Source organism: Thiobacillus sp. (genome assembly GCF_013693775.1).
GTDB lineage: Bacteria > Pseudomonadota > Gammaproteobacteria > Burkholderiales > Thiobacillaceae > Thiobacillus.
Map to the genome: position 1 here is coordinate 1,325,797 of NZ_CP059257.1, position 115,343 is coordinate 1,441,139.

Genomic DNA, 115,343 nt, shown 5'->3' on the forward strand with positions numbered 1-115,343 from the left:
CGCGGCCGCGGCATCGCCGCCCAGCTGTTCGCCGAGGTCGAGGCCATCGCCCGCGAACGCGGCGCCTGCAAACTGACGCTGGAAGTCCTCTCCGGCAACCGCGCCGCGCGCGGACTCTATGAAAAGCTGGGCTTCGACGACTATCGGCTCGACCCGGCCATGGGCCACGCGCAGTTCATGCAGAAGTGGCTGGACTGAGCCGCGTCCTGTCGGCGTTATGGCTGGCGCTATGGCTGCCGGTCTCGACACCGGCCTGGAGCGACCCCGCCCCGGCAATGCTGCTGGCCGAGGTCTACGCCACCGACGTCGATGTCACGCAATACTGGGTAAGCGAGAAATACGACGGCGTACGCGCCCAGTGGGACGGCAAGGCGCTGCGCTTTCGCGGCGGCGGCCGTGTGCCGGCACCGGCGTGGTTCACGGCCGGCTTCCCGGCGACGCCGCTGGATGGCGAACTCTGGATCGGCCGCGGGCGCTTCGACGCGCTGTCGGGCATCGTGCGCAGGATCGAGCCGGCGGACGCCGAATGGCGGCAGGTGCGCTATCTGGTTTTCGAATTGCCCGGCGCAGACGGCGANTTNTCAGCGCGCGTCGTTCAGATGCGGACGCTCGTCGCGCAGGCTGGCGTGCCCTGGCTGCAGGCTGTGGAACAGACACGCGTGGCCGATCGCGCCACACTGATGAAACGGCTCGACGCCGTGGTGCGCGCAGGCGGCGAAGGCCTGATGCTGCACCGCGCCGATGCNCCCTATCTCACCGGACGCAGCGATGCGTTGCTGAAGCTGAAACCCTGGCTCGACGCCGAAGCCGACGTCGTCGGCTATGTCCCCGGCAAAGGTAAATACCAGGGCATGACCGGCGCGCTGCTGATGGAAATGCCGGACGGCAAGCGTTTCCGCCTTGGCAGCGGTCTCTCCGATTCACTGCGTCGCCAGCCGCCGCCCCTCGGCACGCGCATCACCTATCGCTATCAGCACCTGACGAAAAAGGGTGTGCCGCGCTTTCCACACTATCTGCGCACAAGAGCAGATTTCTAGGGCTAGGGCTCCCCGCGCCGCAGTGCCCGCTCGATGCGGCGATCAGGCACCAGCCAGAGGATTGCGACGAATACATAAATCGCCTGCGCAATCCAGGGGGCCCAGAAGGTGGCGGCGATGGCGGTACCATAGAGAACGGGCGACAGCTTGCCCTTCCAGTCCCGCCCAACGGCCCGCTTGAGTACCGAACCGGGGCCCTCGGACGCGATGATCGCCTGCTCCAGCATCCAATAGGCAATCGCCGCCATCAGCAATACCAGCCCATACAATGCCGAAGGCACGGCTGCAAAGTGGTTCTCGCCCATCCAGCCCGTGACGAACGGAAACAGGGACAGCCAGAACAACAAATGCAGGTTCGCCCACAGAATGGGGCCGCTGACCGTGGTCGCAGCATGCAGCATGTGGTGGTGGTTGTTCCAGTAGATGCCGATGTAGACGAAGCTCAGCACATAGCTGAGAAAGGCCGGCACCAGCGGCAGCAGGACATCCAGTTGCTCGCCATGCGGTACCTTCAACTCCAGCACCATGATGGTGATGATGATGGCCAGTACGCCGTCGCTGAAGGCTTCTAGTCTATTTTTCCCCATGGGCTCTCCCAGCCGGATATTTTTTCCATGGTAGCGCAGGCGTGCTCCGGCCAACCCGGGTGTTGGCGCTCAGCTCCGCCAGATCAACGAGGCCATGCGCCCGGTCACGCCGTCGCGGCGATAGGAATAGAAGCTGTCCGATTCATTGAATGTGCAACGTCCGCCGCCATAGACGGCCTGCACGCCAATATGCCTGAGGCGAATGCGCGCGAGTTGATAGATGTCGGCGAGCCATTTGCCCGGCGCATGCGGCGCGAAGGCGGCGGCGGTTTCGGGTGCGACACCATGAAGATTTCGCGCACGTCATCGCCCACCTCAAATGCGTGCGGACCGATGGCGGGCCCCATCCAGGCCAGGATGTCTCCCGGTGCCACCCGCATCGCTGCGACCGTAGATTCCAGCACGCCGCCGGCCAGGCCTCGCCAGCCGGCATGGGCGGCAGCCACGACGCTGCCGCTGCGATCGCAGAACAGCACCGGCAGGCAGTCGGCGGTCAACACCGCGCAGACCTGCCCGGGTTCGCGCGTGAACGCCGCATCGGCTTCAGGATTCGTCTCGTGCCCAAGCTCGACCACCCGGGCGCTGTGTACCTGCCTGAGCCAACCCGGCTCCGCGGGCAGCTGCTGGCGAAGGTGCGCACGGTTGGCGGCGACGTGATCCGGATCGTCGCCGACGTGGTCGCCGAGATTGAGGCTGGCCCAAGGAGGCTGGCTCACGCCGCCGACACGGGTGGTCATGAGACTCTTGACCCGCGCAGGCGCGGGCCAGTCGGGGACGATCAGGTTCACTTGACCCAGTCGGTGTTTTCCCGCAGCGCCGCCAGCAGCGAGGCGAAGTCGGGCGGCAGCGGGCATTCCCATTGCATGAATTCCTGGGTGACCGGATGGATCAGGCCCAGTCTTTCCGCGTGCAGCGCCTGGCGCGGGAAGGGAATCTTGAGGTGGCTGCGGCGGCTGGCGCTGTAGACCGATTCGCCCACCAGCGGATGGCCGATATGCTGCATGTGCACGCGGATCTGGTGGGTGCGCCCGGTTTCGAGCTTGCAGCGCAGCAGGGTGATCCCGGNGAAGCGCTCGACCACGTCATAGTGCGTGACCGCCTCCTTGCCCATGCTGTGCACAGTGCGCTTGGTGCGGTTGTGCGGATCGCGCGCCAGCGGGGCGTCGACCGTGCCCGCATGGTCGACCTCGCCGTAGACCAGGGCCAGGTATTCGCGCTTGACGGTGCGCGCCTGCAGCTGGCGCACCAGGTCGGTGTGCGCGCGCAGGGTCTTGGCGACAACCAGCAGGCCCGAGGTGTCCTTGTCGAGCCGGTGCACGATGCCGGCGCGCGGCAGTTCGGCCACCTGCGGCACGCGATGCAGGAGCGCATTGAGCAGCGTGCCATGACGGTTGCCGCTGCCGGGATGGACCACCAGGCCGACCGGTTTGTTGATCACCATCAGCATGGTGTCCTCGAACACCACGTCGAGCGGGATCGCCTCGGGCGCATCGGGCGTGGCGTTCGGATCGGGCTCGACCTCGACCCGCACCGATTCGCCGCCGCTGACTTTCATCTTGGTCGTGGCCCAGGCGTCGTCCACCGCGATCTTGCGCGCACGGATCCAGTTCTGGATGCGGTTGCGCGAAAACTCCGGCAGCAGGGCCGACAGGGCCTGATCCAGGCGCTGTCCGCCCTGCTCGTCGGGGATTACCAGCTCGCGGACGCCGTCCCCGGTATTTCCCTTATAATCGTCCGACAAATTTTCTGTGTCTTTTCCCATGCTTAAGCAATGTTCATCCGGTTCCACCGCATTCAATCGGGTTTTGGGTGGTGTGCTGCTCGCTGCCGCACTCACCCTGGGCGGCTGCGGCCTGTTGCCCAAGGTCAAGGACGAAACCTCGGGTTGGTCGGCGCAAAACTCTACTCCGAAGCCAAGGATAATCTCAACAGCGGCAACTACGAACGCGCGGTCAAATTGTTCGAAACGCTGGAAGCGCGTTACCCCTTCGGACGTTATGCACAGCAGGCGCAACTGGAAGTGGGTTACGCCTACTACAAGGACAACGAACCGATTTCAGCCATTGCCGCATGCGATCGTTTCATCAAGCTGCACCCCAATCACCCTAACGTCGATTACGCCTACTATCTTAAGGGCCTGGCGAATTTTAACGACGATCTGGGACTGCTCGGCAACCTGGTCGACCAGGACATGAGCGAACGTGATCCCAAGGCTGCGCGCGATGCGTTCCTGGCATTCAAGGAACTGGTCACCCGCTTCCCCGACAGCAAATATGCCGAGGACTCGACCGCCCGCATGAAATACCTGGTCAACGCGCTGGCTGGCAACGAGGTCCATGTCGCCCGGTATTACCTGAAACGCAAAGCCTGGGTGGCTGCCGCCAACCGTGCCAAGGTCGTGCTGACTGACTACCCTCAGGCTCCCGCGCTGGAAGAGGCACTGGGCATCATGGTCGTGGCCTACGACAATCTGCACCTCACGGGACCGCGCGACGATGCGCTGCGGGTGCTGAAGCTCAACTTCCCCACAGCAAATATCTCAAGGGCGTGAACGTCAAGGAAAAAGCCTGGTACCGCTTCTGGTGAGCCGGAATCCGGATTGAGTCCGTCTGATTCCGGTCCGCGCGCGGATCGGGATCAGACCGCCGCCTCGCCCGACTCGCCGGTGCGGATACGCACCACCTGCTCCACCGCCGTCACGAAAATCTTGCCGTCGCCGATCTTGCCGGTGCGCGCGGCAGTGGTGATCGCTTCCATCGCGCGTTCCAGCAGACTGTCTGCAACGACCACTTCCACCTTCACCTTGGGCAGGAAATCCACCACGTATTCGGCGCCGCGATACAGCTCGGTATGGCCTTTCTGGCGGCCGAAGCCCTTGACTTCGGTCACGGTCAGCCCGGTCACGCCGATATCGGACAGCGCTTCGCGCACTTCGTCCAGCTTGAACGGCTTGATGATGGCTTCGATTTTTCATGGCAGGTCTCCTTCGGGTCGGTATTTCGAGGTAATCGGGTAGCGCCGGTCTTTTCCAAAGTTACGCGGCGTGATGCGCGGACCGGGCGGGGCCTGGCGGCGTTTGTATTCGGCGAGATCGACCATGCGGATGACCTTGCGCACGACGGCGGCATCGTATCCCGATGCGACGATGTCGCGTGCCGGCAGGTCGCGTTCGACATAGGCAGCCAGAATCGCATCGAGCACGTCGTAGGGCGGCAAACTGTCCTGGTCGGTCTGGTCGGGACGCAGTTCGGCCGACGGCGGACGGTCGATGATGCGCTGCGGAATGACCTGGGACAGGCTGTTGCGATAATTCGCCAGCCGGTACACCCGGGTTTTCGCGACGTCCTTCAGCACCGCGAAGCCGCCTGCCATGTCGCCGTACAGGGTGGCATAGCCGACCGCCATTTCGCTCTTGTTGCCGGTGGTCAGCACCAGCGTGCCGAACTTGTTGGACAGCGCCATCAGCAGTGTGCCGCGCGCGCGCTGCAGGTTCTCTTCCGTCGTGTCGGTGGCCCGTCCGGCAAACTCGCCGGCCAGTTGCGACACGAACGCCTCGTATATCGGCTTGATGGCGATTTCGGAATAGCGCACGCCCAGCCGCTTCACCATGTCGCGCGAGTCTTCGACGCTGATACCGGCCGTGTAATCCGACGGCATCATCACCGCATGCACCCGGTTGGGACCGATCGCATCGACCGCAATCGCCAGCGTCAATGCCGAATCGATCCCGCCCGATAAACCCAGATGCACGCCCTTGAAGCCGTTCTTGCCGACATAGTCGCTCACGGCCAGCACCAGTGCGTCGTAGACGGCGGCCTCCTCGTCCGGCAAGGCCTGTTGCGGCCCGCTGCAGCGGTGGCCCGCAAGGTCGACGTAGAACAGGCCTTCCTGCCAGGCCGGGCACTGTGCCGCGACCTTGCCATCGGCGTCCAGCACAAAGGACGCGCCATCGAACACCAGTTCGTCCTGCCCCCACCATGTTCGCGTACACGATCGGCAGGTCGGCCTCGAGCTGGCGCGAGCGCGCGACGGCAAGGCGCTCGCGCTCCTTGTTGAGATGATAAGGTGAGGCGTTCGGAACCAGCAGCCATTCGGCGCCGGCTTCCATCGCGCGTGTCGCCGGCCCCGGCTCCCAGATGTCGCCGCAGATGTTGAGGCCGAACGTCACGCCGCCACAGTTGAACACGCACGCGTCAGCGCCGCTGTCGAATACGCGTCGTTCGTCGAATACGGAATGATTCGGAAGATGATGCTTGCGATATACCCGCTCGACACGGCCACCGCGCAACAACGCCGCGGCATTGAACAACCCGTCGTCGCTACGCTCGGGGTAACCCACGATCAGGGCGAGGTCGGGCGGCGCATCGGCAGCCAGTTGCTGTACGGCCGCCGCGCATGCTGCAGTGAAATCGCGCCGCAGCACCAGGTCTTCGGCCGGATAGCCGCAGACCGACATTTCAGGCGTGAGCAGCAGGTCGGCACCGGCGGCATGCGCGTCCTTCGCCGCGGCCAGCAGCCGCGCCGCGTTGCCGGTGATGTCGCCAACCGTGAGGTTGAGTTGCGCGATGCCGAGTTTCATCGCGCGCCTTTACCGGGCACCCAGTGCCAGTTGTACTGCCTCGCCCAGGCCGGCCGGGCTTGCCGCGACGACGACCCCGCCGATTCCAGCGCACGGATCTTCGCGTCGGCCGTTCCGGCGCCGCCGGCGATGATCGCGCCTGCGTGGCCCATGCGCTTGCCCTTGGGCGCCGTGCGCCCGGCGATGTAGGCGGCCACCGGCTTCTTCATGTTCGAGCGGATGTACTCGGCCGCTTCTTCCTCGCGGCTGCCGCCGATCTCGCCGACCAGAATCACCGCCTCGGTCTGCGGGTCGGCCTCGAACAGTTCGAGGCAGTCGATGAAATCCAGCCCCTTGATCGGGTCGCCGCCGATGCCGACGCAGGTCGACTGCCCCAGCCCCAGTTGGGTGGTCTGATGTACCGCCTCGTAGGTCAGCGTGCCGGAGCGCGAGACGATGCCGATCTTGCCTTTTTGATGGATCACGCCCGGCATGATGCCGATCTTGCATTCGCCCGAGGTGATGATGCCGGGGCAGTTCGGGCCGATCAGCTTGGCGCCGTTGGCACGCAGGGCGGCCTTCACATTCAGCATGTCCAACACCGGGATGCCCTCGGTGATGCAGACGATGACTTCGATGCCGGCGTCGGCCGCTTCCAGGATCGAGTCGGCGGCGAAGGCGGCCGGCACATAGATCATCGTCGCCTGCGCGCCGGTCTGGCGCACCGCACCGCGCACGGTGTTGAACACCGGCAGGTTCAGATGCGTCTGCCCGCCCTTGCCCGGGGTGACGCCGCCGACCATCTGTGTGCCGTAGGCGATCGCCTGTTCGGAATGGAAGCTGCCCTGCTTGCCAGTGAAGCCCTGGCAGATGACCTTGGTGTCCTTGTTGACGAGGATGCTCATTGGGCGTCGCCTCTGAAAAGTTCATACAGAGCCATACGGCTGCGCGTCGGCGACGGGCGGCATTCGCGGCCGGTCGCATCCCGCAAGCGGGAACCCTGCTCCCTGCTCATGCCGCCTCCTCCACTGCCAGTTTCGCCGCATGCGTCAGGCTCTCCGCCGCGAGGATCGCCAACCCCGATTCGGCCAGCAGCGTGCGGCCCAGTTCGGCATTGGTGCCCTCCAGCCGCACCACCACCGGCACCTTGACGCCAACCTCCTTCACCGCCTGGATGATGCCTTCGGCGATGACATCGCAGCGCACGATGCCGCCGAAGATGTTGATCAGGACAGCCTTGACGTTGGGGTCGAGCAGGATGATCTTGAAGCCCTGTGCCACCGTCTCCGGCGTGGCACCGCCACCGACGCGAGGAAGTTGGCGGGCGTGCCGCCCTCCAATTGAATCAGATCCATCGTCGCCATCGCCAGCCCGGCGCCGTTGACCATGCAGCCGATGTTGCCGGTGAGCGCGACGTAGTTGACGTTGGCCGCATTGGCTGCCGCCTCCTTGGCGTCGATCTGGCTGTCGTCGCGCAGCTCGGCCAGCGTCTTCCTGCGATACAGCGCGTTGTCGTCGACGCTCATCTTGCAGTCGAGCGGCAGCACGCGGTTGTCGGCCGTCACCACCAGCGGGTTGATCTCGAGCAGGGAAAGGTCGTTGGCGAGGAACACGCGGTACAGCTGCGGCAACAAGCGGCAGAAATCCTTGTAGGCCTCACCCGTCAGTTCCAGCGCGAAGGCCAGAGCACGACATTGGAAATCCTGCACGCCCAGCAAGGGATCGCAGGCTTCGGTCAGAACCTTTTCCGGGGTGGTATGCGCCACCTCCTCGATGTCCATGCCGCCGGCGGCGGATGCGACGATGGCGACGCGCTCGGTCTCGCGATCCACCAACAAGGACAGGTACAGCTCACGCGCGATCGGCAGGGTTTCCTCGACCAGAACCTGGTTCACGGGCTGACCGTCGGGCGCGTTCTGGTTTGTCACCAGTGGCTTGCCGAGCAGCGAGTCAGCCACGACACGAACCTCGTCGAGCGACTTCACCACCTTGACCCCACCCGCCTTGCCGCGTCCGCCGGCGTGGATCTGCGCCTTCACTACCCAGGCGTCGCCGCCCAGTTCGTTCGCGGCGTCAACCGCGGCCTCGGCGTTCGCTGCTGCAAGGCCGCGCGGCGTGTTAATGTTGCCCGACCGCAGGATTTGTTTGGCCTGATATTCATGCAGGTTCATTTGTTTTTAAACCTGGAAACTGTGGTTAGACGTGCCCGATGGTGCGCCGGGGCGGGCGACTGGCGCGAAGCAAGGAGGCCGCAGGCTCGTGCCTGCAACGACGCGCGACAAAGCCAGATGCCTGCCCAGGCGTATCAGCGGGTACGTAGCGCGCTCATCCAGGTGACAAGAGTTATCGAAGGCAGAAAAATCAGTATCCATGTGGAATCCCTTAAGACCGCAAGCGGTCAACTACGGTTTTCAGGTTTAGAGAGCTCGCCAAAACGTGCATTTTGAAGCAAANCCCTCCGATGCGGAAGCTGTCATCCGCGTCGTTCCACGCATTGCGGAACTGTCTGCCGACGCCTGGAATGCCCTGGCCGGCGATTCGCCTTTCCTGCAGCATGCCTTTTTGCACGCACTGGAGGCCACCGGCTGCATCGGGCCCGACATCGGCTGGGAGCCGGTGCACCTGGCGCTGTTCCGCAACGGCCATCTCGACGCCGCGATGCCGCTTTACGTCAAGCATCACTCCTGGGGCGAGTTCGTGTTCGACTGGGCGTGGGCCGACGCCTACCGCCGGCATGGCTTGAGTTATTACCCCAAGCTGGTGTGCTGCGTGCCATTCTCGCCGGTGCCCGGCCCGCGCTTGTTGGCAAAAAGCGATGCCGACCGCGCGACGCTGATCCATGCCGCGCTCAAACTTACGAAAGACCTGGGGTTTTCGTCCCTCCATATCCTGTTCCCCACCGAACCGGACCATGCCGCGCTCGAAGCAACGCCCTTGCTGCATCGAAGCGGCTTCCAGTTCCACTGGAATAACGCGGGCTATGCCGATTTCGACGCATTTCTCGCCGCGATGACCCACGACAAGCGCAAGAAAATCCGTCAGGAAAGAAAGAAGCTCGCCCACCTCGGCGTGACGTTCCGCTGGGTCGAGGGCGCGGAGAGCACGGATGCCGATTGGGACCATTTCTATCGCTGCTATGCCGACACCTACGCTCGCCACCGCAGCGAGCCGCATCTCAACCAGGCTTTCTTTGCCGAACTGCGCGCGACGCTACCCGACAATCTGGTGCTCATCATTGCCGACAAGGATGGCGAACCCGTCGCCTGCTCGTTCTGCATGAAAGATGGCCAGCGCCTGTACGGCCGCCACTGGGGCACGCTGGAATACCTGCCCGGACTGCATTTCGAGACCTGCTACCAGCAGGGCATCGAATATGCCATCGCGCATGGGCTTTCGGTATTCGAAGGCGGCGCACAGGGCGAGCACAAGCTCGCGCGCGGCCTGGTCCCCACCGCCACGCATTCTTGGCACTGGCTGGAGAATGCCGAATTCCGCGAGGCGGTCGACCGTTTCCTCGAACGCGAGACCGATGCCATCGGCCACTACATGGACGAACTCGAGACCCCGTTCCGCCGCGAGCCACCGGCCGCCGCGCCGAAAGACGCATCATCGGGCCGCTGAATCGCTGGCTGGCCCTGCGCACTTGTTTTACACTCGCGGAAAACGATAAGCGGATGTGTATCAACCGATCCACCCGAGGGGGAAACATGCTTGCAAGAACCTTGGCCAGCCTGAGCCTGCTGGCCGCCGCGCAACCCGCGCTGGCGAATATCGATATCCAGTTCGACTTCAGCTACGACACGTCCAATTTCTTTTCGTCCAATCCCGACAGTGTCGCCGCATTGAATGCCGCCGCATCCGTATTCGAGACGCGTTTTGCGGACAACCTGACCGCGATCACGTCGTCCGGGCCCAACCATTTCAGTACGGTATTCTTCAATCCTTCCACGCCCGGGACCGATGTCACGCTGAGCAATCAGAGCGTGGCCACCGACGTCATCCGCATCTATGCCGGCGCCGCCAACCTGGGCGGCTCGACCCTGGGTATCGGCGGTCCGGGCGGATACAGCTGCTCCGGCTTCAGCAGTTTCTGCAACACCGACACGCAACGCGGGCAAGGCGAAACGCAGAACCTGTACGACAGCAATGGCACCCTTCTGTCCCGCGACGCCGTCGATGTCGCACCGTGGGGCGGCTCGATCAGCTTCGATAACGCTTCGACCAACTGGTACTTCGGTCTGACCACGGCCGGCCTCAATTCCTCCGAATACGATTTCTACTCGGTTGCCGTGCACGAACTGGCCCACGTCCTCGGATTCGGCACCGCCGATTCCTTCGAAGCCCTGACGTTCGGCACCGACTTCATTGGCGCAAGCACAGGCCCGGTCGCGCTGTCCGCCGACCTCGGCCACTGGGCGGACGGCACGCTCAGCACCGTCAATGGCGTCAGCCAGGAAACCGCGATGAGCCCCGCCATCTACAACGGCCAGCGCAAATACTTCACCGCCCTCGACTTCGCCGCCATGCAGGACATCGGCTGGCAGGTCACCGCCGTGCCAGAAGCCGATACCTGGGCGATGCTGCTGGCAGGACTGGGACTGGTCGGGTTCGCCGCGCGCCGGCGAACGGTTTGAGCGCCGGTTGCAGCCAATCAGAAACGGCGGGGAATCCCGCCGTTTCTGATTGCAGACGCCGATTGCTCAGGCCAGCACCGCCGTCAGATAGGTGACATACAGCGCGCCGTTGACGAACAGGTGCCACACGCGCAAGCCGCCGTTCAGGGCAGCCCAGCGCAGCCAGAAGGCCGCGACCAGCGTGATCACCACGCCCAGCAGGACTTCCTNTTGCGGCGCCCATGGCGTCAGCGAAATCCCGATGGCAGGCAGCAGCGTACCCTGGAACACCATGGCGCCGGTGATGTTGCCGAACGCCAGCGTGTCCTTGTGTTTGCGGATCCACAGGATCGAATTCACCTTCTCCGGCAACTCGGTCGCGATCGGGATGATCATCAGCGACAACAGCAGCGCGGATATGCCCAGGATGGGCGCCGCCAGCTCGACGCCGTGGATAAAGCCCTTGGCGCCGGCAATCAGCAATGCCAGACCCAGCGCCAGCTGTACCAGGATGAAAAACAGATTCTGCGGCAGGCCCAGACGTGTCAGCAGCATGGGCGACCCCGCCTCGGTCGCATGTCCGTCCTCAACCAGTTTGGCCGACGCACGCAGGGTCAGCATCACGTAGACGAAGTAGATCATCACCATGACGAAGGCGAGCGCAGCGCGGACCCAGCCGTCGCCATGCGGCACGAACATGGCGACAAACGCCAGCAGGAAGGCCATCAGGAAGAAATCCAGATCGCGCTTGAGCCCGGTTTTCTCCGGCGTGAGGTGGCCCTGGATACCACGGCGTTTCAGCACGGCCACACTCATCAGTGACAGCGACAGCGTCGACAGCATCAGCGGCGCGCCCAGGATGGCGCCAACTCCGATTTCCTCGTTGGTGATGGTGTTGCCGGTGCCGGCGAAGATCGCCAGCAGCGGCACCAGGGTTTCGGGCATGGCAGTGCCGATCGCGGCGAACAGTGAACCGGTCACGCCTTCCGAGATATTGAGTTTCTCGCCCAGATGCTCAAGCGCGTTGACAAAGATTTCCGCCGCCACGAGGATGAGCAGCAGATAGCCGAAGAGTTCGAGAAACAGCATGGGAGGCAGCCGCGAGGAAAACCGCGATTCTACCAGTCGGGACCGGCTTGCCCCGGCTGGGTTTTCACGCCTGGCCGAAGGCAGTTACCACGCTCGTCTCGCCAACTCTTCCGGCGTCGGGGTTGTGTTGTTCTCCGCGCCGCACTGCGGTGCATGCCGGGCATGGAAACAGGTATTACCGCAGGCGCTCGCCGGCCTGGCGGACGAATTCCACGAAGTCGACGTCAGCGAGGCCACCGGGGTGGCACGCTACTTCGGCATTTTCCACCTGCCCACGATCTATCTCTATCGCGACGGCCGGTTTCACGCCGAACTGCAGTGCGAGGCGCGGCCCGAGACCATCCGGCAGGTCGCGCAACAACTGCTTGCAGCGTCGCCGCAGGACGAGCCCTAGAAGCCACGCACGTGCCGAAGTACGCGTGGAATCGTATGTCTAGCTCAACATCAGCGCGCGCCCGACAAACACGACTGCAATCGTCAGCAGCCCGATGGCGAGATTGATGCCGATCAGTTTGCGGATCTGCGCCAGCGCCGCGCCGCCCGCTTTCCAGTCCTGTGTGCCCACCGCACGCTTGAGTTTCTTGTAGGGCGCGAAGAACACGTGCGCGAAAATCAGCATCATCACCACGCCCAATACCAGCATGGTCAGCGCATAGTGCGGCGCTGCGGCACCGCCGAGCTTCATCAGCATGTGCAAGCCGCTCAGCAGAATCAGAACGACCGAAACCCACACCCACGGAAAGAACTTGCCGAACACGCCGGCCCACAGCGTCAGGCGTTGCGGCGGCTCCAGCACGCTGGCCGCCACCGGACGCAGCGCCATATAGGCGAAGAACATGCCGCCCACCCAGACGACGATGCTTAGAACATGCAACAACAAGGTCAAGTTCACGCGATCTCCTTTCAGAACAGGTTCAAAACAAAGTTACCTGGTCGAGCACGAGCTTGACCGGGGCGAAGCTCCTGCGGTGTTGCGGGCAGGCGCCGTGTATCTTCAATGCATCGAGATGGGCGGCGGTGCCGTAGCCCATGTGCTGGGCAAAGCCGTAGACGGGATATTCGTCATGCAGGCTGCACATGAATTGATCGCGCGCAGTCTTGGCGAGAATCGAGGCTGCGGCGATCGCCGCCACTTTGTCGTCACCCTTGACCACGGCTTGCGAACGCCACGGCCACTCGGGACAGCGGTTGCCATCGACAAGCACCTCATCCGGCGTGCGGCCCAACCCCGACACGGCACGTTGCATCGCCAGCATGGTGGCATGCAGGATGTTAAGCCTGTCGATTTCGGCGACACTGGCTTCGGCCACGCACCAGGCAATGGCCCGTTTGCGAATCTCGGCGGCCAGGCGGTCGCGCGCGGCGGCCGACAGTTTCTTGGAATCGCGCAGGCCCGCTATGGGGTCGCCAGGATCGAGCATGACGGCGGCGGCCATCACGGGGCCTGCCAACGGCCCACGGCCCGCCTCGTCGACGCCGCACAAGCCAAGTGGGCCGACATGCAGAACGATGGATGAACGCGGTTTCATGTCCGCGTCACCAGATAAGGCGCAACCGCCTCGGCGATGCGCGCGCTGGCATCCTGCTTCAGGCTCAAGTGGATGCCGCGGAACGTCTCGACGACGGCACGCCGACGCGGCTCATCGTCGAGCCACGCCAGGGCGTCGTTTGCCAGGTTCTCGGGCGTCGCGTCTTCCTGTACCCGTTCCGGCACCACGAAATCGCGTGCCAGAATGTTCGGCAGCCCGATCCATGGCAGCAGCGCCTTTTTGCGCATCAGGTGTGCGGTGAGCGCGGGCACACGATAGGTGATGACCATGGGCTTCTTGAACAATGCGGCTTCGAGCGTGGCCGTACCCGATGCCACCAGCGCCACGTCGCAGGCCGCCAGCGCAGCATGAGACTGTCCGGCCAGAATATGCAGCGGCACATCCAGCCCCTGCCCGGCCTGTCGGATCAGCCGGCTGGCGGCTTCGCTTGCGGCAGGCAGCACGAACTGCGCGTCAGGATGATGGCGCAGGATGCGCACGGCGGACTCCAGCATCAGCCGCGCATGACGCGTCACCTCGGACAACCGGCTACCCGGCAGCAGTGCGACGACCGGCCCTGTCTGCAGGCCCAGCGCCGCCCGTGCACCGGCGGTATCGGGTTCCAGTGGAATGACGTCGGCCAACGGATGACCCACATAGCTGACAGGTATGCCCGCACCCCGATAGATTTCCGCCTCGAACGGAAAGACCACCAGCATGTGCGACACCGCCTGCCTGATGCGATGAATCCGCTCGGGTCGCCATGCCCAGATCGACGGGCTGACGAAATGCACGGTGGGAATGCCGGCCTGCTTGAGCTTCGCTTCCAGCGTGAAATTGAAATCCGGCGCATCGATGCCGACGAACACGCGTGGCCGCTCGCGCAGGAAATAGCGGGTGATACGCGAACGGATCCACAGCAGTTCGGGCAGATGGCGCAGCACTTCGACGTAGCCGTTGACCGCCAGTTTCTCGCTCGGGTAGATCGCCTTGACGCCGGTCTCGATCATGCGCGGGCCGGCGATGCCGGCAGCCTGCAAATCGGGGCGGCTTTGTTGCAGCGCGGCAATGAAGTGCGCCCCCAGGAGATCGCCGGACGCTTCGCCGGCGACCACGCCGAGCTTGGGGACATCATGAATTCGCACGATGATCGCGCAGGATTTGGGTTGATAGGGACATTTTGAGAAGGAGAGGCGTAGCCGACCCTACGTCCGACTGAACAAAATCGTTCATATCAGCCAAAAGACAAGCGAGGGCGTGTGAATTCATGATGTCGCCAAGCGGACATCACCGAATGATGCCGCGCTCGGCGCGTGCGAGGAAATCGAGCAACTGCTGCACTTCGGCATGCTTCACGCCTTCTGGCGCGAGCTTGGCCTGCGCTTCGGCCAGGGTGTTGCCTTCTCGGTAGAGCGTCTTGTAGGCGCGCTTGAGAGCGGTCAGCGCTTCGGCGGAAAACCCGCGCCGCTTGAGGCCTTCGCTGTTGAGTCCGTGCGGCGCGGCCGGCTGGCCCGACGCCATGACGAAGGGTGGAATGTCCTTGAACACCACGCTGGAGATGCCGGTCATCACATGCGCGCCGATCTTGCAGAACTGGTGCACGCCGGTGAAGCCGCCGAGGATCGCCCAGTCGCCGACTTCGGCATGGCCCGCCAGCGAGGCGTTGTTGGCGAAGATGGTGCGGTCACCCACCACGCAGTCATGCGCGATGTGAACGTAGGCCATGATCCAGTTGTGGCTGCCGATGGTGGTGACGCCGCGATCCTGCACGGTGCCGGTGTTGAAGGTACAGAACTCGCGGATGACGTTGTCGTTGCCGATTTCCAGGCGGGTCGGTTCGCCGGCGTATTTCTTGTCCTGCGGCGCCTCGCCGAGCGATACGAAATGGAAGATCGTGTTGCGTGCGCCGATCCGGGTGTGGCCGGTGATGACGGCATGGGCGCCGACCGTGGTGCCGGCGCCGATCTCGACGTGCTCGCCGATGATCGTGTAGGGACCGATATCGACGTCGTCGGCAAGCCGTGCGCCCGGCGCGACCAGCGCGGTGGGGTGTATCGTCGCCATGTCAGGGTTTGTCGCGCAGCGTGGCCATCAGTTCGGCTTCGGCGACCAGCGCGCCGTCCACTTCGGCCCGGCCGGTGTACTTCCAGATGCCGCGCATCTCGCGCACGATCTCCGCCTTGAGGACCAGCTGGTCGCCCGGTCTGACCGGCTTCTTGAAGCGCGCATTGTCGATGCCCGCGAAGTAGATAATGCCGATCTGATCCGGCGTGTAATTCTTGGTCTTGAACGACAGGATCCCCGCGGCCTGCGCCATCGCTTCCAGGATCAGCACACCCGGCATCACCGGCGCCCCGGGAAGTGGCCCGGGAAAAAGGGCTCGTTGATGGTGACGTTCTTGATCGCTGTGATGGACTTGCCGAGTTCGAGTTCGATGACCTTGTCGATCAGCAGGAAGGGTAGCGGTGCGGCAGGTACTGCATGACCTGCTCGATGTCCATGATCATGATTTGCTTTCCAGTTCGGTTAGGCGTTTTTCGAGCTGCTTGATGCGGTTTACCAGCTTGTCGAGGTTGCGCATGTGCACGGCATTCTTCTGCCACACGTCGTGTTCCGAGAAGGGCAGCGCCGACGTGTAGGTGCCCGCTTTCGGCAGCGATTTGGTGATCAGCGTATTGGTCGAGATGCGGGTGCCGTCGGCGATCTCGATGTGGCCGAAGATCATTGCCGCGCCGCCGATGGTGCAATGGCGACCGATCTTCGCGCTGCCGGCGATGCCGGTGCAGGCGGCGATCGCGGTATGCGCGCCGATCGTCACGTTGTGCGCCACCTGGATCAGGTTGTCGAGCTTGACACCTTCCTCGATCACCGTGTCTTCCAGGGCGCCGCGGTCGATGGTGGTGCAGGCGCCGACCTCGACGTCGTCGCCGATCAGCACGCGGCCGATCTGCGGGATCTTCTCCCAGCGGCCGTCGTTGGGCGCGAAACCAAAGCCGTCCGCGCCGATCACGCAGCCCGCGTGAAGGATGGCACGATCGCCCACTTCGCAGCGGTGATACAGCGTGACGTTGGCATGCAGCAGACAATCGTCGCCGATGCGGGCATGGTCGCCGACGACGCAGTTGGGGCCGACCACCGTGCGTGCGCCAACCACGGCGCCCGCACCGATCACCGCGCCGGGGCCAATGCTGGCGTCGGCGGCTATCCTGGCGTCAACGGCAACCGTCGCCGCGGGATGGGTGCCCGCGAGCGGGCGCGGCGGCGGGTTCAGCAGGGCCGAGACGCGCGCGAAATACAGGTAAGGGTTGGGCGTAAGGATGCGCGGCAGCGTCGTCGCGTCGCGCGCCTCCAACGGCAGGATTACGGCGGCGGCATGCGTGCCGGCCAGTTGAGCCAAATACCTGGCTTGCGAGACAAAGCCGATTTCGTCTGCCTGCGCCTGGTCCAGCGGCGCAACCTGGCGAATCGTGATGCTGCCATCGCCCAGCAACTCCCCGCCAAAACGCGCAACCAGTTCGGTCAGCGTAGAGGCCATTGGCTGTCTAGCTTCCGCGGCCGAGTTTATTTTCCACGACCACGTTTATTTCCCGCCCAGGGCCTTCATCACGCGATCGGTGATGTCGTTCCTGGGATCGACGTAGACGGCCTGCTCGACGATCAGGTCGAATTTCTCCGTCTTGGCTATGTCCTGGATCGCCTTGCGCGCGCGTTCCTGGATCTGGCTCAACTCTTCGTTACGGCGCAGGTTGAGGTCTTCGCGGAATTCGCGCCNCTTGCGCTGCAGTTCGAGGTTGAGATTGTTGAGATCGCGTTCCTTCGACTTGCGGTCGCTGTCCGACATGGTCACGCCATCCTTGTCGAGCTGCGCCTGCAGGTCACGGGCCTGCTTGGCCAGTTTCTGCAGTTCCTGGTCGCGTCCGGCAAACTCGCGCTCCAGCTTTTTCTGCGCGGCAATCGACAGTGGCGCCTCGCGCAGCAACCTCTCGGTGTTGACGAAGCCGATCTTGGTGTCGGCCAGGACGGGCACGGGCGCGGCCGCGAACGCAGACGCAAGGATCAGGGAAACTGCCAGCTGCTTGAACTTCATCATGAATACTCCAGTAACGACTTACCCTCAGAACACATTGCCAAGGGTGAATTGAAACATTTCAGCTTTGTCGCCCGTCTTCTTGACGATCGGTTGCGCCAGGCTGAATTTGAGCGGGCCGAGCGGCGAAACCCAGAGGACGGCAATGCCCGCCGAATAGCGCAAGTCGCCAAATGCGAACGTCTTGTACAGGTTGTCCTTGTCGTCGGGTCCGAAGGTGGCGCCCGCATCGACAAACGCCGACATGCGTAGCGACTGATCATCCTTGAGACCCGGCAGGGNGAAGAAGACCTCCGCATTGCCGACCACGCGCTTGTCGCCGCCCAGCGCGTCTCCATTTGCGTCCTTGGGTCCCAGGGTGCCCGTCTTGAAGCCGCGCACCGAGCTGTTGCCGCCCGCATAGAAGTTCTTGAAGAACGGCAAGGGCTTGCCGGACAGGCCATCGCCTATCCCAACCTCGCCATTCAGCATCAGGGTGAAGCTCTTGCTCAGCGGAATATATTGCTGGTGCTGGAACGACAGCTTGTAGTACTGCAGGCTGCCGCCCGGCGTGCCCACCTCGGCCGCCACCCGCTGCATCAATCCTTTGGTCGGGAACAAGTAGCTGTCGCGGGTATCGCGCGACCAGGATGTATCCAGACGCACGGTATCGTTGTCCTTGCCGAACTCGTTGACGAATCGCGTGTACTGCACCGGGCTGTCCGAATAGGTGGTGAGCGAAGTCTGCTCGTAGGTCAGGCCGAACGAGAGGAAATCGCGCTCGTTGACCGGCAGGCCGAATCGCACGCCGGCGCCATAGGTCGAGGTCTTGTAGGCGCCCACGTTGGAAAGCGAGGTGGCATCGGCGTCGCGGCGATACAGGTCATAGCCCAGGCTGACGCCATCGATGGTGTAGTAGGGATTGGTGAACGACAGCGCATACACGGTGTTGACGCTGCCCGAGTTGATCTGCGCCGACAGCCGGTTGCCGGTGCCGAACACGTTGCTCTGCGAGACCGAGCCAGACAGAACGATTCCCTCGGACGACGAGAAGCCTGCGCCCAGCATGATGCTGCCGGTGGATTTCTCGGCCACGCTCACGTTGACGTCGACCTGGTCGGTGGTGCCCTGTACCGCCGGGGTCTCGATGTTCACTTCGTTGAAGTAGCCCAGGCGATTGAGGCGGTCGCGCGACAGGTTGATCTTCTCGGCGTCGTAATACGCGCCTTCCATCTGGCGTACTTCGCGGCGCACCACTTCATCGCGGGTCTTGGTGTTGCCCGAGACGTTGACGCGATTCACGTATACACGGCGGCCAGGATCGACGAACAGCGTGAACGCGACCGTGCGCTTCTCCTTGTCGAGTTCGGGCACCGCGTTGACATTGGCGAAAGCATAGCCGTCGTTGCCGAGGCGGTCGCCAATGGCCTTGGTGGTCTCGGTCAGGCGATCGCGCGCGAACACCTCGCCCGGCTTGATGGTGATGAGCTTTTTCAGTTCGGCTTCCGGTACCAGCATCTGCCCGGCCAGCTTGACGTCGGACACCTTGTACTGGGGGCCCTCGGTCACGTTGACGGTGATATAGATGCCCTGCTTGTCCGGCGAGATCGATACCTGGGTTGAATCGACGTTGAACTCGAGATAGCCGCGATTGAGGTAGAACGAGCGCAGGGCTTCGATGTCGCCGGCCAGGCGCGTCTTGGAATACTGGTCGTTCTTGGTGTACCAGGTCAGCCAGCCCGGCGTGGTCGAGGTGAACTGCTTCAGCAGTTCCTTTTCCTTGAACGCCTGGTTGCCGACGATATTGATCTGCTGGATCTTTGCGCTATTGCCTTCCACCACGTCGAACTGGACGGCGACCCGGTTGCGCTCCAGCGGCGTCAGGGTGGACTTGATCTCGACGGCATACTTGCCGCGGTTGAAATATTGCCGCTGCAGTTCCTGCTCGGCCTTGTCCAGAAGGGAGCGGTCGAGCACGCGGCCCTCGGCCAGTCCGGTTTCCTTGAGGCCCTTCTTCAGGTCATCCTCGGAAAACTCCTTGATGCCGGTCAGGGTGATCTTGGCAATCGACGGACGTTCCTCGACGGTGACGATCACCACGCCGTCGCGTGCTTCCAGCCGCACATCCTTGAAAANACCGGTGGCATACAAGGCCTTGATCGCCGCGGCGGTCTTCTCGTCAGTCATCGTGTCGCCAACCTTGACCGGCAGGTAGCTGAACACCGTGCCTGCCTCGGTGCGCTGGATCCCTTCGACCCGGATGTCCTTGACGACGAAAGGTTCTGCTGCGAACACGGGCTGCGCGGCGAATACGACGGCAAGGGCAAGCGTCAAACGGTTCAGGATCATGGTTGTTATCATCCGCCTATCAGGCGTTGCAAATCGTTGAACAGGGCAAACGACATCAGCAGAAGCAGGAGCATCATGCCGATCCGGCTCCCTATTTCCATGGTGCGCTCGGACACCGGGCGACCGGTCAAAACTTCGGCAACATAATACATGAGGTGCCNCCCATCCAACAGCGGGACAGGCAGCAGGTTCAGCACCCCCAGGCTCACGCTCACCAGCGCCAGAAAGCCGATGAAACTGATCCACCCGAGCGTGGCACTCTGGCCGGCATAGTCGGCAATGGTCAGCGGGCCCGACAGGTNTTTCCAGGACACCTGACCCAGCACCATGCGCCCCATCATCTCGAGCGTGAACAGGCTCATGTCCCAGGTTTTTTCCGTGCCGCGTCCCAGCGCCTCGACCGGTCCGTAGCGTACCTCGGTCATCAGGTCGTCCATCAACGCAGGATCGACCTTGGGACCGGCGCCGATCTTGCCGATACGCTGGCCATTTTCATCCACCGTATCGGGCACGACCGTCAATTCGCGCATTTGCCCCTCGCGTTCGTATTCGATGCGCAAGGATTGCGACGGATGCTGGCGGATCAGTTTCACCCAGTCCTGCCAGTTCGTCACGGCTTTCCCGTTGGCGGCGACCAGCCGGTCTCCGCTCTGGAAGCCTGCGCGCGCCGCCGCGCCGCCCGGCAGGACCTCGCCGATGACCGGCTCGATCTCGGGATCGTAGCGTACGATCCCGAGCGGGCGCAGGGTGTCCCGTTCCAGGTTCTCGGTATCCATCGGCGGCGCGTCGAGCTGCACGCTACGGCCATCGGCCAATTCCAGCACAAGCGGGTCACCCGCCACACCGGCGCGCAGCAATTCCAGTCGCAGGTCCTGGAATGACGGGGTGTCAGCACCATTGACGCGGCGGATTTCATCCCCTGACACCAATCCCGCCTGCGCGGCCGGCGTGCCGGCTGGCGGCTCGCCGATCAGCGGCTTCATCGCTGGCATGCCGTGCAGGAACAGCGCCCAGTAGAACACGATGGCCAACAGGAAATTGGCGATCGGGCCCGCCGCGACGATGCCGATGCGGCGCCAGACGCTCGCCCGATTGAAGCTGCGATGCGCCTCTGCGGCCGGGACCTCACCTTCGCGTTCGTCGAGCATCTTCACGTAACCGCCAAAGGGTAGCGCGGCCAGCGCCCATTCGGTCTGGTCGGGGCCGAAACGGCGACTGAACAGGGGTGNGCCAAATCCGAGCGAAAAACGCAGCACCTTGACGCCGGCCAACCGGGCCGCCAGGTAGTGACCGAATTCGTGCACCACCACCAGGATGGCGATGGCGACCAGGAACCAGACGACGGTATGCAGCACGCTCATGCGCAGGTCTCCAGGTAGGCGCCCGCCACGCGGCGCGCCTGGCGGTCCGCTTCGAGCAGGTCGTCCAGCGTATCCGCCGGGCCGCCCGCCAGCGTGTCCAGCGCGTGGGCAATACTGGCAGCGATGGCGTTGAACGGAACCGCGTCATCGAGGAAACGCGCGACCGCGACTTCGTTGGCGGCGTTCAGCACGGCTGCGGCATTGCCCCCGCATGCAGGGCATCGAACGCCAGCTGCAGGCAAGGGAAGCGTATGGTATCGGGGGCTTCGAACGTCAACTGCTTGCCCATCAATTCCAGCGCCGACACGCCGGCCTCGATGCGCTCGGGAAAGCCCAGCGCGTAGGCGATCGGCGTGCGCATGTCGGGCGTGCCCATCTGCGCGATCACCGAGCCGTCGGCGTACTCGACCATGGAATGCACGATGCTCTGCGGATGCACCACCACCTTGATCTGCTCGGGGCGCGCGTTGAAGAGCCAGCGCGCCTCGATCACTTCGAGCCCCTTGTTCATCAGGCTTGCCGAATCGACCGAAATCTTCCTGCCCATCACCCAGTTGGGATGCGCCACCGCCTGTGCCGGCGTGGCGGCGGCGATCGCCTCGGCCGACAGGGTGCGGAACGGCCCGCCCGACGCGGTCAGCCACAGCGCCTTCACCCCGGCACGCTGGAAGTCGCCGTCGAAGTCGCGCGGCAATGCCTGGAAAATGGCGTTGTGCTCGGAATCGATCGGCAGCAGTTCGGCGCCGCTGGCGGCGATGGCATCCATGAACAGCTGGCCGGACACCACCAGGGTTTCCTTGTTGGCCAACAGGATCCGCTTGCCGGCCTGGGCGGCCGCCAGCGTCGCGGGCAGACCGGCCGCGCCCACGATCGCCGCCATCACGGTATCGACCTCGGGCGCCGTCGACACCTCGGTGAGCGCGGCAGCCCCCTCGAGTACCTCGACCGCCAGGCCTTCGGCAGCCACCCGATCGCGCAGGGCAGCGGCGGCGGCTGGCTCGCTCATCACCACGAAGCGCGGGCGGTGCGTGCGGATCTGTTCCACCATGCGTTCGACCTGAGTGGCGCCGCTGAGGGCGAACACCTTGAAACGACCGGGGTGGCGCGCCACGACATCGAGCGTGTTGACGCCGATGGTACCGGTGGCGCCCAGGATGGTGAGGACACGCGGTTTCATGTCGCTTTCATTCATGGGGAATGCTCCAGCCACATCCACATGCCCGTGGCGATCGGCAGGGTGGAAGTCAGTGCATCGATCCGGTCAAGCACGCCGCCGTGCCCCGGCAACGTGTCGCCGCTGTCCTTCATGCCCGACACGCGCTTGATCCACGACTCGAACAGATCACCCAGTACCGACAGGTAGAGCAGCCCGCACACCATGAAAAACAACGGCCGCATAGGCAGAGCGCTCCACAGACTCAAGGCGACGGTATACACAGCCAGTGCCACGAACGCGCCCGCCACGCCTTCCCAGGTCTTGCCGGGACTGATGGCGGGTGCGAGCTTGTGGCGCCCGAACGAACGCCCAGAGAAATAGGCAGCGGTATCGGCGATCCAGACGACCGCCATCACGCCCAGCAACACGGCAGGCCCGCGCGCATGCAGATAGAGCAACGCCGCCCAGGTCGGCAGCAGAAGCACGACCCCGATCGCGGCACGCACGAACACACGGGATGCTTCCCAGCGTCCCAACAGCCATAGGGGAGCAACCAGCAACCAGAAGACGATGGCCAGAACAATCAGGGCGGTCTGAAAAGCTGACCAGCCTCCGGCCAGTCCATACGGCAGCACCAGCGCACACAGCGTCAGCAGGATGGCATAGACGCGCGCAGACAGCGGCGAAAAATGGCTCAGGCGCGCCCATTCGTAAGCCGCCATGCCCACCACGCCCGCCATCAGGATCCCCCACAACCATGCAGGCGCCCACAATGCGGCCGGCACGAACACGGCCAACAACAATACGGCGGTGCCTATCCTGCTGAGAAGCGGCGTCATGGATGGCGTCTCTGGAATACCGTCACGACGCGGATCGCACCTGCTCGCTGGTGCGGCCAAAACGGCGTTCACGGGTTCGATAGGAGGCGATCGCTTCGTCCAGCGCCACCGGATCGAAGTCAGGCCACAGCGCATCGGTGAAATAAAGCTCAGTGTAGGCCAACTGCCACAGCAGGAAATTGCTGATGCGCTGCTCGCCGCCGGTGCGGATGAACAGATCCGGCTCGGGCATGTCGGCAATACTGAGTTTCTGCGCCAGCGCCACTTCATCAACTTCGTCCGGCGACACGCCGGACGCCATCAATTNCTTCATCGCCTGTACGATGTCCCAGCGTCCGCCGTAATTGGCCGCGACGGTGAAAGTAAGGCGGGTATTGCCGCGCGTCAGTGCTTCCGCATCGCGGATCAGGGTCTGGATACGCTCGGAAAAGCCCGTCAGGTCGCCGATGACACGGAAACGGATGCCGTTTTCGTGCAGGCGCGCGACCTCATTTTCCAATGCACGCATGAACAGTTCCATCAGCAGCGTGACTTCTTCCTGCGGACGTCGCCAGTTCTCTGAACTGAAGGCGAATACGGTGAGATGCGACACGCCACGCTCGGCGCAAGCGCGAATCACGCCGCGCAGCGCCTCAACGCCCTTGCGATGCCCGGCAACACGCGGCATCAGCCGGCGCTTCGCCCAGCGACCGTTGCCATCCATGATGATGGCGATGTGCCGCGGCACGTCAGTGCCGACAGTCGTCGCTTGCTTCTTGCGGGTAGACACGCCGGATATGCTCGTCTGACTGCTCAGACCGCGAGCAGGTCCTTCTCTTTGTCGGCCAGCATCTTGTCGATCTCGCCGATGAACTTGTCCGTCAGTTTCTGTACCTCGTCCTGGGTACGGCGCTCTTCATCCTCGGTCGCGGTCTTGGCCTTGACCATATCCTTCAACGTGCCATTGGCGTCACGACGGATGTTGCGTACCGCGACGCGCGCGTTTTCCGCCTCGCCGCGCACGACCTTGATCAGATCCTTGCGGCGTTCCTCGGTCAGCGAAGGCATCGGCACGCGGATGATGTCGCCGTGTGTCGCCGGATTCAGGCCCAGATCGCCATCGCGAATCGCTTTCTCGATCTTGCCGACCATATTCTTTTCGTAAGGCTGCACACCCAGCGTGCGTGAATCGACCAGCGACACGTTGGCCACCTGCGGCACCGGCGTCGGGTTGCCGTAGTACTCGACCATCACGTGGTCGAGAATGCCGGTGTGGGCGCGTCCGGTGCGCACCTTGGCGAGATCAGTCTTCAGCGCTTCCAGCGTCTTACCCATTTNTTGCTCGGTAGACTGCTTGATTTCGGCGATGGTGGTTTCAGCCATTTCAACTCCTCAATGGTTGCTTACCCGCGTACCCTCGTCCTCGCCCATCACCACGCGCTTGAGCGCGCCGGGTTTGAAGACGTTGAACACGACGAGCGACAGTTTCTGTTCGCGACACAAGGCAAAGGCGGCGGTATCGAGCACGCCGAGATTGTTGGCGATCGCCTCGTCGAAACTCAGGGTCTCGTAACGGCGGGCATTCGCATCCTTCTTGGGGTCGGCGGTATAGACGCCGTCGACCTTGGTTGCCTTCAGCAGCAGGTCGGCGCCGATCTCGGCCGCGCGCAGGGCAGCGGCAGTATCTGTGGTGAAAAACGGATTGCCGGTTCNCCCGCCGAAAATCACCACCCGCCCGGCTTCCAGTTCGCGCACCGCCGCGTCACGCTCGAAATCTTCGCCCAGGTGGGCGATGTGCACGGCCGTCTGCACGCGTGCCTCGACCCCGGCTTGCAGCAGCGCATCCTTCAGCGCCAGCGCATTCATCACCGTCGCCAGCATGCCCATCGAATCGGCGGTGGCGCGGTTCATTCCGGACAGTGCGCCGGTGGCGCCACGGAACAGATTGCCCCCACCGACCACGATACCGACCTGTATACCCAGCGCAACGACTTCACGAATCTGTCCGACGAAGCCGGCCATGGTCTCGGCGTGATAGCCAAAGCTGTCCGGCCCCATCAGGGCCTCGCCGGACAGCTTCAGCAGGATGCGTCGCACCGGCGTCATGCCCGGTCAGACCTTGGAGGCTGCCGCGACTTCAGCGGCGAAGTCGGACACTTTCTTCTCGATGCCCTCGCCCACCACGTACATCACGAAGCCGTGGCACTGCGAGTTCTTCGACTTCAGCACCTGCTCGACGGTCTGCTTGTCGTCCTTGACGAAAGGCTGCGACAGCAGCGTGACTTCCTTGAGAAACTTCTGCACCGTGCCTTCGGCGATTTNTTCCAGCATGGCTTCCGGCTTGCCGGCTTCCTTGGCCTTTTCGATCGCGACACGGCGTTCCGTGTCGATCAGCTCCTGCGAGACGCCCGAAGCATCCAGCGACTTCGGCTTGGACGCCGCGATATGCATCGCGATGTCGCGCGCCAGCGCTTCGTCGCCGGTCACGTCGACCAGCACGCCGATCTTGCCGCCATGGATGTAGCTGGCGAACTTGCCCTGGCCGTTCAGGCGCACGAAGCGGCGCACCGACATGTTTTCGCCGATCTTGCCGACCAGTTCGGTGCGGAAGGCTTCCACCGTGCTGCCCTTGTAGGGCAGTGCGGACAAGGCGGCGACGTCGGCCGGATTCTGTTCCAGCACCATGCCGGCGAGCGCATTGGACAGCGCCATGAAGTCGTCGTTCTTGGCCACGAAGTCGGTTTCGCAGTTGACTTCGACCATGGCGGCGGACTTGCCGTCGGCACTGATGGCAATGGTCACGATCCCTTCGGCAGCCACGCGGCCGGCACTCTTGGCGGCCTTGTTGCCGAAGCGCACGCGCAGGATTTCTTCCGCCTTCTGCATGTCGCCGCCGGCTTCCGACAACGCCTTCTTGCAGTCCATCATCGGCGCGTCGGTTTTCTCGCGCAGATCCTTGACCATGCTTGCAGTGATTTCAGCCATTTCGAACTCCTATCCCAAATTACTCGATTAAATTCAGCCAATATAGAAAGAGGGGCCAACGCCCCTCCTCGAATACGTTCGCCGGGGATGTCTCCCGGCGATATTGAGCACGTCGCGTTTATTCAGCGGCGACGCCACCCTCTTCTTCCACCTCGACGAACTCCTCGCCACCGACGATCTCGCTGATGACCTGGGCACGGCCTTCCAGCGCCGCATCGGCCATGCCGCGGGCGTACAGGCGAATTGCGCGCGCCGAGTCATCGTTGCCGGGGACGATGTAGTCCACGCCTTCCGGGCTGTTGTTGGTGTCGACCACACCGATCACCGGAATGCCCAGCTTCTTTGCCTCGACCACGGCGCCCTTCTGGTAACCGACGTCGATGATGAACAGCGCGTCGGGCAGGCCGCCCATTTCACGGATGCCGCCCAGGCTGCGGTTCAGTTTGTCGACTTCGCGCTGGACGGTGAGGATTTCCTTCTTCGACAGACGGCCCGGTTCGGCCAGCGAGGCTTCCAGTTCGTTCAGGCGTTTGATGGACTGCTTGACCGTCTTGAAGTTCGTCAGCATGCCGCCGAGCCAGCGGTTGTCGACGTAAGGCATGCCGGCGCGCTGCGCTTCTTCGCGCACGATGTCGCGTGCGGCGCGCTTGGTGCCGACGAATAGCACGTTGCCCTTGTTGGCGGCCAGCTGGCGCACGAATTTCTGCGCCTCCTGGAACATCGGCAGCGATTTTTCCAGGTTGACGATATGGATCTTGTTGCGATGGCCGAAAATGAACGGGGCCATCTTGGGGTTCCAGAAGCGGGTCTGGTGGCCGAAGTGGACACCGGCCTCCAGCATTTGGCGCATGGTGACAGACATGAAAATCTCCTAAAGGGTTGAGCCTCCACCCGTCAGCAGCCGCGCGCCGTCTCAGTCTGAACGCGCAACCACCCTTTAATGACAGGTGTGCGAATTTGTCCGAACCATTTCGGACAGCCCGCGATTCTAATTCGAACGGGCACTTATTTCAAGGTGCCGACGGCAGGGCAATCTGCAGCCACACCGCCAGCCCGCCGCCGGGCCGGTCCTGCAGACTGACCGCCCACCCTTGTGCGGCCGCCAGCTGGCGCACGATCGCCAGCCCCAGCCCTGAGCCGCCGGTGGCAACGTTGCGCGAGGCTTCCATCCGGTAGAACGGACGGAACACCGCCTCCTGCTCCGACTCGGGAATCCCGGGGCCGCGGTCGAGCACGCCGATGCGACACCTTCCTTCCGCAGCCTCGGCACGCAGCGTCACCGGCTGGCCTCCGCCATAGCGCAGGGCGTTTTCCAGCAGGTTGGCCAGGATGCGGCGCAAAGCGCCGATGGGCACCTCGAGCGCAATATCGGCCGCCTCGATCTGCACCCGTCCGGGCGCACCGGGCGTGGACTGCACCAGATCGGCCAGCAGATCGGCCAGTACCACCCGCCGGGCAGCCTCATGACCGAAGCCGCGTGCCAGCGTCAGCACATCGCCGATCAGACGGTCCATCGCCTCGATGTCGCCCTCCACCTGCGCCGCCAGTTCCGCGCTCGGCTTCTTCACCAGCATTTCCACCGCCAACCGCAGCCGTGCCAGCGGCGTACGCAGGTCATGCGACACGCCGGCCAGCAACACCGTGCGGGCAGCCAGCAGGTCTTCCACCTGTTTCGTCATCTCGTTGAAGCGGCGGCTCAGGGCTGCGATTTCACGCGGCCCGGTTTCAGGCAGGCGCTCTGGCGTCTGCCCGCGGCCCAGGGAAGTGACCGCCTGCTGCAGCCGTTGCAGCGGCCGGCTGGTCCGACGGGCCAGCCACCAGGCGGCAAGCAGGGTCAGCAACGTGCCGCCGGCCAACGAGGCCAGCACGGCATGGATCGGGCGCGGGCCGATGCGGCTATGGGGAAATCCCACCGACAACTGCCCGTCACCGGCAGGCAGTGATGCCCAGAACCATTCCTGTCCCCGGATTTCCTCGTGCGAGGTTGCGACCGGCCCGCCTACTCGCGCGCTCAGAGACGCCACCAGGAAGCGCAGATAGGGCTCCCGCCATGACGGCGGCGCGGCGTTGTGCGGCGGTTCGGCACGCAGCGCCAGCGCATGCGAGCGTGCCAACTCGATTTCGAAAGCAGGGCGGGTGACCGGCGGCAGTTCGCTCCAGGTCTGCGCCGACAGCGTCATCAGACCCGCGAGGTCGGCCGCCGAACGGCGCGCCATCGGCAACATCAGAAAGTAGGTGATGGCCGATGCCACCAGCAGCTCGAAGAGGATGAAGAACGCCAGCAGCAGCAAGGCGTTCTGCTGCGTCAGGCTCAGGCGCGACGACAGCCTCACGTCTCGCCGCCGCGCGGATTGAACAGGTAGCCCTCGCCGCGCACCGTGCGGATGTAGACGGGCTCCGTGGAATCGGGCTCGATCTTGCGGCGCAAGCGGGTGACGCGGGTATCGACGCTGCGGTCGAACGGATCGCGCTCGTAGCCTTTCAGCATGTCGATCAGGGTATCGCGCGAAAGCACCCGCAGCGGGTGCTCGACGAAGATGCGCAACAGGGCGAATTCGGCGGTCGACAGTTTCACCTCGACGCCGTCGCGGGTAAGCCGGTGGCTGGCCGCATCCAGCCGGTACGGCCCGAAGCTGGGCAGCGCCGGCTGAGAGACTGGCTCACCCTGACCCTGACTGCGCCGCAACAGCGCACGCAGGCGAGCCAGCAACTCGCGTGGACTGAAGGGCTTGGCCAGGTAATCGTCGGCGCCCATTTCCAGACCCACCACGCGGTCGATTTCCTCGCCGCGCGCCGACAGCATGAGGATCGGCACGTTCGACTGGCTGCGCAGGCGGCGCGCCAGCGACAACCCATCCTCGCCGGGCATCATCAGGTCGAGCACGATGGCATCCGGCATGCCGTGCTCCAGCGCCTGCCACATCGCCGGTCCGTCCATCGCCGTTTCCACCGCGAATCCGCTGTCGCCCAGATACGCCTCCAACAGGGTGCGCAACCCCGGGTCGTCGTCCACCACTAGGATGCGTGCCGCAGCGGGCACCGTCACAACGCACTCCGGGCAGGGTTGGGCACAACAGGCTTGAACGATTGCATCATGCGGCGTCCGGATTGGGTGGCGGGTTACGGTTTTCGGGCCTTGCGTCCGATAGTTTTATCCTACCCCACAACAGGGCCTTTCCGGCCCGCCTGTCACAAACGGACACACACTGACATGCAGTGCCATGCAGCCGACATCGCACAGCGACACAATCGGCCCACACTGCATTCCANCCGCAATCCCGCGGCCTCAACGAAACCNNCGAACCGTACATGACCCTGCCCCGCCTGAGCCTGCTCCTTGTCCCGTCCGTCCTGGCCCTTGCCATACCGGCACTGGCCGAGGCACGCCAGGGCAACGCGAACAGCGCGCAGCCTCGCCCCCTCAACCTGTCGTTGCCGCGCGATCTCCCACATCCTTCCGGCACAAGTCAGGTCGACGAGACGGTGCAGCGCAATCTGCGCGCGCCAGCGCCAACCCGGGACAGTCATCAGGCTCCGGCCCACCTGCCTTACGGCACAGGCTACGAACATCGCCACCCGGAAATGGGTGGCACGGGTCAAGGCGCCGGTCCCGGTACCGCCCCTGGTGCTGGCGCCGGACGACGGGGTCGTTAATCCCACTCACTTTAAGGAGCGCACCATGAAATCGACAAAAATACTTTCCGTCATCCTGCTTGCCGCCGGCCTGGTCAGCGGCACAGTCCACGCCAAGGGCGGCCACGCCGGCATGGGGGCGGCATGGGAATGGGCAATGCCGGAATGTCCTCCCTGATTCGGCACAACGCAAGGAAACGCGCACCCAGAACCGCGATGAAAAGCGCATCCAGACGCGCGATGGCACCCAGGCCAACAGTGCGCAGCGTAACCAGAACCGCGACCAGATCCGCACCGAAACCCGCGAGCAGGTTCGCAGCGGAGGAACGTCAGCCGCGGGGCAGTAAGGGCAACGCAGATAGCCGGTGTGTTTTCCGGCGGACACGCAACCGGGGATCTGCTGCCGCATCCTTGGTTGCGCCCACCATGCCATAAGCATGGTTTTTCCAGCGCCTGCCGGGCGCGCTAGAATGCTGCTTTAAGCCCCGCAACTAGCCAAACATGACTGTCACCATCAAAACCGGCGCCGAAATCGAAGGCATGCGCGTCGCCGGACGACTTGCCTCGGAAGTGCTCGACTACATCACGCCTTTCGTCAAACCTGGCGTCACCACGGGCGAGCTCGACCGGCTGTGTCACGACTACATGGTCAACGTGCAGGGCACGATCCCGGCGCCGCTGAACTATGCGCCGTCGGGGCACACCCCCTACCCCAAGTCGATCTGCACCTCGGTCAACAACCAGGTCTGCCACGGCGTGCCAGGCGAGAAAATCCTGAAGAACGGCGACATCGTGAACCTCGACATCACGGTCATCAAGGATGGCTGGCACGGCGATACCAGCCGCATGTTCGTGGCGGGCGAGGGATCGATCCAGGCCAAACGCCTGATCCAGATCACCTACGAAGCCATGTGGGTCGGCATCGACCACGTGAAGCCGGGCGTGCGCCTGGGCGACATCGGCCACGCCATCCAGCGCTTCGCCGAAAACCACGGCTACAGCGTGGTACGCGAGTTCTGCGGCCACGGCATCGGCCGGAATTTCCATGAAGACCCGCAAGTGCTGCACTACGGCAAGCCCGGCACCGGCCTCGTGCTGGAACCGGGCATGACCTTCACCATCGAGCCGATGATCAACGCCGGCCGCCGCGACATCCGCCAGATGCCCGACGGCTGGACCATCGTCACCAAGGACCGCAGCCTCTGCGCAGTGGGAACACACGATCCTGGTGACCGACAGCGGCTACGAAGTCCTGACCGTCTCGGCCGGCACCCCGGCCGTTCCCGACCGCATCCGTCACGCTGCGTGAGCAAACCGCCGTTCGCCGATCTTCGCGAGCGGCTCAAATCGGGCCGCGCCGATCTGGCTGCGGCCTTTCTGCGCAAATCCACCACCCACTACCTGAGCCGCCACGCTGCACTGGTCGACAGCGTGCTGATCGAACTCTCGGCAAGGCTCGCCCTGCCNCCCACGTTCTGCCTCGCGGCCGTCGGCGGCTACGGACGCGGCGAACTGTTNCCCGGGTCCGACGTGGATGTGTTGATGGTACTGCCCCATGACCCCACCCCCGACCAGCAGGCCACGCTGGAAAACTGGGTGCAGGCCTGCTGGGACGTCGGGCTGGAGATCGGCCACAGCGTGCGCACGGTCGATGCCTGCCTGGCTGAGGCCGCGGACATCACGGTGGAAACCAACCTGCTGGAGGCGCGCTTCGTGTGCGGCGCGGCAAGCCTGTTCGACGAATTCGGCCGCCGCTTCCAGGCACGTTTCGACGCCCAGCACTTNTTCGACGGCAAACTGGCCGAGCAGCAGGCGCGCCACGCCCGCTTCGACGACAGCGCCTACAAGCTCGAACCCAACCTGAAGGACAGCCCCGGCGGCCTACGCGACCTGCACACCATACATTGGCTGGCGCAGGCCTGCGGCATCCTCGGCGGCTGGAGCGGCATCGCACGCGCCGGTCTGCTCACCCCCGCCGAGGCGCGCCGCATTGCGCGCGAGGAATATTCGCTGTCGGCCTTGCGCATCCATCTACACCTCCTGTCCGGACGGCGCGAAGACCGTCTTGCCTTCGATTATCAGACCGAACTCGCTGCGCGCCTGGGACTCGCCGCCACGGCGCACAAGCGCGCAGGCGAACGCCTGATGCAGGGGTATTACCGGGCCGCCAAACTGATCCAGCGCGTCAACGACATCCTCATCCAGTCGCTGCGCGTGCGGCTGTTCCCGGTGACCGCACCGCCCGAGCCGATCGATGCCGATTTCCAGTTGCGCGCCAATCTGCTCGAAGCGCGCGCAGCCGACCTGTTCGAGCGCAAACCGGATGCCCTGCTGCGCGCCTTCATCGTCTATGCCCAGCACCCGACGCTCGCCGGTTTCGAGCCGGCGACGCTGCGTGCACTGTGGCGCGGCAGCACGCGCATCGATGCCGCATTTCGCGCCGACCCGCTGCATCGCACCCTGTTCATGACGCTGCTGCGCCAACCGCTGGGCATCACCCGGGCGCTGCGTGCGATGCATCGCTACGGTCTGCTCGGTCGCTACATCCCGGCATTCGGCCGCGTCGTCGGACAAATGCAGCACGACCTCTTCCACGTCTACACGGTCGACGAGCACATTCTCACCGTGCTGCGCAACGTGCGGCGCTTCACCGTGGCGGATCTGGCGCACGAGTTCCCGCTTGCCAGCCGGTTGATCGCCGCGTTCGACAAACCCGAGTTGCTCTACCTGGCCGCCCTGTTCCACGACATCGCCAAGGGACGCGGCGGCGACCATTCCGAACTGGGCGCCGTCGATGCACGCCGGTTCTGCCGCCAGCACCAGCTCGACAAGGCAGACAGCGAACTGGTCGCCTGGCTGGTGGATATGCACCTGGTGATGTCGCGCACCTCGCANAAAGAAGACATCAGCGACCCCGCGGTCATCGCCGCCTTCGCCGCCCGCGTCGGCGACACGCGCCGGCTGGCTGCCCTGTACCTGCTGACCGTGGCCGACATCCGCGGCACCAGCCCGAAGGTCTGGAACGCCTGGAAAGGCAAGCTGCTGGAAGATCTGTATCACGCCACCCGGGCGCGGCTGGCCGGCAGCGATGCCGCGGTGGCGGACATTGCCGCCCGGCAGAACGAAGCACGGGTCAATCTCGCCCTGTACGGCCTGCCGGCCAGCGCCGCCGATACGCTATGGGAGCATCTCGACGAACGCTATTTCGTCCGCTTCGACGCCCGCGACATGGCCTGGCAGGCGCGCATGTTGTGGCGCCGTACCGACAGCACCGACGCCGTCGTGCGGGCGCGGCTGTCGCCGGCTGGCGAGGGCATCCAGGTGCTGGTCTACACGCCCGACCGGGCCGACATCTTCGCCCGTATCTGCGGCTTTTTCGCCCGTATCCAGTACACCATTCTCGAAGCAAAGATCCACACCACGCGCAATGGTTATGCCCTGGACAGTTTCCAGGTGATGGATCTGGCCAATCGCGGCATCCATTACCGCGATTTCCTGAGTTTCGTGGAATACGAACTGGCGCGCGACCTCGACCCCACGCGTCCGATGCAGCCTGTACCGCGCGGCCGCCTGTCACGCCATCAGCGCCATCACCCCTACCCCACCACGGTACGGCTGGAAGCCGACGCCCAGGGCAACGGCCACATGCTGTCGATCACCTGCGCGGATCGCGGGGGCTTGCTGTTTGCGGTCGCGGAAGTGCTGATGCGACATGACGTGAACGTCTATGCCGCCAAGATCGACACACTGGGCGAACGGGTGGAGGATACGTTTCTGATCCGTGGCGCCGCCTTGCAGACGCCCGCGGGCCGCGAGGCATTGGAAGCGGAGACGAGCGAAGCGCTGAAGTGACCTGCGTCGGACCCTAGACGGCCGGGCGCGCGTATTCGTCGACGTAACGGCCGCGCGACGGTGTTTTGCGGGCAGGCGGTGATTTCTTGCGTACGCCGTCGGCCGGCTTCTTGACCTTTTCATCCACGTCGGGCTTGACGCGATTACGCCCGCGCCCGGGGCGAACCGACGTACTGACCCCGCCACATCAGCGAGACCCAGACCGGAATGCCGTTCGTAATCCTGGAACACACTCATGCCGCCTCCCGCCATTCCTTGAGGCTGCCGGCCAGCGTGCGCGTCAAGGCGATGAGGCTGCCCAGCGTATCGACATCCGGCGTGGCTTCGCACAAACCGATCTTGCTGTCGGCATACACCGACAGGATCAGCAGGTTGTGCTGCACGTCCAGCGGCAGCGCCAAGGTGCCTTCGGCCAGTCCGGTCTGGATCGCGTGCCAGACGCTGCGGCTGGCTTCCAGTGCTGCCTTGAGACGCAGCGGGCGATTGGGATCGGTCCAGTGCCGCTGCACGGCCATCAACTGGGCGGCAATGTCGTCGAGCTGGGCGGCTTCGTCCATCATCACGTCGGCGTGGTGGATATGACGCTGCGCCTGCTGGATCTGATGTTCCGGGATCATGGGGTCCTTGCTGCTTGTGCCGGGGCACGTCGCCCACGGTTACGCTACAAGTTAGCGGCGAGGACCGGCGCAACTTTAGACAAGCTAAATGCATGCCCGAAAGCGTCGAAAAGCCGTCAATCGTCCTGCAGGGTTTGTCCGGGAACAGGGTCTCGGTGAAGCCGAAATCGCGTAGGTCGCGGATGCGCATCGGATACAGGATGCCGTGCAGGTGGTCGACCTCGTGCTGCACCACGCGGGCATGGAAATCCTTTACGCGGCGATCGATCGGCTGCCCCGCTGCATCGAAGCCCTGATAGCGCAGATCGGCGTGGCGCGGTACCAGCCCGCGCATGCCCGGCACTGACAGACATCCTTCCCATCCCTCTTCCATGACGTCGGACAAGGGGTCAGTACGGGATTGATCAGCACTGTGAACGGGACGTTCTCGGCATCGGGATAACGCGGATTGGCGGCAACTTCGAAAATCACCACCTGCAGGCCGATGCCGATCTGTGGCGCCGCCAAGCCGGCCCCGTTGAGGGAACGCATGGTGTCGTGCATGTCGACGATCAGTTGCGCCAGTTCGGGCGACGCGAAATCTTCCACCGGTTGCGCCTGCGCGAGCAGGCGCGGATCGCCCATTTTCAGGACCTCGCGGATGGCCATGGCTGCTCCAGCTGTTGCAGGTCGGCGGGCTCCAGCCAGCGCCAGCCGCCGGGCGGCAGGTCTGCGGGCAAGGCATGACTGCCGATGGTTTCGCGATGCAGCGTCTCGACCCGGTTACCCGTCGCCGCGATCATGCGTTTGACCTGATGGTATTTGCCTTCGGCGAGCGTCAGGCGCAGCGTGCGCGCATCGAGTCTGTCGCAGGCCAGTGCGGCAATCGGCGCCGGTTCGTCGTTCAATGCCACGCCTTGACGCAAGGCATCCAACATGGCGTCGGTCACGGGCTCGGCACAGGTGGCACGGTAGATTTTAGCAATGCCCTTTCTGGGCGAGATCATGCGGTGGATGAACTGGCCGTCATCGGAAAACAGCAGCAGGCCGGTGGTGTCCTGGTCGAGCCGTCCCACGCACTGCACCCCGCGCTGCAGCAGCGGCGCCGGCAACAGGGAAAACACGCTGGGGTGATGGCTGGGATGATGCGAGCACTCGTAGCCGGCAGGCTTGTGCATCAGCACATAGGCCTTCTCGCGATATGCCCAGGCGACGCCGTCGAGCGTCAGTTGCAGCCCGGCCGGGTCGACCTCGGCCTCCGGGTCGTCGCAGACCGTGCCGTTGACTGCCACGGCGCCCGACCGCACGCGTGCCACGCAGCCCTTGCGCGAGCCGAACCCCTGCGACTGCAGAGCGCGATAGAGTTTCATGCGGTAGCCATTCCCTGCTCAATACGTGCACAAACCGGCCGCGTCGTCGGTCACCAGCTGTTCCAGCAGATGCCGTACCTGCAGCATCACTTCGCCCAATACGGCCTGGATTTCGCCCATCTGGATGCCCTCAGCGGACAATCCGCGACCAGCCGCATAATTGACCACTGCGCCCACCGTCGCGTAGCAGAGCGCCAATTCGCGCGCCAGATAGGCCTCCGGCATGCCGGTCATGCCCACCATGTCGGCGCCGTCGCGCTCCATGCGGTTGATTTCGGCCGCCGTTTCCAGGCGCGGCCCCTGTACCGCACCGTAGACGCCGCCGTCGCGCAGGCTGATGCCGGCTCGGGTGGCGGCTTGCAGCAGCGCCGTACGCATGGCGTCGCAATACGGGGTAGTGAAATCGAGATGGGTCACCGGCTTGTCTCTGCCCGCGAAATACGTGGCGGCACGGCTGTGCGTGTAGTCGATGATCTGGTCGGGGATGGCCAGCGTACCGGGGATCAGTTCGGGGTGGATGCCGCCGACCGTGGCGACCGACACCACGCGGTCGACGCCGTGTTCCTTCAGCGCCCACAGATTGGCGCGATAGTTCACCTCATGCGGCGGAATGGTATGGCCGTAGCCGTGACGCGCCAGGAAGATCACCTCCTGCCCGCAGATGCGACCGAAGGTCAATGCGCCCGAGGGTTCGCCGTAGGGCGTACGTGCCACCTGGCGATGGGTGATTTCAAGATTGGCCAGTTGCGTGAGGCCGGTACCGCCAATGATGCCCAGCATGTTATTTGTCCTTCAAAGCGTAAATGGCCGGCAGGTTGCGCCACAGCCCGTAAGCGTCCATGCCGCAGCCGAACACGTAGCGATTGGGCACGTCCAGCCCCACAAAATCGGCCCGGATCGGCTTGTTCAGCCCGTTGTCCTTGTTGGTCAGCACCGCCGACCAGACGTGCGCCGCGCCCATCCCGACCAGCTTGTCGCGGATGGCTGCGAGGGTTTCGCCTTCGTCCAGGATATCGTCCAGCACCAGCACGTTGCGGCCGACCACGTTCTGCCCCGGCAGCACCCGCCATTCCACCTCGCCACCCTCGGTCTTGCCACGGTAGCGGGTGACGTGCAGGTAGTCGAATTCCAGCGGGAACCGCAGCCGCGGCAGCAGCTGGCCGGCGAACACCACCGCCCCGCCCATGACGGCCAGCACCAGCGGAAACGTATCCCGCAGCCCGCTTCCGATCTCGTCCGCCAGGCGGTCGAGCACGGCCTGCACCGCTTCTTCCGATGCGATGCACTCGGCGTGGTCCAGCAATTGTTGCGCATCCAGCCGTGACATGCGGCCCCGGGATTCCTGGAAAGTCGGCAGTCTAAGCGGTGTCAGCCGATGTTTCCAGACTTTGCGCGGGTCGAGTAAGCTTGCGCCATGTCGATTTCCGCCTCTGATCCCAGCGAGCTCGATGCCGCCGGATGGCTGGCCGGCGCACGCCGCCTGCCTTCGCCGAATTGCGATGCGCGACCGGAAGGTGCGGCGATCGAGCTCATCGTCATCCACAATATTTCTTTGCCGCCCGGCGTATTTGACAGCGACGCCGTGATCGACCTCTTCACCAACCGGCTCGACTGGGATGCGCATCCTTACTACCAAGGCATACGCGGCCTCGAGGTGTCGGCGCACTTCTTCATCCGCCGCGACGGCACGCTGATCCAGTTCGTGCCCTGCGCACTGCGCGCCTGGCATGCGGGCAAGTCGACCTGGCAGGGACGCGAACGCTGCAACGACTTTTCCATCGGCATCGAACTGGAAGGCAGCGACGACCTGCCTTTTACCGATGCCCAGTACGCGGCCCTGATCCCGCTGCTGGCCACGCTCAAAACGGCTTACCCGATCCAGGCAGTCGTGGGCCACAGCGACATCGCACCGGGCCGCAAGACCGACCCCGGCCCCCATTTCGCCTGGCAGCGGCTGGATGCGCATACGGCCTGATCCGTTCGTCTTCGTCGGCCTGCTTGCGCTGCTGCTTGCCGGCTGTGCGCCCACACTCAATCTCGACGCCCGACGCCTTCCCACGCAGGCGCTATCCAGCCACGCTGACAGCCCACTGCGAACCCAGCTGGCAGCCTGGATTCCGCCCGGCGAATCGGGCTTTCATCTACTGAAGAGCGGCCAGGCGGCACTGGCGGCCCGCCTGGCGCTGGCACAACGCGCCACCCGCACGCTGGACGTGCAGTACTACCTGTTCCACAACGACACCACCGGCAAAATGGTCGCCGCCTCGCTGCTGGCTGCAGCCGACCGCGGCGTACGCGTGCGCCTGCTGATCGACGACATCGACACCGCCGACAAGGAACTGGGGCTCGCCACGCTGAATGCCCACCCCAATATCCAGGTGCGGCTGTTCAATCCCTTCCACACCCGCAGTACCAGTCTGCTGGTCAGGGGCTGGCAGGCATTGCGCGAAAGCGTCCGCCTCAACCGCCGCATGCACAACAAGGTCTTCATCGCCGACAGCCAGGTCGGCATCACCGGCGGGCGCAACATCGGCGACGAATATTTCGGTGCCGACCACGACCTCGCCTTCATCGACCTCGACGTCGTCGCGGCCGGTGCCATCGTCAATGCGCTGGCACAGTCGTTCGACACCTACTGGAACAGCGAGGCCGCCGTACCCGCCTCCGCCCTGCCGATCACGCCCAGCGACAAGCGGCTGCAACGCACCACCCGGCGTTTGTATGAATTCCGCGCCCAGCAACTCGACAGTGCGTATGGCCGCGCCCTGACCGCGGCCGACCCCATTCCCGGGCTGTTGAAAGGTGACACGTCCTGGCGCATTGCGTCCGCCGATCTCATCGTCGACCCGCCGGAAAAAGTACTCAAGCGCAGCAAATCACCTTCCAGTCTGCTGGTCGGCCAACTCGCCGGACTTTGGGTCAACCCCACCCGGCACGTCCTCATCGTATCGCCCTATTTCGTGCCCGGCGCCGCAGGCATGGCCTATTTCGACTACTGGCGCAGCCAGGGCATACAGATCGACGTCCTGACCAACGCCTACGCCGCCAGCGACGTGCCGATCGTGCACGCCGGCTATGCCAACTACCGCATCCCGTTGCTGGAGGCCGGCGTCAATCTCTACGAGCTGAAACCGGTGGCCGAGCCCATCGGCGGCCGCCTGCGCGATCTCTCCGGCGGCTCGTCGCGCGCCAGTCTGCATGCCAAGACCTTCGTATTCGACGACGAGCACGTGTTCATCGGCAGCTTCAACTTCGATCCACGCTCGACCCTGCTCAATACCGAAATGGGCCTGGTGATCCATTCGCCTGAACTCGCCCGCGAGGTCACCGACATGGCCGAGAACGCAATGCGGCCCGAACGCAGTTTCCGGCCGCGACTCGCCATCGAAACCGTCAACGGAAAGATCGAGCGACGCCTGCAATGGACCGACGTGCACCAAGGCAGCCCGCGCACGTTCGATCGCGAACCCGACACCACCCCGATCCAGCGCGGCCTGCTGCGCATATTGCAGGCGTTGCCGATCGAGGAATACCTGTAAGCCACGGTAAAATCAGCTTTTCTGTTTTTGCTGGATTGACCTATGCGACTCGGCACCCCGCTTTCCCCTTCCGCCACCCGTGTCATGCTCCTGGGTGCAGGTGAGCTCGGCAAGGAAGTCATCATCGCGCTGCAGCGCCTTGGCGTCGAAGTCATCGCCGTCGACCGCTACGTCAATGCGCCCGGTCACCAGGTCGCGCATCGGGCCTACGTGACCGACATGAGCGACCGCTCGGCGCTGCGCGCGCTGATCGAGGCCGAGAAACCGCATCTGGTCGTGCCCGAAATCGAGGCCATCGCCACCGAGACGTTGCTGGAAATCGAGGCGGCCGGCCTGGCCGAAATCATTCCCACGGCACGTGCCGCCAACCTCACCATGAACCGCGAGGGCATCCGCCGGCTCGCCGCCGAAACGCTGAACCTGCCGACCTCGCCCTACGTGTTCGCCGACAGCCTGGCCGAGATGACGGCCGCAGCGGAGAAACTGGGCTATCCGGTGATCGTCAAGCCGGTGATGTCGTCGTCTGGCAAGGGCCAGTCGCGGGTGGACGACGCCAGCCAGTTGCAAACGGCGTGGGACTATGCCGCCAGCGGCGGGCGGGTGGACAAAGGCCGCGTCATCGTCGAGGGCGTGATCGACTTCGATTATGAAATCACGCTGCTGACCGTGCGTGCACGCGGGCCTTCGGGCGAGATCGAGACCCATTTCTGCGCCCCCATCGGCCATGTGCAGGTAAAAGGCGACTATGTCGAATCGTGGCAGCCGCAGGCGATGTCCACCACCGCACTCAAACGCGCGCAGGACATCGCCGCCGCCGTCACCGGCAACCTCGGCGGGCGCGGCATCTTCGGCGTGGAGCTGTTCGTCAAGGGTGATACCGTGTGGTTCTCCGAGGTCAGCCCGCGCCCGCACGACACCGGCATGGTGACGATGGCGACGCAGCGGCAGAACGAATTCGAGCTGCACGCGCGCGCCATCCTCGGCCTGCCGGTCGACGTCAGCCTGCGCGAACCCGGGGCCTCCGCAGTGATCTACGGCGGCATGGAGGCGACCGGCATTGCGTTCGACGGCGTCGCCGGCGCGCTCGCCATGCCCGGCGTCGATATCCGCCTGTTCGGCAAGCCGCAGGCCTTCGCCCGCCGCCGCATGGGCGTGGCGCTCGCCACCGCCTCCGACACGGACGAGGCGCGTCTGCGCGCCAAAACTGCAGCAGCCGCAGTCAAACCGGTGAAGGTCTGAACCATGCAAACCCATTACGAACGCCTCGGCGGCGGCGACGTCATCCGCAAACTGGTCGACCGCTTCTACGACCTGATGGACGAGGATCCGGATTACTACGGCATCCGCAAGCTGCATCCGGCGGATCTCAGCGAGTCGCGCAACAAGCTGTTCTGGTTCCTTTCCGGCTGGACCGGCGGCCCGCCGGAATACACCGACCGCTTCGGCCATCCCTTCCTGCGCCGCCGCCATATGCCCTTTGTCATCGGCGAAACCGAGCGCGACCAGTGGATGGGCTGCATGATGCGTGCGATGCAGGACGTCGGCGTGGATACCGCCATGCAGCAGGAACTGACCGCAGCCTTCTTCAAGACCGCCGACTTCATGCGCAACCAGCCTGGATGATCATGAAACGGTTGATCGGCTGGGGAGGACTGTTCGTTGTGCTGGCCACACTCACCCTGCTGCCCTGGCTGGCGCTGGATGACGCACCCGCCATCGAGCCGCCGGCGCAATTCCGCCGCACCGACCTCGCCTGGATCAAATCGCTGTTCGAGAAGCACGACCCGCGCGGGCAGACGCCCGATGTCGTCCAGAGCATCCAGCTCGACGAGGCCGAGCTCAACCGGCTGCTCAACTACGCTGTCGAACTGCGCCGCGTCAGCGGCATTGCCGCCGAGCTTACGCCGGGACTGGCCACCCTTACCGCCACGCTGACCGTCCCGTCGAATCCGTTTGGACGCTACCTCAACATCACCGCCGAAGTGGCCGATGTGCCCGGTGGCATCCGCATCCGGAGCCTGCAGCTCGGCAGCCTGCCGCTGCCGGGTACGCTGGCCGACTGGACGGCACGTCTGGCGCATCGCTGGCTGCGGCGCGACAAAACCTATGCGGCACTGGCTGATGCGTTCACGCAGGTGAGTTTCGATGAAAACCAGGCCACGCTGGATTACCGCTGGCGTCCCGAACTGCTGACGCGGATCGAGCGAAAAAGCGCCGAACTGCTGCTTGCACCGGAAGACCAGGCCCGCATGCTGGCCTATGCCGAACGGCTGGATACGCTGCTGAAGCCCCACCCGCGCGGCAGCACGGTGCCGCTGGTGAGCATCATGGGCCCGCTGTTTACCTACGCCCTGCAAAACGGCAACGACGCGCGCGAGGAAAACCGCGCCGCCCTCACTGCACTGGCGGCGTACCTGGGAGGGATCAGCCTGCCCAAGTTGCTGGAGGGCGACAGCCATTCGATCCGCCGGGCACCTCGCGTACTGCTATCGATCCACGGGCGGCGCGACTTTGCCGAGCATTTCGTGATTTCCGCCGCCCTATCGGCCAACGGCGGCAGCCGCCTGGCCAATGCCATCGGCCTGATGAAGGAAGAAGAGGACGCCGACCGGGGCTCGGGCTTCAGTTTCACCGACCTGGCCAACGATCGTGCCGGCGTGAAGCTCGGCACCCACGCGACCGGTGATGCCGCGGCCCGGGTGCGACAACTGCTGGCCGTCTCCCACAGCGACACCGACCTGCTGCCCGATTTCCGCAACCTGCCGGAATTCATGCCGCAGACCGAATTCGACCGCCGTTTCGGGCCCATCGGCAGCGCACGCTACCAGCGGGTGATCCAGGGCATCGACGCCCGGCTGGCCGCGCATCCCTGGCCCAATAAACGGGTTCCGTCACAAAACCCTGTTATAATGCCGGGTTTCCCGAATCCCGGCCCCCATCATGTCCCGCAAGCTCCGCAACATCGCCATCATCGCGCACGTCGACCATGGCAAGACCACGCTGGTCGACCAGCTTCTCAAGCAATCCGGCACCTTCCGCGACAACCAGGCGGTTGACGAGCGCGTCATGGACTCGAACGACCTGGANAAGGAACGCGGCATCACCATCCTGGCGAAGAACACCGCGATCACCTACGGCGACTACCACATCAACATCGTCGACACNCCCGGCCACGCCGACTTCGGCGGCGAGGTCGAGCGCGTGCTCGGCATGGTCGACGGCGTGGTGCTGCTGGTCGACGCCGTCGAAGGCCCGATGCCGCAGACGCGCTTCGTCACCAAGAAGGCGCTGGCGCTCGGCCTGCGTCCCATCGTCGTGATCAACAAGGTGGACCGTCCCGGGTCGCGCCCCGACTGGGTCGTCGACCAGACCTTCGACCTGTTCGACAAGCTCGGCGCCACCGACGACCAGCTCGACTTCCCCATCATCTACGCGTCCGGCCTCAACGGCTGGGCCTGCCTCGACCTCAGNGACGCGCCTTCGCAAGGTGGCAGCGCGGCCGACATGAAGCCGCTGTTCGACACCGTGCTCACTCACGTTCCCACCCCGCCCGGCTCGGCTGACGCGCCCTTGCAACTGCAGATCGCCGCGCTCGACTACTCGACCTACACCGGCCGCCTCGGCGTCGGCCGCGTACTCAATGGCCGCATCAAACCCGGCATGTCGGTCGTCGTGATGAACCACGAAGACCAGGTTGCCACCGGCCGCATCAACCAAGTGCTCGGTTTCAAAGGCCTCGACCGCATACCGGTGGACGAAGCCGAAGCCGGCGACATCATCATCATCTCGGGTCTCGACGACATCGGCATCGGCGTCACCATCTGCGACAAGGAAAACCCGGTTGGCCTGCCCGTACTCGGGGTCGACGAACCCACGCTCACCATGGATTTCATGGTGAACACCTCGCCGCTCGCCGGCACCGAAGGCAAGTTCGTCACCAGTCGCCAGATCCGCGACCGCCTCAACAAGGAACTGCTGACCAACGTGGCGCTGCGCGTGGACGACACCGGCGACGCCGACGTGTTCCGCGTCTCCGGCCGCGGCGAACTGCACCTGACGATTCTTCTCGAGAACATGCGCCGCGAAGGCTTCGAAATGGCCGTCGCCAAGCCGCGCGTCGTGTACAAGGAGATCAACGGCGAGAAGTGCGAACCGTATGAAAACCTCACCATCGACCTGGAAGACGAACACCAGGGCAGCGTGATGGAAGAGATCGGCCGCCGTCGCGGCGAACTGACCAACATGGAATCCGACGGCCGCGGCCGCACCCGCCTGGAATACCACATTCCGGCGCGCGGCCTGATCGGCTTCCAATCCGACTTCATGACCATGACGCGCGGCACCGGCCTGATGAGCCACGTGTTCGACGACTACGGCCCGGTGAAAGCCGACCTGCCCGGCCGCCACAACGGCGTGCTGGTGTCACAGGACAACGGCGAGGCCGTCGCCTACGCACTGTGGAAACTCGAAGACCGCGGCCGCATGTTCGTCTCGCCCGGCGACAAACTGTATGAAGGCATGGTCATCGGCATCCACAGCCGCGACAATGACCTCGTGGTCAACCCGATCAAGGGCAAGCAGCTCACCAACGTGCGTGCCTCCGGCACCGACGAGGCCGTGCGCCTGACCACCCCGATCAAGCTGACACTGGAGTCCGCGGTGGAATTCATCGACGACGACGAACTGGTGGAAATCACGCCCAAATCGATCCGCATCCGCAAGCGCCACCTGCAGGAACACGAGCGCAAGCGCGCCAACCGCGCGGCGGCGTAATCCCGTACCGGCGTGAGCCGGGACTGGTTTGACCCAACCCGGCTCAGGCCGGGTTTTTATGGCGGCACAGGTAAAATCCGCGCATGCAACCTGTCGAAATCGGCCTCCTCGCCGGCCTTGCCGTCCTCATCCTCATGATCGCCATCCTGCTGCTTCGCCTGGGCGCGCTGCGGCGNGAGCAACTCGGATTGCCCGCGCTATTGGCTCAGGACATGGAAGCCCGCCACCGCGCGGTGCTGACCGACCTGCACACCGGATTGTCACAGCAATCCGACCGCATGCAGACCCAGCTCGCCGCCTTGCAGGTGGCACAGAGCGAACGGCTGGCGGAAACGCGCGAAACCGTCACCGGCCAGTTCACCCTGTTCCAGACCGCGATGCTGGAAAAGCTGATCGAGCAGGGACGCGCCGAGCAGAGCCTGCTGCAGGACACGCTCAAGGGCATGACCGCGCACTTCAACGAGCGCGTCCAGCAGTTGTCGCAGACGGTCGACGGCCGCCTCAATGAAATATCCGGCAAGGTGGCCGAGCGGCTCGACGAAGGCTTCAAGAAGACCAACGAGACCTTCACCTCGGTGATGACACGGCTGGCGGTGATCGACGAGGCGCAGAANAAGATCGAGGGCCTCGCGTCCAACGTCGTCTCGCTTCAGGAAATACTGGGCGACAAGCGTTCGCGCGGCGCCTTCGGCGAGGTTCAGCTGGAAGCGCTGGTGCGGAACAGCCTGCCGCCCGACGCCTACGCGTTTCAGCACACGCTCAGGAGCGGCGCGCGCGCCGACTGCGTGCTGATCCTGCCGGAACCGACCGGCATGGTCTGCGTCGATTCCAAGTTCCCGCTGGAAAACTACAGCCGCATGTTCGACGACGGCCTGCCGCCGGCCGAGCGCGACGCCGCACGACGGCAGTTCAAGGCTGATGTCAGGAAGCATGTCGACGACATTGCCGCCAAGTACATCGTCGAAGGCGAAACCTCCGACGGCGCCGTGATGTTCCTGCCGGCCGAGGCAGTGTTCGCCGAGATCCACGCCTACCATCCCGACCTCGTCGAGCACGCGCAGAAGAAGCGGGTGTGGCTGACCTCGCCGACCACGCTGATGGCCGTGCTCAACACCGCGCGCGCGGTGATTCGCGATTCGGAGACGCGGCGCATGGCCCACGTCATCAAGGATGAGCTGGGCAAGCTGGCGAAGGATTTTTCCCGCTTCGACGAGCGCATGAAGAAGCTCGCCACCCACATCGAGCAGGCCAACAAGGATGTCAGCGAGGTTCGCATTTCCAGCGACAAGATCAGTCGCCGCTTTCAGCAGATCGAGCGGGTCGAGCTCGAGCACCCGGACGCCGCCAACGCGCGCCTGCTCGACGACGACGAATGAGCTGGTTTGGCCGCTGGCGCCGTGCCCGCATCCTCGAGCGGCACGCCATCCCGCCAGGGGATTTCGACGCCGCGCTCGCCCGCCTGCCGATTCTGCACCGGCTGGATGCCTCGGAACGGGCGCGCCTGCATGACGCCGTCAGCCTGTTCATTCACGACAAGACGTTTTCCGCGGCGGGCGGCGCCGAGGTCGATTCGGCCATCCGGCTCGCCATTGCCCTGCAGGCCTGCCTGCTGACGCTCAACCTTGGCGAGGACAGCTACCGCGGCTGGAGCGAAATCATTCTCTATCCCGATGAGTTCCTGCGCGCCCGCGAGGAGGTGGATGAGGCCGGGGTGGTGCACCATACGCGCGACATCCTGGCGGGCGAATCCTGGCACGGCGGCCCGCTGGTCCTGTCGCTCGCCGACGTCGAGGTCAGCGGCCAGGCCGACGGCGTCAACGTCGTGCTGCACGAGTTTGCCCACAAGCTCGACATGCTGAACGGCGACGCCAATGGGTTTCCACCGCTGCATCGCGGCATGGACTCAAGCGCCTGGGCACGCGATTTCAGCGTGGCCTACGCGGATCTGTGCAGCCGCGTCGACGCCGGCGAGGACACGGCCATCGATCCCTATGCCACGGCCGATCCCGCCGAGTTCTTTGCAGTGCTCACCGAGGTGTTTTTCGAAACGCCGGCGCTGCTCGATGCAGAGTACCCGGCCGTCTACCGGCAGTTACAGCAGTTCTATCGCCAGCATCCGCTACACCCTCAGGGAGCGAAAGCATGAATTCGAAACTGCCGGGAACGGCCGCACGTATCGACGACATCGCACCCTTCCACGTCATGGATATCCTGGCGCGGGCACAGGCCCTGGAGGCAGCCGGCCGCGACATCATCCATCTCGAAATCGGCGAACCCGACTTCGCCACGCCACCGCCCATCGTCGAGGCCGGCATTGCCGCATTGCGTGCCGGCCATACGCACTACACCGGCGCCCTGGGCCTGCCTGAGCTGCGCACGGCCATCGCCGGCTTTTACGCCTCGCGCTGGCAGGCTTCGGTCGAACCCGGGCGCATCGTCGTCACNCCCGGCGCATCCGGCGCGCTGCTGCTGGCGCTGGGATTGCTGGCCGGGCCCGGTGACGCCGTATTGATGTCCGACCCCGGCTATCCCTGCAATCGCCACTTCGCTCGTTTCTGCGAAGCGCACGCGATCAACGTGCCGGTCGATGCCGACAGCGGCTTTCAGCTCACGCTCGAACTGATCGAGCGTCATGCCACCGCGACCACTCGTGCGGTGCTGATCGCCAGCCCGTCCAACCCCACCGGCACCGCCATGGCAGCGGATGAGCTCGAACGCATCCACGACTGGTGCGCTGCGCACGGCATCGCCCTGATCGTCGACGAGATCTATCTGGCGCTGACCTACGACGGCCTCGAACACAGCGCCGCCCGCTGGGATGACGTGTTTGTCGTCAACAGTTTCTCGAAGTTCTTCCTGATGACCGGCTGGCGGCTCGGCTGGCTGGCGGCCCCCGCCTGGGCCATGCCGGCGCTGGAACGGCTCGCACAGAATCTGTATCTGGCCGCCCCCACCCCGGCGCAGCATGCCGCGCTTGCAGCATTCGCTCCCGCAAGCCTGGACATGCTCGAAGCCTGCAAGGCCGAGTTGCGCGCCCGTCGCGATTACCTGCTGCCGGCCTTGCGCGAGCGCGGCTTCGTCATCCCGGCCACGCCCCAGGGCGCGTTTTACCTATATGCCGATTGCAGCCGCCTGGCCCAGGACAGCCATGTATTGGCCAATCGTTTGCTCGAGGAAGCAGGCATCGCCACGACGCCCGGGGTCGATTTCGGCATCTACCAGCCGGCGCGATATATCCGCTTCGCCTATACCCAGCCGCTGCCACGCCTGGCCGAGGCCATGGCGCGGCTCGATCGGTTCCTGCAGGCATAAAAAACCGGCCCGAAGGCCGGTTCTCGTTCCTGAGCCAGGAATTACTTGGCAGGAGCTTCAGCAGGCGCAGCAGCAGGAGCGGCAGCGTCAGCAGCAGGTGCAGCAGCGTCAGCAGCGGGAGCGGCAGCTTCCGGAGCGGCAGGAGCAGCAGGAGCAGCTTCCATCGGAGCAGCAGCTTCCGGAGCCGGCGCAGCAGCAGCGGGAGCTTCGGCAGGAGCAGCGGCTTCTTCTTTTTGCCACAAGCAGTCATGGAAACAGCCAGCAGAGCAGCCAGGAGAACGGAATATTTCATTTGATTTCCCTTTATTACGAATATAAAAACCCACACCAGAGATCGGTCCGGGACTTGAGATCCAGCCGACGCGCGGAATTCTAACAAATCGGCAAAAGAAAACCACAATCTATTAATTTTCTTCCATTGCGGAAAATTTGCGTTGTGTAATTACCACAACCCTTGGGCCACGCCCTGCTTGCGTTCGCGCAAGCCCTGTGATTTCAAGGTATTCACCGTGCCAGCCGATTGTTAGTCGGCGAGTTTGGCACGGACAAATTCTTCGAGCGTATCCGGCAGATTGCCTGCCATGCGCGCGCGTCGGTAGGCGGAACGCGCTTCGTCGTTTTTCCNCTGGGCGGCCAGGGCGAGTCCCAAGCCCACCCACCAGGTTCCCGGGCCCGGTTGCATCTCAAGCGCCTGCTCGTATTGCCGCACGGCATCGGGATATTGCTTGAGCTGCACCAGCAGCGCCGCCAGCGTCGCATGGTAATCGGCATCGACCCCGTGCCCGCCCATCCCACTCTGCAAGCTTGCGACGGCGCCTTCCGTATCCCCACGCGCCGCCTGCAGGCGGGCAAGGCTGAGTGCAAACCACGCATGCTCAGGGCTCGCCGCACGCCCGATGCGCAAGACCTTCTCGGCCTCCTGGTTGCGGCCGGCTTCGCTCAACAACGCGGCCAACGTCTCGCGCGCCGCGACATGCTCCGGCGACAATGCAAGTGCCTCTTCCAGCAGCGCCCGGGCCCGATCTGCCTGCCCTGCCCGGATGAACGTCAATGCCTTGCGATAGCGTTCGTCAGCTGCTTCGCGGGGAGTGGGTTGGCTGGCTTCCTTGCGGATGACCGGCTGCTGCGCCACAGCGTGATCCGACACGTCTGCCGTCGCGACCGCCACGGCGGGTCCGGGCAGTTCGGGCGGGGTGGCCGATCCAAGCCGTTGCTTGTCTTNTTTCTCATCCACAGGCCCAGCTTGGTGCTCGGCGACAACGGGGACGGCGGATGTCTTGACCGAAATTTGTGTGGNGGGCACGGCAGGCGACGTGTGCGGCATAGGCGCTGACACGGCCACAGACTGCATCGCGACATGCCGCTCGCTTTCCACGGGAGGCGGCTGGCGACGTTCAGCGGCCAGCCAGATTGCCAGTCCGGCAAGTGACGATAACAGGGCAACGCCGCCCCACAGCCGCGTCCAGGGCCGCTTCGCCCAGACGGATGGAGGTGGAGGNNGCGGCGTCCGGCGGGACGCGCGATCGGTCTGGCGCGCGTCCAGCGCACGCAACGTCTGGTTGATGATACTCATACGTTCAATCGAAATCCGGCATGGAACGGTCTACGCAATCAGGTACAACCAGCCTGCGGCTGCGGCGCTCGCCCCCAGCGTCGCCAGAACGAACAGCACCCATCGTGCAGTGTGATTGACCGCCTTGGCCGCCAGAGTGTCGCGTGCAGCCTCCCGCATCTCGCGCCCGCCGACGCGATGCAGGCCTTTTCCATATGCCAGCATGAGCGCCTTGTGGGCAATGATATTGACGACGCGCGGAACGCCGGCGCTGGCTTCGTACANAAACCCGACGGCACGCGGGCTGAGCGGCAAGGCAGTAGGCTCGAAACCCGCGCGCGCCAGGCGATGGGACAGATAGGCAACGAGTTCCTCGCGTTGCAGGGGACGCAGACGATCATGGAAACTGATCCGGGTCTTGAGCTGCGGAATGGCCTGCAGCCGCGCATCCAGTTCTGGCTGGCCGAACAGCACGATCGTCAGCAATTTCCGCTTCTCGGTTTCCAGGTTGGACAGCAGCCGGATCGTTTCCAGGCTCTCCAGCGAGATCGCCTGGGCCTCGTCGAGAATCAGCACCACGCGGGTGCCACGCCTGGCCAGCGCGATCAACCGCGACTGGATCGCCTTGTGGACGCGGTAATAGCTTTCCTGTCCCGTCAGCTTGAGGCCCAGTTCCTCGGCGACGGCACACAGGATCCCGAGCGGATCGAGCGCGGGGTTGGGGAGATAGAGCGCGCGGCAGCGCCTGGGCAACTCGGCCAGCAGGGTCCGGCACAGCAGGGTTTTCCCGGTTCCGACCGCGCCGACGATCTTGATGAAGCCCTCACCGCTTTCCAGCGCATGGAGGAGCGTGTCCAGCGCTTCCTGATGCGGTGGCGAGGCAANAAAGAAATCGGTATCGGNGGTCAGTCCGAAAGGCGCTTCGGCAAGCCCGAAATGGGCAAGATAGGAGAGGGAATGGCGGCTGCCGGTCGAAGGAATCGACTTTCCGCCATCCGATAATCCGCTCGCTGCGCCCAGCGAATGATCGGCGTTGGAGAAAGCCACTGCCGTCATGGCGTCGCCGGTTGTCGCTCGATCTTGTCGAGACGAGCCTGGGTCGCTTCCGCATCCGCCTGCCAGTCCGCCTGGCTGTCGATGACGGTCGGCTTGATGAGGATCACCAGTTCACTCTTCTTCGAGCTCTGATTGGTATTGCCGAAGAAGTACCCCAACAGCGGCACCTGACCCAGCCCGGGCACACGGTTGGCGCTGCCGTCGAAGGACTGCTTCATCATTCCACCGATGGCGACGATGCGCCCATCCTCCACCTGCACGACGCTGTCGGTTTCCGAGACGGCGCTGGACGCGAGCGGCAGCGTCAGCTTTCCGGCCTGGCCGGCGTCGATGTTCTTGATCTTCTCCGTCACCACGCTCACCGAGGGACGGATATGCAGCGTGATGCGGCCTTTCTCGTCGATCTGCGGCGTGACATCGAGCGCGATGCCCGAGAAGAAGGGCTGCAGCGTCACGCTGGGCGTGGTCGTGGTGCCGGCCCCACCGGTATTGCTGGTGGTCGACACATCGGTCACGAAGAAATCGTCGGTACCGACCTTGAGCACAGCCTGCTGGTTGTTCAGCGCGGCAATGCGTGGGCTCGACAACACGTGCACTGATCCTTGGGTTTCCAGGAAATTGATCAGCGCGGCGAAGCTCTTGGTCTGGAATGCGAGGCCGAAGATGCCGGACGAGGTGCCCGACGCCGCAGGCAGCCCGCTGCCGAGCACATCCGCCAGCGAACCGCTGGCGGCACCGGTCAGCAGATCGAAATTGCCGGCATTGGCGCCCGAGGAATATTTATGCTGGCCGTTGTGCAGCACCGACCAGTTGATGCCGGTCTGATAGCCGTCGTTCAACTGCACCTCGAGTATTTTCGCCTCCAGCATGACCTGGCGTTCGACTGCCAGAGCAGTGGCCTTGAGGAAGTGCTCGACATCCCGCATCGTGCGCGGCGTGGTCTTGACCACCACGATACCCGACTGCGGGCTGAGGATCACTTTGCCGGACTCGCCCACGATGGTTTCCAGCGCCGCCTTCAATTCGCCCCAGAAATCCGAATTGAGCTTCGTGTCGATCCGGCTGGTTTCCAGCGATTGTTGCGTGGAGCCCGCGCCGGTTACACCGCTTGCGCCGCCGGTGCCCGCGGAACTGACGGAACCGGAAATCACGCGCATGTCCGACGAACCGGTACGGGTCCCTGCCAGGTAGTTCACCTTGAAGATGCGGGTCTGTGGGGTCAATGGCCGCACCACGATGCGATGCCCTTCCATCGTGTAGTCGTAGCCGTACAGTTCGCGAATGGCGGACATCGCCTCGGGCACGGTGACGTTCTTGAGGTTGGCGGAAATCGAGCCCGCCACTTCGGGATGCACCAGCATGCTGTAGCGCGTGCCGGAGACGATCGCCATGAACACGTCCTGCGCAGGCGCACCGTTGACGACCAGATCGAACCGCGGCTCGGCCGGCTCGGCCGCATTCTTGGGCAGTTCCAGCTTGAGCGNGGGCAGCAGCGCAGCCTGAGCCTGTGCATCTGTCACCGCGTGCGGCGCGGACTGCGCCTGGGCGGCCTGGGCGATTTCCTGACGGATCGCCTGCTGTGTATCGCGCGGCGTCAGCGGGCCGGCGCACCCCAGCAGAACCAGCGAACCGACAACGATCATGGTGTAGCGCTTCATCATCCGCAATGTCTCCCTTTTCTTATTTGCCGCGCGGTCGTTTCTCGACGTGCGGATACAGTTCGAGCACCGTGACATCCGTCCCTCGGCGCAGCACCACTTCGCTTTCGGTGATGCGCACCACGCGGGCACCCTGGTAGCGCCCGCCCACAGCCACTTCCTGGCCATCGATGACGGCCAGCCTCTGCGAGCCGCGCCGCTTGATGGCCGTGAGTGAAATGCCCGGGCTGGCGCTGTCTTTTGCGGCAGGCGCAACCGGCAGCGCCGTGGGATCCGGCAGATCTGCCCAGACGCCGGGGATGTCAGCAACGCAATCGCGGCACACAGCATCATACGCGCAGCCATGCTTCCTCCAGGCTCAGGGTGTGGACGACGAGGGTCAGTTTCAGGTCGGGACGGGCAGACGTGTCGAGCGTCGCCTCGACCCAGCTGAAACGCCAGGGCAGGGCTTCCAGGCGCTCGAGATAGGCAACCAGGTCGGAATAGGATCCGCTCACCGTGATCTCGAAACCGTGTCGATAAAATCCCGGTGGACTTCCTTCGGCTGCCTCTGGCAGCGATACGGGGCGCGGGCTGAGCGTCTTGAACCCGACGATCCGGATACCGGCCTGACTGCGCACCACATCCTTCAATACCTGGGCCATCCGCTCGGGCGGAATCAGCACGCGTTCGCGGCTTGCAAGCTCCGCATTCAATGCGGACAGGCGTGCTTCCTGTGCGGCGAGCGCCTCCCGCATCGCCCGATCGGGATCTCTTCCACCCTGGCTGGCCAGCAGCGTCTGCTGCTGACCGATCTGCACCAGTGCTGCATGAGCGCCTTGCAGACGATCGTCGGCATTCTGCACGCGCCGTTGCGCCGCATCGATCAGCAGGGTCTGCACCAGCGCCCCCGCCACCACCACCGCTGCGGCAAAGACGAACAGGCGCTCCCGCAGACTCATCGCACCAATCCGCACGCCGATCTCGCGCCATTTTTCAGCGTTCATCGGATTCTCCCTTGTCCGCCAGGTTCTTCCGGCTGCCCGCATACAGGGCGAAGTCGATGTGCTCGGGGATGTCGGAGCGAACCTGGCTATCCCCTGCAGCCTGCGCAAGCTCGGCATTCATGCCGGTGAACTTCATACCGGAAAAAGCCGCCTGCTTGCCGAGCCGATCCATGTAGATCGTCACCAGGCCGGCATTCAGCGCCGAGCCCTCGAGTGCCACGTAATCCGGCGAGAGGGTGAAGCCGTTCAGCCAGACACCTTCGGTGCTGCTTTGCGCGAGCGCGCGCAGGCGGGAAGAAAATCCCGTTGACGTGCTTTCGATGGTGCGGCTCATCGACGCCAGCAGCGCCTCGCGCTGTGCCACCTGGGCCTGTACGGCCTTGACGCGCCCGGACAGGAGTGCGCTCGCCGGCCGGGTCGCGGCAGCCCCAATTGATCCAGTTCCTGCTGCGCGATTGCTTGCTGGCTTTCCAGCTGCGCCGCCTCTTTTTCCAGCGTGTTCGCCCGGTAGGTCAGAACCCCGACCAGGCCAGCGCCGCCGCCAGGGCCACACCCAGCCCCACTCCCATTTCACGCAGACCGAACGCATAGCGCTTCTTGAGCAGCAGCGGGCTGATCAGGTTGATCTGCTGGCTCATGGCTTGGTCTCTTCCATCCGCAAGGCGGCGCCGATGGCATGGAAGCAGTGCGGCGGCAACGCGTTCGCCTCCGGCAAGGCGGCGATATCCAACACTTCCGCCAGGTCGAGCGGCTTGACCGGCAAGGCAAGATTGCCGGCCAGGCCGTTACACAGGCCTTCGACATTCTCCATCGGCGCAAGCAGCAGGCGGTCGACGGGAATCCCGCCGAACTGACGGTCGAAATGATCGAGGCTGCGCTGGATTTCCAGCGTCAGACGTTCGAGCACGCTCTCCAGGCCTTCGATGTCCAGTACCGTCTGATTCACGCCCAGCGTGCGCGCCATACACAATTCGCCGTCCAGCGTGAGCGTCAGCAGGCCGCCGGTTTCGATGAACGAAAAGAGCGCCAGTGCACGCCCCGGGGTTTCCAGCCGGGTAGCCACGTTGCGCTGGGCGGTTTCCATGATGTCGATGATGGTGAGGTTCAGCCCGGCGTTGGTCGCGAGTACGGCCTCTTCGGCCAGTAGGCTGTTTTTTGCCGCCACCGCGAAAATCTGCTTCGCATGGCTCACATGCTCGGGATGCGGCACTTCCAGCACGTCCACCGTACCGTCGTCGGCGTGGAAATCGAGCATGTCCTGGATCTGCCAGCGCACCGCGGACTTGAGTTCATCGGCGGGCACGTTCGGTGCGTCGAGCAAACGCAGCCGGTAATCGGCCGGTTTCAGCACGAGACTGACCGGCCCTTTTCCATGCAGTTGGGCCAGCGCCTCGCCCCAGTTGTCGCCCTTGACTGTCGCCACCCCGGCAGCGAGCAACCTGGGAACGGCCACCCTGCGGTCGACGCGCGCATACGCAATGCGTCCGGGAAGACGCAAATATGCAGTTAAGCCCTGTTCGCTCGATCGACGGAAAAGCTGCATGGGTCGGACCTGAAAATTTTTCTGAACTTAAATAAATAAGCCGTTGTTGTCAAAGGATTTAATCTGGCTCAATACATCTCACGCAGATAGATCAGCGGTTTGCTGCCGCGATTCAGGCCAAAACTGGCGCGCGCCGNCGGATCCTGGTCGTACGTCACGCCTGCACCGCTCCAATGGCCTTGCAGCCAGCTTTGCGAGGCCGCCACGGCGGGCGTCACGGCGCCCGCCACACATGTACTGCCGCTGGCCACGGCGCCCAGCTGCACAGTGAGATCGACGCTGCCGGTGTTGTTCACGCCTGGCGCGGAAAACCGCAGGTTGCCACGGCCCGCATTGAAACGGCCGGACAGGGACACCGCGGTCTCGCAGGGATTGAGATAGCGTCGCCAGTTGGTGAGTGACACATTGGAAGCAGAAAGCTGAGTGCAGAAGTCCTTCGTGTTGAGGGCAAACCCGCTGCCATTCCAGTAGCGCGTCTCAATCGGCACCGGCAGGCCGAGCAGTTCCGAGCCCAGTGCATTGGACAGGACCAGCTGGCCGAAGCGGATTTCGTTACCTGCATCAAAGGCGGTGTTCGAAAACTGCGCGGGCGTGAGGGTGTCGACGGTGCCGTTGCCGGACACGCCGGATTCGGCGATGTCCTGAATGCTCATCGCCAGGCTGATATCCGCCGTGAAGGGTGCGACCGGCGTGGTGCGCACAAAGGCAATCTCGTCATTCGCATTGGCCACCAGCGTCCCCGCCCCGCCGCCGCCCGCGGTGACGGCGGGCACCCNCAGCAAACCGATATCCAGGTTGCCGGTGACCGCCGCATAGGTTTGTACGGCGCCGGCTGGCACGAGCTTCCACAACGCGCCCGCATAGTTTAGCGTGATGGCGCCAGTGGCATTTTTCGCCGTGATCGTGGCCTGCGGCAGCGTGAGATAGCCGAAAGGCTGGCCGGCATAGGTGAACGAGCGCGTGGCGCAGGTGGTGTCGTTGAAGGTCTTGAAGACCGGCGTGCTGATCGGTGCCAGGTCGAAATGGTCGGGCACGAAGCGGCCGACGTTGAAGGCCGCCGATTCGATCGTGCGGTCGACCGCGCTGGAGCCGTCCGCGGCATCCACCGCTGCGAAGCTGGCGTCCGAGAGCTTCATGGCGAAGGCGCCGACTTCGGAATAGCGGGCGCCGGTGGTCGTCACCGTGCCGGCGGCGCCCGACCAGGTGCCGGTCGCGAGCGTGCCCAGGGTGCAGCCCGTGGCGGGCAGCACGCAGGCCGTCAGACTGGCCGCGGGATTGCCGCTGTAGTTCGTGGTGGGGGCGCCGGCCGCGTTGACGGCCGTCGCCACGATCTGGAATGGTTGCCCGGCCTTGTGGACGTTGCCGCCGGACACCGCGGTATTGGCAAGCGTGCGCGAAACACCCGCGTTAACGCTGTCGGCATCGCTCACCGTCACGTTGCCGAAGCTGGCCGGGCGAATGGCGAAGTTGTCGGTCGAGCAGGCGACGATCGTCGGCGCGCCAGTCGCCGGATACGTCATGCGGATGCGCGCGTTGGGCCAGGCGTTGGGTTCGACGATACCAGCCAGCGTCTTGCGCCCCGCGTCGCCCGCAGCGAACGTCAGCGTGCCCAGGCTGCGGATCAGGCCATAGGCCCCGCAACTGGCGCCCGCCGATGCGTCGACGAGTTCCAGCTTCACATTGCCGGTGAAGGCGGTTTCGACGGCCGCGCCGCCGCTCTTGAGCGCGACCACGGCCAGGTTGAACGCGCCGGCGGACACCTTGGTATGGATCACGCCGCTTGCACTGCCCGCCGGCGTGCCGGTCTCGAATGCGTTGAATCCGGCGGGTGCGATCACCGTGACGATGCTGCACGGCCGTTTCTGGCTCATCACCTGGCTCAGCTGCGCCGCGTTCATTGCGCCCTTGTACACGCCGACCTCATCCAGATTGCCGCTGAACCTGAAGCTCGACCCGTTTTCCGTGGAGGCATTGTTCTCGCCACCGATCGACGCCGCGCCGACATCGGTGCCCCAGGTGCCGGTGTAGGTTTGGGTGACGTAGGCAAGCTGCGCGCCGGCCTGATTGTAGACATAGAGGCTCTTGGTCTTGGCCCCGAGATCCGCCACCGCCGCGACGAAATACCAGGTGTTGTTCTGGATGACGTTGGGCGTATCCAGAATGATCGGATTGAGCGCCCGCGTATAGAAACGCAGCCTGCCGGCACCGCCATCGCCCAGGCTGAAGCCATAGCCGCCGGTATTGTTCTGGTCGTCGATGAAAATGCGCTGGCCGCTCTTGGCGTTGTTGGTGGTGCGTATCCACGCGGTCAGGGTGAAGTCCGTGGCGAGGTTGGGAAAGCTTGCAGGGATCGCGACATAGTCGTTGTTGCCGTCGAACACGCCGTAGCCGCAGGTGCCTGGCGTGCCCGCAATCGCCGGTGCTGCGCTGCTGGTGGCCGCACCGTTGGCCGCCGTCGCGTCGTAGCCATGGCCGGCGCTGTCCAGCACCTCGCCTGCCGCACCCGACCAGATCGGCTCGTCCATGTGGAATTCGGCGATCGGTCCCGGCACGTAGAACCGCACCGCCGAATTGGCGGGCGGCACGACGGGCGTGGACCACACCGCATAATCCGTCGGGCTCAACTGCCAGCCGATTTGCGCGGAACCGTTGGTGGGGTGGCTACTCGGGCCAAATTGATAGACGAACTCGTTGGTCGTTTCCTCGAGAATGACCTGCAGATTGAAGCTGCCGGTACGCGTCGTGGCGCCCCACTCCGGGACATTCACCCAGGTCACGACGAAGCGGCGATTGGGCGCAGTGCCTTCGGTGGCGTAGCTCACATAGCAGGTCGCGGTGGGACACACTCCCGACGCTCCGCTTGGCGTGGCATCCAGGTCCACGCCATAGATGCGCAGGGTCCTGGACACGCTGGCGGTGGGATACGGATAGGTATAGGTCGGCGGCGGCCCTACCGTCTGGGTACCATAGCCGCAGTATCCGTTGTTGAATTGCAGGCGGCCGTTGCTCATGATCTGCACCTGCGTGTAGTTCACGCCGCCGAAATTGAACGTGAACCCCANGGGAAGTTGCGCCGTGATGTCGTCGTCGACGGGCGCGCCCGCGTAGCCCGAACTGCAGGATGCGCCGTGCGTCCAGGTGACGCGCGTATGCGCGGACGGATTGACCCAGTTCGAGGTCGTGGCCATGCTGGAATAGGTCGCCGCGTGCGCCGGCGCGAGGGCCAGCGCAATCCCGAGCGGACCGCCACACAACAGGACGAGCCACCTGCCCAAGACGAGGCGGCCGAACATTCGAACGGCGGCGGACACGAGGTGCATGGCGATCCTGCTCATTTCGAGAAACTCGCCCGGATCTGCCGCTCGACGTAATCCACCTGGCCGGGCACACCCGACTTCGCGGTCGAGGTGATCACGTAGACGTCGACCGTATCGGCGCCGTCGGGATACGGGCCGGAGTGGGTGCAGCTCACGTCCACGGAAAATGAAGCGAGCGTACCGGTCAGCGCCACGGGGTCGGGCCGGTGTTGCACGTGGCGTTCCGCAGCAACTGCCACGCCGCCCATTCGATGCCGGCGCGCGCCGCCAGATAGGTGCGCGTCCCCTGGACGTCGAGCGCGCTGCTGATGTGGCTGGTGCGCGACAGCGACACCATGTAAGTCGCCAGCGCGGCCAGCACGACCAGCAGGAAGATCGCGGTCGGCAGGACGAATCCGGACTCGGTGCGCGGCAGGCGGCTCATGGCTGGTTGCTCACCTGGGTCGTGGCATACAGGCGCACGGTTTCGCCCGCCTGGCTCAGGTTCAGCGTCATGCTGACCAGCCCGCCGCGTTCGGTGGCGCCGGGCTGGTACGTAAAACTGCACGCGCTGACGTTGGTCGCCAGCAGCGCGCTCGAGGCGGGCGCGGGCGGCGTGGGCTGAGTCACCGCGATGGCATACCNCCAGTAGCGGGTGAGCGTACCCAGCGCGGGATTCGCCGGGTTCGGCGCGCACGCATAGGTCACCGGCCCGTCGACGACCTGGAAGCGGTTGCCGGGCGAGGCCAGCGGAAACTGCTTGGACGCAATGGCGATATGGGTCACATTACTGAGTGCACCCGCATAGGCCGCGAGCGTGTTGCCCGCCCAGGCGTCGGCCCCGGTTATGCCAAGGTTGTACACGGCGATCAGGTCGCCGGCCTTCATATCGATACCGGGGCCGAGCACGTCGAAACCATTGTCGGGCACGGTGAAATCGAGGATGTCGCCGCCGCCCTGCGCGCGGTAGCGCCCACCGCTGCGGGTACCGAGGAACTCCAGGTACACCACGCCGGCCGCATCCGTGGTGACGCGCACGCTGTTGGGCAGCGCCAGCCGGATGTCGCGCCCCATCCGGCGCAGCGCGGTGTCGGCCGTGTCGGCGAGGCGGGCGCGGCGGTCCTGTGCCACGTAGCTCTCCAGTGGCGCGCGCAGGAACACTGCCACCATCGAACCGACGATGGCGGTGATCGCGATGACGATGATCATCTCGATCAGGGTGAAGCCGGCGTGGTCAGAGGTTGGGCGCATAGCGTGTGCGGTAGCCGGACAAGGTGACGCTGTGGTTGCCGGGGCCGGTGACGGTCACGGTGACGAACAGGGTTTCGCCGGCGGGAATGCCGTTGAATGCGCCGGCCGGTTGTACCTGAACCGAGGCCCTGTAGCCATTCAGATCCGGAACCGCATTGCCGCTGGGGTCGACGATGCCGGTCATGGCAAAGCCGTTGTAATCGTTGACGTTGTCGTAGGGCGTAAGGTTGGAATAGCGTGTTTCACCGGCCTCAGGCGCCAGGGCGGTCTCAGCCATTGAGGCGCAACCGGCAGTGCTGCTTGCCGTCCCCACATTGGCATCGTCGGTATCGCAATAGGTGTAGGGCTTGGCCAGCACTTCCTCAAGCAGCGAGTCGGCGATGGCGAGCGCCTGTTTCTGCACCACCGGATCGGCGCTGGTCCGCGCGTTCAGGCTGAAGACCGACAGCACGCCGGTCACCGCGATGCCCACCACCACGATGAACACCAGCAGCTCGATCAGACTGAGGCCGCGTTCGTCAGTGGACATAACCGGTCTCCTGCTCGACGAACACATGATGCGTCCCGCTGCCGTTGACCTGGATGTCGAGCTGGGCAGCAAGGTTTACAGGGCGCCCGCCGGCATCGAAGTGGAGCGTTGTAGGCGGCATGATTGCCACGCCGCTTGGTGCGCTGACCGTGTAGGGCTTTTCGCCGCCCGGCCCGGGCGCCAGGGTAGCGCAGGCGGCGTCATAGCACAGCGTGACATCGCTGGCGGTCAGACGGACATGGACATCGGTGTGCTGGGCGACGGCCAGCTTCTGCGCAAAACGCACCGTGGCGGCGACCTGGTCGGCAAAACCGCGAGTATCGAAGCCCGTCCGGCCCAGCATGCGCGGCGCAGCCACTGAAGCGAGGATGCCGGCGACGACGATCACCAGGATCAGCTCCACCATGGTAAAACCGCGGCTTGAGCCGCGGTTCAAATAAAACATGATCGACTTGGATGCATCAGCAGCCAACAGTGTTCACTGCGCTGATTGTGGGTGTCGCCCCCACCGCGGCTGGTGGCGTATAAGTGAACGAGCAAGTCGCTACGGCAGCCCCGCCGTTGACTCGCACCGTCAGAACCCCAGCTGCCACGGCAATACTGTAGCCTTCTGGCAGCAAGGCCGTATTGGCCGCCGCGACGCTAGTCCCCGTGGGGANAAACGTGGNGGTCAGGCCTGCAGCGTTGACCATTCCGAGGACAGTTGCTGCAGGATACGCATTCACGATTTGAACCCGGCCATTTTCCGTACAAATCGCAGTCGTATTGTTTGCCGGGTTGTTTCCAAAACCCACGTTGACCGGGCAAGCGACCGTATCCGGGACCCCGCCCCGTACCAGCGCTGCACCATGGATCATCCCCGACGCCGCCAACACCGCGCCCCGCGCCGCATTCAGCTTGGCAATCCGGGCATCGCGCTGGATGTTGGTGAAACGCGGCAGCGCCACCGCGGCGAGGATGCCGAGGATGACGATGACGACGATGAGTTCGATCATGGTGAAGCCGCGCTGCCGGGTTTTCATGTCCTTCAGGGTGTGCATAGTGTTCTCCCGCTTATTCGAATAGGTTGGTCTCAAGCGCCGGCCGCCTGCGGCAGCCACAGGACCTATTTCGGCGCACTCGGCCGAGACTTGAACAAAAACATGAAATTACGATCAGGCCGTCACTTGATGGCGACGCTGGCGAGGTCCCACATCGGCAGGAACACGCCGAGCGCCAGCACCAGCACGACACCGCCCAGGGCGACGATGATCAGCGGTTCGATGCGGGCGGCCAGGGTCTTGATCTCGTAGTCCACCTCGCGTTCGTACATCCCGGAGACTTCCTGCATGAGCTCGTCGATGCTGCCGGTTTCCTCGCCGACGGCGATCATCTGCAGCACCACCGGGTTGAACACGGCCGCGTTCTGCGCGGTGCGCAGGACCGATTCGCCGCGCTCGATGCCGTTGCGCATCTGCTCGACGCGCGAAGCGATCCAGGCATTGTCGGTGACCTCCGCCACCACCGACAGCGCCTGCGCCGCGGGAATGCCGCTGCGCAGGGACAGCGCCAGCGTGCGTGCGAAACGGGCCAGCGTGCTGCGCAGCATGATCGAGCCGGTGAGCGGCAGCTTGAGCTTGAAGCGATCCCACAGGAGGCGTCCGCCGGNGGTGGCGCGCCACAGGCGGAATCCCATGACGGCCAGCACCAGCCCGGCCAGCATGAGCCAGCCATAGGCGATGGTCAGGCGCGAGGTTTCGATGAGAATGCGCGTCATCAGCGGCAATTCCGCCCCGAGGCCGGCATAGACCTTGGCAAAAGCCGGGATGACGAACACATTGATGACGGCAATCGCGACCACCATGGCGATGAGTACGAAGATCGGGTAGCGCAGCGCTTCACGGATGCGGGCGCGGGTCTCGCGTTCGAACTCGAGGTGCTCGAACATGCGCAGGAAAATTTCATCCAGGCGACCGGTCGCCTCCCCGACCCGCACCATCGCAACATAGAACGGCGAAAAGACCGCGGGATGCTGGCGCATCGCCATCGACAGGTCGCGTCCCGCTTCGAGCGATTCCTTCAGTGAGGTAATCACTCGGGCAAAGGCCGCATTGGTGGTCGATTCGAGGAGACCCGACAGCGAACGCAGGATGGGCACGCCGGCGCGCATCAGGGTGTAGAGCTGGCGGGAAAACAGTTGCACGTCGATGGGCTGGACGGCCGGCTCGAAGAGATTGAGGCTTTTCGGCTTCTTCGCCCCGCGCCGCTCGGATTGCCCGGTTTCCTGGATGGTGACGGGCGAAATGCCGTTTTTCAGCAGACTGCTGGCGCATGCGGCGGCATTGTCCGCCTCCAGGATGCCCTGGGTCTTCTCGCCGCTTCGGGTACGGCCGGTATAGGCAAAGCGCAGCATCAGCTTGTTTCGTCCTGGGCACTGGCGCGCATCGCCTCGGCCAACGAGGTCACGCCGGCCCGTGCCAGTGCGATGGCCTGGTCGCGCAGGGTACGGCCAGCCATGGACGCGCGTGCGGCGGCCACGAATTCGGCCGGATTCTTGCGCGCCAGGCTTTCCGCCAGCACGGTATTAATTTCAAGCAACTCATGGACGGCGCGGCGTCCGGAATAGCCGGTGCCATGGCAGCGGTCGCAGCCCGTGCCTGCGACATAGCCGTCGTCGGCCTGGTCGGCTTGGGCCCGCCCCAGCCAGACGCGCTCCTGCGGCGTCGGTACATGCGGGGCCTTGCAATGGCCGCACACCTTGCGCAGCAGCCGCTGGGCCAGCACGCCCTGTACCGACGTCGCCACCATGAAGGCCGGAACGCCCATGTCGAGCAGCCGGACCGGCGTGGAGGCCGCATCGTTGGTGTGCAGGGTGGACAGCACCAGGTGGCCCGTCATGGCCGCCCGGAGCGCGACCTGCGCGGTTTCCGCATCGCGCATCTCGCCGACCAGAATCACGTCCGGATCCTGGCGCAGGATGGCGCGCAGCACGCGGGCAAAGCTGAGGTCGATCTTGTCGTTGGCCTGCACCTGGTTGATGCCGGCAAGCCGGTATTCCACCGGGTCTTCGACCGTGATGATCTTGGTGCCCGNGTCGTTGAGCTCCCNCAGCGCGGCATAAAGTGTGGTGGTCTTGCCGCTGCCGGTGGGGCCGGTCACCAGCACCAGGCCGTTGGGGCGGTGCAGGATGGCGCGAAAGCGTTCCTGCATGTCGGGCGGCATGCCCAGGCTGTCGACGTCAAGCAGGTTGTCGCCCTGGCTCAACAGCCGCATCACCACGGATTCGCCGTATTGCGTCGGCATGGTGGACAGGCGCACGTCGACGGTACGGCCGCGCACCTTGACCGCAAAGCGGCCGTCCTGCGGCAGGCGTTNTTCCGAAATATCCAGCCCGGACACGATCTTGAGCCGCAGAGCCAGCGCCGGCGCAATCTTGAGATCGGCCTGGGTCTGCGGATGCAGCACGCCGTCGATGCGGAAGCGGATGGCCAGCTGTTTTTCCTGCGGTTCGATATGCAGGTCGGACGCATTGACCTGCAACGCATCCTCGAACAGGGTCTGCAGCAGGCGCACCACCGGCGCATCGTCCTGCCCTTCGCCCAGCGCTTCCAGGCCGATGATGCTGGCCTCGCTCTCGCCCATGTCGCGCGCGAGTTCCTCGGTCAGGCCGTGGATATCGTCAGTGCGCCGGTAGATCCGGTCGATGGCCGCCAGCAGGTCGCCTTCCGCCACCACGGCAAGCTGGATATCGTCCGGGATCAGCCGGGCGATTTCATCGTAGGCAAACAGATCGGTCGGATCGGCCATGCCAACGAAAATACTGTTGTCCCGCCGTGCCAGCGGCATGGCCCGAANACGCCTCGCCTGCGTTTCCGGCAGCAACTGCAGGATGGAGGCATCCGGATTGAATTTCCTGAGATCGATGAAGGGAAGATTCAATTGCCGCGCCAGCGCCTGCGCAATGTCGTTTTCGCCTGCCAGCCCGCTTTCGACGATGATGCGGCCCAGGCGGCGCCCACTTTTCTTCTGCGCCGCCAGTGCGATGTCCAGGTCGGCGCTGGAGATGACCTTCTGCTCGACGAGCAGGTCGCCCAGGCGGATTTTCTGGCGTCCGGCCTGAGGGGAAGCGGGTTGGATGGCTGACTCGGTCTGCATTTTTCTCGGATGGGTGCGCAAGTATGAGCACATATCGGCCCGGACAGGCTTCGCCTTAAGCCATAGGCCGACCGCCGCCCCACCCAAGACCGGGCGCCAGGCAAGGTCGCGCGTTCACTTGGCCTGCTGTTCGATGAATTCGCCCGCCTGGTTGCCGGGGCGCAGCCTGCCCTGATAGATGAAGCCCGTGCCATAACGGCGGTGGCCATCCGGCGCGGTAATGAGTTCGTTCTCGCTCCAGATCCATACATGGCCGTCGCGGGTATCGAGAATGAGCGCCCGCCCGCCACCCTTGCCGCCCTCGGCCCCGGCCAGCGGCAACGCCTGGTAGCGTCCGTCCTCCGCCTGTGCCCCGTTCGCGAAAATCAGCAGCCCTGCCAGTATCCATCCTGTCCGCATCGCTCCCCTTTCATTCGAACAAAGCCGCCACCGCGGCCGCATCCAGCACGTACTCGTGGTTGCAGATGTCGTCGTGCACCCGTATTTCGCCCTGCTCGGCAAGGATGTCTTCGCATTCTGCGCGCCCGACGCTGCGCAACATGGAGTAGATCTTGTCCGGATCATACGGGCAGTGATAACTGACCGGGCGCGGATCGTACACGCGCACGTCCTCTTCCGGAAACAAGCGCTCGATCAGCTTGATCGCGCCGAGGCCGAGCAATTCGTCCGCCCGCACCGTGTCGGCCAGGATCTGCACCCGATTCCAGCCATCGGCATCGCGCATGGCTGCGCCCGGCAAGGCCTGCAAAAACAGGCCCGCCGCGGTCTCGTGATTGGCCGCCAGCCACAACCGGGTCGGCGCCTGCTCGGACTGCGCGAGGTAATGCTCGAATACGGCGGCGAGCGTATCGCCCTGCAAGGGGACATGGCTCTGGTAGGGCTGGCGCATGTCGGCGGTATCGAGGGTCAGGGTCAGCGCACCGTCGCCCAGCAGGGCCGACAGACTGCCCGCGGACAGATGCGGCGGCGTGCGCGCCATGCCGCGCAGGCGCAACTGCTCGTCGCAGTCCATCACCAGTAGCGACACCTCGCCGTCGCCGCGCAGCTGGAAAGTCAGTCGCCCCGCCTGCTTGAGGTTGGCGGCGATCAGCGTGGTCACCCCCGCCAACTGGCCCAGCAATTCGAGGGCGGGCTCGGGGTAATCGCGCCCCGCCGCCATCTCGCGCCAGGCGCCGCCCAGCTGTACCCAGGCGCCCCGGATGTCGAGCTGCTCGAACAGGAAGCTGCGGACGCGGTCGGGTGGCCCGCTCAATTCAGCTGCACCCGTTCGCCCCAAGGCACTACGCCCTTGCCCTTGACCAGCCAGATCACCGGGTAATTCGGCGGGACTTTGGGGAAATCGCCTTCGGCATCGGTGAAATACACCAGCATGTTGGGGCTGCGGTTTTCGTGCTCGACCCAGTCGAATACCGGGCGGAAATCGGTACCGCCGCCGCCTGAGAGTTCGGTCGGCAACTGCATGGTGTCCCAGGGCTCGAATTCCCACGGGGCCTGTTCCGCCACATGGTTGTCGCACGCCAGCAGGGTGACGCGTGCACGCACCTGGCCCTTCAAGGCATCGAGCTCGGTGACGAACTCGCGCAATTCCTCGTCGCTGATCGAGCCGCTGGTGTCGATCGCCGCCACCACGTCGATACCCTCGCTCGACAGGCGCGGCAGCAGCGCGTCGCCCTCGCGCCGCGACGGCCGGCGCCACGAATAGTCGTCACGCTGATTGACCGCGAAGAAACGCGCCAGGAGCGATCGCCAGGGCAGGCTGGGGGCGAGCAGATCGTCGACCCAGCGCATCATCGACTGCGACAGCTTGCCGGCCTGACGTGCGGCCTGGGCGGCGGCGGCCAGGCGATTCTTCCACTGCTCGGCGAGTTCCTCGCGCTCGCTGGGCGACAACTCGTTCGGCTTCTGCGAGGCCTGGCTGCCGCTGCCCTCCTTTTCCTCGGCCTGGCTCTGGCCTTCCTTGCCCTGCCCCCGGATTCGCCGGCATCGGGATTGTCCTGGCGCTGGTTCTCGTCGGGGCTGGCGCCGGCGTCGTTGTCNGTTGTCGAACATGTGCTGGTCGAAGGACTCTTCCGGCGTGTCCTCGGGGATCAGCGGATAGATTTCCTCCGCCGACAGCGTCATGTAATTCTGGTCGGCAAGGATGCCGTGCAGCGGCGGCTTCAGGCCTTCCTCGATCAGGATCAGGTTGACCGCGTGGTCGCAGGCCACGTCCCAGCGCCGTTTGACGCGATGGTTGCGCCGGTGGGTGTGCCCCATCGCGCAGTGCATCGCCTCGTGCGCCAGCACGAACTGCGTCTGCGCGAGATTGAGGTTGTCGATGAATTTCGGGTTGAAATAGAAGGCCTGCGCGTCGGTGCCGGTGGTCGTGCATCCCTCGCCGCCGACCTTCAGCGGCAGATGCATCACCAGCGCGCCGAGAAACGGGCGCTCCATGATGAGCCGCGTGCGCGCCGCGGCGAGCTTGGTCAGGATAGGTTCGAGCGCGGCGTCGTTGGCTTCAGCCATGGGACATCAATGCTCGTATAAAACCAGATCGGTGATGCTGTTGGCCCATTCGGCGAAGGCCGGCACGGCGAACAGCGGACGCCCCACCGCGCGATGCAGGTCGCTCACCAGCATCACGCCCATTTCGCGCTGCGGAANACGCTGCGCGTACTTGAGGATATTGCCATACACCGCCGTGGCATTGCCGCTGTCGGCCGCCTTCAGCGCGCGCCGGACCAGTGCGGCCGCGACGCCGTACTGCAGGTCGATCCCTTCGGGGACGTCCGCCACCTCGCCGGCGATGATGGCATCGATGTCGGGCATCTGCGCCATGTTGTCGACGAAGGTCTTGAGTTCCAGGCCGGCCGACTGTCCGACGCAGGCCATCAGCGCATCGGCCAGCAGATCGGTCTTGTCGAATTTCTGCAACGCGCGATGCGCGTATTCCCACGAGCGCGGGCTGGGAAAGGCGATCGGCGTGTGCGCCGGGTCGAAACTGAACAGCAGATCGGGGCGGAAGCGCAGGAAGGCGATCACGCGCGGATCGATGTCCTCGCTGTGCGCCCAGTCCACCCAGTCGTCCAGGTTCACCTCGACCTCGTAATGCGTGAAGCGATTGGCCAGCGGCGCCGGCATCGCATAAGTCACGCCGCGGTCGCCCTGGCGATTGCCGGCGGCGAAGATCACCCAGCCGTCCGGCACTTTGTATTCGCCCAGGCGACGGTCGAGAATCAGCTGATAGGCCGCGGCCGACACGGACGGCGGGGCCGAGGTGATCTCGTCGAGAAACAGGATGCCCGACGGGCCGTGGCGTTCGGCATCCGGCAGCACCGAAGGGATCGACCATTCGACCAGCTGGCCGCTGCGGAACGGGATGCCGCGCAGGTCGGTCGGCTCCATTTGCGACAGCCGGATGTCGATCAGCGACACGCCATGCTGCTGGGCGATCTTGGCGACGATCTGCGATTTTCCGACGCCCGGCGGGCCCCACAGCATCACCGGCGTGTGATGGCCGTCGGCCGCGCTCTCGAATTCGCGGTTGAGGATGGTTTCGATATGGGAGGGACGCATGGCCAATTAGAACAACAGTAAGGCCTTGAATGATAATCGCTCGGGCGGCCGGCATCCAGTTTCACCCTTGATCGAGGTGGGGGATTTTGATACCGTGCCTGCACACAGACCGAATTGGAAGCAGCATGAACTTTTGCAGTGAATGTGGCAGCGCCGTGGTGCTGCGCGTGCCAAGCGGCGACCACCTGCCGCGTCATGTCTGCCCCGAATGCGGCACCGTCCATTACCAGAACCCCAAGATGGTCGTCGGCTGCATTCCCGAATGGGAGGACAAGGTGCTGCTGTGCCGGCGTGCCATCGAACCCAGATACGGCCTGTGGACCCTGCCTGCCGGCTTCATGGAAAACGGCGAAACCACGCTCGAAGGCGCGGCGCGCGAAACCTGGGAAGAAGCCGGCGCGCGCATCGAAGTGGGCGGCCTGTATACCTTGTACAACCTGCCGCATATCAATCAGGTGTACTTCATGTTCCGCGCCCGGCTGCTCGATCTCGACTTTCAGCCCGGCATCGAATCGCTCGAAACCCGGCTCTTCACCGAAGCCGAGATCCCCTGGGACGACATCGCTTTCCGCACGGTGCGTGCGACGCTGGAACAGTATTTCAACGACCGCCGCACCGGCTCATTCGACTTTCATTTCGGCGACATCCGCACGCGCTGATGCGCCGGACACATCAGGCGGCGGCGACGATCTGCTCCCGTCCGACCACGTCCATGCCGACGCGCAGCCAGCCTTCGTGGCCCTCCTGCACTTCGCCCAGCCGCAACCGATAGACGACGTCGCCATCGCGCAGCATCAACGGCGCGCCCAACTGGTAATGCGTTTTCGGAAGCAGCAGATTGCTCACGCCCTGCTCGGTGTGGGTCATCGGCAGAAACACGGCCCAAGCTGGTTCGCGGGTCATGCCCGGCGCCTCCACGTCGAAATAGACTTCCACCCGCTTGGGATGGCGCGACAAGCGCTGGGTGCCCACCAGATGCTGACCACCCTCCTCACGGTCCCAGCGTATCGCCAGCAACTGCCACACGTTCTCCGACGGGTCCCAACTCACGGCCACCAGCCGGCCATGCGGCAACGCCGTCGACTCGGCCAGGGAGAATCCCATGCCCTCGGTGCTCTCGTCGCGCAGCATCCACGGTTCGAGGTCAGGACTGCCCTTGGACGAATCGGGATGGGACAGCGCGCTCAGAATCTTCTCCATGCCGGCCGCCACCCACACGCGTCCAAAACGGTTCGTACGCTGGCGTCCGCGGCGGATGCCGCCGCGCTCGATCAGGCTCGCGACCTGGCGGGTCAGTCCACTGTCGACCTCGATCGCGGCCTCGCCGAGCGATTTGAGGTAATCGACCAGCGGGCTCAACGCAAAATAACGAAGGCGGCGGCCCTGCACCCACTCGCTTTCCAGCACAGCCGCTCCCTCGCTCAGCGAGAGATCCACTAGGTGGGTATGCACATCGCGCAGCGGCACGGTGGCAGGCAACGGCAGGGGCTCGTAGCGTTCGAGAAGCCGAGCGATGGACTCGATTTCCTGCGCGCGGTAGCCGAGCGGGTGCACCAGCCCCATCAGCACTACAAGCGTGTATTCGCGGGCGCAGTGCGTGGGTTGTCCGTCGACCTGCACCGCCTGGGTGGCAAACCCGTCACGCTCGATCAGGCGATAGATCTTGTGCACGCGGCGCCACGCCGATGCGGCAGGATTGCGCGCCTGATGGTAGTCCCAGCGCATGACCCGCCCGGCATAGCGCACCGCACGGGTGGCCATTTCGGCGGCAAACGGTTTGAGTTCGGCGCTGGCCGGATTGCGGTACGCCTGCTTCAGCAAGCAGAGCCAGGCCTCCGCCAGCAGCGACCAGAACACCCATGACTCGCGCCACAGCGCCTGGCGCGCCAGGCGGAACGCAGCCTGGTTGCGCACATATTGTTCGATGATGCGGGACTGCANGGGCAGCCCCGCCTCTTCCAGCTTCATCAGCGATTTCATCCGGCCGAGCGTGGCCGGTTCATTTTCCGCGTTGAACCGTTCGAGGCCTTCGACCAGCACATGGTGCGCATCGTAATCCGAATCCGCATGCAGGTTTTTCAGCCATTTCTCGGTCGCTTTCACGGAGGCGAACGGCGACCCCGCCTCGGCTTTTCTGCGGCGGGTAATCGTGCTCAACATCTCGAATAAATCGCTCATGGCTGGCGTCGGCTGGTTTCTGACGTCTGCAGACCAGCACCATTTATGCCAAACAAGCGGCTGCCTGCTGCCGTGGTCAACACCTTGGTTTTGCTCAGGTTTGAACGACCCGCGCCGCGTCCGCGCAGCATGCGCTAACGAAAATCCGACAACTCGTGTTGAAGCCACGTCAACCCGTTCCTGGTGGTTCGTGTCGCGCACAAGGCCGGGCGAACCCGCTACAATGCGCGCCGTGGAAGCATGGCCGAGCGGTTTAAGGCACCGGTCTTGGCCGCACTGCGCAGCAGTCGGCTCGTGCAGGCTCACTTGCGACAGCAAGTTAAGCCGCGCAAGCGGCGGCCGGAACTAAAACCGGCGTGTGCATTCCACCCAAAGGGAAGCGTGGCCGAGCGGTTTAAGGCACCGGTCTTGAAAACCGGCGATGGCGCAAGTCATCCGTGAGTTCGAATCTCACCGCTTCCGCCAGATTCCGGATTCACGGCTGCACCGATCCCCTCTTCCCCGGCCCGGCCCCGCAGCGGCCCGATTTCAAGCCGCGCGGATTCCAGCAACGCGGAAANAATCTCGCCAGACAAGGCCCGATACTCCCGGTTCCGCGCGTCCTGCAAGCCATCCCCGCCCGGCCACGGCAGCGAGGGGTGGCACATCAGTACGTCGCCGTCGCGTGCGCAGGCGAGCCATGCTTTCATTCTCACCAGGTAGTCCGCTTCGGAAAGATCGAATCCGTATACGCCGACGAGATGATTGCTTTGCGGATACCCGTGCCGGCCGGCCAGCGTGCGCAAGGAGTTCGCGCCCAGCCGGCCGATCAGCCACGCCTTGAATGCAGTGGATGGCGGGCAGCCGTCTGCCGGAAGCGTCGAGCGCACCCAGGGCCTGACCGCCGCACCATACCGTTGATCCATGACTGCAATGAGTTGGTCGCGTATCACGGGCAACTGATGCACATGTTGGTGGCCATCGACGAAATCCGGCAGCTGTCCCATGGCCTGCTCGAAACGATCGAACTGCCGCTCAACCGCCGCACGGATCCGGACGCGATCGAACTGGCGGCCATAGGCACGGGCAATCAGCCCGGCCAGCGCATGGCACCCTCCCTGGCCGAAATCCTCGGTGAAGTTGAGATGCAGGCCCACTTCCACGTTGTCCGTCCGCGCCCGCAACGCATGGGCGCCCGAGGGCCAGGCCGGTCCGTCGACAAGACAGCTGACCGCGGAAACGCGACGCCGGTCCGCCAGTTCCAGCGCCGCCAGGTTGATGCCTTCGTGCTGGCCGAAGTCATCCACGCACACGCTGATGACGCGTCGTGCGGATATCGGTTCAGGTTGTAGCGGCAGCGTCATCCCGTAGAATGCCGGGGATCTTCCCAGGCGAATCCCCCATGTTTCTGCTTCGTCACCGACCGGTTGTCTTCATCCTGGTGGGCAGTACCGCCGCACTCGTCCATCTCCTCACCGTCATCCTGCTGGTGGAAAAGATGCATCTCGCGCCCCTGGTCGCCAACGTCGGCGGCTGGCTGTGTGCCTTCACCGTCTCGTACGGCGGCCACCAGCTGCTCACCTTTGCCGATCACGACGCACCGGTGCTGCAATCGGCCAGCCGCTTCCTGCTGCTGTCCGCCGCGGGGTTCGCCATCAATGAATCGGCCTATGCCATTCTGCTGCACACCAGCCGGGTTCCCTATCATTTCCTGCTGGCGATCATCCTGCTGTGCGTAGCGGTGGTGACTTATCTGCTGAGTCGTCGCTGGGCGTTTGCCGGCATCCGCCCCTAGAGGACACCTCACTGCGCGTCAGCCGCCAGACCACGGTCGATTTGTGCGTCGCCAGCGGCGCGATGTTCCGCAGGGAGGGGTATTCGCCCTCCGTCCCTTTCGGCGCGACCAGCCATGAAACCGGGTGGCTACAAATGTAATGCTCAAGGCGGGCATGGTCGATCAGCAACCGGTTCGCCCTCTCCGGGTCGAATTTTCCCGCGTCGGCCATGACCTTGCGCCAGTTGTCGTTTTTTGAGGTGTTGGCCACACTCCAGTCGTCGAATATTTCGACCGGCTCCGTCAGCCCGAGGTAGAACGGCATGTCGAAATACTGCTCCCGCAGGAACATGACGGGTTCGCTTGCCTGGCGCTGCGCGGCGATCAGGCTGCTCAAGTGCCGGTCCGTCTTGTGGTTGAACAGGTTGTTGGCCACGATCGCGGATAGGCACACCGCACCGGCGACGAGCGCGAACCCCTTCAGGAAACGCGGGTTCGGCACATCCCNCCATTTGCGTACCAGCCCCTCGGCTATCAGGTAGGCCAACGGCGGCAGCACGGGCAGCACGTAGCCCACCAGCTNTGAGGACGGAATGGAGAAGAAGCCCACGATCACGGCCGACCAGATCCACATCAGGGAGCGGATCGTCGGCTTCGTCTCGGCCTCCAGCCGGGTGCGTTTCAACGCGGCCGGCAGCCACCAGGACCAGGGCAGGATGAGGAGAAGGATGGCGGGTGGATAAAACCAGAACGGCATGGGATTGTTGAATCCGCCTTCGGCAAATCGCTGGAACTGCTGGTAGACGAAGAAGTAATTCAGGAAATCGGGAAACCGCGCCTGCATGGCGACAAACCAGGGGACGGCAACCAGCAGGAAAACAGCCAGGCCGGGCAGCCAGACCAGCTTGCGCATCAGGACCAGGCGGCGATTCCACGCCAGCCAGACGACCAGCACCATTCCCGGCAGCACGGCGCCGATCAGTCCTTTGGCCAGAACGCCCAGCGCCGCGCCAAGATACGCGCCGGCAAGCAGGCGCTTGTAGGGCAGGCCCCTTTCCGCATTCAGTCCCGCTTCAGCCGCCAGCAGGATGGTGGAGGCGATCAGGCCAGCCACCAGCATGTCGAGATTGGCAAATTGGGCAGCGCCGAAGAAAANAGGCTGGGTCACCAGGATCAACAAGGACCAGCGCGCGACCGTCGTGCCTTNTTGCCGCAGGGCGAAGCCATACAGGGTGAAGGCCGCGATTCCGGCCCCGAACAGCGACGCCAGGCGAGCGGCCCACTCGTGGAGACCGAACATGCCCAGGCTGCTCGCCGTGATCCAGTAAAACAGGGGCGGTTTGTGGAAGAAGGGCAGGCCGTTCAGGGTGGGGTATAGCCAGTTGCCCGAACTCAGCATTTCCCAGGCCACGCTGACGTAGCGCCCCTCGTCAGGCAAGGCAAGCGGCCTGACCCNCAGCGTCAACGCAAGCCAGGCCAGTGCCAGCAGGAACCATCCTGCTTCCTTTCTGTTCCATCCCGCGATCATGGCTGCGCATCCTGCAAGCCCCGTCCGGCGCGACGCCGGACCACGTACAAGGGGCGCCCCTTGACCTCCTCGAAGATGCGACTGACATACTCGCCCAGCACACCCAGCCCGATGAGTTGTATCCCGGAAAACAACATCAGGCCCACCACGATCGTGGTCCAGCCCGGAACGGCGATCCCCCTCAGGAAATAGTCGACGACCAGGTAGCCGCCATAGGCGAATGCCAGCAACGCCAGGATGAAACCCAGCAGGCTGGCGATACGCAACGGCCAGGTGGTGAACGCCGTCAGGCCGTCGAAGGACAGCCGCAGCAGATGGAACGGGTTGAAGGTGCTGCGTCCGCTGCCCCGGGCATCCGGCACGTAGGCAATTTCAGATGTCTTGAATCCCACCCACGCATACAGCCCCTTCATGAAGCGGTTGCGCTCCGGCAGGGCGAGCAGCGCGTCGACCACCGCCCGGTCCATGAGACGGAAATCGCCGGCATCCGCAGGCACCTGGAAACGCGCGCCGGCATTCACCAGCCGGTAGAACCAGCGGGCGCCCAGACGCTTGAACAGCCCTTCATCGCGGCGGTGCTCGCGCACGGCGTAGACCACATCGTAGCCCTGCTGCCATTGCGCCAGCATCGCGGGAATCAGTTCCGGCGAATGCTGCAGGTCGGCGTCCATCATCAGGCAGGTTTCGCAACGCGCCGACTCCAGGCCTGCGGTAAGTGCCGCCTCCTTGCCGAAATTGCGCGACAGCTGGATGACCTGGAATCCCGGCTGGGCCGACCAGAAGGCGAATACTTCGTGCGTGGCGTCGCGGCTGCCATCGTCCACCAGGATGACCTCCCAGTCCGTCACCAGCGACTGCAGCACGCTTTGCAAACGCGGCAGCAGACGGTTCAGATTCTCCGCTTCGTTGTAGCACGGGATGACGATCGACAGTCCCGGAATCCAGTCGCGCGGCCGGATGGAAAAATGCTGTCGATCGGCCATGTTCTTCTCGGCCGTCGACGGGAAGGTTTTCCATTCCGCAACGGGCAGAACGGAAAGATCGTGGGAATGAAGCTTGTATGGGCGCATCGGTTCCGGTTTCGCATCCAGTAGGGGTTGATGCAGAATGCGCCTGACTGCCTTTCAAACTCCTTACACGATTCCCGACACGCCTCGATGCGCATCCTGCTGACCGAAGACGATCCTGCGCTGGCGGATCTGCTCCTGCGCGCATGCCGGCAGGAAGGCTACAGCGTCGACTGGGTCAGCGACGGCGTGGCGGCCGATCTCGCCCTCGGCAGCGAAACCTACGATGCCCTGGTGCTGGATCTGGGCCTTCCGCGCATGGACGGACTGGACGTGCTCAAGCGCCTGCGCAAACGCGGCAGCCGCCTGCCCGTGATGATCCTCACCGCGCGCGAGGCGATCGCCGACCGGGTGGCGGGGCTGGACAGCGGCGCGGACGACTACCTGTCCAAGCCGTTCGCCCTCGCGGAATTGCAGGCCCGCCTGCGCGCCCTCGTCAGGCGCCATCACGGCGGTGCAGCGTCGGCCAGCCTGGAACTGGGCAGACTGCGCTACGACACCGTGAGCCGGCAGGTTTTCTGGACGACGACGAAATCGAACTGTCCAGTCGCGAGCGGGAAGTCCTGTCCAGCCTGCTGCACAAGGCGGGAAAGGTCATTTCCAAGCAGGCGCTGACCGCCGCCATTTCCAGCTGGGACGCGACCGTGGGATCGAACGCAATCGAAGTCTATATCCATCGCCTGCGCAAGAAACTGGAACCCGCAGGCATCACCATCCGAACCGTGCGCGGGCTGGGCTACCTGATCGAGTCGTCCGATGGCCCCGTTGACTGAAATGCGCCGCGCCGATCCCACCCTGACCCGTGCCCTGCTGGGATGGCTGCTGATCCCGCTTGTGGTTCTGCTGGCGGTCAGTGCCTATACCACCTACCGCAATGCCTCCCATCTTGCGGAAACGGAACGCGACCTCGTCCTGGAAGAGATCACGGACGATCTGGAGGAACTCGTTTCCACCAGCTATAAAGCCGACCGCAAGATCGACCCGGACTCCCTGTCATTCAGCGTGCTCATCCGCGATGCCCGGGACCAGCGCTATTTCGCCATTTATGACGCCAGCGGAACGCTGCTGGCAGGGGACCGCCGACTGGTCCGCGTACCGGTCGGCAGCAGCGGCGACGAACGCGCGGCATTCGACACCATTTCCCTAAACGGCAAGATGCTGAGGCGCGCCGTATTGAAAGGCGAGCGGGATGAGCTTCCGGGCTTCGAAATCCAGGTGGCGGAAACCACGGTCAGGCGCGACCGGCTGACCCTCCACCTGCTCCGCGGCGTGCTCGTGCCGCAGGCATACGCCCTTCTCTTCTCGCTCCCGCTCGTCTGGTTCGGCATCAGCCGAGGGCTGCGCCCGCTCGAGGAACTGCGCCGCCGTATCACCCACCGGTCTGCCCAGGACCTCGATGCGATCCCGATCGACAACATCCCGCGNGAGTTGCGGCCCGTCGTCACCGCCCTCAACGACCTGCTGATGCGATTCCGGGCGGTACAGGAAGAGCAACGCCGCTTCACGGCCGATGCGGCACACCAGATCAAAACCCCGCTCGCCGTGCTGATGGCGGAAATCGAACTGGCCCGTTCGGATACGGCCTGCCCGTGCGCGCAGCCCACCTATGACCGCCTGCAGAAAGCCGCCGCCCGGCTCACCCATCTGGTGCGCCAACTGCTGGCGTTGGCACACTCGGAAGTGCATGAAAGCGCGACCCATACGCTGTTCGACCTGTCCGAACTGGCGCGCGAGGTGACGACCGAGTTTGTCGCGGCAGCCGCGCGTCGGCGGATCGATCTCGGTTTCGAGGGCACGGAACAGGCAATCCCGGTGCGGGGCAATACCGTCCTGATCCAGGAAGCCATGAAGAACCTGCTGGAGAATGCGCTCAAGTTCACCCCGGAAGGCGGAACGGTCACTGCAGCCGTCCAGGCCTTCCCGCCGACCTTTTCCGTGGCCGACAGCGGGCCGGGCATCCCCGAAGCGGAATTGCCGCTCATCTTCAAACGTTTCCATCGGGCGCCGGAAAGCAGCACGGCGGAAGGCAGCGGTCTGGGGCTGGCCATCGTCCAGGAAGTGGCGCGCAAGCACGGCGCGGTCGTCACCGCGGGANNAAAAGCGCTGGGCGGCGCACTGTTCGAATTCCGGTTCGAAGACGAAGCTGTAAGCCAATCGTAATCCGGGATCCGGATACTGCGCCCGACTTCCCGATCGCGCCGCCTGGCGTCCCCCTGTTGAACGCTTGCCCCGATTCCCCCTCAGCCCGTCGCACCCTGCTGTACATCCTGGCCTTTTGTCTCGTCTGGTGGGGCATTTTCGCCGCGACCCGTCATTACCTGGACGGCGCCGACATGGTGGAAAACTATGCCTGGGGCATGGAATGGCAATGGGGCACCAACAAGCATCCGCCGCTGTTCGGCTGGATCACGGCGGCCTGGTTCAGGCTGTTTCCGGTCGGCGACAACGCCTACTACCTGCTCAACCAGGTCAATCTGGCCATCGCGCTGGGGCTGCTGGCACTGGCGATGAAACGCCTCCTCAGCTGGGATGCGGTGCTGGTCGCCGTGGTGCTCACCACGCTGGGCACCCATTTCGGCCCCGACAGCGGATTCAAGTACAACGCCAACACTGCCTTGCTGCCGTTTGTCGCCGGCTTCGTCTGGAGCCTGCTGCATGCGCTCGAGCAGGGCCGCGCCCGCTGGTTCGTTCTTGCAGGCGTGTTCGCCGCTGCCGCCCTGCTCACCAAATACTATGCACTCGTGCTGTTCGCGGCGATCGGACTGGCCATTCTGCTCACCCTGCGCCCGCCTCTTGCCATGCTGTTCAAAGGCACGGTCATCGCCAGCGTAACCGCGCTGTTGCTGGTCACGCCGCATATTGTCTGGTCCATCCGGCACGGCTGGCCCAGCCTGCATTACATGCACGAAGCGCATGAAGTGCTCGGCGCAACGGATGGCGCCAAAGCCTATGCTGTCGCCCTGGTGGGCGTGCTGGGGTTCAGCAGCGTCGCCTTGCTGGCCTGGGGCGCAAGCCTCGTTCGACTTCCCACCGTTCCGCTTGATCAAGCACCGCGACCGCCCCGGCTGGGCTTGAGCATCCTGTCTATAAGCGTCGCACTGACCCTGCTGGCCGCGCTCGCGCAGGGGATCAGTCCCGTATCGTCCTGGCTGATTCCAGCCCTGCTGTTCCTCGGTTGGGCCCTGGTCGATCTCACGCCCGCCCGTTTCGACAACGGATGGCTCGCACGACGAATCTATCGGGTCGGGCTGATCTATCTCCTGGTGACGCTTGTTGCGGCCGCGCTCTGGGACAGACAGTACCGCACCTACCCCGCGCAACCGGCCTATGCACTGCCGCAGCGCATTGCCGAGGACGCGACGCGCCTGTACCACGATGCCTATGCCGAACCCATCGAGTACGCAGCCGGGACGTTTCCNCTGCCCTACATCCTGAGCTTCTACTCGCCCGACCATCCGCATGGCCTGTATGGATTTGATCTCGCCGGGCCCGACCTCGCCCAATCTCCCTGGATCGACGCCCGCGCGCTGGAATCGGGCAACCGGATTGCCGTGTGCGGGACCCTGCGTTTCGGCGTGACCGACGCGCTCGCCTGCCCTGCCGCAGCCCGAACCCTGTTCGGCCCTCCCGACCAGACCCGGCAACTGGTCTACACCGTATATGACCCGAAAACCCGGCAGCTGGGCCAGCAACGCTACGCCGTGCTGATGTGGAAACCCCACCAGCCGCATTGATTTGCAGGCCGTCCCGTGCAGCGGATCGGCGTCCGGTTCGACAGCGGCTCAAGTAGAATGGGCGTTCGCCCATTCCCGCCCCGCAACGTGTCTGCCCAGCTCACCTCCACCAACCACGACCGCGACAGCGCGGGGATGACGTACGTCTATCCCGTCGTCTCGCGCCGCGCCGGCGGGGTGTCGGTCGGGATCAATCTCAACCCCAACAACGCATGCAACTGGGCCTGCGTCTATTGCCAGGTACCGAACCTGACGCGCGGCACCGCGCCGGATATTGATCTGGCTCAACTTGAAAACGAGCTGCGCACGCTGCTCACGGATATTCTCCGCGGCGATTTCATGCAGACGCGCGTGCCCGAGGGCGCACGGCGCCTGAACGATATCGCGTTGTCAGGCAACGGCGAACCGACCAGCGCCCGGGAATTTCCACTGGTCATCGAATGCATCGGCCGGGTGATGGCGGACTTCGACCTGATCGAGAAAATCAAGCTGGTGTTGATCACCAACGGCAGCCTGGCCGACCGGCCGCGCGTCCAGGCGGGCCTGCGGAAAATGGCCACGCTGAACGGCGAAGTGTGGTTCAAGTTCGACAGTGCGACCGCCAGCGGCATGCGCGCCATCAACCAGACGCGCATCGCGCCGGACAGGCAATTCGAACGCCTGGTCACGACCGCGCGCCTGTGTCCGACCTGGCTGCAGACCTGCGTATTCGCACGCGACGGCGCGCCGCCATCCGCCGCCGAACAGGCGGCCTACCTGAACGCAGTGGAACGCCTCCGCGTGCAGGGGATTCCCGTCCGGGGCGTGCTGCTCTATGGCCTCGCGCGTCCCTCGATGCAGCCGCAGGCCGACCGGCTGTCCGCCCTGCCCGCCGCATGGCTCGACACATTCGCGGACGCCATCCGGGCTGCCGGCTTGCCGGTGAAGGTGTCGCCATGATCCACGGCATCGGTACCGACCTGCTCGACGCCGAGCGCATCCGCAATGGGCTGGCCCGCTTCGGCGAGCCCTATGCTGAGCGCATTCTCGCCCCGGCCGAACAGGCCGGCTATCGTGCCAGCCGCGACCCGGCACGCTTCCTGGCCAAATGCTTCGCCGCCAAGGAAGCCTTCGCCAAGGCGACGGGAACCGGCCTGCGTGCGCCGGTGACGCTGCGCAACATCGCCGTGCTGCGCGACACGCAGGGCAAGCCCTTCCTGCAATGCGCGCCCGAACTGGATGCCTGGCTGGCAGCACGCGGAATAAGCGCTCATCATGTGTCCTTGTCCGACGAAAGCGATCTCGTCCTGGCTTATGTGATTCTGGAGGCAACATGACACTGTCCTTGTTGGAGCGGATATGACGCTCGGCCCCTTGATGCTCGACGTGGCAGGCACCGAACTGACCGACGACGACCGACGCCGCCTGGGCCACCCGCTCGTCGGCGGGGTGATCCTGTTCTCCCGCAACTACCGCGACCCGGCCCAGCTGGCCGCCTTAACCGCCGAGATCCACGCGCTCAAGCCCGCGCCGCTGCTGATCGGCGTCGACCACGAAGGNGGGCGGGTGCAACGTTTCCGCGAAGGCTTCACCCGCCTGCCGCCGATGCGCGCCTTCGGCGAAATCTGGAACACCCATCCGCAACAGGCGAAACACCTCGCACGCGAAACCGGCTTCGTGCTGGCGAGCGAACTGCGCGCGCACGGCATCGACTTCAGCTTCGCGCCCGTACTCGACCTCGATTACGGTGCCTCGTCGGTCATCGGCGACCGTGCCTTTCATGCCGATCCGCATGCCGTGTTCCAGCTGGGCCAGGCCATGATGCTGGGTATGAAGGATGCCGGCATGGCCGCCTGCGGCAAGCATTTTCCCGGTCACGGCTTCGTGGTGGCGGATTCGCACGTCGACGTTCCGGTCGACAATCGCACCCTGGCCGATATTGCCGTCGCCGACCTGGTGCCTTTCCGCCTGATGATCGAGGCCGGGCTGGCCGCGATCATGCCGGCGCATGTGATCTACCCGAATGTGGATGACAAGCCGGCTGGGTTTTCGCGCGTCTGGCTGCAGAAACTGCTGCGGCACCAGCTGGGATTCGACGGCGCCGTGTTCAGCGACGATCTCTGCATGGCGGGTGCCGCCGTGGCCGGCGGCGTGGTCGAGCGCGTGACGGCGGCGCTGGAAGCCGGCTGCGACATGGCGCTGGTCTGCAACCGGCCCGACCTGGCCGACGACGTGCTGGCCAACCTGAAGGTCGACTGGCCCGCCCCGTCCCGTGCACGCCTTGCTCGCATGCACGGCCACCCGCACCCGCAGACCCTGACCCAGCTGCGCGAATCGACGCGCTATGTCAATGCGCTGCACCACATCGCCGGGCTGGGGCTGGACAGCGCGACCCTCAACCTGCAGGTCGACCCGACGGATTACTGTGGGCGCGCATAACCACGATCACAGCGCGCATGACCACGGTCATGGCCATGGCATGCATCACGTTCATGTGCATGCATCTGAAGGCGGCAACGGCAAGCTGATCCTCGCCCTGCTGCTGACGCTGTCATTCACCGGCGTCGAGGCCCTGGCCGGCTGGTGGTCGGGTTCGCTCGCGCTGCTGTCCGATGCGGCGCACATGTTCACCGACTCGTCCGCGCTGGGCCTGGCCGCGGCGGCGGCCTGGCTGGCGCGCCGGCCACCCAGCATCCGGCACTCCTATGGCCTGGTGCGGGCCGAGGTGCTCGCTGCGCTGTTCAACAGTCTGATGATGCTGGTCGTGCTCGGCTATATCGTGCATGAGGCCATCGACCGTTTCAGCTCCCCGCACGCGATCGCCGGCGGTACCGTCATCGGCGTCGCCGTCATCGGCCTCGGCATCAACCTGCTCGTCGCATGGATCCTGAGCCGCGGCGAACACACCCTCAATAGTCGCGCCGCGATGCTGCACGTGCTGGGCGATGCACTCGGCTCGGTCGCCGCGATCAGCGCCGGCATCGTCATCGTCACCACCGGCTGGACGCCGATTGACCCGCTGCTGTCCCTGCTGGTGGCGGTGCTGATTCTGGTCTCGGCCTTGCGGCTGCTGCGCGAGGTGGTACACGTGCTGATGGAGGGTGTACCCCTGCAGATCCAGCTCGAATCCGTCGGCCACGACCTCGCCGCCCTGCCCGGCGTACAGCGCGTGCACGACCTGCACGTGTGGACGCTGTCGTCGGGCACCGTCGCCCTGTCCGCGCACCTCGACATCCGCGATCTTGCCAACTGGCTGCACATTCTGGCCGCAGCCCGCGACATGCTTGCGAAGCAGCACGGCATCGCACACGTCACGCTCCAGCCCGAGGTGTTGAACATCGCACCGCTGGTGCGAGGCGAATGGGCGTCCCGAGCCGGCGTCGATGGCAAAGCCGCACACTGATCCGCGCAGTTGCACCTGACTGATCAACCAAGCGCTCAATCAGGATATGGATAAGCCGGCGTAACGGCTCCCCGTACTGCCCTATCAAGCCCGCCTGTGCGGGCTTTTTCATTTCAATGCCGGGGTTCTTCCCGTGAGCGCTTGACACACAAATGAGAATCGTTATTATTCGTAACACACTGATTGGCGATTCCCCGAATGAACCCCGAATCTGACGCACAGGATCCTCACGCCATGCCGAATGCGCCCTCCTCCTCCATCCGTCTTCCGGTCGAGCCTGGAACGCGGACTCGTCCGCCCGGGATCATCCCGGCGGANTTTTTATTCCAGGGCAGTCAGGAAATCCTGATCAGCCACAAAGGCGAGCACTATCGCCTGCGCATCACCAAGAACGGCAAGCTGATCCTCACCAAGTAAACCGTACGCAGGCCCGGCCTGCTGGCCTCGAGGCCACCCCAACCCCGCCCGCCCGCGCATCCGCGCCAGCCAGCCCCACACTTGCAAGGAGACTGGCAATGAACACATCGCAGCCACACGACACCCACGAAATCGTCATCGCCGCCACGCTATGGCTGATGCATCGCTACCAGCAAACCGGCTGCCGCAAGCTCGCCCGCATGATCGAACAGCATCTCGTCTGGATGCACGACCGTGCGACCAGCCCCCGTCTGGCCAATGCCTGCCGGCGACTGTCGTTCGAATGGCGCGCGGTCTCGACCGCCACGCCCATGCGTCCCGCGCACCCCATCCTGCACTGATTGACCAGGAGCCCCACATGATCTCGATTGGAAACACGATTCCCGACGTCACTTGCGAAGCCTATCTGCCCGATGGCCGCATCGAACCGATTTCACTCACGCACTATCGCGGCAGGTGGTTGGTGCTGTTTTTCTGGCCGCTGGATTTCACTTTCGTCTGTCCGACGGAAATACGCGCCTATTCCGACCTCAGCCACGATTTCGACCTGTCCGGCGCGGTACTGCTCGGCGCCAGCGTCGATTCCGCGCACGCTCATCGCGCCTGGGTGCGGCACGGGCTCGGCGCAGTGAAATTCCCCATGCTCGGCGACGTCTCGCGTAGCCTTGCGCAAGGCTTCGGCATACTCGCCGACAACGGCGTGGCGGTACGCGCCACCTTCATCGTCAATCCCGAAGGCCGGGTGATGAGCATCGCCGCCAACGACCTCAACGTCGGCCGCTCGGCGCGCGAAACGCTGCGCCTGCTGCACGCCCTGCAAAGCGGCGAGCTCACCGCCTGCGAGTGGCAGCCCGGCCAGTCCTTTGTCGCTGCCGCCTGAGGAACCCCGCCATGCATACCTCGCCCGTTGCCTCCCTTCTCGTCGCCGCGCTGGTCGTGCTGCGCCAGCCTTGCGCGCGCAACAAGGCCACCGCCCGCCTGCTGCTCGAACGCGCCGCCGAGTACGACAGCCTCACGCCTGTCGAGCGCGAAGCCTGCCGCAACCTCGCCGACGATCTCGACATCGAGCGCACCGAACCCGCGCCTGTGCGTGCACATATAAATGCAACGCAGCGCACGCATGCCGCCCCAAACCCCGAACGACGGATTACACAATTTTCCACATCGCTCCAGGCGCACAGCGCGGAGGCCGGCTGTCGGTGCGCTTCTCCATCGTCTTCGTCATTCCACAGGAAGGGGTCTGATGCTCGCCATTGCCTATCATTTTCATGTGCTGCCGCGCCATCGCGATACGTTCCGCCACGCCTGGCAGGCTGCGCGCGATGCACTGACCCATACCGTCGGCTTGCGTGCCCACGATTTCGCGGAGCCGCGCGACCGGCGCGACGCCTTCACGCTGCGGCTGGCCTGGGATGACCAAACCAGCTTCGAGCGGTTCACCCGTACCTGGATCGGCGTCTGGATGTTGAACGGCATGGGCCTTGCGCGCGACGCGTTCGCCAGGCCGATCGAGACCCACATCGACAAGGCGGAATCCGCCCTTCAAACGGGCAAGCACGCCGCCTGCCCCACGCACGGCAAGATCCACTCCGCCGCATCCTAAACACAGGCCCGGGTATGCATCTGGGTCCCGCCCAATATCGCTTTCTCCTGATTGAAGAAGATTAACCGCAACGAATCAATTGACTTATTTAATGCGAATTATTATCATTACTTTACATTGTTACCACATCGCCGTAACGTGATCCGTCTGAACGTGCCGCGGGAACGAAACAACCGCGCAGCCCTTGTGACGATTGCCCGGCGAGCCTCTGAATGGAACTGGATTTGCCCGGGATGACCGCCGCGTTGACCGCTCCCTCCGCCGTGAAAGCCGATCTGCCGAACGCAGTGCGTTTCGCGGCTGCCGCGCTGCCCTATTCGGCCCGGCTGTCGCGCGCGTCGCTTGCCGGTGTGGTGCTCGCGCATGCCAGCCTGCTGGCTGCGCTGCTGTTCGTCGCCCACACCCCCGAACCGATCACGCCGCCACTGCCGATTACGGTAAGCCTGATCGAGCCCGAGGTAAAAGAGACCGACCCGCAGCCCAAACCCGAACCCAGGCCGCAGCCGCCGAAACCACGCGTCAAACCGCTGCCGCCGCCACCGGTGCTGATCGCCGAGAAGCCGCTTCCCACGCCGCAACCCGTCGTCGAGGCGCCCAAACCCGACCCTGAACCCGTGCTGGTGCCCGAGGTGGTACCGCCGCCCGTACCGGTTGTCGCGGAAGCGCCGAAACCCGCGCCCCCGCCGCCAATACCGCCCCGGCCCGCGGACTATCTGAACAATCCCAAACCGCCTTATCCGGCGCTGTCGAAGCGACTCGGCGAAGAAGGCGTCGTACGGCTGAACATCCTGGTCAACCCGGACGGCAGTGTCGCGCAACTGGAAATCGTCAAGAGCAGCGGCTATGCGCGGCTCGACGAATCGGCCCGGAAAACCGTTCTGTCCAGCTGGAAATTCGAGCCGGCCCGCCAGGCCGGCAAACCGGTGGCCGCGTGGGTCATCGTGCCGATTCAGTTCACCCTCAGGAGCTAAACCATGGAAACCGTCACTCACCCCGCTCAACTGGGGTTCGCACACTTCATCGCCCAGGCCGACATGCTCGCGCATGTTCTGCTCGCCATCCTGCTGGCGATGTCGGTGATCACCTGGTACCTCATCGTCTCCAAGAGCATCGCCAACTGGCGCATGAAGAAAAATGCGCAGGCTTTCCTGGAACGCTTCTGGAATGCATCCGGGCTGGCGGCCGTGGGCGACTATCTGCAGAAGAACGGCATCAACGACCCGTTCTCGCATCTCACCCATCACGGCCTCAAGGCAGCCGAGCAGTTCCGCGGCAAAACCGGCGCCCGCCTGATCGAATCAGGTTCGGAAGACGAATTCCTCACCCGAGCCCTGCGTCGCGCGATCAACCAGGACACCGCGCGCCTGGAATACGGCCACACCATGCTGGCCTCCATCGCCTCGTCCGCGCCCTTCGTCGGCCTGTTCGGCACGGTGTGGGGCATCTACCACGCGCTGGTCAACATCGGCATGAGCGGCTCGGGCAGCCTCGACCAGGTGGCCGGTCCGGTGGGCGAGGCGCTGATCATGACCGCACTCGGCCTGGCGGTCGCCATCCCTGCCGTGCTCGCCTACAACTTCTTCAATCGCGCCAAGCGCCAGATGCTGTCCGAGGTGGACGGCTTCGCGCACGACCTGTTCGCCTTCATGTCCACCGGCGTGCGCAATAACACCCGCGTCGACAACGACGTACCGCGCGTCTACGTCGCCCCGGCCGTCAGGAGCGCATGATGGCCTTCGGCGGAATGCTCAACGATGCCGGCGACGGCGACAACGCGGAAATCAACATGATTCCGCTGATCGACGTGATGCTGGTGCTACTCGTCATCTTCATCATCACTGCGCCGCTGATGACGCATGCGGTCAAGGTCAACCTGCCCGTGGCATCCAGCCAGCCCAACGAGGACAAACCGGAGACGGTCAACCTGTCGATCAAGACCGACGGCTCGGTATTCTGGAACGCCGAACCCGTGGACGCGACCGCCTGGCAGGCGAAGATGGACCTCGCCGCACAACAGACCCCGCAGCCGGAAATCCACATCCGCGCCGACGGCGATCTCGCCTATCGCAACGTCGCCCAGATCATGTCCGACGCCGCGCGCGCAGGACTCAGCAAGCTCGGGTTCGTCACCGAACCGAAAACCGCGGCCCATTGAACCGCAGGGATCCTTAGACATGTTCACCCTTGACCGTTCGGACGATTTCCAACTTTGCCGCATCGAGCGCATCCACACGCCCGAGCATGCGCCGGAATGGCACGACTGGCTGCAGGAGCTGGGGTTCATCCCCGGCGAGAAAGTGATGCTGATGGCACGCGCGCAGCCAGGCGGCGATCCGCTGGTGGTCCGCGTCGGCTCGTCCACTTTCGCCCTGCGCTGTGCCGAGGCCGCCTGCATCGAAGTCACGCGGCTGGATAACGCGACGGGGGCTGCATGAGCGCCTGCCACGATTCGGTCCGCCGCGACCACGCCCCGTCCGCCGTCGTTCATGTGCATCGCGGCGGACCGCTGGTCGCCCTGGTGGGCAACCCCAACTGCGGCAAGACCGCGTTGTTCAACGTCCTGACGGGCAGCCGCCAGAAAGTGGCGAACTATGCCGGCGTCACTGTCGAACGCAAGGAAGGCCGCTACCTCACGACGGCAGGCAAGGCGCTGCGCGTGCTCGACTTGCCGGGCACCTACAGTCTCAACCCGCGTTCGCCGGACGAGCAGGTAACGGTCGACGTGCTGATGGGTCGCGCGCGCGGCGAGAAACGCCCGGACCGCGTCGTCTGCGTGGTCGACGCCACCAACCTGCGGCGCAATCTCCGGCTTGTCCTGGCCGTGAAACGCCTCGGCCTGCCCTGCGTGGTGGCGCTCAACATGACCGACCTGGCGGCACGGCGCGGCATCCACGTGGACGTGGACAAGCTGTCCCTCGAACTCGGCGTGCCGGTCGTCAAGACCGTCGCCGTCAGGAAGGACGGCGCAACCGCCCTGCGTACGCTGCTCGATGCGCCGGCCGAGGCCTGGCGCGGCGAGGCAGCACACTCGTCCGTACCGGGAACCGACGCCCCGGCCGTCACGGTGGAAGCCGACCACGACACGGTGCAGCGCATCCTCGTCAGCCTCGGCCTCGACGTGCATGCGCCACACACGCTGTCCGACCGGATCGACCGCGTGGTGCTGCATCCGGTCATCGGCATGGCGCTGCTCATGGTGGTGCTGTTCCTGATGTTCCAGGCTGTGTTCACCTGGGCCGAGGCGCCGATGGGCTGGATCGAGGCGGCCACCACATGGGTGGCCAATGGCGTCACCGCTGCGCTGCCCGACGGCTGGCTGCGCAGTCTGCTCGTCGACGGGATCATCGCGGGCGCCGGCGGGGTGCTGGTGTTCCTGCCGCAGATCCTCATCCTGTTCTTCTTCATCCTGATCCTGGAAGAGTCGGGCTACCTGCCACGCGCCGCCTTCATGCTCGACCGCCTGATGGGCAGCGTGGGCCTGTCGGGCCGCTCATTCATCCCTCTGCTGTCGAGCTTCGCCTGCGCGATCCCCGGCATCATGGCCGCGCGCACCATCGCCAGCCCGCGTGACCGCCTCGTCACGATCATGATCGCGCCGTTGATGACCTGCTCGGCACGACTGCCGGTGTATGCGCTGCTGATCGGCGCCTTCATCCCCAAGCGCGAGGTCGCGGGTATGTTCGAGTTGCAGGGCCTGGTGCTGTTCGGTCTCTACGTCGCCGGCGTGATCAGCGCGATGGGCATTGCCTGGCTGGCCAAGCGCCTCACCACCCGCGGGCTACCCAGACCTTTGATGATGGAACTGCCGACCTACCACTGGCCGACGCCGCGCAACGTCGCCATCGGCCTGTGGCAGCGCGCGTCCATCTTTCTCAAGCGGGTCGGCGGCATCATCCTGGCGCTCACCATCGTCATGTGGTTCCTCGCCAGCTTCCCGACNGCCCCCGCCGGCGCGACCGGCCCGGCGATCGAATACAGCCTCGCCGGCACGCTCGGCCGCGGCCTCGCCACCATCTTCGAACCCATCGGCCTCAACTGGCAGATCAGCGTCGCGCTGGTGCCGGGCATGGCCGCGCGCGAAGTCGCGGTCAGCGCGCTCGGCACCGTCTACGCGCTGTCGGCCAGCGGCGACGACACTGCGCAGGCCCTGACACCGCTGATCGCGCACAGCTGGAGCCTCGCCACTGCGCTGTCGCTGCTGACCTGGTTCGTCTTCGCGCCGCAGTGCCTGTCCACGCTTGCCACCGTCAAGCGCGAAACCGGCGGCTGGAAAATGCCGCTCGTCATGGCCGGCTATCTGTTCGGCCTGGCCTGGCTCGCGTGTTTCATCGTGTATCACCTCGCCGTCGCAGCGGGTTGGGGATGACCCATGCCTGCCGCCTTCCGTTTTTTCAACCGCCAGCCAGCCAAGCGTTTGCTCCGCCAGCCAGTCGATCATTCAGACCAGGAGCAAACCATGTCCCACGTACGACCGCGCCCGCCCTCGGGCATCCTGCGCCAGCTGATGGCGCGCCTGCAACCCGCGGCCGCCATGCCGGCTGCCGCTTCGCTCGCCTTCATGATGCTGGCCCCCGCCGCGCTGGCACAGACTGCGGATCCGGCGAATACCGCCCAAACCACGCTGCCGACCGTCAAGGTGGAAGACACGTCCGACCCCATGGAGGTCAATAACGGCTACCAGGGTACGCAGACCCGCGTCGGCAAGACCAAGCAGGATCCGCAGGACATCCCACAGGCGATCACCGTCGTGACCCAGCAGCTGATGCAGGAGCAACATGTCGGTTCGCTGCGCGACGCCTTGCGCAACGTGTCGGGACTCACCTTCAATGCCGCCGAGGGCGGCCGCGCCGGCGACAACATGATGCTGCGCGGCTTCTACACCTTCGGCGACGTCTACCTCGACGGCATCCGCGACACCGCGCAATACAACCGCGAAACCTTCTTCCTCGAGCAGGTCGACGTGCTGCGCGGCTCCGCCTCGATGCTGTTCGGCCGCGGCCAGGCCGGCGGCGTCATCAACCTTGTTTCTAAGACGCCCAAGCTGGCCGATGCCTACAAACTGACCGGTAGTGTGGGCACTGACAACTACACCGAAGTCACCGCCGACCTCAACAAGCAGCTGGGCGAACACAGCGCAGTACGCGTGAATCTGATGAAACGCGACGAAGGCAGCTGGCGCGAAAATCCCGCCAGCGGCGCGGAGCCCGACGTCAATCGCGGCGGTGCGCAGGTCAGCCTCGCGCTCGGCATGAACACCGACGACGAATTCACGTTTTCGCACCTGTACATGCGCAACCGCGACACGCCGGACTATGGCTTCTCGTTCGACAACGCCACCCACCGCCCCAACACCACGTTCCCGGTCGACACTTTCTGGGGCATCGACCGCAACTTCGACAACAGCGACGTGAACGTCACCACGGGAACCTGGACGCACCGCTTCGCCGATGACAGCCAGTTGCGCACCACGGTCCGCTACGGCGACTACGAACGCAGCTACTGGGCACGCACGCCGAGCGCCACGGTTGCACCGAACGTGGACGGAACTCTCCCTGGCAATGGCGGCAACTGGAATGCAGGACCCACCCGCTCGTCCGATTACGAAACGCTCACACTCCAATCCGACTACAGCCGGAAATTCGAGGCGTTGGGCATGAAGCACGAATTCCTCACTGGCGTCGAATACCTGCACGAGAACAGCCACCGCTCAGGTCTGCAGAATCTCGGTGGGACAACCATCGTGTCCGGCATTCCTCCCTTGTTCCTGCCTTACGTCGAGTCATATACGGGGGCACAGCTGAACAATTTCACCGGCAATTCCTACGCCCTCTATGCACAGGACACAGTCGAATTCATCCCGGACTGGAAGGCCACGCTGGGCGTGCGCCGCGACGAACTCGACGCCGACTACTCCAGCGCCACCTCGCCGCACCTGGAATACGGCGAATGGAGCTATCGCGCCGCCTTGTCCTACCAGCCTACCGAGGAAGCGCACTACTACGTCGGCTACAGCGATTCGTTCAGCCCGACGGCCGACCTCTACCAGCTGACCGCCACGCCACAACCGCCCGAGACCAGCCAGGTCTACGAGGTCGGCGCGAAGTGGATGTTCTTCGACGGCGACCTGACTTTCCGCACCGCACTCTACCGTGCGATCAAAAACTGGGAACGCAACACCGACCTCGAATCTACCGCGTCCATCCTGACCAAGAAGCGCCGCACCGACGGCATCGAATTCGAAGCGGCCGGCCGCATCACGCCGAACTGGGAAGTCTTCGCCGGACTGGCGCTGATGGATGCCACCATCCTCGAAGTCGCCGAACAATCCAGCGGCACCGTGGGCGATCCGCGCTTCGTCGGCAAGCGGCCGCGCAACACCCCGCCGTATACCTTCAATCTGTGGTCCACCTACAAGCTGGGCGGCGGCTGGAAGGTCGGCGGCGGCGCCGAGGCCAAGGGCGAGCGCTACGGCTACAACCCGTCGAATGCCTCGGCCAATGCGCAGTTCACCACGAACGGCCAGCCCAGCGGCTTCAACCCCAATACCGCGCCGGCTTATGTGCGCTGGGATGCCATGGTGTCCTACGACCAGAAAACCTGGGGTGTCCGCCTGAACGTGCAGAACCTGTTCAACAAGACGTACTACGACTCGATCTACGACAACGGTCCGTTCACCGTGCCCGGTCAGAAGCGTCGCTTCATCCTCACCGGCGAGCTGAAGTTCTGAACCTGCCTTCCCTGCCAATCATTGGCAGGGATAGGGCGTTGCCTGCGCAGCGCCCTATCCCTGACAGGAGACCCGACCATGCTGCTGCACATTCCAAACGTTCTCGATGCCGCCACGCTCGCGCACTGCACTGCGCTGCTGAAACAGGCCGACTGGACCGACGGCCGCGTCACCGCCGGCAGTCAGGCCGCCACGGTGAAGAACAACCGGCAACTGCCCGAAACCAGCCCAGTGGCGCAGCAGCTGCGCGCGCTCGTCCTCGAAGCCTTGTCGAAGAACCCCACCTTCTTCAGCGCTGCCCTGCCCAAGCGCATCTATCCGCCGCTGTTCAACCGCTACGGCGACGAAGCCAATTCCTTCGGCAATCACGTGGACAACGCCATCCGCACCCATCCGGCCACGGCGCAGCATGTGCGAACCGACCTGTCGTTCACGCTCTTCCTCAACAACCCAACCGATTACGACGGCGGCGAGCTCATCATCGAGGACGGCATGGGTGGCCGCGCGGTCAAGCTGCCGGCGGGCCACCTGATCCTGTATCCCTCGTACAGCGTGCATCGCGTCGAGCCGGTGACGCGCGGCGCGCGGCTGGCGTGCTTCACCTGGCTGGAAAGCATGGTGCGCGAACCGCAACGGCGTGAATTGCTGCACGAAATGGATTTGAGCATCGCCGCCTTGCGCGGTGAACACGGCGAAACCGATGCTGCAGTGCGCTTGACCAGTTGCTACCACAACCTGATGCGGATGTGGGCGACGGTCTGAATTCCCCCTGTTTCATTCACCTTAGAAAAGGAGCTCATCATGACTGGTCTGCGATTCACCCTTGCCGCCCTGGCGCTCGTTCCCGTTCTGGCGCACGCCGCCGCCGATTGCGACGCCCATCCCAAGGAACAGTGGATGAAAGAGGCGGACCTCAGAGCCGCCCTGAAGGACGCCGGCTACACCATCAAGAAATTCAAGGTCGACGGCAATTGCTACGAGATGTACGGCCACAACGAGAAAGGACAGCGCGTCGAAATCTACATGGACACCGTCACCGGCAGACCGGTGAAGGCCTATCTCGACTGATGCCTGAACACGTCGTGGAACGCACGTACGTCTGGGATCGCTTTGTCCGCCTGCACCACTGGAGCCTCGCCGCCCTGGTGCTGCTCGACGCGTTCCTGTTCGACGGCGGCGGCCCGTGGCATCGCTGGGCGGGTTACGCGGCGCTGGGACTGGTGGGTGGGCGCCTCATCTGGGGTGCGATCGGCTCGCGCTACGCCCGCTTTTTGGGTTTTTCCCCACGCGCGCGCATCCGAGCCTATCTCGCCCGGCCCGGCGTCGCCATGCGTGGACACAATCCGCTCGGCGCCGTGATGGTGTTCGCGATGCTCGGCCTCGTCATCGCGCTGGGCGTCACGGGCTGGCTGATGGGAACCGACGCCTACTGGGGCGAGGAATGGCTGGAAGACCTGCACGAGACGCTCTCCGACGTTCTGCTCGCATGCGTCGCGCTGCACGTGGCCGGCGTGGCATGGGTCAGCCGCAAGACCCGCATCAACCTGCCGCGCGCCATGCTCACCGGCTACAANGATACGGGGCACGCATTCCGCGCCGTTCGCACATCCGGAGACGATGTCTGGCGATTGACAGCGTCGATGTGACAAGGTCATCGTCCCGCCGCCGCAGGACGTNNAAATGCCGTGGAGACCCACATGNNAACGAAAGCTACGAGTACACCGACTGGTACTTCTGCATGAAATCACTGTAACCCGGCCCTGTTCGCCGTACCTATGNNCAACGAACAGGACGTTCACGGATGGTGGAGAATTTCCCTCGCCGTTTTTTTGCGCGGAATCTTTACTCCAATATTGTTATTGACAACCATTCTCATTATTTATAATATTCAGCTACCGAGTTCCAAACCAGAAGGTGCGTCATGTACGTCTGTCTTTGCAAAGGGGTCACCGACCACGAAATCCGTGGCATGGTTCATCATCGTGGCGTGACCACGATGCGCCAGCTTCGCGACGAACTCGGCGTGTCCACCCAATGTGGTCGTTGCGCCCGCTGCGCGAAAGACGTGCTCCAGGAAGCCCTCGCCGAATGCCAGGGATGCTCGTCGGACGCCTCATTCGCCGCAGCCGCCTGATTCCCGCTCTGCCCGCGACCGCTCCGCACGGACCGCGATCCATACTTGTCCCGCACGGCTTTTCCCCTAGAATGACAGGCGTCCCATTCGCCTATTAGCCAGCATTCGCCCAGCCAACGGCTCTTTAAACGGGCTTGCCCACTCTCAGGAGAGAACCATGAAAGGCGACAANAAAGTCATCCAGTACCTGAACAAGGCGCTCACGGTCGAACTGACCGCCATCAACCAGTATTTCCTCCACGCCCGCATGTACAAGAACTGGGGGCTGATTGCGCTGGGTAAACACGAATACGAAGAGTCCATCGAGGAAATGCACCACGCCGACAAGCTGATCGAGCGCATCCTCTTTCTGGAAGGCCTGCCCAACCTGCAGGATCTGAACAAATTGCTGATCGGCGAAAACGTCGTCGAATGCCTGGAATGCGACCTCAAGCTCGAACTGGTCGGCCGCGCGCTCTACGTCGAAGCCATCGCGCACTGCGAATCGGTCAAGGACTATGTTTCGCGAGAAATCCTGGTCGGCATCCAGTCCGACACCGAAGAGCACATCGATTATCTCGAAACCCAACTCGACCTGATCAAACGCATGGGTGAGCAGAACTACATGCAGACCGCTGCCGGCCCGATCGAAGGCTGAGCACCGCCTCGCGTACAATGAACGCCCCGACATGGGGCGTTTTTTATTGCTTCCGATGCACTTCGACCCTGACTGCCGCGCCTGCCCGCGCCTCGCCACGTTTCTCGACGAGGTGTGCGCCCGCCATCCCGACTACCATGCCCGCCCGGTGCCCGCCTTCGGCGATCCCGCACCCGGTCTGCTCATTGTCGGCCTCGCCCCGGGCATGCACGGCGCCAATCGCAGCGGCCGGCCCTTCACAGGCGACTATGCCGGCGTGCTCTTATACGAAACCCTGCACAAATTCGGCTACGCCAGCGCACCGCAATCGCTGTCCGCAGACGACGGACTGACGCTCACCGGCTGTCGCATCACCAATGCGGTGAAGTGCCTGCCGCCCGCCAACAAGCCGGAACCGGGCGAGATCCGCGAATGCAATCGTTATCTGGCCGCCGAACTGGAGGCCCTGCCCGGCCATGCCAGTATCCTGGCGCTGGGCCAGATCGCGCATCAGGCCGTGCTTCGCGCGAAAGGACTGAAGCTCAAGGACTACCCGTTTGCCCATGCCAGCGATTACCGCCTGCCCGGTGGCCGGCGGCTGGTCAGCAGCTACCACTGCTCCCGCTACAATACCCAGACGCGCCGCCTCACCCCCGAGATGTTCGAAGCCGTATTCACCCGAATTCAAGCGAAGGACTGACCATGCCTGTCGTCACCATCAAGCTCGCCGGCAGCCTCACCCGCGAGCAGAAGCAGAAAGTCGCCGAAGAAATCACCGCCACGCTGGAGCGCCACGCCGGCAAGCCCGCGTCGTATACCTATATCGCGTTCGAGGAACTGCCGGACGAGAACTGGGCAATCGCCGGCAAGCTGCTCGACGAGGATGAATAAGCGACTAACTCGACAGGAATCATGTCCCGCGTTGCGAGTCGTTCATTTGGAACGACCAAATTTCACGCCCCGCGCCTTGCCCTGCATCCCGCAGGCAACCGGCGCGGGGCATGATTCCTGCCGAATTTGGCTCTGACCTTGAGCGTCGACAAGGACTTTCTCGCCTCGCTGCCCACCCTGCCCGGCGTCTATCGGATGATCGATGCGGCCGGCGCCGTGCTCTACGTCGGCAAGGCGAAGGATCTTAANAAACGCGTCTCCAGCTATTTCCAGAAAAGCGACCAGAGNCCCCGCATCAAGCTGATGCTGAAGAGTGTCGACCATATCGACACCACGATCACGCGCACCGAGGCCGAAGCGCTGCTGTTGGAAAACAACCTGATCAAGGGGCTGAAGCCGCGTTTCAACATCCTGTTCCGCGACGACAAGTCCTATCCCTACCTGCTGCTGACCGGGCACCGCTTTCCGCGCCTAGCCTATTTCCGCGGCACACCCAANAAGCGCGACCAGGCGTATGGCCCCTACCCCAATGCCTACGCGGTGCGCGAAAGCATCCAGCTGCTGCAGAAGGTATTTCAACTGCGCACATGCGAGGACACGGTATTCGCCAACCGCTCTCGCCCGTGTCTGCTGTATCAAATCAAACGCTGTACCGCACCGTGCGTTGGACACATCACGCCCGAGGCCTATGCGCGCGACGTCCATGAAGCAGCCCAGCTGCTGCACGGCGAGGCCAGCGCACTGACTGAACACATTACCGAGCAGATGAACGCCGCTGCGGCTGCGCTCGATTTCGAGACGGCCGCCTTCCTGCGCGACCGCCTGCGCATGCTCGCCGCCGTGCGCGAGAAGCAGTTCGTCGACTCCACCGGCAGCGATGCGGACGCGGATGTGGTCGCGGTCGCCGAGGCCGGCGGCGTGATCGCGGTCAACCTGACGATGATCCGCGGCGGTCGGCATCTCGGCGACCGCAGCTTCTTCCCGCAGCACGGCGAGGGTGCGACGCCGGCCGAGGCGCTGGAAGCCTTCATCCTCCAGCACTACCTCGACCACCCCATCCCGGCGCGCATCCTGGTGAGCGAAGCCATCGAGACCAGCGCACTGGAAACGCTGCTCACCGAGCAGGCCGGTAANAAAGTCACCCTTCTGCATCGCGTCACCGGTGAACGCAAGGTCTGGATCGGCATGGCGCAGGCCAACGCGCACTTGTCTGCCGAGCGCCGCAGCGCCGACCGCGCCAACCAGTCGCAGCGGCTCGCCGCGTTGCGCGACACACTTGACCTGCCGGCGCTCAACCGCATCGAGTGCTTCGACATCTCGCACACCATGGGCGAGGCGACCGTGGCGTCCTGCGTCGTCTACGAGGGCGATGACCTGAAGAAGTCCGACTACCGGCGCTACAACATCACGGGCATCACCCCGGGCGACGACTACGCCGCGATGCATGCCGCGCTGATCAAGCGCTTCCACAAGAGCGTGGAAGAGAATGGCGTGCTGCCCGACCTGCTGCTGATCGACGGCGGTAAGGGGCAGATCGCGATGGCGGTCGAGGCCATGGCCGAACTGGGGCTGAACGACGTGCCGCTGCTCGGCGTGGCCAAAGGCGAGGCACGCAAGCCCGGACTGGAAACATTGATCTTCGCCGACGGTCGCGAACTCCATCTCGCCAAGGACCACCCTGGCTTCCACCTGATACAGCAGGTGCGCGACGAAGCGCACCGCTTCGCCATCACCGGCCACCGCGCCAAACGCGGAAAAACGCGCGTGCAATCGACGCTGGAAGACATCGCAGGCATCGGTCCCAAACGGCGCAAACAGCTACTGGAACACTTCGGTGGCCTGCAGGGCGTACGCGACGCCGGCGTCGACGCGCTTGCCAGTGTGAACGGTATCAGCCGAGAATTGGCGGAAACCATTTATAACGCGCTCCACTGATGCCACTCAATCTCCCCAATCTGCTCACCTGGCTGCGCATTCTGTTCATCCCTTTGATGGCGGGCGTGTTCTACCTGCCCGACGGCTGGGTGTCGCCGTCCGACGCCAACCTGCTGGCGGCCGCATTNTTCGGGGTGGCGGCGCTGACCGACTGGCTCGACGGCTGGCTGGCGCGCAAACTGGGGCAAACCTCGGCCTTCGGTGCCTTCCTCGATCCTGTGGCCGACAAACTGATGGTGGCGGCCGCGCTGATCGTCCTGATCGACCTGGATCGCGTAGCGCCGCTGATCGGCCTCATCATCATCGGCCGCGAAATCACCATTTCCGCCCTGCGCGAATGGATGGCCAAGGCAGGCAAGTCAGCCAGCGTCGCGGTCTCTTTCGTCGGCAAGCTGAAAACCGCGGCACAGATGATCGCCATCGTGCTGCTGCTGTATTTCCAGCCCCTCGCCGGCCTGCCCATCTCCCAGATCGGCACGCTGCTGATCTGGGTGGCCGCCCTGCTTACCCTCGTATCAATGGCGTATTACCTCGTGATGGCCGCGCGTGCACTGCAAAAATCTTCGCCCTGAGGTGTTGACAGAAAAAACCGAAATCACCATAATGCGCAGCCTTCAACGCGGGAATAGCTCAGCTGGTAGAGCGCAACCTTGCCAAGGTTGAGGTCGCGAGTTCGAACCTCGTTTCCCGCTCCAGCATTCTGGGAAAACAGATGGCACAGCCCGGACGTTTTCCCCTTTTCGTTTAAGCGTTTTACCGCGACGGCGCGATAGCAAAGCGGTTATGCACCGGATTGCAAATCCGTGTAGGTCGGTTCGACTCCGGCTCGCGCCTCCAAATTCAGGGTCAGCCGTCCGCTTTGCCCGGATGGTGAAATTGGTAGACACAAGGGACTTAANAATCTGTTTTGTCAAGTCCTTTCTGCTTGCACCATCAGGGTGAAAGGTCAATAGTGACAACGGTTTGCGAGCATCAAGGCGTAGCTTCGCGGCTCGGCTTGATGGTCAGGAGCCAAGCAGGAGCCAGCAGAAAGAGGTGTAGGCTCCAGCNNGCATCATGTAATGCCCGAGTGGTGAAATCGGTAGACACAAGGGACTTGANNACAATTTGAGCCCTCCGGGGAAAACCCCAGAGGTGAAGCCCGTCAAAGTCGGCGAACGCCCTGGATGCCCCTGCANTCCGAGCCAACGCCGAGCCAAGCCCAGGCCCAACGCTTGGGAAGGTGTAGAGAGCAGACGGCGGGCACCTACGGCCGCAAGGCTATGGTGAAGGCGTGCTCCAGACCACGAACAGCGCATGCGNNTTGGCGGCGAAAGCCGAAGTGGTAAGAAAATCCCTCGACCTCGCGGTCNGTGCCGGTTCGATTCCGGCCTCGGGCACCATCCAAAGCCGCTCCTGTTCTCGCAGGGGTGGCTCTTTTTGCGCTCAGGTCCGCGCGGCATGTTTCAACGCCACGCACTTTTCCAGATAGCTGTCCGAGAAAGCACGGAGGTTCGCGCGACGCACCGATTGCTCTGCCTTCGAGCTTGGGCGCTCTCGGTGGGGCAGGAAATGGGCTACCGCTGCACCAAGCTCCGCGTGAAGGCGGCCGTCTGGGTTCAACTCCCATGCGCCATTGGCTCGCCCATCCGGTAGCGCGACGACTGCGCTGCACCGGACTTCTCCCAAGATGTATGGGAACACCATCGCGCCTTGGACGCCGGCGGGAAAAATCGCCACAGCCGGCAGCATCACGTCATGCCCAAGATTGAGTACAGCCTTTTNTTGTTCATCAAGGCTGGACATCAGTTTGGTGTCCTTCTGCACCTTGCTGAGCACCTTGTTGCGAAAGAGTGCAGGCTGTTCCTTCGCCAAGAACAACAGGGCTGCCAGATAGAAAGGCAGTTGCAGGAATGGCAGGTCCACCGCTCGGATCAACCCACTCAGCCACTCCAGCTTGGATTCGGCGCTGACTGGCTGGTGGTAGAGGTACAGAATGGCTGGCAGATAGCCCGACAGCAGCAACGCATTTTTCGCAAGATCGGGTTTTGAGTCTTCCAGTCCCTGGTCAAAAGACCTGATGTTTTGCTTTGCATCCCATGCACCAAAGCGCCGTCCCAGTAGTTCAGCAAAGTCATGCAGAGCCTGGCTGGCACCGCCAAACTTCTGCCGTTGTTCGAGCATTGCCATCGTTGGATTCAACTCCAACGGCTTCGAGCGCAGCAGGTTCTCCAGGTAGTCGGTATTGGCCGAACGCCGACCTTCGATCATGTCGGTCAACACGTTGTTGTCGAGCACCAGCGAGTGCAGCACCTTCGTTCCGGGAGGCACCGCTCCCCTCCGGTGCAGCATCGGCCGGATGTACAGCGCATCGGTGTCGCCAGGTGGTGATGCCACTACCTGACCATCCACCACCCAAGTCTCGCCAATCAATGGCTCGACTACATCAAAGCCTCCCATGATTTCCGTTCCGCTCCATGNTTTCCTATCGCGTACAGCCAAGCGCAAGGGGCATAGCTGTCCTTCTGGTATCGGACAATACCAGTTGAGTGGCTGGCGCACGAAACCTCTGTCTGCATCTCATCCAGGAGCTGATCGTGCGCTCTTGCTCATCTGCCCCTTCCTGAACCCTCGATCCCCAGCCATGAACGCCTCCAGCATGTATGGGATCAGCGCCATCGCATCCACCGCTTCGCCATAAGTCTGCGCGTGCAGTGCGGCGTAGCGATCAAGGTCCGCCTTGAGGCTCGTCGGACACGTGAAAGTCAGCTTGATGCTCTCGGTCTTGGGCAGCGGACCCAGCCGCAGCTNTGCGCGTAGTGCTCATCGTGAAGTCCCCCGATTGAAGAAAAGCGGCTGATAGGGCCGCAGCACCAGATCCCGATTGACGATGATGCGCACCGGCAGGCCCGGCCGCTCAGTCAAGGTGGGCTGGATGTTGAGGTTGCGCCGGGTCATCTCTTGGCCAACCTGGTTCACGCTGTCCTGCAAGCTGTTACGCCCAGCGTTGATGACGCGATCACCGTTCTGGCGGTTCTCCGGCGCGGCCAGTTCGGCACCGACACCCAGCAGCGTTGTCAGCGCAGCGCCGGCGAAGATGCGATCCCAATGCCAATCGACGCCATCCTCCAGGCCGGCGTAACCAGCCGGGTCGGTGCCAGCCAGGTTGTCCAGTATCAGCGAGGATGTGTCGGGCAGGATGATCCGGTTCCACACCACTTGCACGCGGCTTTGCCCGTAGCTCACCTGGCTGTTGTAACGGCCGAGGATGCGCGAGCCTTGCGGGATCAGCAGAAACTTGCCGGTGGCCGTGTCATAGACCGGCTCCGTCACGGTGGCGATCACATCGCCCGGCAGATCGGACTTGATGCCTGTGACCAGAGCACCCGCGATCACCGTGCCGGCCATGACCTGATACGGCGTGGCCGGCATTTTCAGGTTCCCGGAATTGCGGGTTTCCGTGGAACCGCCTTTCAGGAACGCCTCTTTCTGGTCCTGCCGGTTCTGCACGGCGGTCGGATCGGCCGGCTGCGCTGCGGTCGAGGCTGGCCCGGCAGCCATCGGATCGAAGCCCGATAGGCCGGGCGCCGGACTGGCAGTAGCCACCTGCGCAAGTGCGGCAGCGGCGCGCTGGTTGCTGGAACGGAAGAATACCGATGCCCCCGCCGCCGCTTCCGCTTCTTTGCGGTATGCGTCGTGCTCGGCGGTAGCCGGAGCATGGCCGGGCGGCGTGTAATTGGGTCCCACCGGCTGCTGCGATTTCACGATGGCTGGCCCCAAGTCGCCCGGCAGCGGCGGCCCCAGCTCTGGCACATGCGGTGGCAAGGCCTGCGGCAGTTTGGAGTAATCGGCCGGAAGCTGGTCCAGCCCTTCCGAGCGCGACACCCGATCTACGTTGTAAAGCTCGGTCTGTTCGCTCGCACTGCGCTTGCGCGGTTGCAGCGACCACATCGTGGCACCCAACACGGCCACGGCAAGGCCACCGGCCAGGATCGCCAAGGTGCGCCGGTTCAGGCGCGTCACCGGGCGAGGCTGCGCGCGCAACGTCACCGATTCCGGGGCAACCTTGTCAGCCTGCGGCGCGGCAAGGTCGGGGGTGTCGTCNNCTGGCTCATGGTCAATTCCCCGCGCAATGCCATCCGTGCGCTCGATCCGCACCACGTCGCCCTTGTCACCGCCCAGGCGCAGTTCGGCCGCACCGAACAGCCGATCCACGATGTAGTACGGGGAGCGGAAACGGTAGTTCACCAGTTGCCCGTCCCCCTGCGCGCCGATCACGAACAGCGGCGGCAGTTCGCCCTGGGCGATACCCGGCGGAAACTGGATATAGACCTTCTCTCCATCGTCGAAGGCGCGCAGCGGTTTCCACGGCGGCGTGCTGCCGCTGATGGCGTAGCGGAAGCGAATCTTCTCCAGCGACAAACCGGTATCGACCGGTGTCGTCGCCTGTGCGGCCTGTGCCTGGCGTTGCAAGGCCAACATCCGATCTTTCGGGTATTCCCACGACACCGACGCCATCCAGGCACGTTCGGTCGAGGTCAGTTCGATCAGGTAGGTGCGCCGACTGGTGGTGATGACCAGATTGGTCTTGAGGCCCGAGCGGATCGGTTTGACCAACACGCTGACGCGCAGCGCATCGCCTGTGCCGCTGGAGGTATCACCGACGATCCAGCGCACCGTATCGCCGGCGGCGACCGTCACCAGCTCTTCGCCGGGCTGAAGAGAGATCACCGTCACCCGTCCCGGCGCCGCATAGACCTGGTACAGCGCGCCATCGGTGAAGGGCCAGACCTGGATCGCATTGACGTAGCCCTCGCGCGTGGGCGCGATACGCGCCTCGGCATTGGCACGCGAGACCCGGAGCCTTTCATCGGCAGGTTCGGGCGCTGTCTTGGTGTCGCCGCCCTCCGGCAGTGGCTTCATCTGCGCCGGCATCGGCAGCACCCTGGGCACCTCGACCACTTCGACCGGCTTGGGCGGTTCGGGCAGCGGCTGCGCCTGCACCGGTTCATCGAGCGAGATGGCCGGTGGCGGCGTGCCCTGCGTGGCGCAGCCCTGCAACGATAGAGCTGAGGCTGCAAGCATCAACACGAAAGCGTAAAAACGGAAAGGCAGGTTCATGGCTTGGCTCCTTCGGTGGCATCGAGTTCTCGGCTCCACGACAGGCCATTGACGTAGATGCCCAGCGGGTTCTTGCGCAACCGTTGCTCGGTGCGCGGGGTTTGCAGGACGGTGGCAATCACGGCGTTCCAGCGCTCGGTGCCGGCCGGCGCGCCATTGACGAAGCGCTGCTCGGTCCAGCGAACGTTGAACGACGCGTCGCTGGCGCGCACGACGCTGGTGATCTGCACCGTGACCGACTCCTTGCCGACTCGCGCGAACGGGTCATGGGTGCGGGCGTACTCGTTGAGCACACCCGCGCCGCGGTCGGTGGTGTAGTCGTAGGCATCGAACCAGTTCTGCCGCACGACGATGGGATCAATCGACAGCGAGCGAACCAGCGTGACGAAGTGCGCCAGGTGGTAGGCGATCTGCGCATCGTTCGGCCGGTACGGCGTGGCGGCTTCGCCGACGGCGCGGACCTGGCCTGCCTGGTCCACCTCCACCACATAGGGCGTGACGATGGACTGCGCCGAGCGCCAGACCAAGCCACCGGCCATCAACAACGCAAGCACCAGACAACCGAAGGCCATCAGCCGCCAGTTCTTCGCCTGCACGCGGGCCGAGCCGATGCGCTCGTCCCATACCTGGGCGGCGGACTGGTACGGGGTGGCAGGCTGCGGCGTATCGGCGTAGCGCACCTGCGGTCGTTTGAATCGCATGGTTGATTCTCCTTGTGAATCGCTTCAATCGTCGGAATCGCGCAGGCTCGGGCCGCTGCTCGAACCGCCGCCGTCGCCTCCGCGCAGCGTGTGGGCGGCGGTCGTGGCGGCATGGCTGATCTGCTGCCGGCGGTGCAGGCGCCTGGCCCAGGCGGGTTGAGGCTGTTGCTGCTGGTCAGCAGCGCCGGTATTGGCTTCGCCGGAGGTGGATTTGCCTGGTGCGGCAGCGGCACCGGATACCGGCCCCGCATCGTCGGAACTAAAGGCCGCCGCCGCGCGCNTGCCCGATGGAGCGCATCCCGGCGGCGGCCTTTGGCCGACTGCCTGCGCACCGGTCTTGGCGACATTACCCAAGCCGGCAGCAGCGCCCTTGAGACCACCGCCGGCCACTGCGGAACCCGCTTGATATGCCGACCGCGCACTGCCTGCGGTCGAGGCTGCGGCACGCGCGCTGCTGGCAGCCAGCTTGGTGGCAGCGGGTGCCATGCGCGCTCCGGCCATAACCGCGCTGCNNCTACGCCGGTCGCGGCAGCGCCGACCGCGACGGCAGTACCGGCCGCGCCCAATGCTGCACCTGCCATCGCACCCGCACCAAGCTGCGGCGCCCCGGATACCAGGCCCGTAGCGATGCCGGGGCCGAAGATGCCGAGTGCGAGCATGGCGAGCGAGGCCAGCATCACCACCAGCGCGTGGTCTATGGATGGCTCACTGGGTGTGACCTGGAACTCGGCGAACAGCCCCGTGCCGATGCCCACGATCACGGCCAGTACCAGCACCTTGATGCCCGAGGACACCACGTTGCCGAGCACCTTTTCGGCAAGGAACGCCGTCTTGTTCCAGAGCGCGAACGGCACCAATACGAAGCCGGCGAGCGTGGTCAGCTTGAATTCGATCAGCGTGACGAAGAGCTGCACCGCCAGCACGAAGAAGCAGACGATGACGATCAGCCAGGCGAGGAACATCACGACGATGGGTGCGATATTGATGAATACCTCCGGGAAGCCGGCCATCTCGCTAATCTGTTGCAGGATGGGCGCAGCGGCGTCGATACCGGTCTTGGCGAGGCGCCCCGGCTGCAGAAAGGTCTCCATGCTCAGGGTCGAGCCCGAAGCCGTCAGGCCCAAGCCGGCGAAGGACCGGAATACGATGCCGGAAAGCCAGTTGAAGTTGCCGATGATGTAGGCGAAGGCTCCGACGTAGAGTACCTTGCGCAGGAGCTTGGCCATCACGTCTTCGCCCTGGCCGGTGGCATGACTCAGCGCCCAGTAGAGGCCAGCCAGGGTCATGTCGATCGCCACCAGCGTCGCGGTCAGGAAAGCGACTTCACCGTGCAGCAGGCCGAACCCCGAATCGATGTACGTGGAGAAGACATTGAGGAAACGGTCGATGACGGAAACGTCGTTCATGGCCGCATCCGTCAGTTGCCGTAGAAGTTCACGAACTGCGGCGTGTACGCCGTGCCGCTACCGAGGAAGCGGCGCGTCACCTCGCGGCCACGCTCAACGGCGGCAGCCTGCCGAGCCAGTTCCAACGAGGCCGCGCGACCCTGCGTGAGCTGGAGCTGCTGTGTCTGGATGGACTGCTTGGCTTGCAGGGCCAGGAGCTGATTGGTGGCCTGCATGGCCTGCAAGGCGCCGGTGGCCGATTGACTCTGATCGACCAGATCGGCCAGCACACCCTCATCCTGGTTCAGGTTCTGCGACACCTGCGCCTGCATACGCATGGCGGTCTGCAAGCCTTGGAGCGTGTTTTGCCAGCGCTGGTGTGCATCCTGGAACATCTGGTTGCCGCTCACGGTGGCGGCGTACTGCTCCGGGTACAGTTGCGCGAATTGTTGATCCATATTCTGGATGTCGAAGGCCAGCCCCGAGCCTGGGCAATCAATTGCCGCGTGGTGTCCAGGTTGGCCCGCAAACGATTGACCACGTTGAACGGCAGGCTTGCGAGGTTGCGAGCCTCGTTCATCAGCGACTGCGCTTCGTTCTGAAGCTGCTTGATCTGGTTATTGATCTGCTCCAGCGTGCGAACCGCCGTCATCGTGTTCTGCACGAGATTGGTCGGATCAATGACGACCCATTGCGCTTGTGCGACGGGCATGGCACCGATTAAGGCGGCGGCAGCGACGGCAAGAAGACGTTTTTCATGGCGAAACCTCCAGAGGTTGAGAAGCAAGGAATGACGAGGCCGACGGAGCGGACGGCAATAGGTCGGCCGCCCAATCGAGGCTGCGATGACGCAGCCAGGCGCCTGCGAAGCCCGGTGTTCCGGCATCGCGCAGTACGCTGTCGATAGCGCGCTGGTCTTGGGGCGTCGAAGCGCCCGCGAAGGCGAGCGTGACCGGCCCGAGATCAAGATCGAACAGGCGGTTGCCGAGACGCGACTGGTAGTAGTAGTCGCGCTTGGGCTGTGCGGTGGCGACGATCTCGATTTGTCGGCTGTTGAGCCCAAAGCCCTCGTAGATGGTGCGAATCTGCGGTTCGGTGGCCTGCGGATTTGGCAGGAAGATGCGACTGGCGCAGCTCTCGATGATCGCGGGCGCGATGGTTGAGTCCTTGATGTCGGCGAGCGACTGCGTGGCAAAGATGACGCTGACGTTCTTCTTGCGCAACGTCTTGAGCCACTGGCGAATGCGCGCCGCGAACACCGGGTCATCCAGGAACAGCCAGGCTTCATCAAGGATCAACAGCGTCGGTGCGCCATCGAAACGCTCATCGAAGCGCGCGAACAGGTAGCCCAGCACGGCCAGCACCGCGGCCTTGCTGTGCATCAGTTCCTCCATCTCGAAGCCCTGGACGTCGCCCACGCCCAGCCGGTCGCTGTCGGCGTCCAGCAGCTTGCCGTGAGCGCCGCCGAGCACGTAGGGCGCGAGCGCCTGACGCAGTACGTTGGATTGCAGCAACACCGACAGGCCGGTGAGCGTGCGTTGCTCCACGGGCGCGCCCGCAAGACTGCCGAGCGCCGACCAGATGGCCACCTTCTCGTCCGGACCGACCGCAATGCCCTCGTGTCGCAGGCGGCCTTCGACCCACTCGGCGGACCAGGTGCGATAGCCTTCCCGGTCGATGCGGGCGAGCGGCTGAAACGCGATCGCACCGTCGGCACCCAGGTCATAGTGCTCGCCGCCCAAGCCGAGAATGGTGGCGCGCATCGAACGCCCCATGTCAAAGGCGAAGATGCGCGAGCCGGGATAGCGGCGGAACTGCATCGCCAGCGTGGCGAGCAGAACCGACTTACCCATGCCGGTCGGGCCGGCCACCAACGTATGCCCCACGTCGCCAATGTGCGTCACCAGCCGGAACGGTGTTGCGCCCTCGGTGCGGGTGACGATCAGCGGCGGGCCGTCGAGGTGGGCGTTCTTCTCAGGCCCAGCCCACACCGCCGATACCGGCATCAGGTGCGCGAGGTTCAGCGTCGAGACGATGGGCTGGCGCACGTTGGCGTAGGCATTCCCAGGCACCGACGACAGCCAGGCCTCCACGGCGTTCAGCGTCTCCGGGATCGTCACGAAGCCACGGCCCTGGATGACGCGCTCCACCATGCGCAGCTTTTCGTCGGCTGCGTTAGCGTCGGCATCCAGCACGGTCACGGTCGCGGTGACGTAGCCGAAGGCGACTTGGTCGCTGCCCAGTTCCTGCAAGGCCGAGTCCGCATCAGCGGCCTTGTTGCTGGCGTCGGTATCGACCAGCGGCGACTCCTGCTGAAAGATGGTTTCGCGCAGTAGTGCGAGGACATTCTTGCGTTTGGCAAACCACTGCCGGCGCAGGCGGCCCAGCTCCTTCTCGGCCTCAGCCTTGTCCATGCACAGGAAGCGCGTGCTCCAGCGGTAGGCGAAACCGAGCTGGTTGAGGTCGTCCAGAATCCCCGGCCAGGTCGAGGTCGGGAAGCCACGCACCGTCACCACGCGCAGGTGTTGGTCGCCTAGCATGGGCGCGAGGCCGCCGACCAGCGGAGCATCGGCCAGCAGTGCATCGAGATGGAACGGCACTTCCGGCACGCCGATGCGGTAGCGATGCGTCGAAACAGTCGCATGCAGGTAGGTCAGCGTCTGGCTGTCATCGAGCCAGTCGATCTCCGGCATCACGCCGTCGAGCAGATCGTAGATGCGGTCGGTCTCTGCGACGAAGGCCGACAGGCGTTCGCGCCAGTCCACGCCTTGCGTGGGCGTATTCTCGTAGAGCAGCTTGGCCGCGCGAGCGCGGGACTCCTCGGGCGGCAGGTATTGGAGCGTGAGGTGATAGCCGCTCTCGAAGTGGTTGCCCGATTCCTCAAAGGTCGCGCGACGTTCCTCGTCCACCAGCCAAGACAACGGCTCCGGGAAATCCGAGTGCGGATAGTCTGCTGCTGGCCTGCGTTCGGCTTCGACGAACAGCGCCCAGCCTGTGCCAAGCCGGCGCAGCGCGTTGTTCAACCGTGCCGTGGTAGCGATCAGCTCGCCCTGCGTCGCACTGTCCAGGTCCGGTCCACGAAAGCGCGCCGTGCGCTGGAAACTGCCATCCTTGTTGAGCACGACACCCGGCGCGACCAGACCGGCCCAGGGCAGCCAGTCGGCAAGCAAGGCTGGGCGCTGGCGGTATTCGGCGAGGTTCAGCATGGCATGGTCCTCACACGTCCAGCAGCGGCTTGTGTTTCAGGTGGGTGGCAAACACCTGCATGAACTGCGGATCGACGCGCGCACCCCAGACCGCGAGCGCGTGGCCGACGATCCAGAGCACCAAGCCCGGAATCCACAGTTGCAGGCCCAGGCCCACGGCGGCGGCCAGCGTGCCGTTGGCAATCGCCACGGTGCGCGGCGCACCGCCCAGCAGGATCGGCTCGGTCAGTGAGCGATGCAGCGGAATCTCGAAACCCGGCAGGTCGTTGGCCGTGCTCATACGACGGCTCCGCCGGAGAAGCTGAAGAACGACAGGAAGAATGAGGACGCGGCGAACGCGATGGACAGGCCGAAGACGATCTGGATCAGCTTGCGGAAGCNCCCTGACGTGTCGCCGAAGGCCAGCGCAAGGCCGGTGGAAATGATGATGATGACCGCGATGATCCGAGCCACCGGCCCCTGGATGGATTCGAGGATGGACTGCAGCGGCCCTTCCCAGGGCATCGAGGAACCGGCCGCTTTCGCCGTGCCGGCGGTCATCAGCATCACGCCGGCCAGCAGCAGGCCGTGATGCGCAGGCTCGGCCAGACGGCGCAGGCGTGTGAGGATCGAAGCCGGATTTACGGAAAAGCGGAAAGCATGGGCGTGCGTCATGGCAGTTCTCCAGAGGGATTGAGGGACGGGGAAGGAGCGACGGAAGACAGCGGAGACAGCTCTGGAAGCGGCGTTTCCAGTACGTCCGCCAGGCGATAGCCCGCGCCGTCGAAGCCGGCGACACGAGCTATGGTTTCGATGCGGCGTTTGCGGCCGCGGCCGACGATGAACACGACGACGTTCACTGCCTCGGCGATCAGTGCGCGCGGCGGATTCACTGCGACTTCGAGAACCAACTGTTCCAGGCGCAGCAGCGCGCCCAGCGCGGAGCCCGCATGGATGGTGGCGATGCCACCGGGGTGGCCGGTGCCCCAAACCTTCACCAGATCCAGGGCCTCGCCGCCGCGCACCTCGCCGACGACCACGCGGTCGGGGCGCAGCCGCATCGTGGCGCGCACCAGTTCGGTCATGGACACGACGCCAGCACGCGTGCGCAGCGGCACGTGGTCGCGTGCAGCGCATTGCAGCTCGATGGTGTCTTCGAGCACCAGCACACGGTCGCCGGTGGCGGCGATCTCGGCGAGCAAGGCGTTCGCCAGCGTGGTTTTGCCGGTGCTGGTACCGCCAGCGATCAGGATGTTCTGCCGCTCCCGCACCGCATGGCGCAGGAACTCGGCCTGTGGGGCGGACAGGATGCCGTCGGCTACATAACGCTCCAGGCCGATGATGTTTACGGCGCGCTTGCGTAGCGCAAAGGCAGGCCCCGGCGCGGCGGGCGGCAGGATGCCCTCGAAGCGTTCGCCCGTCTCAGGCAGCTCGGCGGTCAAGAGTGGCTGGCCGCGATGGACTTCCGCACCGACGTGCGCCGCAACCAACCGAATGATGCGTTCGCCATCTTGCTCGGACAGTTCCACGCCCAGTGGTGCGCGGCCGGACGACAGGCGGTCAACCCAGAGCGTTCGGTCGGGGTTGAGCATGATTTCCACCACGTCCGGGTCTTCCAGCGCGGCGGCAATCACTGGCCCCATGGCCGTGCGCAGCATGCGGATGCGCCGGTCAAGCGACGTGGAGGCGAAAGATTCTGGTTGCGCGCTCATGACGCACGCTCCTGGGCTTCGGCCAACGCCGCTGCTTCGTCCAGCCGCGCACTATCTGGCTGCAATTCCTCCACCACGTCCCGCACCAGGCTGCGCCCGCGCAGCAGGTGGCGGCCGAGCTGCTCGACGAACTGCTCGAAGCGCGCCTTGCCCTGGGCACGGGCCGCTTCCTGGTGCGCCTCGGGCACCGGCATGCTGACGGTCAGGAAGTAGCGGATGAACAGCGCCAGCGTCTCGATCTCGATGTTCTGGTCGCGCTCCAGCCGCTCGAACTGGCGCGACAGGCGATCAAGCCGCTTGGCGATGGCCGCCTCGCGCTGATCGCCCGCGTCCGGCGACAGCCACGACGCCAGCGCCGCCGCGACGATGGACGACTTGGACACGCCTTTCTTGGCAGCCAGTTCGTCCAGACGCTTGGCGTGCTCGGNGCGGAATGAACAGGTTGAGGCGGTATTGGCTCATAGCTGGATTCCGTCGTCGGGATCGAGGGACGCCAGCCGGGCCGTGCGCTGCGTGGCCGGGTCGAGCTGGCGTGGAAGCGGCAGCGGCAAGTCGTCGTCATCGAGCAGCGCCAGGTCGTCGCTCGCGGGCTCCTGTTCGGGGTGGTACTCGGCGACCTCGGATAGCTCTGGCTGGCGGCGCGGTCCGCCGTCGTCGGTCGTACNTGGTGTCGCTGCCGGTCAGGCCACGGCGGAGGGCGCGGCTGGTACGGCGGGGATCGCCAGTCCGCTCCAGTCGTCGGGCCGCGAAGGCGGCGCATCGGCGTAGCGGCTGGCCGCAAGCGTCGGTGGCGGCAGCACGCGCCGCTTGAAGTTGGCATCCGCGAAGTAGCGCAGCTTCTTCGCCTTGATCGGGGCGACGCTGGATACCATCACCACCGCCTCGTCCGGCGGGAGTTGCATCACCTCACCCGGCGTCAACAGCGGGCGCGCCGTTTCCTGCCGCGACACCATCAGGTGGCCCAGCCACGGCGCGAGCCGGTGGCCGGCATAGTTGCGCTGCGCGCGCAGCTCGGTCGCGGTGCCGAGCGTTTCGGAGATGCGCTTGGCCGTGCGTTCGTCGTTGGTGGCGAACGTCACCCGGACATGGCAGTTGTCGAGGATGGAATGGTTCTGGCCGTAGGCTTTGTCGATCTGATTGAGCGACTGCGCGATCAGGAAGCTGCGAATGCCGTAGCCGGCCATGAACGCCAGCGCCGTCTCGAAGAAGTCGAGGCGGCCCAGTGCCGGAAACTCGTCGAGCATCAGCAGCAGCTTATGGCGGCGCGCGATGCCGTCGCTGCCGTCGAGCGATTCGGTGAGCCGTCGGCCGATCTGGTTGAGGATCAGGCGCACCAGTGGCTTGGTGCGGCTGATGTCGGACGGCGGCACGACCAGGTACAGCGATACCGGATGTTCTGCCGAAATCAGGTCGGCGATGCGCCAGTCGCACCGCGAGGTGACTTCGGCCACCGTGGGATCGCGGTACAGGCCAAGGAAGGACATGGCCGTGGACAGCACGCCCGAGCGCTCGTTGTCGCTCTTGTTGAGTACTTCGCGCGCGGCCGAGGCGACCACGGGATGCGGGGCATCGCTCAGGTGCCGCGTCGTCATCATCCGGTGCAGCGTCAGCTCGAACGGGCATGCCGGATCGGACAGGAAGTTGGCGACGCCACGCAAAGTCTTGTCCTCGCCCGCATAGAGCACATGCAGGATGGCGCCGACCAGCAACGCGTGCGAAGTCTTCTCCCAGTGGTTGCGGCGCTCCAGCGCGCCTTCGGGATCGACCAAGATGTCGGCGATGTTCTGCACGTCGCGCACCTCATGCGCGCCGCGCCGTACCTCCAGCAGCGGGTTGTAGGCCGCTGACTTCGGGTCGGTGGGATTGAACAGCAGGCAGTGCGAAAAACGCGAGCGCCAGCCGGCGGTGATGGACCAGTTCTCGCCCTTGATGTCGTGGATCACGGTGGACGCGGGCCAGGAGAGCAGCGTGGGCACCACCAGGCCGACACCCTTGCCCGAGCGCGTCGGCGCGAAGGTCAGGACGTGCTCCGGGCCTTCATGACGAAGGTATTGGCCGTCATGCAGGCCGAGAAAAACGCCGGTCGGCTGGGTCAGGCCGGCTTTGCGGATGTCGGTCGCATCAGCCCAGCGCGCTGAGCCGTAGGTCGTTACCAGCTTCGATTGCCGCGAACGCCACACCGACATGCCGATGGCAACCAGGACGGCAACCAAGCCGCTGCCGCCTGCGATCGCTCCGCCGATGTCGAAGATGCGCGGTGCATACGCATCGAAAAAGAACCACCACTCGAACAACCGCCAAGGGTGATAGACCGGCGTGCCGAAGAAATCGAACCAGGGCAGGCCCAGGCGTAGTTGGTAGCCCAGGGCGGCAGCTGTCCATTGTGTGGCACTCCACACACCGGCGATCACAATGCCGAAGACAACGGCAATCTGCCCGAACAGCACACCTTGACCTTGCATCCTGGCCTCCCGATTTCTCCTGTGCGACAAGCGGCACGAAAACGTGCCGCACTCGCGAGATTCGGGGCTGGATCAAGGCCGGTCAAAGACCGTTATCGGGACAAAGATGCCTGATAACGCATGAATTCATGCAGGGGACAAAGAAAGGAAAACACCGAAAGCGACGGCGCGCTGCGGCGTGTCGAGAAACTAAATGAAGTTTTGTTGAAAATCGTCCGCTGTCAGAACTTGGGCTGCTCCTTCGGCGGCGTGTAGGGCGTTTTGCCATCACCGAGGAAGCGTCGGTTGGTCGCTTCGGCTACTCGGTTGCAGAGTTCATCGCCGAGCTTTGCTCGATCTGTCTTGCACTGCTGGCGCAGCGCCTTCAACCGTTCGGGATTGGCTGCGAGCGATTCGACCGTCTCGATTGGCGCAGGGCTGCTGCTTGTCTGGGTAGGTTCGGGTTTGCCGCAAGCCACCAGCATTGCAGCAAGCAGAAGCGGGATGATCTTCTTCATGGCTCGATTTCCTCCGGTGGATCTGTTCGTTCAAGTGCAGCAGAGGTTTNTCCTCTTGGGGGATCAATGGCAAGGACTCGTTCGATGAAACGTGCCAAGGCATCTGACGGCTTGCTATCCACGCGCAACAGGTAAGTCGTGAGCATGTACGAACGACCAGCCAGCGGCCGGGCCACCACGCTGGGCTCACGGCTGGCAGTAATCTGCGATGCGCCCACCAGCCCGAGCGCAAAACCTGCCGACACCAGGGTCATCATCAGATCGAAGGACGCGACTCGTTCGGCAATCAACGGCTCCAGACTTGATTGACGCAAAGCACGATCAATTTGGCGAGCATGTCCTTCGCATGTATGCGCATCGCCGAGTGCCAGGGNGTAGCGCAACACCTCGTCCAATGGTACACGCTTGTAAGCGAGCAAGGGGTGCCGCGCTGGTACAGCCACCATCAATGGATCGTGCCAGACAGGTTCCGCAATGAGCCCATCGCCAGCTTCATCCAACTGAGCAAACCCTATGTCGTACAGATCGTCATGAAGCCCCTTTATCTGCTGCGACAAAGGAACCTCGGACAGACGAATCTCGATCTCAGGCTCCTCCTGCCGACAGAGTGCTAACAGGGATGAAAAGCACGTTGGTGTAATGCCGTCAGACAAGGCGATGCGCAGCTGGCCGTGAAAACCGTTGGCCGCTGCCTTCGCGCAATCGCGGGCCTGCTCCAAGACGGTGAAGACACGAGGCACATGCTCTAAAAACAACTTGCCGGCATGAGTCAGCCGAGTGCTCCGTGTGGTGCGCACGAACAGTTGCACACCCAAGTCCTCTTCCAACTCCTTGATGGCGCGCGATAACGGCGACTGTTCGATGTGTAGCCGCTCAGCGGCACGTGCGAAATGGAGTTCCTCGGCTACAGCGAGGAAGCAGCGCAAATGCCTCAACTCCATTGCTTCCCCACTGCTAATGGCAACGCATTTCTGGCTGACCCGTGAACCCCATTCACATGTCGCTTAAAGAGATCACGCGACTGGAGGAAGAGAAAGCCAGGTTGCCGCCGGAGTCGCGCTGCCAGGTTTGATCGAGTCATACGAGCTTCCGCCGGAATCGCCGCACGCCGAAAACGAAGATTCCAATCCCAAGCAGTGTCAATGCCAACAGAGAGTCCCACAACACGTCGATTCCAGCATGGTGCCGCGCTCCTTCTCGCGCACCGCGGCGACGGCCGGCAGCATGATGGCCATGACGGTGATGACGGTCAGCAGCTCCGAGATGGGGATGAACCAGGCTTCGTTCTGGTTCGGGTTGTACCAGACGCGGTGCCGGTCTTCGATCATGGGGACGTTGCCGAGAGGCAAGATGATGGCCTGACGGAAACGCTGAACAGAGGTCAGTGCGGGAAGCAGGTGCGAAGTCCTCAAGGGCCGCTGAGCGCATCGGCGATTCCATCAAAACTGGATAGAAAGGCTGACAGCCCCGAACTCGCTGGTCTTGCCCTGGGTCTTGAACTCCCGGGTGCGCAGCACGTGGGTATAGCCGAGGCGCACGTCGCTCCAAGTCAGCGCGAAGCCGAACTGGAGGTCGCCGACCAGCGGCTCTTTGTCCACGCTGCGGCTGTCGCGGAAGGTATTGCCATCGAGAAAGATGTTGCGGGCGACCGCCCTCCCCTCCACGCCGGCGAACAGATACCAGCCGAACCCATTCTGCGGCACGAAGAAGCCCGAACCCGGCAGGCTCGGTTGGATGCGCGGCGGGCCGTAATCGTGCGGCAGGCGCCGGCCGAGGCGCAGCGTCAGGCCGGCGTTGGCATAGGTGAACACATTGCCGATGGCGCCGCCGGCGTGGGGTGTCATGTCGAAGGTGTTACCGAGCGCCGTTTCCTCGATGAAGCGGCGCCAGCTGCGCTGGTAGGTCAGAATGACACCCGGTTCATTCTTGAGCTGGGTGTCCCAGCCGCGCGGCTTCGTCGAGTCCGTGATCTCATGGACGAACTTCTGTGTCTGCTCGGCAAGCGAGGCCGGTCCGACGATGCCGAGGGTCAGCTCCAGTTGGTCGAGGCGCTGGCCCGTTTCGGCGATCAGCCCAACCGAGCCGAAGAGCCAGCCGGCATAGGGGCGGTCATCGAGCGGTGGATTCGGGATCTCGATGTCTTGGGGTGTATACATATTCTGTCCGAGGGCGTAGCTGGTGCGCACGGTGCCGTTCTCTGGAAAAAAGGNGAACCGTCGGGCCGCCCGCAGCGCCCATTCAGGCGCTTGGTCCGGCGCCGACAACCAGGCGGCGCGCACCCCGTTGGTGTAATTGCCGTCCGTGTTGTAGAAGAGGTCGTTTTCGAGTACGAGACTCAACGTACCGGCCTTGGTCTGCCCCGACGCCAACGCCGGGAAAGACCACAAACTCGCCAGCGGGAGGATCAGGAGACTCATCCCGCGGAGAAATCCTCGCGCATACCTCCTGAGGGTCGTTTGCTTCCTGTTCGCATGTTCAGGTCATGGTGCCGATGGTGCGGCGGAAGCGAATGAGCGCGAGGCCGAACAGCGCCGACCCGATGGCGGCGATGGCGAGGAACTGCGGCCAGACGACCGCCAACCCGGCGCCCCGGTAGAGGATCGCCTGGGCCAGCATCACGAAATGGGTGTTGGGCGCGGCCAGCATCACGAACTGGACGAACTCCGGCATGCTCTCGCGCGGCGTGGCGCCGCCGGAGAGCATCTGCAGCGGCAGCAGCACCAGCATGAGCAGCAGGGCGAACTGGGGCATGGAGCGGGCGACGGTACCGAGGAAGATGCCCATGGAGGTGGTGGCGAACAGATGCAGCGCCGCCCCGGCCAGGAACAGCGCGAGCGAGCCTTCGATCGGAACGGCGAGCCAGCCCTGCACCACCACGGTCAGGGCGACCGCCGAGGCGGCCAGCACCACCAGACCCATGGCCCACACCTTGCTGCTCATGATCTCGAAGGNGGTGACCGGCATGACCAGCAGGTGTTCCACGGTGCCGTGCTCGCGTTCGCGGATCAGCGCCGCGCCGGTGAGAACGATGGAGAGCATGGTCACGTTGTTGATGACCTCCATGATGGCGCCAAACCAGGATTTGTCGAGCTCGGGATTGAAGCGCGCCCGCAGCGCCAGTTCGACCGGCAACTCCGGCACGTCGCGATAGCGCTGCGCGAAGGCGCGCACCTCGTCGCCGACGATGGCCTGGATATAGCCGCTGCCGGCGAAGGCCTGGCTCATGCGCGTGGCGTCGACGTTGAGCTGGATGGTTGGACGCCGCCCGGCGAGCAGGTCGCGCTGAAAGTCGGGCGGGATGTCGAGCGCGAAGGTGTCGAGGCCGGCGTCCATGCGCGCGTCCATCTCGGCCTGACCGATCAGCTCGGGCGGCATGAAATGAGGCGGATNAAAGGCGCTGACGATGCGCCATGACAGGGGCGACTGGTCTTCGTTGACGATGGCGATCGGCGCCTTGTTGAGGGTTTCCGGCATGGCCGTGGCGGCGGTGTAGACGCCGACTGTGAAGGCATAAACGATCAGCACCAGCATGATCGGGTCGCGGACGAGGCTGCGCAGCTCCTTGATGCCCAGATGAAGGATGTTGGCCGCGCGCATGGGCTAGCGCTCCTGCTTCTTCAGCAGCGCGGCGGCCAGCCCGAGCAGGATCGGCGCGGCCAGCGCCAGCGGCACGAAGGCGGCCCTGAGGTCGGCAAAACCCAGCGCCTTCGAGAAGGTGCCGCGCGCGATGGTCAGGAAATGCGTGGTCGGATACAGCTCGCCGATCACCCGACCCGCCCCTTCGAGCGACGACACCGGATCGATCATCCCGGAGAAGTTGACCGCCGGCAGGATGCTCAGCAGGGCGGTGGCGAAGAGCGCCGCGATCTGGCTGCGCGTGAAGGTCGATATCAACAGGCCGATGGCCGTGGCGGCGCCGACATAGAGCAGCGCGCCGGCGGCGAGCGTCGCGAAACTGCCCTTGAGCGGCACGCCGAAAACGGTCACCGCGAGCAGCGTGAGCAGCAGGAAGCTCAGGAAGGACAGGACCAGATAGGGAAACTGCTTGCCGAGCAGGAACTCCAGCCGCGTGGTGGGCGTGACATAGAAGTTGGTGATCGAACCGAGTTCCTTCTCGCGCACCACGCTGAGCGCGGCGAGCATGGCCGGGATCATCATCAGCAGCAGCGGAATCACCGCCGGCACCATGGCCACCAGGCTTTTCACGTCCGGGTTGTAGCGAAAACGCGTCTCGATGTTGACCAGGCCGGCGAGCCGGTCGCCGTAGCCGGCCTCGCGCGCCTTGGTGGCCAGCCAGTGGGCATGCATGCCCTGCACGTATCCGCGGGCGGTCTCGGCCCGGGTCGGCATGGCGCCGTCGATCCAGGCACCGATCTCGACCGGCCGGCCGCGGGCGAGGTCGCGGGCGAAGCCGGGTGGAATCTCGATGACCAGGCTCAGCTCGCCCGAGCGCATGCGACGGTCGAGGTCGCCATAGTCGGCGATCGGCGGCCGCTCGATGAAGTACCGGGATCCGGCGAGGTTGAGCGTGTAATCGCGGCTGACCGTGGTCTGGTCGCGGTCCAGTACCGCGAAGGTCAGATCCTCGACATCGAGGCTGATGCCGTAGCCCATCACGAACATCAGGATGACGCTGCCCAGGAGCGCCAGGGTCAGGCGAATGGGATCGCGGCGCAGCTCCAGGGCTTCGCGGCGCGCGTAGCTGATGGTGCGTCGCGGGTCGAAAAAGCGCCGCCAGCCCCGCGGCTTGGCATGGATGCGCGGCGCACCGCCGGTCACGGGCGCAGCGGGGTGTCCNNGTTCCACCGGCTTCCCGCGACCGGTCGCAGCCGCGTCTTCGAGGGAGCGGATGAACGCTTCTTCCAGCGTGGGCACGCCCCGCTGCTCGGCAAGTGCGGCGGGGGCGCCGGTGACGAGCACGCGGCCGGCGTGCATCAGCGAGATGCGGTCGCAGCGCTCGGCCTCGTTCATGAAATGGGTGGAAATGAAGATGGTCACGCCGTCGCGGCGCGAGAGTTCGACCAGGATACGCCAGAAGGCGTCGCGCGCCACTGGATCGACGCCCGAGGTCGGCTCGTCCAGGATCAGCATTTCCGGCTTGTGGATCATCGCCACCGCGAGCGACAGGCGCTGACGGTGGCCAAGCGGCAATCGGTCCGGCAGGCTGTCGGTCACGTCCTCCAGATCGAAGCGCGCCACCATCTCCTCCACTCGCCGCGGGATCTCGGCGGCGGGCACATGGAACAGCCGTGCGTGCAGCGCCAGGTTCTGCCGCACCGTCAGCTCGGTGTAGAGCGAGAAGAACTGCGACATGTAGCCGACGCGCCGGCGGGTCGCCAGATCGTGCGGGTCCACTTCGTGCCCAAACAGCCAGGCCCGGCCTTCGCTCGGCGGCAGCAGGCCGGTGAGCATCTTCATGGTGGTGGTCTTGCCGCAGCCGTTGGAGCCGAGAAATCCAAAGATCTCGCCGCGGGTGATGCGCAGGCTCACATGGTCCACCGCGGTGAAATCGCCGAAGCGCATGGTCAGATCCCGCGCCTCGATGGCGACCTC

General features: G+C 64.4%; 109 protein-coding genes, 3 tRNA genes and 13 pseudogenes (2 of these 125 only partly in view). 51 read left to right on the plus strand and 74 right to left on the minus strand.

The features are described from left to right. Together HZY77_RS06565 and HZY77_RS06570 are read left to right on the plus strand one after the other, a co-directional pair. On the plus strand, positions 1-198 hold the final stretch of the coding sequence (locus tag HZY77_RS06565) for a GNAT family N-acetyltransferase (protein WP_296819956.1). It extends 273 nt beyond the left edge of the window; 198 of the gene's 471 nt are visible here — the last part of the coding sequence; its start codon lies off the left edge, out of view; the stop codon is at positions 196-198. Next, positions 186-1,037 carry a DNA ligase gene (locus tag HZY77_RS06570; RefSeq protein ID WP_296819958.1) on the plus strand — a complete coding sequence of 284 codons (852 nt, stop codon included), beginning with the start codon at positions 186-188 and terminating at the stop codon, positions 1,035-1,037. Before HZY77_RS06565 ends, HZY77_RS06570 begins: the two co-directional genes overlap by 13 nt. Before the next feature lie 2 nt (positions 1,038-1,039). Here HZY77_RS06570 and HZY77_RS06575 read toward each other — a convergent pair whose 3' ends face one another. The 3 genes and pseudogenes from HZY77_RS06575 to rluD all read right to left on the minus strand — a co-directional run bounded on the left by HZY77_RS06575 (position 1,040) and on the right by rluD (position 3,386). Further along, positions 1,040-1,624, minus strand: a complete 585-nt coding sequence (locus tag HZY77_RS06575; RefSeq protein ID WP_296819960.1) for a TMEM175 family protein — start codon at positions 1,622-1,624, stop codon at positions 1,040-1,042. A gap of 69 nt (positions 1,625-1,693) precedes the next feature. Then, a pseudogene (gene pgeF / locus HZY77_RS06580) lies at positions 1,694-2,361 on the minus strand (peptidoglycan editing factor PgeF). Positions 2,362-2,408: 47 nt separating this feature from the next. Further along, the gene (gene rluD, locus HZY77_RS06585; RefSeq protein ID WP_296819962.1) at positions 2,409-3,386 is read right to left on the minus strand and encodes a 23S rRNA pseudouridine(1911/1915/1917) synthase RluD; all 978 of its coding nucleotides are present in this window, start codon (positions 3,384-3,386) and stop codon (positions 2,409-2,411) included. A gap of 123 nt (positions 3,387-3,509) precedes the next feature. On the opposite strand from rluD, the gene HZY77_RS06590 reads away from it, so the two are divergent. Then, a complete protein-coding gene (locus HZY77_RS06590) occupies positions 3,510-4,175 on the plus strand; it encodes an outer membrane protein assembly factor BamD (protein WP_296819964.1) in 666 nt (221 codons plus the stop codon). Positions 4,176-4,261: 86 nt separating this feature from the next. Here the strand turns inward: HZY77_RS06590 and HZY77_RS06595 are convergent, their stop codons facing one another. The 4 genes and pseudogenes from HZY77_RS06595 to sucC all read right to left on the minus strand — a co-directional run bounded on the left by HZY77_RS06595 (position 4,262) and on the right by sucC (position 8,353). Continuing rightward, positions 4,262-4,591 carry a P-II family nitrogen regulator gene (locus tag HZY77_RS06595; protein WP_296820851.1) on the minus strand — a complete coding sequence of 110 codons (330 nt, stop codon included), beginning with the start codon at positions 4,589-4,591 and terminating at the stop codon, positions 4,262-4,264. Positions 4,592-4,594: 3 nt separating this feature from the next. Then, positions 4,595-6,203, minus strand: a pseudogene (locus tag HZY77_RS06600) (NAD+ synthase). A gap of 9 nt (positions 6,204-6,212) precedes the next feature. Further along, a pseudogene (sucD, locus tag HZY77_RS06605) lies at positions 6,213-7,087 on the minus strand (succinate--CoA ligase subunit alpha). Between the two features lie 106 nt (positions 7,088-7,193). Then, a pseudogene (sucC, locus tag HZY77_RS06610) lies at positions 7,194-8,353 on the minus strand (ADP-forming succinate--CoA ligase subunit beta). Between the two features lie 265 nt (positions 8,354-8,618). Between sucC and HZY77_RS06615 the strand changes: the two are divergent. Continuing rightward, the gene (locus HZY77_RS06615) at positions 8,619-9,803 is read left to right on the plus strand and encodes a GNAT family N-acetyltransferase (protein WP_296819966.1); all 1,185 of its coding nucleotides are present in this window, start codon (positions 8,619-8,621) and stop codon (positions 9,801-9,803) included. An 86-nt stretch (positions 9,804-9,889) separates the two neighbouring features. Further along, positions 9,890-10,816 (plus strand): PEPxxWA-CTERM sorting domain-containing protein, encoded by a 927-nt coding sequence (locus HZY77_RS06620; RefSeq protein ID WP_296819968.1) that lies wholly within the window; start codon positions 9,890-9,892, stop codon positions 10,814-10,816. 66 nt (positions 10,817-10,882) lie between these two features. On the opposite strand, the gene HZY77_RS06625 is transcribed toward HZY77_RS06620, so the two are convergent. Further along, positions 10,883-11,884, minus strand: a complete 1,002-nt coding sequence (locus HZY77_RS06625; protein ID WP_296819970.1) for a sodium:calcium antiporter — start codon at positions 11,882-11,884, stop codon at positions 10,883-10,885. Between HZY77_RS06625 and HZY77_RS06630 the strand changes: the two genes are divergently transcribed. After that, positions 11,883-12,278 (plus strand): thioredoxin family protein, encoded by a 396-nt coding sequence (locus tag HZY77_RS06630; RefSeq protein WP_296819972.1) that lies wholly within the window; start codon positions 11,883-11,885, stop codon positions 12,276-12,278. The two genes, HZY77_RS06625 and HZY77_RS06630, sit on opposite strands and share 2 nt — an antisense overlap. Positions 12,279-12,317: 39 nt before the next feature. Here the strand turns inward: HZY77_RS06630 and HZY77_RS06635 are convergent, their stop codons facing one another. The 18 genes and pseudogenes from HZY77_RS06635 to HZY77_RS06720 form a co-directional block, all read right to left on the minus strand. Further along, a complete protein-coding gene (locus HZY77_RS06635) occupies positions 12,318-12,776 on the minus strand; it encodes a DUF4149 domain-containing protein (protein ID WP_296819975.1) in 459 nt (152 codons plus the stop codon). 22 nt (positions 12,777-12,798) lie between these two features. Further along, the gene (gene rnhB, locus HZY77_RS06640; protein ID WP_296819977.1) at positions 12,799-13,413 is read right to left on the minus strand and encodes a ribonuclease HII; all 615 of its coding nucleotides are present in this window, start codon (positions 13,411-13,413) and stop codon (positions 12,799-12,801) included. Beyond that, positions 13,410-14,528, minus strand: a complete 1,119-nt coding sequence (gene lpxB / locus HZY77_RS06645; RefSeq protein ID WP_296820852.1) for a lipid-A-disaccharide synthase — start codon at positions 14,526-14,528, stop codon at positions 13,410-13,412. Before lpxB ends, rnhB begins: the two co-directional genes overlap by 4 nt. Positions 14,529-14,700: 172 nt before the next feature. Next, a complete protein-coding gene (gene lpxA, locus HZY77_RS06650; RefSeq protein ID WP_296819979.1) occupies positions 14,701-15,477 on the minus strand; it encodes an acyl-ACP--UDP-N-acetylglucosamine O-acyltransferase in 777 nt (258 codons plus the stop codon). A gap of 1 nt (position 15,478) precedes the next feature. Beyond that, positions 15,479-15,914 (minus strand): annotated as a pseudogene (fabZ, locus tag HZY77_RS06655) (3-hydroxyacyl-ACP dehydratase FabZ). Between the two features lie 2 nt (positions 15,915-15,916). After that, on the minus strand, positions 15,917-16,948 hold the full coding sequence (lpxD, locus tag HZY77_RS06660) for a UDP-3-O-(3-hydroxymyristoyl)glucosamine N-acyltransferase (RefSeq protein WP_296819981.1): 1,032 nt from the start codon (positions 16,946-16,948) through the stop codon (positions 15,917-15,919). 45 nt (positions 16,949-16,993) lie between these two features. Beyond that, the gene (locus HZY77_RS06665; protein ID WP_296819983.1) at positions 16,994-17,503 is read right to left on the minus strand and encodes an OmpH family outer membrane protein; all 510 of its coding nucleotides are present in this window, start codon (positions 17,501-17,503) and stop codon (positions 16,994-16,996) included. Between the two features lie 24 nt (positions 17,504-17,527). Further along, positions 17,528-19,828: an outer membrane protein assembly factor BamA gene (gene bamA / locus HZY77_RS06670; RefSeq protein ID WP_296819986.1), complete on the minus strand. Its 2,301-nt coding sequence runs from the start codon at positions 19,826-19,828 to the stop codon at positions 17,528-17,530. 8 nt (positions 19,829-19,836) lie between these two features. Continuing rightward, positions 19,837-21,189 (minus strand): RIP metalloprotease RseP, encoded by a 1,353-nt coding sequence (rseP, locus tag HZY77_RS06675; RefSeq protein ID WP_296819988.1) that lies wholly within the window; start codon positions 21,187-21,189, stop codon positions 19,837-19,839. Further along, a pseudogene (gene ispC / locus HZY77_RS06680) lies at positions 21,186-22,366 on the minus strand (1-deoxy-D-xylulose-5-phosphate reductoisomerase). The gene rseP and the pseudogene ispC overlap by 4 nt, the downstream one beginning before the upstream one ends. Before the next feature lie 11 nt (positions 22,367-22,377). After that, entirely contained in the window at positions 22,378-23,184 is an 807-nt protein-coding gene (locus HZY77_RS06685; protein WP_296819990.1) for a phosphatidate cytidylyltransferase, read from the minus strand. A gap of 22 nt (positions 23,185-23,206) precedes the next feature. After that, positions 23,207-23,887: a polyprenyl diphosphate synthase gene (gene uppS / locus HZY77_RS06690; protein WP_296820854.1), complete on the minus strand. Its 681-nt coding sequence runs from the start codon at positions 23,885-23,887 to the stop codon at positions 23,207-23,209. A gap of 89 nt (positions 23,888-23,976) precedes the next feature. After that, complete coding sequence (frr, locus tag HZY77_RS06695) at positions 23,977-24,546, minus strand: ribosome recycling factor (RefSeq protein WP_296819993.1); 570 nt, start codon at positions 24,544-24,546, stop codon at positions 23,977-23,979. Between the two features lie 9 nt (positions 24,547-24,555). Next, positions 24,556-25,269 (minus strand): UMP kinase, encoded by a 714-nt coding sequence (gene pyrH / locus HZY77_RS06700; RefSeq protein WP_296819996.1) that lies wholly within the window; start codon positions 25,267-25,269, stop codon positions 24,556-24,558. Positions 25,270-25,275: 6 nt separating this feature from the next. Beyond that, positions 25,276-26,148, minus strand: coding sequence for a translation elongation factor Ts (gene tsf, locus HZY77_RS06705; protein ID WP_296819998.1), 873 nt, complete (start codon positions 26,146-26,148; stop codon positions 25,276-25,278). A gap of 118 nt (positions 26,149-26,266) precedes the next feature. Beyond that, positions 26,267-27,010, minus strand: a complete 744-nt coding sequence (gene rpsB / locus HZY77_RS06710; protein ID WP_296632135.1) for a 30S ribosomal protein S2 — start codon at positions 27,008-27,010, stop codon at positions 26,267-26,269. 148 nt (positions 27,011-27,158) lie between these two features. Next, on the minus strand, positions 27,159-28,481 hold the full coding sequence (locus HZY77_RS06715) for an ATP-binding protein (protein WP_296820000.1): 1,323 nt from the start codon (positions 28,479-28,481) through the stop codon (positions 27,159-27,161). Next, positions 28,478-29,194 (minus strand): response regulator, encoded by a 717-nt coding sequence (locus tag HZY77_RS06720; protein WP_296820003.1) that lies wholly within the window; start codon positions 29,192-29,194, stop codon positions 28,478-28,480. Before HZY77_RS06720 ends, HZY77_RS06715 begins: the two co-directional genes overlap by 4 nt. Before the next feature lie 633 nt (positions 29,195-29,827). On the opposite strand from HZY77_RS06720, the gene HZY77_RS06725 reads away from it, so the two are divergent. The 3 genes and pseudogenes from HZY77_RS06725 to HZY77_RS06735 all read left to right on the plus strand — a co-directional run bounded on the left by HZY77_RS06725 (position 29,828) and on the right by HZY77_RS06735 (position 33,633). After that, positions 29,828-29,959, plus strand: a complete 132-nt coding sequence (locus HZY77_RS06725; RefSeq protein ID WP_296820005.1) for a hypothetical protein — start codon at positions 29,828-29,830, stop codon at positions 29,957-29,959. 323 nt (positions 29,960-30,282) lie between these two features. Continuing rightward, a pseudogene (map, locus tag HZY77_RS06730) lies at positions 30,283-31,090 on the plus strand (type I methionyl aminopeptidase). Beyond that, positions 31,087-33,633 (plus strand): [protein-PII] uridylyltransferase, encoded by a 2,547-nt coding sequence (locus HZY77_RS06735; protein ID WP_296820007.1) that lies wholly within the window; start codon positions 31,087-31,089, stop codon positions 33,631-33,633. The pseudogene map and the gene HZY77_RS06735 overlap by 4 nt, the downstream one beginning before the upstream one ends. Positions 33,634-33,866: 233 nt before the next feature. Here HZY77_RS06735 and HZY77_RS06740 read toward each other — a convergent pair whose 3' ends face one another. The 5 genes and pseudogenes from HZY77_RS06740 to HZY77_RS06760 all read right to left on the minus strand — a co-directional run bounded on the left by HZY77_RS06740 (position 33,867) and on the right by HZY77_RS06760 (position 36,926). Then, on the minus strand, positions 33,867-34,250 hold the full coding sequence (locus tag HZY77_RS06740; protein WP_296820009.1) for a flagellar biosynthesis regulator FlaF: 384 nt from the start codon (positions 34,248-34,250) through the stop codon (positions 33,867-33,869). A gap of 133 nt (positions 34,251-34,383) precedes the next feature. Continuing rightward, positions 34,384-34,898, minus strand: a pseudogene (gene def / locus HZY77_RS06745) (peptide deformylase); the annotation flags it as partial. Beyond that, entirely contained in the window at positions 34,877-35,599 is a 723-nt protein-coding gene (locus HZY77_RS06750) for a 16S rRNA pseudouridine(516) synthase (protein WP_296820012.1), read from the minus strand. The pseudogene def and the gene HZY77_RS06750, both read right to left, overlap by 22 nt. A gap of 18 nt (positions 35,600-35,617) precedes the next feature. Further along, positions 35,618-36,379, minus strand: a complete 762-nt coding sequence (locus HZY77_RS06755; protein WP_296820013.1) for an S-methyl-5'-thioinosine phosphorylase — start codon at positions 36,377-36,379, stop codon at positions 35,618-35,620. A 1-nt stretch (position 36,380) separates the two neighbouring features. Further along, positions 36,381-36,926, minus strand: coding sequence for a hypoxanthine-guanine phosphoribosyltransferase (locus tag HZY77_RS06760; protein ID WP_296820015.1), 546 nt, complete (start codon positions 36,924-36,926; stop codon positions 36,381-36,383). Between the two features lie 87 nt (positions 36,927-37,013). Here HZY77_RS06760 and ampD point away from each other — a divergent pair, with 87 nt between their 5' ends. From ampD to HZY77_RS06810, 10 genes are all read left to right on the plus strand, one after another. Beyond that, a complete protein-coding gene (gene ampD, locus HZY77_RS06765) occupies positions 37,014-37,574 on the plus strand; it encodes a 1,6-anhydro-N-acetylmuramyl-L-alanine amidase AmpD (RefSeq protein WP_296820017.1) in 561 nt (186 codons plus the stop codon). Continuing rightward, positions 37,558-39,138 carry a phospholipase D family protein gene (locus HZY77_RS06770; RefSeq protein WP_296820020.1) on the plus strand — a complete coding sequence of 527 codons (1,581 nt, stop codon included), beginning with the start codon at positions 37,558-37,560 and terminating at the stop codon, positions 39,136-39,138. Before ampD ends, HZY77_RS06770 begins: the two co-directional genes overlap by 17 nt. Before the next feature lie 42 nt (positions 39,139-39,180). Beyond that, positions 39,181-40,377, plus strand: a complete 1,197-nt coding sequence (purT, locus tag HZY77_RS06775) for a formate-dependent phosphoribosylglycinamide formyltransferase (RefSeq protein ID WP_296820023.1) — start codon at positions 39,181-39,183, stop codon at positions 40,375-40,377. Positions 40,378-40,380: 3 nt separating this feature from the next. Then, positions 40,381-40,761: a group II truncated hemoglobin gene (locus HZY77_RS06780; RefSeq protein ID WP_296820026.1), complete on the plus strand. Its 381-nt coding sequence runs from the start codon at positions 40,381-40,383 to the stop codon at positions 40,759-40,761. A gap of 2 nt (positions 40,762-40,763) precedes the next feature. Continuing rightward, entirely contained in the window at positions 40,764-42,194 is a 1,431-nt protein-coding gene (locus HZY77_RS06785) for a hypothetical protein (protein ID WP_296820028.1), read from the plus strand. Then, a complete protein-coding gene (typA, locus tag HZY77_RS06790) occupies positions 42,079-43,911 on the plus strand; it encodes a translational GTPase TypA (RefSeq protein WP_296820030.1) in 1,833 nt (610 codons plus the stop codon). Before HZY77_RS06785 ends, typA begins: the two co-directional genes overlap by 116 nt. A gap of 83 nt (positions 43,912-43,994) precedes the next feature. Continuing rightward, positions 43,995-45,287 carry a DNA recombination protein RmuC gene (locus HZY77_RS06795; RefSeq protein ID WP_296820033.1) on the plus strand — a complete coding sequence of 431 codons (1,293 nt, stop codon included), beginning with the start codon at positions 43,995-43,997 and terminating at the stop codon, positions 45,285-45,287. Beyond that, a complete protein-coding gene (locus HZY77_RS06800) occupies positions 45,284-46,057 on the plus strand; it encodes a M90 family metallopeptidase (protein WP_296820035.1) in 774 nt (257 codons plus the stop codon). Before HZY77_RS06795 ends, HZY77_RS06800 begins: the two co-directional genes overlap by 4 nt. After that, positions 46,054-47,223 (plus strand): pyridoxal phosphate-dependent aminotransferase, encoded by a 1,170-nt coding sequence (locus HZY77_RS06805; protein WP_296820038.1) that lies wholly within the window; start codon positions 46,054-46,056, stop codon positions 47,221-47,223. The genes HZY77_RS06800 and HZY77_RS06805 overlap by 4 nt, the downstream gene beginning before the upstream one ends. Before the next feature lie 97 nt (positions 47,224-47,320). Further along, positions 47,321-47,599 carry a hypothetical protein gene (locus HZY77_RS06810; RefSeq protein WP_296820040.1) on the plus strand — a complete coding sequence of 93 codons (279 nt, stop codon included), beginning with the start codon at positions 47,321-47,323 and terminating at the stop codon, positions 47,597-47,599. A gap of 147 nt (positions 47,600-47,746) precedes the next feature. On the opposite strand, the gene HZY77_RS06815 is transcribed toward HZY77_RS06810, so the two are convergent. The 21 genes from HZY77_RS06815 to HZY77_RS06915 form a co-directional block, all read right to left on the minus strand. Further along, complete coding sequence (locus HZY77_RS06815; protein WP_296820042.1) at positions 47,747-48,796, minus strand: tetratricopeptide repeat protein; 1,050 nt, start codon at positions 48,794-48,796, stop codon at positions 47,747-47,749. Positions 48,797-48,826: 30 nt separating this feature from the next. After that, positions 48,827-49,831: an AAA family ATPase gene (locus HZY77_RS06820; protein WP_296820043.1), complete on the minus strand. Its 1,005-nt coding sequence runs from the start codon at positions 49,829-49,831 to the stop codon at positions 48,827-48,829. Beyond that, positions 49,828-51,492: a pilus (MSHA type) biogenesis protein MshL gene (gene mshL, locus HZY77_RS06825; protein WP_296820045.1), complete on the minus strand. Its 1,665-nt coding sequence runs from the start codon at positions 51,490-51,492 to the stop codon at positions 49,828-49,830. Before mshL ends, HZY77_RS06820 begins: the two co-directional genes overlap by 4 nt. A 19-nt stretch (positions 51,493-51,511) precedes the next feature. Further along, positions 51,512-51,814, minus strand: coding sequence for a hypothetical protein (locus HZY77_RS06830; RefSeq protein WP_296820046.1), 303 nt, complete (start codon positions 51,812-51,814; stop codon positions 51,512-51,514). Positions 51,815-51,818: 4 nt separating this feature from the next. Continuing rightward, entirely contained in the window at positions 51,819-52,475 is a 657-nt protein-coding gene (locus HZY77_RS06835) for a hypothetical protein (RefSeq protein ID WP_296632067.1), read from the minus strand. Then, positions 52,465-52,839 carry a PilN domain-containing protein gene (locus HZY77_RS06840; RefSeq protein ID WP_296820048.1) on the minus strand — a complete coding sequence of 125 codons (375 nt, stop codon included), beginning with the start codon at positions 52,837-52,839 and terminating at the stop codon, positions 52,465-52,467. The genes HZY77_RS06835 and HZY77_RS06840 overlap by 11 nt, the downstream gene beginning before the upstream one ends. A gap of 148 nt (positions 52,840-52,987) precedes the next feature. Then, a complete protein-coding gene (locus tag HZY77_RS06845) occupies positions 52,988-53,113 on the minus strand; it encodes a hypothetical protein (RefSeq protein ID WP_296820050.1) in 126 nt (41 codons plus the stop codon). After that, positions 53,110-53,973 carry an agglutinin biogenesis protein MshI gene (locus tag HZY77_RS06850; RefSeq protein ID WP_296770300.1) on the minus strand — a complete coding sequence of 288 codons (864 nt, stop codon included), beginning with the start codon at positions 53,971-53,973 and terminating at the stop codon, positions 53,110-53,112. The genes HZY77_RS06845 and HZY77_RS06850 overlap by 4 nt, the downstream gene beginning before the upstream one ends. Before the next feature lie 113 nt (positions 53,974-54,086). Continuing rightward, a complete protein-coding gene (locus HZY77_RS06855; protein ID WP_296820053.1) occupies positions 54,087-57,338 on the minus strand; it encodes a LamG domain-containing protein in 3,252 nt (1,083 codons plus the stop codon). Between the two features lie 11 nt (positions 57,339-57,349). Next, positions 57,350-57,550, minus strand: a complete 201-nt coding sequence (locus HZY77_RS06860; protein WP_296820055.1) for a hypothetical protein — start codon at positions 57,548-57,550, stop codon at positions 57,350-57,352. Beyond that, positions 57,520-57,759, minus strand: coding sequence for a hypothetical protein (locus HZY77_RS06865; RefSeq protein ID WP_296820058.1), 240 nt, complete (start codon positions 57,757-57,759; stop codon positions 57,520-57,522). Before HZY77_RS06865 ends, HZY77_RS06860 begins: the two co-directional genes overlap by 31 nt. Continuing rightward, on the minus strand, positions 57,756-58,565 hold the full coding sequence (locus tag HZY77_RS06870) for a prepilin-type N-terminal cleavage/methylation domain-containing protein (protein WP_296820059.1): 810 nt from the start codon (positions 58,563-58,565) through the stop codon (positions 57,756-57,758). Before HZY77_RS06870 ends, HZY77_RS06865 begins: the two co-directional genes overlap by 4 nt. Then, positions 58,549-59,094, minus strand: a complete 546-nt coding sequence (locus HZY77_RS06875) for a type II secretion system protein (RefSeq protein ID WP_296820061.1) — start codon at positions 59,092-59,094, stop codon at positions 58,549-58,551. The genes HZY77_RS06870 and HZY77_RS06875 overlap by 17 nt, the downstream gene beginning before the upstream one ends. After that, on the minus strand, positions 59,084-59,539 hold the full coding sequence (locus HZY77_RS06880) for a type II secretion system protein (protein ID WP_296820063.1): 456 nt from the start codon (positions 59,537-59,539) through the stop codon (positions 59,084-59,086). The genes HZY77_RS06875 and HZY77_RS06880 overlap by 11 nt, the downstream gene beginning before the upstream one ends. Before the next feature lie 16 nt (positions 59,540-59,555). Continuing rightward, a complete protein-coding gene (locus tag HZY77_RS06885) occupies positions 59,556-60,134 on the minus strand; it encodes a type II secretion system protein (protein ID WP_296820065.1) in 579 nt (192 codons plus the stop codon). Between the two features lie 122 nt (positions 60,135-60,256). Beyond that, entirely contained in the window at positions 60,257-61,486 is a 1,230-nt protein-coding gene (locus tag HZY77_RS06890) for a type II secretion system F family protein (protein ID WP_296820069.1), read from the minus strand. Further along, a complete protein-coding gene (locus HZY77_RS06895; RefSeq protein WP_296820072.1) occupies positions 61,486-63,228 on the minus strand; it encodes an ATPase, T2SS/T4P/T4SS family in 1,743 nt (580 codons plus the stop codon). Before HZY77_RS06895 ends, HZY77_RS06890 begins: the two co-directional genes overlap by 1 nt. 114 nt (positions 63,229-63,342) lie before the next feature. Further along, positions 63,343-63,627, minus strand: coding sequence for a hypothetical protein (locus HZY77_RS06900; RefSeq protein WP_296632038.1), 285 nt, complete (start codon positions 63,625-63,627; stop codon positions 63,343-63,345). A 10-nt stretch (positions 63,628-63,637) separates the two neighbouring features. Continuing rightward, entirely contained in the window at positions 63,638-64,480 is an 843-nt protein-coding gene (locus tag HZY77_RS06905; protein ID WP_296820075.1) for an Hsp33 family molecular chaperone HslO, read from the minus strand. Then, positions 64,477-65,733, minus strand: coding sequence for a VWA-like domain-containing protein (locus tag HZY77_RS06910; RefSeq protein WP_296820078.1), 1,257 nt, complete (start codon positions 65,731-65,733; stop codon positions 64,477-64,479). The genes HZY77_RS06905 and HZY77_RS06910 overlap by 4 nt, the downstream gene beginning before the upstream one ends. A 6-nt stretch (positions 65,734-65,739) precedes the next feature. Continuing rightward, positions 65,740-66,783 (minus strand): MoxR family ATPase, encoded by a 1,044-nt coding sequence (locus HZY77_RS06915; RefSeq protein WP_296820080.1) that lies wholly within the window; start codon positions 66,781-66,783, stop codon positions 65,740-65,742. Between the two features lie 125 nt (positions 66,784-66,908). Between HZY77_RS06915 and HZY77_RS06920 the strand changes: the two genes are divergently transcribed. Beyond that, on the plus strand, positions 66,909-67,442 hold the full coding sequence (locus HZY77_RS06920) for an NUDIX hydrolase (protein WP_296820082.1): 534 nt from the start codon (positions 66,909-66,911) through the stop codon (positions 67,440-67,442). A 13-nt stretch (positions 67,443-67,455) separates the two neighbouring features. Here the strand turns inward: HZY77_RS06920 and HZY77_RS06925 are convergent, their stop codons facing one another. Then, positions 67,456-68,961 (minus strand): hypothetical protein, encoded by a 1,506-nt coding sequence (locus tag HZY77_RS06925; RefSeq protein ID WP_296820084.1) that lies wholly within the window; start codon positions 68,959-68,961, stop codon positions 67,456-67,458. Positions 68,962-69,336: 375 nt separating this feature from the next. On the opposite strand from HZY77_RS06925, the gene HZY77_RS06930 reads away from it, so the two are divergent. Beyond that, positions 69,337-69,426: transfer RNA gene (locus tag HZY77_RS06930), tRNA-Ser, on the plus strand. Here the strand turns inward: HZY77_RS06930 and HZY77_RS06935 are convergent. Then, entirely contained in the window at positions 69,393-70,304 is a 912-nt protein-coding gene (locus HZY77_RS06935; RefSeq protein ID WP_296820086.1) for a ChbG/HpnK family deacetylase, read from the minus strand. The two genes, HZY77_RS06930 and HZY77_RS06935, sit on opposite strands and share 34 nt — an antisense overlap. 38 nt (positions 70,305-70,342) lie before the next feature. On the opposite strand from HZY77_RS06935, the gene HZY77_RS06940 reads away from it, so the two are divergent. After that, positions 70,343-70,735, plus strand: coding sequence for a GtrA family protein (locus HZY77_RS06940; RefSeq protein WP_296820088.1), 393 nt, complete (start codon positions 70,343-70,345; stop codon positions 70,733-70,735). On the opposite strand, the gene HZY77_RS06945 is transcribed toward HZY77_RS06940, so the two are convergent. Both HZY77_RS06945 and HZY77_RS06950 read right to left on the minus strand, forming a co-directional pair. Next, entirely contained in the window at positions 70,662-72,242 is a 1,581-nt protein-coding gene (locus tag HZY77_RS06945; protein WP_296820091.1) for a glycosyltransferase family 39 protein, read from the minus strand. The genes HZY77_RS06940 and HZY77_RS06945 overlap by 74 nt on opposite strands. Then, positions 72,239-73,225, minus strand: a complete 987-nt coding sequence (locus HZY77_RS06950; RefSeq protein ID WP_296820093.1) for a glycosyltransferase family 2 protein — start codon at positions 73,223-73,225, stop codon at positions 72,239-72,241. The genes HZY77_RS06945 and HZY77_RS06950 overlap by 4 nt, the downstream gene beginning before the upstream one ends. A 174-nt stretch (positions 73,226-73,399) precedes the next feature. Here HZY77_RS06950 and HZY77_RS06955 point away from each other — a divergent pair, with 174 nt between their 5' ends. The 29 genes from HZY77_RS06955 to HZY77_RS07090 all read left to right on the plus strand — a co-directional run bounded on the left by HZY77_RS06955 (position 73,400) and on the right by HZY77_RS07090 (position 95,585). Continuing rightward, the gene (locus HZY77_RS06955) at positions 73,400-73,924 is read left to right on the plus strand and encodes a response regulator (RefSeq protein WP_363154477.1); all 525 of its coding nucleotides are present in this window, start codon (positions 73,400-73,402) and stop codon (positions 73,922-73,924) included. Next, positions 73,885-74,082, plus strand: coding sequence for a winged helix-turn-helix domain-containing protein (locus HZY77_RS17770; RefSeq protein WP_363154613.1), 198 nt, complete (start codon positions 73,885-73,887; stop codon positions 74,080-74,082). Before HZY77_RS06955 ends, HZY77_RS17770 begins: the two co-directional genes overlap by 40 nt. After that, positions 74,066-75,469 carry an ATP-binding protein gene (locus tag HZY77_RS06960; protein WP_296820095.1) on the plus strand — a complete coding sequence of 468 codons (1,404 nt, stop codon included), beginning with the start codon at positions 74,066-74,068 and terminating at the stop codon, positions 75,467-75,469. Before HZY77_RS17770 ends, HZY77_RS06960 begins: the two co-directional genes overlap by 17 nt. A 56-nt stretch (positions 75,470-75,525) precedes the next feature. Next, on the plus strand, positions 75,526-77,043 hold the full coding sequence (locus HZY77_RS06965) for a glycosyltransferase family 39 protein (protein WP_296820097.1): 1,518 nt from the start codon (positions 75,526-75,528) through the stop codon (positions 77,041-77,043). 57 nt (positions 77,044-77,100) lie between these two features. After that, positions 77,101-77,982, plus strand: a complete 882-nt coding sequence (locus HZY77_RS06970) for a radical SAM protein (protein ID WP_296820100.1) — start codon at positions 77,101-77,103, stop codon at positions 77,980-77,982. Beyond that, on the plus strand, positions 77,979-78,359 hold the full coding sequence (gene acpS / locus HZY77_RS06975) for a holo-ACP synthase (protein WP_296632000.1): 381 nt from the start codon (positions 77,979-77,981) through the stop codon (positions 78,357-78,359). The genes HZY77_RS06970 and acpS overlap by 4 nt, the downstream gene beginning before the upstream one ends. 22 nt (positions 78,360-78,381) lie before the next feature. After that, the gene (nagZ, locus tag HZY77_RS06980; RefSeq protein ID WP_296820102.1) at positions 78,382-79,461 is read left to right on the plus strand and encodes a beta-N-acetylhexosaminidase; all 1,080 of its coding nucleotides are present in this window, start codon (positions 78,382-78,384) and stop codon (positions 79,459-79,461) included. A 40-nt stretch (positions 79,462-79,501) separates the two neighbouring features. Continuing rightward, positions 79,502-80,425 carry a cation diffusion facilitator family transporter gene (locus HZY77_RS06985; protein ID WP_296661192.1) on the plus strand — a complete coding sequence of 308 codons (924 nt, stop codon included), beginning with the start codon at positions 79,502-79,504 and terminating at the stop codon, positions 80,423-80,425. A 198-nt stretch (positions 80,426-80,623) separates the two neighbouring features. Beyond that, a complete protein-coding gene (locus tag HZY77_RS06990; protein WP_296820105.1) occupies positions 80,624-80,842 on the plus strand; it encodes a hemin uptake protein HemP in 219 nt (72 codons plus the stop codon). 98 nt (positions 80,843-80,940) lie between these two features. Then, positions 80,941-81,183: a hypothetical protein gene (locus HZY77_RS06995; RefSeq protein ID WP_296820108.1), complete on the plus strand. Its 243-nt coding sequence runs from the start codon at positions 80,941-80,943 to the stop codon at positions 81,181-81,183. A 17-nt stretch (positions 81,184-81,200) separates the two neighbouring features. Beyond that, positions 81,201-81,722 (plus strand): peroxiredoxin, encoded by a 522-nt coding sequence (locus tag HZY77_RS07000; RefSeq protein ID WP_296820110.1) that lies wholly within the window; start codon positions 81,201-81,203, stop codon positions 81,720-81,722. A gap of 363 nt (positions 81,723-82,085) precedes the next feature. Further along, positions 82,086-82,445 carry an antibiotic biosynthesis monooxygenase gene (locus HZY77_RS07005; protein WP_296820113.1) on the plus strand — a complete coding sequence of 120 codons (360 nt, stop codon included), beginning with the start codon at positions 82,086-82,088 and terminating at the stop codon, positions 82,443-82,445. Positions 82,446-82,657: 212 nt separating this feature from the next. After that, positions 82,658-83,416, plus strand: a complete 759-nt coding sequence (locus HZY77_RS07010) for an energy transducer TonB (protein ID WP_296820116.1) — start codon at positions 82,658-82,660, stop codon at positions 83,414-83,416. Positions 83,417-83,419: 3 nt separating this feature from the next. Continuing rightward, on the plus strand, positions 83,420-84,175 hold the full coding sequence (locus HZY77_RS07015; protein ID WP_296820118.1) for a MotA/TolQ/ExbB proton channel family protein: 756 nt from the start codon (positions 83,420-83,422) through the stop codon (positions 84,173-84,175). After that, a complete protein-coding gene (locus HZY77_RS07020; protein WP_296820120.1) occupies positions 84,175-84,600 on the plus strand; it encodes a biopolymer transporter ExbD in 426 nt (141 codons plus the stop codon). The genes HZY77_RS07015 and HZY77_RS07020 overlap by 1 nt, the downstream gene beginning before the upstream one ends. Positions 84,601-84,619: 19 nt before the next feature. Beyond that, complete coding sequence (locus HZY77_RS07025) at positions 84,620-84,880, plus strand: FeoA family protein (protein WP_296770231.1); 261 nt, start codon at positions 84,620-84,622, stop codon at positions 84,878-84,880. Then, entirely contained in the window at positions 84,877-86,811 is a 1,935-nt protein-coding gene (locus HZY77_RS07030; RefSeq protein WP_296820123.1) for a ferrous iron transporter B, read from the plus strand. Before HZY77_RS07025 ends, HZY77_RS07030 begins: the two co-directional genes overlap by 4 nt. Before the next feature lie 90 nt (positions 86,812-86,901). Next, a complete protein-coding gene (locus tag HZY77_RS07035) occupies positions 86,902-89,172 on the plus strand; it encodes a TonB-dependent siderophore receptor (protein WP_296820125.1) in 2,271 nt (756 codons plus the stop codon). Positions 89,173-89,250: 78 nt separating this feature from the next. Then, the gene (locus HZY77_RS07040; RefSeq protein WP_296820127.1) at positions 89,251-89,934 is read left to right on the plus strand and encodes a Fe2+-dependent dioxygenase; all 684 of its coding nucleotides are present in this window, start codon (positions 89,251-89,253) and stop codon (positions 89,932-89,934) included. 39 nt (positions 89,935-89,973) lie between these two features. After that, a complete protein-coding gene (locus tag HZY77_RS07045; protein WP_296820130.1) occupies positions 89,974-90,240 on the plus strand; it encodes a PepSY domain-containing protein in 267 nt (88 codons plus the stop codon). Next, the gene (locus tag HZY77_RS07050; protein ID WP_296820133.1) at positions 90,240-90,818 is read left to right on the plus strand and encodes a cytochrome b/b6 domain-containing protein; all 579 of its coding nucleotides are present in this window, start codon (positions 90,240-90,242) and stop codon (positions 90,816-90,818) included. The genes HZY77_RS07045 and HZY77_RS07050 overlap by 1 nt, the downstream gene beginning before the upstream one ends. Positions 90,819-91,093: 275 nt before the next feature. Next, positions 91,094-91,306: a (2Fe-2S)-binding protein gene (locus tag HZY77_RS07055; RefSeq protein WP_296820135.1), complete on the plus strand. Its 213-nt coding sequence runs from the start codon at positions 91,094-91,096 to the stop codon at positions 91,304-91,306. Positions 91,307-91,463: 157 nt separating this feature from the next. Then, positions 91,464-91,943, plus strand: a complete 480-nt coding sequence (gene bfr / locus HZY77_RS07060) for a bacterioferritin (protein ID WP_296820137.1) — start codon at positions 91,464-91,466, stop codon at positions 91,941-91,943. A 55-nt stretch (positions 91,944-91,998) separates the two neighbouring features. Then, a complete protein-coding gene (locus HZY77_RS07065; RefSeq protein WP_296820855.1) occupies positions 91,999-92,622 on the plus strand; it encodes a uracil-DNA glycosylase in 624 nt (207 codons plus the stop codon). A 2-nt stretch (positions 92,623-92,624) separates the two neighbouring features. Next, positions 92,625-92,813 (plus strand): 4-oxalocrotonate tautomerase family protein, encoded by a 189-nt coding sequence (locus HZY77_RS07070; protein ID WP_296631946.1) that lies wholly within the window; start codon positions 92,625-92,627, stop codon positions 92,811-92,813. A 195-nt stretch (positions 92,814-93,008) separates the two neighbouring features. Further along, positions 93,009-94,748, plus strand: a complete 1,740-nt coding sequence (gene uvrC, locus HZY77_RS07075; protein WP_296820857.1) for an excinuclease ABC subunit UvrC — start codon at positions 93,009-93,011, stop codon at positions 94,746-94,748. Then, complete coding sequence (pgsA, locus tag HZY77_RS07080; RefSeq protein ID WP_296820140.1) at positions 94,748-95,320, plus strand: CDP-diacylglycerol--glycerol-3-phosphate 3-phosphatidyltransferase; 573 nt, start codon at positions 94,748-94,750, stop codon at positions 95,318-95,320. The genes uvrC and pgsA overlap by 1 nt, the downstream gene beginning before the upstream one ends. Positions 95,321-95,367: 47 nt before the next feature. Beyond that, a tRNA-Gly gene (locus HZY77_RS07085) sits at positions 95,368-95,443 on the plus strand. 68 nt (positions 95,444-95,511) lie between these two features. After that, positions 95,512-95,585: transfer RNA gene (locus HZY77_RS07090), tRNA-Cys, on the plus strand. A gap of 1,722 nt (positions 95,586-97,307) precedes the next feature. Here HZY77_RS07090 and HZY77_RS07095 read toward each other — a convergent pair. From HZY77_RS07095 to rbbA, 18 genes and pseudogenes are all read right to left on the minus strand, one after another. Next, positions 97,308-97,535: a DUF2274 domain-containing protein gene (locus tag HZY77_RS07095; protein WP_296820858.1), complete on the minus strand. Its 228-nt coding sequence runs from the start codon at positions 97,533-97,535 to the stop codon at positions 97,308-97,310. Between the two features lie 15 nt (positions 97,536-97,550). Further along, the gene (locus HZY77_RS07100; RefSeq protein ID WP_296820859.1) at positions 97,551-98,849 is read right to left on the minus strand and encodes a TrbI/VirB10 family protein; all 1,299 of its coding nucleotides are present in this window, start codon (positions 98,847-98,849) and stop codon (positions 97,551-97,553) included. Between the two features lie 3 nt (positions 98,850-98,852). Next, a pseudogene (gene trbG / locus HZY77_RS07105) lies at positions 98,853-99,848 on the minus strand (P-type conjugative transfer protein TrbG); the annotation flags it as partial. Then, entirely contained in the window at positions 99,845-100,549 is a 705-nt protein-coding gene (gene trbF, locus HZY77_RS07110; RefSeq protein WP_296820142.1) for a conjugal transfer protein TrbF, read from the minus strand. The pseudogene trbG and the gene trbF, both read right to left, overlap by 4 nt. 24 nt (positions 100,550-100,573) lie before the next feature. Then, a pseudogene (gene trbL / locus HZY77_RS07115) lies at positions 100,574-101,955 on the minus strand (P-type conjugative transfer protein TrbL). Positions 101,956-101,966: 11 nt separating this feature from the next. After that, positions 101,967-102,646: pseudogene (gene trbJ / locus HZY77_RS07120) on the minus strand (P-type conjugative transfer protein TrbJ). A 43-nt stretch (positions 102,647-102,689) separates the two neighbouring features. Further along, positions 102,690-105,140: a conjugal transfer protein TrbE gene (gene trbE, locus HZY77_RS07125; protein WP_296820145.1), complete on the minus strand. Its 2,451-nt coding sequence runs from the start codon at positions 105,138-105,140 to the stop codon at positions 102,690-102,692. 10 nt (positions 105,141-105,150) lie between these two features. Beyond that, on the minus strand, positions 105,151-105,420 hold the full coding sequence (locus tag HZY77_RS07130; protein ID WP_296820148.1) for a VirB3 family type IV secretion system protein: 270 nt from the start codon (positions 105,418-105,420) through the stop codon (positions 105,151-105,153). Further along, complete coding sequence (locus HZY77_RS07135; protein ID WP_296820150.1) at positions 105,417-105,794, minus strand: TrbC/VirB2 family protein; 378 nt, start codon at positions 105,792-105,794, stop codon at positions 105,417-105,419. The genes HZY77_RS07130 and HZY77_RS07135 overlap by 4 nt, the downstream gene beginning before the upstream one ends. Next, on the minus strand, positions 105,791-106,831 hold the full coding sequence (trbB, locus tag HZY77_RS07140; protein WP_296820152.1) for a P-type conjugative transfer ATPase TrbB: 1,041 nt from the start codon (positions 106,829-106,831) through the stop codon (positions 105,791-105,793). The genes HZY77_RS07135 and trbB overlap by 4 nt, the downstream gene beginning before the upstream one ends. Continuing rightward, positions 106,828-107,293 (minus strand): annotated as a pseudogene (locus HZY77_RS07145) (CopG family transcriptional regulator). Before HZY77_RS07145 ends, trbB begins: the two are co-directional and overlap by 4 nt. Next, positions 107,290-109,293, minus strand: a pseudogene (locus HZY77_RS07150) (conjugal transfer protein TraG). The pseudogenes HZY77_RS07145 and HZY77_RS07150 overlap by 4 nt, the downstream one beginning before the upstream one ends. 221 nt (positions 109,294-109,514) lie before the next feature. Continuing rightward, entirely contained in the window at positions 109,515-109,790 is a 276-nt protein-coding gene (locus HZY77_RS07155; RefSeq protein ID WP_296820154.1) for an EexN family lipoprotein, read from the minus strand. Beyond that, positions 109,787-110,731: a LysR substrate-binding domain-containing protein gene (locus HZY77_RS07160; protein WP_296820157.1), complete on the minus strand. Its 945-nt coding sequence runs from the start codon at positions 110,729-110,731 to the stop codon at positions 109,787-109,789. Before HZY77_RS07160 ends, HZY77_RS07155 begins: the two co-directional genes overlap by 4 nt. A 198-nt stretch (positions 110,732-110,929) precedes the next feature. Beyond that, positions 110,930-111,118, minus strand: coding sequence for a hypothetical protein (locus HZY77_RS07165; RefSeq protein WP_296820159.1), 189 nt, complete (start codon positions 111,116-111,118; stop codon positions 110,930-110,932). A gap of 111 nt (positions 111,119-111,229) precedes the next feature. Beyond that, positions 111,230-112,207, minus strand: a complete 978-nt coding sequence (locus HZY77_RS07170; RefSeq protein ID WP_296820161.1) for a lipid A deacylase LpxR family protein — start codon at positions 112,205-112,207, stop codon at positions 111,230-111,232. A gap of 58 nt (positions 112,208-112,265) precedes the next feature. Continuing rightward, a complete protein-coding gene (locus tag HZY77_RS07175) occupies positions 112,266-113,387 on the minus strand; it encodes an ABC transporter permease (RefSeq protein WP_296820163.1) in 1,122 nt (373 codons plus the stop codon). Positions 113,388-113,390: 3 nt separating this feature from the next. Further along, positions 113,391-115,343 carry the 3' portion of a ribosome-associated ATPase/putative transporter RbbA gene (gene rbbA, locus HZY77_RS07180; protein ID WP_296820165.1) on the minus strand. The gene runs 837 nt beyond the window's last position, so only the last 1,953 of its 2,790 coding nucleotides appear in the window; the start codon falls outside the window, past its right edge; its stop codon occupies positions 113,391-113,393.

What these genes read in the sequence shown, in the direction of transcription:
- HZY77_RS07015 (WP_296820118.1), top strand. Translation starts at nt 83,420, where the DNA reads ATGGAAACCGTCACTCACCCCGCTCAACTGGGGTTCGCACACTTCATC.
- HZY77_RS06780 (WP_296820026.1), top strand. Translation starts at nt 40,381, where the DNA reads ATGCAAACCCATTACGAACGCCTCGGCGGCGGCGACGTCATCCGCAAA.
- trbB (WP_296820152.1), bottom strand. Translation starts at nt 106,831, where the DNA reads ATGAGCGCGCAACCAGAATCTTTCGCCTCCACGTCGCTTGACCGGCGC.
- HZY77_RS07130 (WP_296820148.1), bottom strand. Translation starts at nt 105,420, where the DNA reads ATGAGCACGGCCAACGACCTGCCGGGTTTCGAGATTCCGCTGCATCGC.
- HZY77_RS07020 (WP_296820120.1), top strand. Translation starts at nt 84,175, where the DNA reads ATGGCCTTCGGCGGAATGCTCAACGATGCCGGCGACGGCGACAACGCG.
- HZY77_RS06760 (WP_296820015.1), bottom strand. Translation starts at nt 36,926, where the DNA reads ATGTCACGGCTGGATGCGCAACAATTGCTGGACCACGCCGAGTGCATC.
- rpsB (WP_296632135.1), bottom strand. Translation starts at nt 27,010, where the DNA reads ATGTCTGTCACCATGCGCCAAATGCTGGAGGCCGGTGTCCACTTCGGC.
- HZY77_RS06950 (WP_296820093.1), bottom strand. Translation starts at nt 73,225, where the DNA reads ATGGCCGATCGACAGCATTTTTCCATCCGGCCGCGCGACTGGATTCCG.
- HZY77_RS06845 (WP_296820050.1), bottom strand. Translation starts at nt 53,113, where the DNA reads ATGAGCCAGCAGATCAACCTGATCAGCCCGCTGCTGCTCAAGAAGCGC.
- HZY77_RS06575 (WP_296819960.1), bottom strand. Translation starts at nt 1,624, where the DNA reads ATGGGGAAAAATAGACTAGAAGCCTTCAGCGACGGCGTACTGGCCATC.
- HZY77_RS07045 (WP_296820130.1), top strand. Translation starts at nt 89,974, where the DNA reads ATGACTGGTCTGCGATTCACCCTTGCCGCCCTGGCGCTCGTTCCCGTT.
- HZY77_RS07035 (WP_296820125.1), top strand. Translation starts at nt 86,902, where the DNA reads ATGTCCCACGTACGACCGCGCCCGCCCTCGGGCATCCTGCGCCAGCTG.
- HZY77_RS06900 (WP_296632038.1), bottom strand. Translation starts at nt 63,627, where the DNA reads ATGCGGACAGGATGGATACTGGCAGGGCTGCTGATTTTCGCGAACGGG.
- lpxD (WP_296819981.1), bottom strand. Translation starts at nt 16,948, where the DNA reads ATGGCCTCTACGCTGACCGAACTGGTTGCGCGTTTTGGCGGGGAGTTG.
- HZY77_RS06875 (WP_296820061.1), bottom strand. Translation starts at nt 59,094, where the DNA reads ATGTCCACTGACGAACGCGGCCTCAGTCTGATCGAGCTGCTGGTGTTC.
- HZY77_RS07005 (WP_296820113.1), top strand. Translation starts at nt 82,086, where the DNA reads ATGCTCGCCATTGCCTATCATTTTCATGTGCTGCCGCGCCATCGCGAT.
- trbF (WP_296820142.1), bottom strand. Translation starts at nt 100,549, where the DNA reads ATGCGATTCAAACGACCGCAGGTGCGCTACGCCGATACGCCGCAGCCT.
- HZY77_RS06770 (WP_296820020.1), top strand. Translation starts at nt 37,558, where the DNA reads ATGCGCATACGGCCTGATCCGTTCGTCTTCGTCGGCCTGCTTGCGCTG.
- HZY77_RS06970 (WP_296820100.1), top strand. Translation starts at nt 77,101, where the DNA reads ATGGGCGTTCGCCCATTCCCGCCCCGCAACGTGTCTGCCCAGCTCACC.
- HZY77_RS06785 (WP_296820028.1), top strand. Translation starts at nt 40,764, where the DNA reads ATGAAACGGTTGATCGGCTGGGGAGGACTGTTCGTTGTGCTGGCCACA.
- HZY77_RS07165 (WP_296820159.1), bottom strand. Translation starts at nt 111,118, where the DNA reads ATGATCGAAGACCGGCACCGCGTCTGGTACAACCCGAACCAGAACGAA.
- HZY77_RS06995 (WP_296820108.1), top strand. Translation starts at nt 80,941, where the DNA reads ATGAACACATCGCAGCCACACGACACCCACGAAATCGTCATCGCCGCC.
- HZY77_RS06955 (WP_363154477.1), top strand. Translation starts at nt 73,400, where the DNA reads ATGCGCATCCTGCTGACCGAAGACGATCCTGCGCTGGCGGATCTGCTC.
- HZY77_RS07010 (WP_296820116.1), top strand. Translation starts at nt 82,658, where the DNA reads ATGGAACTGGATTTGCCCGGGATGACCGCCGCGTTGACCGCTCCCTCC.
- rnhB (WP_296819977.1), bottom strand. Translation starts at nt 13,413, where the DNA reads ATGAAACCGCGTTCATCCATCGTTCTGCATGTCGGCCCACTTGGCTTG.
- HZY77_RS06750 (WP_296820012.1), bottom strand. Translation starts at nt 35,599, where the DNA reads ATGAAACTCTATCGCGCTCTGCAGTCGCAGGGGTTCGGCTCGCGCAAG.
- HZY77_RS07155 (WP_296820154.1), bottom strand. Translation starts at nt 109,790, where the DNA reads ATGAAGAAGATCATCCCGCTTCTGCTTGCTGCAATGCTGGTGGCTTGC.
- HZY77_RS07000 (WP_296820110.1), top strand. Translation starts at nt 81,201, where the DNA reads ATGATCTCGATTGGAAACACGATTCCCGACGTCACTTGCGAAGCCTAT.
- HZY77_RS06755 (WP_296820013.1), bottom strand. Translation starts at nt 36,379, where the DNA reads ATGCTGGGCATCATTGGCGGTACCGGCCTCACGCAACTGGCCAATCTT.
- HZY77_RS06630 (WP_296819972.1), top strand. Translation starts at nt 11,883, where the DNA reads ATGGGAGGCAGCCGCGAGGAAAACCGCGATTCTACCAGTCGGGACCGG.
- HZY77_RS06740 (WP_296820009.1), bottom strand. Translation starts at nt 34,250, where the DNA reads ATGATCCCGGAACATCAGATCCAGCAGGCGCAGCGTCATATCCACCAC.
- trbE (WP_296820145.1), bottom strand. Translation starts at nt 105,140, where the DNA reads ATGCTGAACCTCGCCGAATACCGCCAGCGCCCAGCCTTGCTTGCCGAC.
- HZY77_RS07040 (WP_296820127.1), top strand. Translation starts at nt 89,251, where the DNA reads ATGCTGCTGCACATTCCAAACGTTCTCGATGCCGCCACGCTCGCGCAC.
- HZY77_RS06940 (WP_296820088.1), top strand. Translation starts at nt 70,343, where the DNA reads ATGTTTCTGCTTCGTCACCGACCGGTTGTCTTCATCCTGGTGGGCAGT.
- HZY77_RS07025 (WP_296770231.1), top strand. Translation starts at nt 84,620, where the DNA reads ATGTTCACCCTTGACCGTTCGGACGATTTCCAACTTTGCCGCATCGAG.
- HZY77_RS06800 (WP_296820035.1), top strand. Translation starts at nt 45,284, where the DNA reads ATGAGCTGGTTTGGCCGCTGGCGCCGTGCCCGCATCCTCGAGCGGCAC.
- HZY77_RS06725 (WP_296820005.1), top strand. Translation starts at nt 29,828, where the DNA reads ATGAAATCGACAAAAATACTTTCCGTCATCCTGCTTGCCGCCGGCCTG.
- HZY77_RS06985 (WP_296661192.1), top strand. Translation starts at nt 79,502, where the DNA reads ATGCATCACGTTCATGTGCATGCATCTGAAGGCGGCAACGGCAAGCTG.
- HZY77_RS06880 (WP_296820063.1), bottom strand. Translation starts at nt 59,539, where the DNA reads ATGTTTTATTTGAACCGCGGCTCAAGCCGCGGTTTTACCATGGTGGAG.
- purT (WP_296820023.1), top strand. Translation starts at nt 39,181, where the DNA reads ATGCGACTCGGCACCCCGCTTTCCCCTTCCGCCACCCGTGTCATGCTC.
- HZY77_RS06620 (WP_296819968.1), top strand. Translation starts at nt 9,890, where the DNA reads ATGCTTGCAAGAACCTTGGCCAGCCTGAGCCTGCTGGCCGCCGCGCAA.
- HZY77_RS07070 (WP_296631946.1), top strand. Translation starts at nt 92,625, where the DNA reads ATGCCTGTCGTCACCATCAAGCTCGCCGGCAGCCTCACCCGCGAGCAG.
- HZY77_RS06865 (WP_296820058.1), bottom strand. Translation starts at nt 57,759, where the DNA reads ATGAGCCGCCTGCCGCGCACCGAGTCCGGATTCGTCCTGCCGACCGCG.
- HZY77_RS06685 (WP_296819990.1), bottom strand. Translation starts at nt 23,184, where the DNA reads ATGACGCCGCTTCTCAGCAGGATAGGCACCGCCGTATTGTTGTTGGCC.
- HZY77_RS07055 (WP_296820135.1), top strand. Translation starts at nt 91,094, where the DNA reads ATGTACGTCTGTCTTTGCAAAGGGGTCACCGACCACGAAATCCGTGGC.
- HZY77_RS07065 (WP_296820855.1), top strand. Translation starts at nt 91,999, where the DNA reads ATGCACTTCGACCCTGACTGCCGCGCCTGCCCGCGCCTCGCCACGTTT.
- ampD (WP_296820017.1), top strand. Translation starts at nt 37,014, where the DNA reads ATGTCGATTTCCGCCTCTGATCCCAGCGAGCTCGATGCCGCCGGATGG.
- acpS (WP_296632000.1), top strand. Translation starts at nt 77,979, where the DNA reads ATGATCCACGGCATCGGTACCGACCTGCTCGACGCCGAGCGCATCCGC.
- lpxA (WP_296819979.1), bottom strand. Translation starts at nt 15,477, where the DNA reads ATGGCGACGATACACCCCACCGCGCTGGTCGCGCCGGGCGCACGGCTT.
- HZY77_RS06920 (WP_296820082.1), top strand. Translation starts at nt 66,909, where the DNA reads ATGAACTTTTGCAGTGAATGTGGCAGCGCCGTGGTGCTGCGCGTGCCA.
- HZY77_RS06835 (WP_296632067.1), bottom strand. Translation starts at nt 52,475, where the DNA reads ATGAACGCTGAAAAATGGCGCGAGATCGGCGTGCGGATTGGTGCGATG.